Raw genomic sequence first — 113314 nt, forward strand, 5'->3', positions numbered from 1 at the left:
CGACGAGGCGCGCCGCCTCGACGGGACGCCCGGCGGCGAACACGCCGAAGGGGGCCGCCCGCATCGCCAGGCCGTCGCTCCACGCGTGCCGGTGCTGTGCGGTGATCGGCGCGGCGAGGCCCCTGCGCAGGTTCTCCAGTGTGCCGCGCTCGCTGAACCCGGCGCCGCGGAACGGGCCTTCGTTGCGGTCGGCGATCCAGGAGTGCCAGGCCGCCTCCACATCGCCGACGGTGAGCGCGGAGCCGTGGCGGGCGAGCAGCAGACCGGAAAGAATCGCGTACTCGGTGTCGTCCGTGCCCGCCGGGTCGTCCGAGACGAAGTCCTCGATGCGGCCCCAGCGCTCCCTGATCTGCGAGGGCTTCATGTTCTCGGCCGGCGCACCGAGCGCGTCGCCCACCGCGAGACCGACGAGCGCGCCGCGTGCGCGGTCGCGCGGGCTGCCGGACGCGGGCGGGGGCGCGGGCGCCTTGCGTGTGGGCGGCGTCAGGGGCGGTGGGGAGCCGGGTGGTGGGGTCGGACGATGCGGGGTGGTGAGGGTGGGAGAGGCTGATGGAGCGCTCATACCGTGCCGTTCCTGGTGCGTGGTGCGTGGTGCGTGGTGCGTGTGTGGTGGTGCGCCGGGCGGCTCCGGGCCGCCCGGCCACCGGCGGGTCAGTTCCGGTAGCGCTCGAATATGCGGTTCCCGTCCCGGACGAGCTGCCCCCGCAGCCCGTCCAGGTCGGTGCCGCCGCTGTAGTACCGCTGCAGCGCCGGCGTGGCGATCTTGTCCTTCCACTCGGGGTAGCCCCTCATCCCGAGCACCGGCGAGGCCGTCAGGTGTTGCGCCACGGCCACCCCCGTCGACCAGCCGTCCTTCGCCGTGTTGAGCGACGGGTCGCGCAGCGCGGCGTCGCCCGTGGGCACCAGCCAGTCGCCGCGTGCCAGCTGGACCAGGTGCGCCGTCTGCGTCATGAAGGCGATGAACGCCGCGGCCTCCTTCGGATGCGGGCACGACTTCGCCACCGACAGGGTCTGCGGGCTGACGCCCTGCGCGCGGCCCCCGTCCGGCGCGTGCGTCCCCACGGGCAGGGGCAGCGTCACCCAGTCGAAGCCGTCGGGGGCCTGCTGCTGCACCTGCTGGCGGTAGGAGAAGCCCAGCGGCAGCATCGCGTACCGGCCGGCGAAGAAGGCGGGCAGCGTGTCGCCGCCGCCCATGCCCAGCGCGGTCGGGGACGCCGTGCGGTCCGTACGGACCTGCCGGCGGATCAGCTCGGGAAACGCCGAGTCCGCCGGGCCGAGCCGCACCTCGGGGGTGCCGTCCTCACGCCGGTACAGTATCCGGCCGCCCATGGACATCGACAGGTTGACCGTGGCGTTGACCGGCGACTTCATCGCCCAGGCCGTGCCGAACCGCTGAGCCCCGGACCCGTGGTGCGTGAGCTCCCTGGCGACGTCCTCGAACTCGGCCCAGCTCCACGGGCGCCGCTGCGTGGGCAGGGCGATGCCGGCCCGGTCGAGGAGCGTCCTGTCGGCGATCAGCACCCACGGCTCCTGCAGGAACGGCACGCCGTACAGGCCGCCGCCGAAGCGCGAGGTGGCCCACGCCGAATCGGGGATCCGCCGCCGCAGGTCGGCCGGGATCAGGTCCGTCAGGTCGGCGAGGTAGCCGCCGTACCCGAAGTCGGTGAGATCGATGGCCTCGTCGTGGATGATGTCCGGCGCCGCGCCGCCCTCGAAGGAGGTGAGGAGCTGATCGTGGACGTTGTCCCAACTGCCCTGCACGTAGCGCACATGGACCTCGGGATGGTTCTTGTTCCACTGCGCCACCAGCGCCTTGTTCGCGGCCAGTGACTCCTTCTGCCAGGCCAGCGACAGGAAGTCGAGCGTCGGAACGCCCGACCCGTCACCGGACGCGCCGCAGCCGGTCAGCAGGGAGGAGGAGGCGGCAGCGGCGGCCGCGGCAGCGCCGCCCAGGAGCGTGCGACGGCGCATCAGCCCTTCACCGCCCCGGTCATCGCGCCGCTCACCAGGCGCTTTTGCAGGAACGCGAAGAACAGCAGGCTCGGCAGTGTCGCCAGCACGGAGGCGGCGGCGAGCGGGCCGAGGTCGGCGGCGCCCTCGGCGCCGAGGAAGTGCGTGAGGATGACGGACATCGTCTGCTTCTCCGGGGACTTGAGCAGGACCAGGGCGAAGAAGAACTCGTTCCATGCGGTGACGAACGAGAACATCAGCGTCGCCACGAGCCCCGGCACCAGCAGCGGCAGAACCACACTGCGCAGTGTGCGCAGCCGGCCGCAGCCGTCGATCGACGCGGCCTCCTCCAGCGACATCGGCACCGACTTGACGTACCCCTGGAGCATCCACAGTGCGAACGGAAGGTTCCACACCACGTAGACGATGATCAGGCCGGGCAGCGAGTCGACCAGGTGGAGGTTCTTCAGCACGAGGAACAGCGGGATGATGACCAGCACGAACGGGAACATCTGGCTGACGAGCACCCAGCCCGTGCCGAGCCGGCTGACGGCCGACTTGAACCGCACCATCACATAGGCGGCCGGCACCGCGATCGCCACCGACACCACCGCGGTGACGACGGACACCAGCAGGCTGTTCAGCGCGGAACGCAGCAGCGGCTGCTCGTCGATCGCCGTGCGGAAGTTGGCGAGCGTCGGATGGCGGGGCAGCCACGTCGGGTCGACCGACCCCAGCTCCTGCGGCGACTTGAACGCGGTGGACACCAGCCACAGCAGGGGGAAGGCGAGGAAGACCACGTAGCACAGCAGGGCCAGGTACTGGCCCGTCCTGCCGGCGAAGCGCCCGGCGGTGCGCCGCCGCGGCCGCTTCCGGCCGGGGCGTGCAGGGGGTGCGGCGGAGGTGTCCCGCGCGGGCGTGGTGGTGCTGCTCACTGGTCGGCCTCCTTGAGACGGTTGCGCAGGAACACGGTCAGCAGGACGGCGATCACGGCGATCATCACCAGGCCCATCGCCGCCGCGTACCCGAACTGCCCGTACTGGAAAGCCTCCTGGTAGGCGAACAGGGTGGGCAGCCGGGTCTTGCCGCCGGGGCCGCCATTGGTGAGCACGTACACCAGGCCGAACGAGTTGAAGTTCCAGATGAAGTCGAGTGCTGTGATGGACAGCACCACCGGCTTCATCGCGGGCCAGGTCACCGCGGTGAAGCGGCGCCACAGGCCCGCGCCGTCGAGAGCAGCCGCCTCGTGCAGGTCGGCCGGGACATTCTGCAGGCCGGCCAGCAGCACCACCGTGGTCTGCGGCATCTTGGCCCACACGCCCACCACGATCACCGCGGGCAGCGCGAGGGTGAGGCTGGAGAGCCAGTCGGTGTGCCCGGACGTCAGGTGCAGGCTGCGCAGGGTGCTGTTGAGGATGCCCGCGTCCGGGTTGTAGACGAGTCGCCACATGATGCCGACGACGACCTCGGGCATCGCCCACGGCACCAGCGCCAGGGTGCGGGTCAGCCACCGGAAGCGCAGGTTCTGGTTGAGCAGCATCGCGAGGCCGAGCGAGAGCACGAACTGGATGGCCGTCACGCAGACCGCCCAGATGATGCCGATCTTGAACGAGTCCCAGAACAGCGAGTCGAGCCTGAGGTTCGCGAGGTTGGTCAGGCCGGTGAAGGACGTCGAGCGGGTGACGCCGGACTGCGCGTCGGTGAACGCCAGCGCGAGCCCGTAGAGCAGCGGGCCGACGCTGAGGACGAGGACCGGGATCAGCGCGGGCAGCAGCAGGAACCAGGCGTCGCGTTCGAGGCCGAGCATCCTGCGCCGGCCGGCGGCGTCGCGCGGCTTCTGCAGCCGTGTGCCGTTCGGCGGGCGGGTGGCGAGGCCGGCGCTCATGTGGCGCTCCCCGCACACACGGCCGACGTGTCCACGCCAGGCGGCGCCACCCGTTCGGGCGGGGGCGCGTGGCGCGCCGCCTCCTGGCGCACGGTGGCGGCCCCGGGGCCTGCCGTGGAGGCGCGGACGACCAGCCGCGGCGCGACGGTCACCCGCCCGACGGAGCCACCGGAGGCGGAACCACCTGACGCGGGGCCGCCGGGCGCAGGCGCGGCCGGTTCGAGGCGCGCGACCAGCATCTCGGCTGCGAGCCGGCCGCGTTCACCAGATCCGAGGTCCACGCTGGTCAGCGCCGGGTGGCTGGCGCGGGCCAGCTCACTGTCGTCCATACCGACGACCGCCAGGTCCTCGGGTATGCGCAGACCCCGATCGTGCGCCGCGTGCGCGGCGCCCAGCGCGAGCTGGTCGTTGGCGCAGAACACGCTGTCGATGCCGAGCCCGGCGTCGAGCAGCCGCCCCGCCGCGGCCGCGCCCGCCTCGACGGAGAAGTCGGTGGCCACGGTCAGCTCGGGCTCCGGGGCGAGCCCCGCCTCCGCGAGCGCCGAGCGGTAGCCGGTCGCGCGGTGGGAACCCGGCACCGTGTCGGCCGGGCCGTTGACGAACCCGATCCTCCGCCGCCCCAGCGCCACCAGGTGGCGCACCGCCAGCATCGCGCCCGAGACCGAGTCGGCGCGCACGCTGTCGACGCCCGCGCCTTCCGGCAGCGAGCCGATCACGACCACGGGTCCCGAGGCCGTGGCGAGCGCGGCCAGATGCGCGTCGGTCACCCGGATGGGGCAGATGATGAGCCCGTCGCTCGTACGGTCGGCGAGGCTGCGCACGACGTCCAGCTCGTCCTCGGCGACGGCGTCGGTGGAATGCAGCAGCAACCGGTAGCCCAGCGGTTTGGTCACCGTCTGTATCTGCCGCACCATCGAGACATAGGCCGGGTTGCCGATGTCGGGCATGGCGAAGGTGAGTTGGCGGGTCCTGCCGCCCTTGAGCGACCTGGCGACCCTGTTCGGCACGTAGCCGAGCTCGGCCGCGGCCCGCTCCACGCGCCGCACGGTGTCGGGGCGACCCCCGTGACCATTGAGAACGCGGGAGACGGAGGCGATGGAGACCCCCGCCGCCTCGGCGATGGTCTCCACGGTCGGCGGCCCGCCCGAACTCGTCATTGATCGCCCCTTCGCGAATCGGCACGTCGTCTCCCGCGAACTGGAAACGTTTACAGTTTCGGCGTTCGTCCACGTCCGCGAGCGAGATGGTTTCCCCAATGTTGCGCGGGTGTTTCACTGTCCGTCAATGGAATGTGAGGTCCGTCCCACCATGCCGCAGGGTACTTGACGGGAGAGAGGGCGAAGTGCAGTGGCGTACGCGACGGAGCGGGCCTCTCACGGCGTCGCGATCGAGCGCAGGGTGTGGTGCACATGCCCCTCGACGACGACGTGGCCGGGAGGATCCGGGTGGCCGCTCCCGCCGTCCGGCACGATGACCGCCGGGCGCTCGCTCCACCGGGTCTCCTGGTGGGTCGCGGACTGCCGCGGCGCCTCGGAGCCCGTCCCGTGCGGTCCTGCGTGCAGGTCGAACGTGATCAGGCGCCCGGTGCCGGGGCCGTAGGCCGGTGTGAACGTCGCGAACCGCTCGCCGCACAGGGCTCCTTCGTCGGTGGTCGTGGCGTAGCTCCACAACTTCCGCGGCCTGCCCAGGTCGTACGCCTCCCACGTACCGGCGCCGGGATCCTCCGCGCTGGTCTCGAAGAGCATCAGCACGCCGTCCGGCGACACCATGCCGCGCCGCGGCATCATGCTCGGTTCCGGCACGGTGGACAGCGGTTGGAGCGAAGCGGGATCGAGCCGTCTGACGGGCGGGAAGATGTCCGACGCCGAGTACGGGCTGCCGGTGCACACGAGGTAGTGCCCTCCGCTCACCAGTGCGGGGCACTCGGCGCCGCGGGGACTCGTCGCGAGCACCGCCCCCGTTCGATTGTCGCGTGCGGTGACCCGGGCGCCGTCGGTGGTGTAGACACGGCCACCGAACGCGGTGGGCGCCGTATCCGCCGCCGCGGCCACGGTCTTGTGCCACAGCGGTGTGCCATCGGATCCGCGGAACGCCGCGAGAACCGTCGGCGGGGAGCCCGCCCGGCCGGCAGGGCCGCCACCGCTCTCGTAGGCGAACACGGTCGTGCCGTCGGAGCCGGCGCCCGTGTACGTGTGCCCGGCCGGCAGCCGGTGCGACCAGGCCTGCCTGCCCGTCCTCAGGTCTGCGGCCCGCAGCGTCCGGCCACTGCTGGTGACCGCGCGTGCGGCCCCGGCCGCGATGACCAGTCCGCCGTTCTTCCCCGTGCCGGAACCCGGGACCCGCCACGTCACGGCGCCGGTCGCACGGGAGCGCCCCACCAGGCCGTCGGGCGCCGCGCTGCACACCACCTGGTGGGCCGTCGCCAGGCAGGTGCCCGGCGCCTCGGCGGAGGACAGGCGCACGGACCACGACCGCCACGGGCCCTCCACGGGGCTCGCGGAAGTCCCCGCGGCCGGGGGAGCGGGCGGCCGTCCTGACCCCGACGGGCGTCCTGACCCACCGGCCGAACAGCCCACGAGCACGGCAGCGAGGGCCGCCGCACCCCAGAGGTGCCTGAGACGCCAGGGGTGCGCCTGCCGAACCGATCGATCCTGCGCCATGCCCGCTCCACCCTCCGCGCTCCGGCGCGCGACCCCCCGTCATGGTCGCAGAAGTCCACGACCGGCGGTGGGTCTTCCGGCGCGGCGCCCGGCCGGGCGCCGCGGGAGTCAGTGCCCGGGCGGGAAGTACGTGTCGTCCACGATCTTCGACAGGTCGAGTCCTGAGACGCCGGGCGTCTTCGCCAACGCGTCCTTGGACGTCTGGAGTTGAGCGACGGTCGGTGTCGGCCTGCTCGGCAGGACCTCCTTGGCGAAGTACTCCCACGTCTGCTTGAGCGCCTTCGGATCGCTGGTCTTCAAATGCTTCGCCAGCTCGCTCTCGGAGTACTTCTCGTCCGACTTCTCGCGGTTGATGGCCTGCTGGAGCGCCGTCATGAACTTCTTGATCTCCTTCTTGTGGCCGCTCGCGTAGGCGGTGGTCGTCGCGAGGCCGACGTTGGAGGTCGGGATCTTCTGCTTGGCCAGGTCGAGGATGCTGTGGTAGCCGGCGGCCTCGATGCGAGTCGAGGCGGGCGGGTGCGAGAGCGCCGCGTCCACGCTGCCCGCGACCAGGGCGTTGTTGACGTTCGTCACGGAGCCGAGCGAGACCAGGTGCACGTCCTTGGGGCTGAGACCCAGCTGTTTCAGCGCCGCCAGGGTCGCCACGTAGATGGAGCCGCTGCTGCTCGTCACGCCGATGCGCTTGCCCTTGAGCTGGGAGGCGCTCTTCACCTTGGAGAAGAACTGGTAGGGGAACACCGGTGTCAGGGTCGCGAGGTAGCTGACCTTGGCGCCCGACGCGGCGCCCGAGACCATCTCCGAGGCGCCGATCGACGCCATCTGGGTCTGCCCGGAGATCAGTGCGGGGAAGCCGTCCGAGCCGCTGAGGCTCGTCAGGGTGACGTCGAGCCCCTGCTTCTTGAACAGGCCGGAGTCGGCGGCGATCCACAACGGCAGCTCGTCGGCGACGACCTGGCTGTAGCTCACCGTCATCTTCGTCGCGCCGCCCTTCCCGGACGCGGAACCGCCGCTGTGCGCACTCGCACCCGGCGCGCACGCGGTGGCCGCGAGTGCCACGGCCACCGCGGCCGCCACGAGGCCGAGTGTTCCTGTGTGCTGCGTTCTGTGGGGCATGGTGCCTCTTTCGCTGGGAAGTACCGGGTCAGTCGGATGTGTTGCGCCAGGAATCGAAGTGCCGCTCCACCCGCTGGAGGAGGGCGTTGAGGGTCACACCGGTGAGAGCGAAGATGAACAGGCCGGCGAACACGACGGACGTCTGGAACTGCTGGCCGGCGTTGTTCATCAGCATGCCGACGCCCGCCTGGGCGCCACTGAGCTCCGCGACGAACACACCGATCAGCGCCTGACCCACCGCGAGCCTGAGGCCGCTGATGATGAACGGCACGGTCCCGGGCAGGGCGATGGTGCGGAATATCTGCGGGTCGGTGCCGCCGAAGCACTTCGCCACGCGCAGCACGGCCGGGTCCAGGTTGCGCACCCCGCTCGCCGCGTTGATCAGGATGGGGAACACCGCCATCAGGAACACGATCATGATCTTGGACGAGTCGCCGATGCCGAGCCAGATGATCAGCAGCGGTGTGAGTGCGATGCGCGGCGTCGCGTAGAGGAAACTGACGAACGGGCTGAGCACGTAGGAGAGCCTGCGGTACCAGCCGATCAGCATGCCGATCGGCAGGCCCACCAGCGTGGCGAACACCAGGCCGAGCAGCAGCTCGCGGCCGCTGGTGAGGAGGTCCGTCCAGATCGCGCTCGTGCTGAACAGGTTGCGGAACGCGGTGATGACGTCGCCAGGACCCGGCAGCACGATCGCGGGCCGCAGCCGCAGCAGCGCGACGACCTCCCACAGTGCGAGGGCCACGATGACTGCCGTGGTGCCGTAGACGTACTTCTGGCCGAAGCGCCGCCCTCTTCGGGCGGTGTGGGCCGCAGTGGCTCTGGGCGGCTCGACGCGCGTGGTGGCGGCCATCTCAGACACTCCCTCCGTTCGCGCCGGCAGGCTCCCCCGCCGCCGCACCGTGCAGGACGTCCGACACGGTCTCCACCAGTTCCTGGAACGCGGGGCGCTTGCGCAGGCGTGTCTCCCGCGGGCGCGGCAGCGCCACGTCGACCTCGCGGACGATGCGGCCGGGCCGCGGACTGAAGACGCACACCCGGTCGCCGAGGAACACCGCCTCGGTGATGTCGTGGGTGACGAACAGCGCGGTGACGTCCCGCTCGGTGCAGATGCGTGCCAGCTCCACCTGCATGACCTCGCGGGTCTGCGCGTCGATGGACGCGAACGGCTCGTCGAGCAGCAGTACTTCGGGGTCGACCGCGAGGGCCCGTGCCAGGTTCACCCGCTGCTGCATGCCGCCGGAGAGCTGTCCCGGATGCCGGTCCGCCGCCGCCGACAGGCCCACCAGGTCCAGGAGTTCGCCGGCCCGTTCGCGCGCCTCCGCACGCCCCACGCGCTTGCCCAGTTCGAGGCCGTACGTCACGTTGTCGAGCACGCTGCGCCAGGGCAGCAGGCTGGCGTGCTGGAACACCATGGCCCGGTCGGGCCCCGGCCCCGGTATGTCGCGGCCGTCCAGCTCCAGCGTGCCGCCGGCGATGGGGAGGAATCCGGCGACGGCGTTGAGGAAGGTCGTCTTGCCGCACCCCGAAGGGCCGACGATGCACACGAAGTCGCCCTTGTGCAGCGTGAGATCGACGTGGTCGACCACCGTGCCGGCCCCGGGGCGTGCGGAGCCGGGTTCGCGGTAGTCGATGGTGACCCCGGCCGCCCTGAGATGGGCCGTCCGAACCCCCTTCGCGACGCCGGGCTCCGGGCCTTGCGGTGGCTCTGACCGTGCGGACGGGTCCTGCGGGGACCGCTGGGTGCTGGGAGACATGGCCGTGGAGTCTAGGTCTGAACATCAGACCATGCAATGGATCCACACTCTTGAAAGGTAAGACGGTTAGCCCCATTATCGAACCCATTGCATGCCCGGTGCGCCCCGAGTCCGTCGGCCCACCGCATGTGCCGACGAGCACGCGCCCAACGAGCCGGCCAGCACGTGGCCGAGGCGATCAGGAGGCCCCACCGCCATGCCGAACCAACCCCGTGACGTCATCCAGAGCGATCTGCGCAGCTTCATCGAGGCCGTCGACGCGGGCGGCGAACTGGAGGTCGTCTCGGGTGCCCACTGGGACAAGGAGATGGGCGCCGTGACCGAGGTCCTCTACCGGCAGAAGGTCGAGAAGTCACCGATGCTGGTGTTCGACCGGGTGCCGGGCTACCCCGAGCAGAACCGCTGCCTCTACGGCATGTTCGGCTCGCCCCTGCGGCTGGCCCTCGCGCTCGGCATGGAGCCCGGCGTGTCGCAGAACCGGGCCGACATGCTCCGCGCCTTCCGCGGCGTCATCAAGAAGGGTTTCGACGGCGTCCCGCCGAAGACCGTCACACAGGGCCCGGTACTTCAGAACGTGGTCAGTGGCGACGACATCGACCTGCTCTCGCTCTTCCCGGTCCCCGTCCACCACGAGCTGGACGGCGGCCGCTACATCGGGACGGCCTGCGGCGTGGTCACACGCGACCCGGACACGGGACGCGTCAACCTCGGCACGTACCGGGTCCAGGTCACCGGAAAGAACACCTGCGCCTCGTACATCTCCAACGGCAAGCAGGGCCGCATCCACCGCGACAAGTACCTGAGCGCGGGCAAACCGTGCCCCGTGGTCATCATCGTCGGCATGGACCCGGTGACCTACCTCGCGTCCGGGTACACGCTCGCCGACCAGGTGCCCGAACTCGATTGGTGCGGCGGACTGATGGGCCGACCGCACGAGGTCATCGAGGGCGAGCTCACCGGCCTCCCCTTCCCGGCTCGCTCCGAGATCGTCCTGGAGGGCGAGATCCTGCCCGGCGAGACCGTCGAGGAGGGGCCGTTCGGCGAGTGGCACGGCTACTACGCGGGCGAGGCAAAGGACGAGCCCGTCATCCGCATCAAGCGCGTCCACTACCGCGACAACCCCATCCTGACGTGCGCGGCCAGCCAGAAGCCGCCGCACGCGCACCTCTTCGAGCGGTGCTTCCTGCGCTCGGCCGCGCTCCTGGACTCGCTGGAAGGGGCGGGAGTGCCCGACGTCGTCAGCGCCTGGACCCATCAGGCCGGCTCCGGACGCACCTTCGTCGCGGTGTCGGTCAAGCAGCGCTACTTCGGCCACTCCACCCAGGTCGGGCTCGTCGCCTCCCAGGTCAACCCGGTCGGCTACGTGGGCCGCTGGATCGTCGTCGTCGACGACGACATCGATCCGAGCGACATCCACGACGTCATCTGGGCGATGGGCACCCGCTGCGACCCGAAGACCATGACCACGACCCTGGACAGAACATGGTCGTCCAGGCTCGACACACTGGTCACCGACTACGACCGGCTCTACAACTCGCGCATGGTCATCGACGCCTGCATCCCCTACGAGCGGCGCGACACCTTCCCCACCGTCGCACAGACGTCCCCGGGGCTGGCCGCTGAGGTGCGTGGCAAGTACCCGCACCTGTACCGGTGAGAGGAGACGGCAGTGCCGGCAACACCGAAAAGACGGCTGGTCGTGGGTGTCTCCGGGTCGAGTGCCCCGCAACTCGCGGTGGCCTTCCTCGAACTCACCCGTGAACTGGGCACCATCGAGACGCACCTGGTGATGTCCGCGGGCGCGAGGCTCAGCATCGAACTCGAACTGCGCAGGGACCCGGGGGAGGTGGAGAAGCTCGCCGACGTCGTCCACGACGCGCGCAACCTGGGCGCCGCCATCTCGTCCGGTTCCTTCCGTACGATCGGCATGGTCGTCGTGCCCTGCTCGATGCGCACCCTCGCGGCGGTGGCCACCGGCAACTCCGACAACCTGCTGGCGCGGGCGGCCGACGTCACCCTGAAGGAACGCAGGCCCCTCGTGCTCGTCGCGCGCGAGACACCCCTCAACTACATCCACATCGAGAACATGCGGACGGTGACGCTCGCCGGCGGCACCATCCTCCCGCCCGTGCTGTCCTTCTACCACCAGCCCCGGTCCGTCGACGACCTGCTGCGGCAGACCTGCGGCAAGGTGCTCGACCAGTTCGGCATCGAGAACGAGGCGTTCCCGCGCTGGACGGGCTGACCGGCACCGCACGGCCGCGCGCCGCGCGCCCCGCGGCCGTGCGATGATGCCGGGCGTGACCGATGACACCTCGCCACTCGTCCATCAACTCGGCCTCGAACCGCACGTGGAGGGCGGCTGGTTCAAGGAGACCTGGCGCACCGCGGCCACGGCGAGCCCCGACGGCTACCAGGGGACGCGGGCGTACGCGACCGGCATCCACTACCTGCTCCACCCGGGCGAGCGCTCGCGCTGGCACCGGGTGCGCTCCGACGAGCTGTGGCTCTGGCACAGCGGCGGCCCGCTCCTGCTCCGCCTCGGCGGCACGGGCGGTGCCGCCGCCCAGCGCACCACCGCGCTGCTCGGCATGGACGTCGAGGCGGGCCAGCGCCCCCAGGTCCTCATCCCGGCGGGGGAGTGGCAGGCCGCGGAGCCCGCGGGCGACGAGCCGGTGCTCGTGTCGTGCGTGGTCGCGCCCGGCTTCGACTTCCAGGACTACGAGGACGAGAGCCACCCCGCGAACTGACAGGTCGCCGCGGGCCACTCGGACGGCCCACCGCGGCGCGCGCACCGGACGGGCCGCCGCTGGAATGGAAGGATGACGGCCGCCCCGCACGACTGCCTCGCGCGCAACGAGTGGATCTGCGGCACGTACCTGTCCACCCGCCGGCACATCCTGGCGGACGCCGTGGTCCAGCACCTCCAGCTCACCGCGGTCTCGGTCGGCATCGCCGTCGTCATCGCCGTGCCGCTCGCGCTCGCCGCACGTCACCGGCGGTGGGCCGCGGGGCCGGTGCTCGGCGTCACGACGGTCCTCTACACCATCCCGTCACTCGCCATGTTCTCGCTGCTGCTGCCGGTCTACGGCCTCTCGGCGTCCCTCGTGGTGGCGGGGCTCGTGCTCTACTCCCTGACCCTGCTCGTGCGCAACATCCTCGCCGGGCTGCGCGCCGTGCCCGAGGAGACACGCCAGGCCGCACGCGGCATGGGCTACGGGCCGCTGCGCCTGCTGCTGGCCGTGGAGCTGCCCCTCGCACTGCCCGCCGCCATGGCCGGGCTGCGCATCGCGACGGTCTCCGCCGTCTCGCTCGTCACCATCGGCGCGATCGTCGGCCACGGCGGGCTCGGCAACCTCATCTACGCGGGCATGAACACCTTCTTCAAGGCGCAGGTGCTCACCGCGTCCGTCCTGTGCGTGGTCATCGCCGTCCTCGCCGACCTGCTGCTGCTCGGCGTGCAGTGGCTGATCACCCCGTGGAGGAGGAGGCAGCGCCCGTGAGCGTCCTCACCGGCTCCTGGTCGTGGCTGACCAGCGCCGCACACTGGGCGGGCCCCGACGGCATCACGCACCGGCTCGTGCAGCACCTGTTCCTCACCGTGGTCTGCCTCGCCCTCGGCTGCGCGGTCGCCCTGCCGGTCGCGCTGGTACTCGGACACCTCGGCAAGGGCGGCGCGCTCGCCGTCAACATCTCCAACGCCGGCAGGGCCGTGCCCACCTTCGCCGTCCTGGTGCTGCTGCTCCTCACCCCGATCGGCTCCTACGGGCAGTGGCCGACGATCATCGCGCTCGTCCTGTTCGCGATCCCGCCACTGCTCACCAACGCCTACGTCGGCATGCGCGGCGTCGACCCCGAGGTGGTGCGGGCCGCGCGCGGCATGGGGATGACGGGCGCCCAGCAACTGCGCGGTGTGGAACTGCCGCTCGCCCTGCCCATGGTCCTCACGGGCGTGCGGATCGCGGCCGTGCAACTCGTGGCGACCGCCACCCTGGCCGCGCTGGTGGGCGGTGGCGGGCTCGGCAGGATCATCACCGCCGGGTTCAGCCTGGCCTCCACCCCGGAGGTCGTGGCGGGCGCCGTCCTCGTCGCCGTCCTCGCCCTGCTGGTCGAGGGCGCCTTCGCGCTCGTCCAGCGGCTGTCGCAGAACCGGGCGGGGGACGCGGCGCCGTGAGGGCCACCCGCACCCTCGCGCTCGCCGCCACCGCGCCCCTCACCGCCCTCGCGCTGCTCCTCGCCGGGTGCGGCACCGGACCTTCGCTGGAGAACCGGGGCAGCGTGACGGCACCGCCCGGAGACGCCCGCCATCTGACGATCGGCTCCGCCGGCTTCACCGAGAGCGACCTGCTCGCCCGGATGTACGCCCTGCTGCTCGACAACGCCGGCTACCGCACTCGCGTCCTGTCCGTCACCAACCGGGAGATCTACGAACCGGCGCTGGAGAGCGGCCAGATCGACGTCGTACCCGAGTACGCGGCGACCTTTGCCGACTGGCTGAACGCCAAGGTCCACGGCTCCGGCGCCGCACCCGTTGGCTCGCCCGGCCTCGCCGGCACCATGAACGCCCTGCGCCGCCTCGCCGCCGGCCGCGGCCTCGGGGTCCTCGCGCCCGGCCGGGCCGTGGACCAGAACGCGTACGCGGTCACCGGGGCGTACGCGAGGAAGCACCGGCTGAAGAACCTCAGCGACGTCGGCAGGGCGGGGCTGCACGTCAGACTCGCGGCGGGCGACGAATGCGTGTCACGCCCCTACTGCGCGCCCGGTCTGCGCAAGACGTACGGCATCAGCGTCACCGGTATCGACCCCAAGGGGATCGGCACCACCCCGTCCAAGCGTGCCGTCCAGCGCGGCAAGGACCAGATGCTGGTCACCACGACCACCGACGCGACCCTCGACGACTTCGGACTCGTCCTCCTCGGCGACGACAAGCACCTGCAGAACGCCGACCACGTCGTGCCGGTCGTCAACCGTGCCCGGGCGGGCAGCCACCGGATCGCCGCCGCACTCGACCGCCTCGGGCGCGTCCTGACCACCCGAGACCTGGCGTCGATGGACGAGCAGGTCGACAGCTGGCGCCGGCTGCCTGAGGACGTGGCACGCACCTACTTGCGCGCGAAAGGCCTGATCCCGGGCGACTGACCCGGAATCAGGCCGCGCACCCGGCAACCGGCCTTGGCGTCAGGCTGCCAGCCGCCCCGGCAGCCACTTCAAAAGCACCGCCTCGTGGAAGGGGCCGCCGCCCTCGTGGTCGTTGAAGTCGTACACCTCGATCGACTTCTCCCGGCCGGCGTACGCGTTGAACGCGGCGAACACCGTCGACGGCGGGCACGTCTGGTCCTCGAGCGCGGTCGAGAACAGGGCGGGAGCCCGCCCGCGCGCCGCGAAGTGCACGGCGTCGACGTAGGCGAGCGTCGAGCGGACCTGCCGCGTGCGGCCGCGGTAGGTGTTGAGGTACTTGCCGATCTCGCGGTACGGGTCCCGGTCCGTGAGGGTCGTGGCGCGCGGGAAGTCGCACAGGAACGGCACGTTGGGCGCGACTGCCGCCAGGTCGTCCACCAGACCGCTCACGGCGAGTGTGATGCCGCCGCCCTGGCTCGTCCCCGTGACCGCGGTGCGCCCCGCGTCCACCAGCGGATGCGCGCGTGCTGCCTCGACCGCCCGCACCGCGTCGGCGAACAACCGCCGGTAGTAGTAGTCGTCGGGATTCTCGATCCCCTTCGTCATGAAGCCCGGGAACGAGGAGGCGCTGCCCACGGGATCCGGCGTGTCGCCGCCGTCCCAGCCTGCGCCCTGCCCCCGTGTGTCCATCACGAAGTGCGCGAAACCCGCGGCCGCCCACAGCAGATGGCGGTGCGGCAGGCCGCGCCCGCCGCCGTACCCGAGGAACTCCACGATCACCGGCAGTGGCTCCCGCGTCCCCGCCGGCAGCAGGAACCAGCCCTTGACCGGATGGCCGCCGAACCCCGAGAACGTCACGTCGAAGACGTCCACTGCCGCGAGGCCCGCCGCCACCGGCTCGAACCGCGCATCCAAGTCGTGCGTCCGTGTCTCGCGCAGCGTCCGCGCCCAGAACGCGTCGAAGTCCGCGGGCTCGGCGGACTCGCTGCGGTAGGCGCGCATCGCGTCGAGTTCCATGTCGAACAGGGCCATCGTGGCACCACCTTGATCGTCAGAAGAGGGCGGTCACACCGTACGTGCCCGACGTGCGCGGGGGTACGGCCCGCGTCCGTGGCGTACGCACCCTGTTCACCCGGCGCGCGCCGTCCTAGGCTCTGCCTCCGGCCGGGGCGGGACGCCCCCGGACCCCGCCGTGCGCGGCGGGCCGGAGAGAAAGGGGCGCGATGACGGGCATTCCGGCAGACCCCCCGCGTGCGGGACGAGGAGAGCCGGCCCCCGGCTGCGCGGGGCCCGAGGACATCGGCAAGTACGGCTACGAACAGCAGTTGCGCCGCTCGCTCTCCTTCCGCGACCTGCTGGTCTACGGCCTCGTCTTCATGGTGCCCATCGCGCCCATGGGCATCTTCGGCAGCGTCTTTGAGGCGAGCGGCGGCATGGTCGCCCTCGCGTACGCGGTCGGCATGGTCGCCATGATGTTCACCGCACTCTCGTACGCGCAGATGTCGCGCGCCTTCCCCATGGCCGGCTCCGTCTACTCGTACGCGGGCCGGGGGATCGCGGCGCCCGTCGGCTTCCTGTCCGGCTGGATGCTGCTGCTGGACTACGTCCTGATCCCCAGCCTGCTCTACCTGACCTCGGGCGTCGCGATGAACTCGCTTCTCCCGGCGGTGCCCGTGTGGGCCTGGGTGGTCTTCTTCGTCGTCCTCAACACCGTGGCGAACTACCGCGGCATCGAGATGACGGCGCGGCTCAACAAGATCATGCTGCTCTTCGAGGCGGTCGTGCTCGCGGTCTTCCTCGTGGTCGCCGTCGTCGCGCTCGCGCAGGGCAAGGGGCACGGGTTCAGCTGGTCACCGGTCTACGACGCGCACACCTTCTCGTGGTCGCTCGTCTTCGGCGCCGTGTCGGTCGCCGCGCTGAGCTTCCTCGGCTTCGACGGCATCTCGATGATGGCCGAGGAGAGCCGGGAGTCCTCCCGCGCGATCGGGCGCGCCATGATCGGGGCGCTGCTGCTGGCAGGAACGCTGTTCATCGTGCAGACGTTCGTGGCCTCGCTGCTCGTCCCGGACCCGGGTCACCTCGTGAGCCGGGGAGATCCCGGCGGCACGGCCTTCTACGACGCGGCCCGGGTCGCCGCGGGCGGCTGGCTCGCCGACCTCACGGCGCTCGCCACCGCGATCGCCTGGGGGTTCGCCAACTCGCTGGTCGCCCAGGCTGCCACCTCACGGCTGCTGTACGCGATGGCGCGCGACCGCCAGCTGCCCGCGTTCCTCGCGAAGATCCACCCCACCCGCAAGGTACCGGTCAACGCGACGCTGCTGGTGGCCGCGGTGTCCCTGCTGCTCGGCCTCTGGATGGCCTCGCGCGACGACGGGATCACCCTGCTCTCCACCCTCGTCAACTTCGGCGCGCTGACCGGTTTCCTGGTGCTGCACGTCGCGGTCGTGTGGCACTACGTCGTGCGCGGCCGCAGCCGCCGGTACTTCAGCCATCTCATCGCGCCGGCCATCGGCTTCGCCATCCTCGCCTACGTCGTGGTCAACGCCCAGGTCGCCGCCCAGCGCCTCGGGTTCGTCTGGCTGGGCGTCGGCGTCGTCCTGCTGCTCGGCCTGCTCCTCGCGGGACGCAAGCCGGACCTGTCGGCCATGGGGCAGCCGGCGCCGGACGGGGACCGCGACCGGACGTGACTAGGCGTCCGACACCGAGGAGAAGTCGACGTCGCCGCGCGTGACACCCCGGGCGTCGGCGCCGACCGACCTGCGCAGGGCCTCGTGCAGGCCTGCCGGTGTCAGGACGCCCGCGAACCGCTCCCCGTCCAGCACGGCCACCCACCCCGCGTCGTGCTGGAGCATCTCGCCGAACGCCCGCTTCAGCGGCGCACCGAGCGCCACCCACGCCTCCATGCGCCGCGCCAGGCCGCCCATGCGGTCCGCGTCACGCGCACCGGACAGCTCACGGGCCGAGACCCAGCCGTGCAGCTCACCGCCGCCGCCGAGCACCACAGCCCAGCGCGCGCCCGCCGCGTCGAGGCGTGCCGCCACGTCGCGTGCCGTCTCGTCCACCCACGCCACCGGCGGCTGCTCCAGGTCGCCGGCCATGACGGCCGTGACCGACAGCCGCTTGAGACCCCGGTCGGCGCCTACGAACCGTGCCACGTACTCCGAGGCGGGAGCGCCGAGCACCGCCGCCGGTGTGTCGTACTGCTCGATGCGGCCCTCCCCGTACACGGCGATCCGGTCGCCCATCCTGACCGCCTCCTCGATGTCGTGCGTCACGAAAAGCACGGTCTTGCGCACGGTCGCCTGCAGGGCGAGGAACTCGCTCTGCAGCCGCTCCCTCACCACCGGGTCGACCGCGCCGAACGGCTCGTCCATCAGCAGGACCGGAGGGTCGGCCGCGAGGGCGCGCGCCACGCCCACGCGCTGGCGCTGACCGCCGGAGAGCTGCGCAGGGTAGCGGTGGCCGTACATCCCGGGGTCGAGCCCCACCAGGTCCAGCAGCTCCGCGGCCCTGGCCCGCGCCTTCGTCCTCTTCCACCCCGCGAGCACCGGTACCGTCGCCGCGTTGTCGAGGACGGTGCGGTGCGGGAACAGCCCGCCCTGCTGGATGACGTAGCCGATACCGCGCCGCAGCCGCACCGGGTCGGCGCCGGAGATGTCCTCGCCGGAGACGAGGATCCGCCCGGACGTCGGCTCGACCAGCCGGTTCACCATCATCATCGTGGTGGTCTTCCCGCACCCCGACGGCCCGACCAGGGTGACGAGTTCGCCCTCCCGCACCTCGAACGACAGCCTGTCGACGGCGGTCGTACCGTCCGGGTACACCTTGCCGACGTCCTCGAAGCGGATCACCTCCTCACCGTAGGAGCGGCCGGGCGGCGCCGCGAACGGTCCGTGGCCGGCCGGGGGACCCTTCACCACGGCGGGTGGGCGCCCGCACGCCTATAGTCACCCCATGACGGAGCAGACCGATCAGCTGTCCCCGATGCCGACCGACTGGGAGCGCGCGCTCGCCGTCGTCGCGCACCCCGACGACCTGGAGTACGGCTGCACCGCGGCCGTCGCCCAGTGGACGGACGAGGGCAGGGAGGTGACCTACCTCCTGGCGACGCGAGGCGAGGCGGGTATCGACACCATCGCCCCCGGCGACTGCGCCCCCCTGCGCGAACGCGAGCAGCGGGCGAGCGCCGCCGTGGTGGGCGTGCGCGACGTCGAGTTCCTCGGCCACCGCGACGGCGTCATCGAGTACGGCACCGACCTGCGCAGGGACATCGCCGCCGCGATCCGTGCGCACCGCCCCGAGCTCGTCGTCACGCTGAACCACCGGGACACCTGGGGCGGCGCCGCATGGAACACACCGGACCACCGTGCCGTCGGCCGCGCCGCGCTCGACGCCGCGGGCGACGCGGGCAACCGGTGGATCTTCCCCGAACTGGCCGAGCGCGGCCTCGCGCCGTGGGACGGGGTGCGGTGGGTGGCCGTCGCCGGCTCCGACACGCCCACCCATGCCGTCGACGCGGGCCCGGGGCTCGAACGCGCGGTCGCCTCGCTGCTCGAACACCGCACCTACATCGAGGTCCTCACCGACCAGGAGCCCGAGGACTACTGCCGCTCCTTCCTCACCGGGGTGGCGCAGGCGGCGGCGGACCGCTTCGGCGGCCGGCCCGCGGTCACCTTCGAACTCCTGCCGCGCTGAGCGGGGCCGCACTCGCCCACCACGCGCCTCGACATGCGCGGACGCGGCGACCGGGTGACACTTGGGGGGCGGGGGACGGAGCGTCGCTGCGCGCGGCGCACGGCCCGTACCCCACCCGCGTCGCCACGTCCGAAGACGCACGGCTCGAAACGGCGAGCGGGACCACAGACCATGCTGGAACTGGAAGTGGTAGAGATGCTGCTGCCGGACCGACACCTGGTCGCCGACCTGCTGGGCCGTTACCGGGCATGGGAACGGCTGGTGCTCGCCGACCCGCAGGACGACGCGACCCGAAGGCGCTTCGAGGACGTGGCCTACACGCTCTGTGTGCTGATGGGGCAGCGCACGGCGCGCGAGGCGATCCTCAAGGCGGAGTCCTATCTGCGCCACATGCGGCCCGTACCGCTCCTCGCCGACGCGGAGCGCCGCGAGAAGGCCTGACGTCCATTCCCGGCCGGGCGGCCGGGAAGCGGCGCACGGGCATGTCGGAGGCGGCCCGGCCGGGGCATCCGGTCCGGCCGCCCCTGCACGCCAGGACCGGCGCCCGTACACCTCCTGCCTCCTTGTTCCCACACGCGCAAGCGACCGCTTAGTATGCGACGGCACGCCCTACTGCCCATCGTGTGTGGAGGCCCTGAATGCAGGCATGGCGAGTGCACCGCAACGGCGAGCCGGCCGAGGTGATGCGGCTGGAGTCCACCGAGCCGCCCGAGCCGGCGAAGGGGCAGGTCACCGTGGCGGTCAGCGCCGCCAACGTGAACTTCCCCGACGCGATGCTGTGCCGCGGGCAGTACCAGATCACGCCCCCGCTGCCCTTCACACCGGGCGTGGAGATCTGCGGCAGGACCGAGGACGGACGCCGCGTCATCACCACCGTCGCCCTGCCGCACGGCGGCTTCGCCGAATACGCGCTCGCCGACGAGGCCGCCCTGCTGCCCGCGCCCGCCGCACTCGACGACGCCCAGGCCGCCGCGCTGCACATCGGCTACCAGACCGGCTGGTTCGCGCTGCACCGGCGCGCGCACCTCCAGGAGGGCGAGACACTGCTCGTGCACGCCGCCGCCGGGGGAGTGGGCAGTGCCGCCGTCCAGCTGGGCAAGGCGGCCGGGGCCCGGGTCATCGGCGTCGTCGGAGGCCGTGAGAAGGCCGCCGTGGCCGAGGCACTCGGCTGCGACCTCGTACTCGACCGGCACGCCGACGACATCATCGCCGCCGTCAAGGACACCACCGGGGGCCGCGGGGCCGACGTCGTCTTCGACCCCGTCGGCGGCGACGCCTTCACCAAGTCCACCAAGTGCGTCGCCTTCGAGGGCCGCATCGTGGTCATCGGCTTCACCAGCGGCACCGTTCCCGCGCCCGCGCTCAGCCACGCCCTCGTCAAGAACTACTCGATCCTCGGCCTGCACTGGGGCCTGTACGCGGCGAAGGACCCCGCCGCCGTCCTGCGCTGCCACGAGCGCCTCACCGACCTCGCCGACCGGGGCAGGATCGCGCCCCTGGTCAGCGAACGTGTCGGCCTCGACGCGGCCGCCGACGCGGTCCAGCGCGTCGCCGACGGCACCACCACGGGACGCGTCGTGGTCGTACCGGAAGGAGCCAAGTGATGGCACGCACCACCGGCGGGCCCGCCACCCCGCCCGGCGCCGGCGAGCTGCGCGACCGTACGCGCCGGCTGCTCGCCGAGCATCCGCCCGCCACCACCGCCCCCGTTGACTTCCTCGACGCCCGGTTCGACGCCGGCCTCGCGTGGGTGCACTTCCCGGCCGGTCTCGGAGGCCTCGACGCGCCCCGTGCCCTGCAGCCCGCCGTGGACGCCGAACTCGACGACGCCGCCGCACCCGGCAACGATCCGCGCCGCATCGGCATCGGCCTCGGCATGGCCGCGCCGACCCTCCTGCGCTACGGGACGCGTGAGCAGCAGGAACGCTTCCTGAAGCCGCTGTGGACGGGGCGCGAGGTGTGGTGCCAGCTCTTCAGCGAGCCCGGCGCCGGATCCGACCTCGCGGCGCTCGCCACCCGCGCCGTGCGAGACGAGGACAGCGGCGACTGGATCGTCAACGGCCAGAAGGTCTGGACGTCGAGCGCCCACCTCGCCCGCTGGGCCATCCTCATCGCCCGCACCGACCCGGATCTGCCCAAGCACCGCGGCATCACGTACTTCGTCTGCGACATGACCGACCCCGGCGTGGACGTCAGGCCGCTGCGCCAGATCACCGGCGAGGCCGAGTTCAACGAGGTCTTCCTGACGGACGTGCGCATCCCCGACGCCCACCGGCTCGGCGAGGTCGGAGACGGCTGGCGCGTAGCCAGGACCACCCTGATGAACGAGCGCGTCTCGATCGGCGGCGCCCGCCTGCCGCGCGAGGGCGGCATGATCGGCCCCGCCGCCGCCACCTGGCGCGAACGCCCCGAACTGCGCACCCACGACCTGCACCGGCGCCTGCTCGACCTGTGGGTCGAGTCGGAGGTCGCCCGGCTCACCGGTGAACGACTGAGGCAGCAGCTCGCCGCGGGCCACCCGGGGCCCGAGGGCAGCGGCATGAAGCTGACCTTCGCCCGCCTCAACCAGGCCGTCAGCGGCCTGGAGGTCGAACTCCTGGGCGACGAGGGGCTGCTGTACTCGGACTGGACGATGCGCAGGCCCGAGTACGTCGACTTCACCGGGCGCGACGCCGGCTACCGCTACCTGCGCTCCAAGGGCAACTCCATCGAAGGAGGCACCAGCGAGGTGCTGCTCAACATCGTCGCGGAACGCGTCCTCGGCCTGCCGCCCGAGCCGCGGGACGACAAGGACGTCGCATGGAAGGACCTGGCGCGATGACCACGGAACAGACCGCCACCGCCCCTGAGGCCGCGCCCGACCTGCTGTACACGGCCGCCGAGGAGGACCTGCGCGCCGCAGTCCGCGCGCTGCTCGCCGACCGGGCGGACCCGGCCGCCGCGCTCGCCCGCGCCGAGTCGGGCGACCCGTACGACGCGGGCCTTTGGGACCGGCTCGCCGGCTCCATCGGCGCGGCGGGCCTGCTCGTGCCCGAGGAGCTGGGCGGACAGGGCGCGAGCGCCCGCGAGGCAGCCGTCGTGCTGGAGGAGCTGGGACGCGCCGTCACGCCCGCGCCGTACCTGACGAGCTCCGTCGTCGCCACGGGGATCCTGCTCGGCTGTGACACCGGCGAGCCCGACGTCGCGGGCCTCGTCACAGCCCTCGCCACCGGCGCCCGCACGGCCGTGCTCGCGCTGCCGCTCACGACCGCGCCGGGCGACCCGCACCCGCGTGCCGCGGACACCGTCACGAGCGTCGCCGACGCGGCGCGCGCCGACGTCCTCCTGCTGGTGCGTGACGACGGCCTCTACGCGGTCGAGACCGCCGACCCGGCCGTCACCGTGGAGCCGCTCACGCCGCTCGACCTGACGCGCCCGCTCGCCGCCGTCACCGCGGACCCGGCCGCGGGGCTCAGGCTGGCCGACGCGGACACGGCGCGCGCGGCGGTGCGCCGCGGCCTCCTCAGCGGGGCGGGACTCCTCGCCTCCGAGCAACTGGGCATCGCCGAGTGGTGCCTGGAGGAGACCGTCAGGTACACGAAGGAGCGCCACCAGTTCAACCGGCCCGTCGGGTCGTTCCAGGCGCTCAAGCACCGCATGGCCCAGCTGTGGGTGGAGGTCGTCTCGGCGCGCGCCGCCGCGCGGGGCGCCGCGGACGCGCTCGCCACCGGCAGCCCGGATGCGCGGCTCGCCGTCGCGGTGGCCGGCGCCTACTGCGGCCGGGTCGCCGTCCACGCCGCGGAGGAGTGCGTGCAGTTGCACGGCGGCATCGGGATGACCTGGGAGCACCCCGCGCACCTCGCCCTCAAGCGCGCCAAGGCGGACGAGGCCGCGTTCGGCACCGCGGGCCGCCACAAGGACACCGTCGCCGCCCTCGCGGGCCTGCCCGCTCCGAGCCGCGCTGACCGGCTGTAACGGCGTCCGGGACGCTGTCACCCGAACGGCCGACGCGTCATTCGCCCGGACGGCGCTCGCCCTCCGCCACACTGGCGCCCACATGCCGCAACAGGGTGCGGCGGAGGAGAGGTGCACGATGGCGATCACGGTCTCCCTGTTGCTGCTGCTCGCGGTCATGGCGGTGGCCTTCATCCGCAGCGGCGGCCTCAAGGTGTGGCACGCGGTGATCTGCGTCCTGCTGGGGTTCATGCTGGCCAGTACGAGCATGGCGCCGACCATCAGCAACGGCGTCTCGGCGACCGCCGACATGGTCAGCGGCATCAGACCCTGAAATGGACCAGGATGCGCCCGCCGTTGTCCGGGTCGACCTCGAAGCGGTCGTAGAGCCGCTTGACGTGCGGCTGGCCGAGGAACGCGATCACGCGCGCCCTGAGCTTGCCCGACCCCTTGCCCGGGATCAGTTCCAGCACGGGCTCGCCCGTGGCGGCCGCCCTGAACAGAGCCTGGCGCAGAGCCAGTTCGATGTCCCGATTGCTACGGAAGATCGGATGCAGGTCCACCGTGATCATCGGCGCGCCCCGGGGCGAGGGTGCCGCGCGCGAACCGGTGCCGTCACGAGGCGGCCGTGCGCGCGCCGCTCGCGCTCCCGGACAGCCACTGCGCCCACGTCAGGTTGTAGTCGGCGTAGCCGTTGTCCGGGGCTGCCTTGCCGCGGGGGGAGCCGGTGATGGTGATCGGGTCGCCCTGCTTCACGATGTTGTAGAACCACTTGGCGTCCGCCAGCGACAGGTGCACGCAGCCGTGCGAGCCCACGCTGTGGCCCGGGTACGGGTCGCCGCTCGAGTAGTGCAGGTACGTGCCCGAGTTGGTCAGGTGGACGTCCCAGGGCAGGGTCAGGTCGTAGTAGTCCTTGCTCTTCTTGTCGCAGCTGATGCCGACGCTGCACGAGGTCATGTGCACCTTGGGCTGCTTGTCGATGACCGCCATCGTGCCGTCCCAGGACGGCCACGACTTGCTGCCGGCGTCGATGGGCACGGTGCGCAAGGTCTTGCCGTCGCGGGTGACCTTCATGGTGTGCCCGGTCACGGAGACGGTGGCCTCGGTGTCCCTTCCGATGGTGAAGGCGTGGTGGTAGCTGTGGGTGCCCGCACGGCCGTGGCCGTCGCCCACACCGGCGAGGTCCGCGTCCACCGACACCTGCGTGCCCGGCTGCCAGTACGACTTCGGGCGCCAGTCGACGCGGGTCGAGCCGAACCAGTGCCACGCCCCGGTGGTCGGCACCGAGGCCGACACCTTGAGGTGCCGCTCGACCGAGGCACGGGCCGAGGGCGCCACGGGATGGGTGAAGACGATGGACACGGGCATCGCGACCCCGACGGTGTCACCGGCGGTCGGCGTGATGCTGTTCAGCAGCATCGGCGGTTTGGACGCCGGCTTCGTCGCCGAGGGTGTCGAGGCGGGCACGGCGCTCCGGGTGGCGGAGCGCTGCGTGGACGCGGTCGGCGAGGGCGTCGCCGAGCCGGTCGGGGAGGTGGACGCGGACGGGGATGCGGAGACGGATGCCGCGGCGGGCGCGGAGGCCGGTGTCGCACCGGCCGCGGATGCCGTGGCCCCGCCGGCACCGCATGCGCTCGCCCCCGCGACCACGGCGCCCACCACGAGCGCCGTGCCTATGCTCCCTCTGCTGCGTCGGCCCATGCTCGATGCCCCACTCATCCTCACTCGTCGAAGATCCGAAAGTCACCGGATTATGCGGACACATCCGAGAGTGGCACACGAGCAGCGCCACGAACACCGAATCCGGCGTCCTGGGCGCTGTCGCACGCGAGAGTGTTGTCACACGGCAACGGGAACCGGCCAACTCCCGGACCGCTACCGAGGGTGGCCGGTGTGTTACATGTCCGGCTTGTCCCGTGCGCGGGTCGTGCCCGTACGAGCCGTTCCGCCTGGTCGGCTCGCGGACGGTGCACACCCCGTCCCGGAGCCGATCATGGCCGGTGATGTCCGGGCCGTGCCCTCGCTCAGGCGCCTGGGGCGTCAGCGTCCTTCACGCCGGTAACGATGGTGCGGATCGTTTCCAGCGGCAGCTTGGGCGTGCCGTCGCAGAACAGCAGGCCGTTGGTCTCCTGCGCGGTGTCCATGAACTGCGTGTAGCAGAAACCCGCCACCAGCGGACTCGTCCGCAGCGCACCGAACAACTCGCCCAGCAGCGCGGCGTACTGGGTGTCGGAACTGGTCTGCGTGTAGAAGAACTCCCCGTCGTCGCCCTTGAGGGACAGGCCGCCGAACTCCGTGATCATCAGGGGCGCGTCACCCGCCGCGAACCGCTCGTCCTGCCGCTCGTCGAGGGTCAGCACGCGGCCCTGCGGCCCCGGGCCGTTCAGTACCGCGCCGAAACCGGCTGCGTCGCCGTAACGCGCCCTGAGCACGGCGGGGTCGGAGCAGTAGTCGTGGACGCCGAGGATGTCACTGTCGGTGTGCTCCCACCCCTCGTTCGACATCACGGGCCGCGTCGGATCGAGGGCGCGCGTGAGGCCGGCAAGGGCCGTCACGTAGTGCCGCTGCGCCGCGTCGTGCGCGATGTCCGAGGTGCCCCAGCTCTCGTTGACCGGCACCCAGGTGACCACCGAGGGGTGGCTGCGGTCCCGCCGCACCAGGTCGAGCCACTCGCGCGTGAGCAGCTCGACGGCCTCCGTGCCGAACTCGTAGGCAGCGCCGGTCTCGCCCCACACCAGCAGGCCGAGCCGGTCCGCCCAGTACAGGAACCTCGGGTCCTCGGCCTTCTGGTGGACGCGGACGGCGTTGAACCCCATCGCCTTGATCGTCTCGACCTCGCGGCGGAGCTCGTCCGTGCCGCTGCTGGCGAGCAGCGTCCTCGGCCGGTAGCCCTGGTTGAGCACCGAACGGACGTAACAGGGACGGTCGTTGAGCAGGAACACGCCGTCGCCCACCGCCGCGCTGCGCAGCCCCAGGTAGCTGTCCACGGCATCGACGACGCCGGCGGCGCGGATGTCGTCGGGGGAGGCGGGCGCGGGCGTGGCGGCGTCGCGCACGCTCACACGGGCATCCACCAGGGTCGGCGACTCGGGCCGCCACCACAGCTGCTCCCTGTCGATGCCGTTGCGCAGGGCGGGGATCGCCAGGTCGATGCGGACGCGGCGGCCCGTGGTCACGGTGGACGCCTCGGCCAGGACCCGGTCGCCGAGGCGCAGCACGACGTCCACAGCGAGCGGCCGGGACACCGGGCGCGCGAGCGTCACCTCGGCCACCACGCCGTGCGTGGGATCGGTGGTCCACGCCAGGTCGCCGATGTGCTGCTCCGGCACGGTCTCGGTCCACACGGTCTGCCAGATTCCGGTGGTCCGCTCGTACCAGACGGCGTGCGGGCGCTCCTGCCAGTCCTGCTTGCCGCGCGGCACGCAGAGGTCGGCCGGGTCGTCCTCGGCGCGCACGACGAGCAGGTGCTCGCCGGCGCCCGGCCGCAGCGCGTTCGTCACGTCCGCGGTGAACGGCGTCTGCCCCCCGACGTGTTCGGCCACGAGGTGCCCGTCGAGCCAGACCCGGGCGCGGTGGTCGACCGCGCCGAAGTGGATCAGCGTCCTGCCCTCCGGGGCGCCGGCCGGCACCAGCGTTCCGTGCGGCACGAGGAGGCGGTACCAGACGACCGGGTGCGGCCCGGTGTCGCCGATGCCGGAGTCGGGTGCCTCCGGCGGGTAGGGGACGACGATCTCCCGGTCGAACCCGCCGCTCTCCCGGTCGCAGAACCACCCCTCGCGCTCCCCGGCGTCGGCGTCGTCGTAGCCGAACTCCCAGGTGCCGTCCAGGCTGCTCCACCGGTCACGGCAGAGCATCGGCCTCGGGTACGACCCATCCTGTTCACTCGCCCTCACGGGTCGTTCCTCCTTCTGCCTCGCCGGCAACGGGTTCCGTACAATCGGGTTCCGTTCATCATGTGTGATCGTTTGCATCGATGCAAGGTCGCGATGGGCGCCAGCCGACCCGACCGAAGGAGTTCCCCGGTGGCCAGAGTGCGGATGCGGGACGTGGCCGAACACGCCGGCGTATCGGTGCGGACCGTGTCCAACGTGGTGAGCGGTTACCGGCACGTCAGCCCCCAGACGCGCGCGCGTGTGCAGCGCTCGCTGGACGAACTGGGCTACAAGATGGACTACCTCGCGCGCGGCTTGCGCTCGGGCCGCACCGGGTTCGTCGCGCTCGCCGTGCCCTTCCTCGCGGAGCCCTACTTCGCCGAGCTCGCCCAGGCCGTGATCAGGGCCGCGGCGCGCCGAGGCGTCACGGTGCTCGTCGAGTCGACCGCCGGTGACCACGAGGCGGAGCGGCGCATCCTGGAGGGCGGGCTGACGAACGTCGCGGACGGCGTGCTGTTCAGCGCCCTCACCGTACCGGCCGCCGACGTCACCGCCACGGCGCCGGACTTCCCCCTGGTCATGCTCGGCGAACACGACGTCGGCGACCGCTTCCCGCGCGTCGGCATCGACAACGTCGCCGCCGCCCGCACCGTCGTGGAACACCTGCTCGCGCAGGGCTGCCGGCGCATCGTGGCGCTCGGCAGGAACGGCAGCGAGAACGGGCGCCAGCGCGCCGAGGGCTACCGGCAGGCGCTGTCCGCGGCCGGGGTGCGGCGGGTCAACTGGCTGGTCGAGCCCGTGGACGACTGGAACAGGGCGCAGGGCTACGAGGCGGTGAGCCGGCTGCTCGAAGGCAGCGGCCCGCTGCCGGACGCGATCTTCGCCTTCAACGACGCGCTGGCCGTCGGGGCGCTGCGGGCGCTCGACGCGTCAGGGGTGCGCGTGCCCGGCGAGATCGCGGTCGCCGGCATCGACGACGTCCCGGAGTCCGCCTACACCCACCCGCCGCTCACGTCCATCGCCCCGGATCTGGAGGTGATCGCGGAGCGCGCCCTCACGCTCCTCGACGAGCAGGGCCGAAGTGGCGGGCAGGACACCGCTCCGCACTCCGCCCGGCGGGAGGCGACGCCCTTCCGTCTGGTCGTGCGCGAATCCTCGCTGCGGCCGCCGCAGGTGCCTTGAGCGGGTGCCGCGAGCCTGCGGCGTGACTCGCCCCGGTGTCAGTTTGCGAACACCTATTGCATCGATGAAAAGACTGTGTCAACGTCTGCGCCATCGAGTTCACATCGTTGTAACGAGGTGCATACCCCCATGAGCGGAGCGATGACGCGCCGACGCCTGCTGGCACTCGGTGGCGGCCTGGCCCTGACCGGAGGGCTGTCGGCCTGCTCATCCCCGTTGGCCTCCGGCCTGACGGGCTCGCAGCCGGACACGGCCGACGTCATCTACTGGAACCTCTTCAGCGGCGGCGACGGCGCCAACATGGTGCTGATGGAGAACGCCTTCAGGAAGCAGTACCCCGGTGTGACACTGGAGGCCACCGTCCTGGGCTGGGGCAACCCGTACTACACGAAACTCGCGCTGGCGACGGCGAGCGGCACACCGCCGGACGTCGGGATCTCGCACCTGTCCCGGCTCCCCCTGCTCGCCGCGGCCCGGCTGCTGGAACCGGTGGAGGACACCGGCGTCACGGGCCTCGGCGTCACCCGCGACAAGTTCACGCCCGCGGCCTGGCAGAAGGCGACGGTCGACGGCACGGTGTACGCGGTCCCGCTGGACACCCACCCCTTCGTGCTCTACTACAACGTCGACCTGGCGAAGAAGGCCGGGCTGCTCAACGCCGCGGGCGACGGCCTGAAGCCGATGAAGGGCGCGCACGAGTTCGTCGAAGCGGTCAAGGCGATGAAGGACGCGGGCGCCAAGTACGGCGCCGCGATGTCCATCACCGGTGACCCGGCCACCGCGTGGCGCTACTTCAGCATGATCTACCGCGGACTCGCGGGACCCGTCGTCACCGACTCGGGCACCCGCATCGACATCGACACGGACGCGATGGAGGAGACGTTCGCCTTCATGCAGAGCCTCACGGGCCCAGGCCTCATGCCGAAGAGCCTCAACGGCTCGGGCGCGAACGTGCTGTTCTCCACGGGCAAGGCGGGATTCCTGTTCGACGGCGAGTGGCAGATACCGTCGTACCGGCTGGTCAAGGGCCTGCACTTCAACGTCGTGCCCTTTCCGGCGCTGCTCGGACCCAAGCCGGTCGCCTACGCCGACTCGCACGCCCTCGTCGTGCCGCGCAACCCGAACCGCTCACCGGAGCGCACCGCGAACGCGGCCCGGTTCATCAAGAGCCTGCTCGGCCACAGCGCGACCTGGGCGCAGGGGGGCCACGTGCCCGCCTGGCTGCCTGTCCAGCGCAGCAAGGCCTTCCTGGACCAGTCCCCGCAACGCAACTACGTGCAGGCCGCCTTCAACGCGCAGTACGACCCGGTCGCCTGGTACACGGGCGCCGGCTCGGACTTCCAGAACACCGTGGGCGGGACGATCATCGAGGCACTCGCCGGGCGGCTCGGCCCGAGGAGCGCCGTCGCCGCCATGCGTACCGACTTGAAGCGCTACACCACGGCCCGACCGCCGGTCACGATGAAGTAGGAGTCCGACACCATGACGACCGTCGCCTCGACGCGACCGGCACACCCGACGGCGCCCGTACCCAGGGCCGGTCAGCGACCGCGCCGCTCGGGCCGCCGGGCCGGCGTGCTGTTCAGCACCCCGTTCCTGATCATCTACCTGCTCTTCCTCGTCGGCCCGCTGATCATGGGCATCGTGCTCAGCTTCTTCAACACCACCACCGTCAAGGACGGCCTCGGCGGCTGGGTCGGAGTGTCGAACTACGCGAAGGTGCTGGGGGACTCCCTCTTCTGGGACGCCATGTGGCACTCCGTACTGTTCACACTGATCACCACGCCACTCCTGGTGGGGCTCGCGCTGCTGTTCGCCATCCTCGCGTCCCGCATCCGGCGCGGCAGGGTCTTCTACCGGCTGGCGTTCTTCGCCCCGTACGTGGTGCCGTCCTCGGTGGTCGCGCTGATCTTCCTGTGGATGTACACGCCCGAAGTCGGCCTGATACCGAAGCTGTTCAGCGCCGTCGGCCTGACGGCGCCCGACTTCATCGGGTCCACGTCGGGCGGCTGGACCGCGGTCATCCTCATGACGCTGTGGTGGACGTTCGGCTTCAACTTCGTCCTCTACACGGCCGCGATCCAGGACGTGCCGCCTGACGTGTACGAGGCCGCCGCCATCGACGGGGCGAGCCCGTGGCAGCAGATCCGGCTGATCACCGTGCCCCTGCTCAACCCGACCACCAGCCTCGTGCTGATCCTGCAGATCCTGGCGTCCCTGAAGGTGTTCGACCAGATCTACCTGCTGCTCGCAGGAGGCCCCAACCAGTCGACCCGGCCTGTCATCGAGTACATCTACGACACCGGCTTCACGTCCTACAGGGGCGGCTACGGCGCAGCCGCCACCATGGTCTATTTCGTCATCATCGTCGCGGTCTCGGCAGCCTGGTACGGGCTGCGCCGGTTGCGCGCGACCGGTACCGCGGCCCGTGCCGCGGCCTGAGCGGAGGACACCTTGAGCACCATCACCCGGCCGAGGCGCACCGCGGCCCAAGGATCGCCCACCGTGAACGGGGCGACACTCTTCAACCGGCTCTGCGCCGTGTGCCTCACGCTGTTCGCCCTGATCTGGTTCGTCCCCTTCGCATGGGCGATCATCACCTCCCTGAGGCAGGACGGCTCGATCACCCGGGCGCCGATGTCGCCGTTCGCCGGCGGCTGGTCGCTGCACGCCTACAGTTTCGCGTGGCACAACTACCCGATCGGCTACTGGTACCTCAACAGCCTGGTCATCGCGGCCCTCGCGGTGGTCTTCACCGTCGCTTTCTGCTCGATGGCGGGCTTCGCCCTGGCCTTCCTGCGCTTCCCCGGCAGGAACCTGGTCATCGCGCTCGTCACCGCCGGCCTCATGCTGCCCACCGAGGCGCTGGTGCTTCCGCAGTTCATCGAGTACCGGTCGCTGCACCTGCTCGGCACCTACTGGGCCCTGGTCCTGCCTTCGGTCGCCGCGCCGGTGTCGGTCTTCATCTTCCAGGCGTTCTTCAAGGGCATCCCCACCCCGCTGATCGAGGCGGCACGCATCGACGGCGCGAGCTGGTGGCGCGTCTACTGGACGGTCTGCATGCCGATCTGCCGTCCGGCCGTCTCCACCGTGTCGATCCTGACGTTCATCAGCTCCTGGAACGCGTTCCTGTGGCCGCTGCTGGTGCTGAACCAGACCAAGTCCCAGACGATCCCGGTGGGCCTGTCGTCGCTGGTGAGCAACACCAACATCCAGTACGCGGAGGTCATGGCGTCGTCCGTGCTCGGGTTCCTGCCGCTGATCGCGGTGTTCCTGGTCTTCCAGCGGCGGATCGTGCAGGGCGTGGCGACCACCGGCATCAAGTAGGCAGCGCCGGCCTCCACGTACGAATGTCAGGCCGAGGACCCGGGGCCGGCAGGCCCCGGGTCCTGCGACACCGCGGCGAGCAGCCCTTCGAACTCGTCCGAGCACGGCCCGCACGCGCGCAGGTGTGCCACGACCCCGGCGAACCTCGTGGTGTCCGCGCCGGCCGCCACGTACTCCACGTACACGTGCAGGAGCTCCATGGCCCGCGCGCAACCCACGTCGCGCGGGTCCGTCGCGAGGAACGTGCTGAGCCGCTGAGCGGGGGAGCGGTTGCCGCTGTCTGTCATCGTCGCTCCCGGGCGCTCGCGTCCAGATGGCCCTGCGCCTCGAGTCGGGACCGCAGCTTGCGCCGCGCGTCGAACATCGTCTTGTAGATCGCGTTGCGGTTCGTGTCCAACTCCGCCACCAGCGCTTCGAGCGGCACCGCGTCGAGGACCAGCGCCACGAACACGCGCCGCTGGTGCGGGGTGAGTACGTCGTCCACGGCCCTGCGCAGCGCGTCGGTCAGCTCGCGGGCCTCGGATTCACGCTGTGGATCCATGCCCAGCCGGTCAGGCAGCCGCTCCCAGGCACCGGCGTCGAGCGGCACGCCCTCCGTGCGCCAGAAGTGGCGCCCGAGCTTGGTCGACACCTCGAACACGACGAACTTGTAGGCCCATGTGGTGAAACGGCTCTCGCCCCGGAAACCGCCCACTTTCCGCGTGATGGCGAGCAGAGCGTCATCGGCCGCCTGGTGCGCGAGATCGTCCAGCTCGGGACCCGTGATGCGGTGGCGGCCGCGTCTGCGGTGAAGTTCCTTGAACGCGATGCGCAGCAGCTGCCCGTGCAGTCGCGCGCACGCACGTACGTGCTGTTCGCCGGTGGACGAAAGCGCGTCGAGCCAATCCCGCGAGTCGGGATCGAGGCCGTGCGCCGGCTGCCCGGAGTCCGCGCCGGGACGTGCGGGCACGACCTCACCGTGCTCACCGGTGTCCGCGGGAACCATGGACCTCATCCTTACCGTGCGGGAACGTGGCGGAACTCAACACAGTGGGGCCCGCGGCCCGCGGGCGTGCCATCACCACCCCGTCAGCAGCAGGTGGTTGATCAGCAGCGCCGCGCACGCCTGCGCGGCCAGCCATCCGCGGTGGTCGCCCCGGGGCAGCAGAGCCGCCGACGCCGGCAGCCACAACGTGAACGGCAGCCAGATCCGCTCGGTCTCCGCCTTGCTCATACCCGACAGGTCGGCCGCCACGATGGCCAGCAGGAACGCGCAGCAGAGCAGGACGAGCCCACGGTGGTCCCGCAGCGGAAAGCGCAGCGCGCGGCCCATCCCCGCGACCGACGCGAGCCCCGCTGCCGCGACCACCGTGGCCAGGTCGCCGAACAGCCAGTAGGAGTAGGGGCGTACGCCGCCGAGCCCCTGGTAGTACCGCTCGACCAGCAGTGGGTAGGCATCCCACCAGCGAAAACCCAGCACGGCGAACACGGCCACCACCGCGGCCACCGCGCCGAGTACGTACGGCAGAGGCCGCAGGTTGCGCGCGGCGAGCAGTATCGCGAGGCCGGGGAGGGCGATCAGCGTGAGCCCGTACGACACGTGCACCGCGAGTCCGAAGAGCAGACCGCTGCCGAGCGCCGCGGCCACAGGGGCGCGCACGCGCCGGGTGGCCGCCAGCGCCAGCAGAGCGAGCGCCCACGCGGCGACGCACGCGAAGTACCCGTCGGCGGACGCACCCACCCAGATGGCGCCGGGCGTCAGGACGAGGAACGGCGCCGCCCGCCGTGCCGTGGTCTCGGAACACAGGCAGCGCAGCGTGACCAGCGCCGCGACGGCCACGGACGTGCCCGCCACGATGCAGAACACGCCTGCCCAGGCCCCGCCACCGAGCCCCAGGCGGTCCAGGAGGACGAACGTGAGCACGGCGCCCGGCGGATGGCCCGCCACGTGTGCCGGCCAGTAGCCGGGGTGGCCGCCGACGATGTGCTGCGAGAACGTCTGCAGGGTCGGCAGGATGTCGTGGAAGCGGGGCACTGCGGGCACGTACTCGTGACGCGTCGTGAGGCGCCCCGCGATGCCGCGCTGCCATCCGTCGATCAGGGCGAGCGAGAACGTCCACACCAGGGCGGCGGCCCACGCGGACGCCAGCAGCGCGCGCCAGGGGAGCAGCGCCGCGACCGCGGGCCCGTACGCGACGAACAGCACTGCGGCCGCCACCGCCGCGGGCGTCCCCGGGCCGACGTGGGGCATCCAGTGGGCCAGCAGGGGTGGCCAGGACGTGCCCAGGGTGCCGTCGGCCCGCTGGATGAGACCGCCCACGACGGCAGCCGCCGCGAAAAGTACGAGGGCTGCCGCCACCGCGACGAGATCGCGGCTTCTCGCGATCGGCCTTTCCGCCGTTTCAGTGCTGGAAGGGCTGCCTGCTGGACGGCGCGAGAAGGAAACGGTCACGGGCGCCACTCTAATACCCCGGAGCCGTCATACTTTCGTAAGGAATGGCGGAGGAATACTCGTGCCACCGCGTGTACAGGCTGATGACATGGAATGCGGCCACCGCGTAGGGGTGTCCCATCAGTTGGCGGCAAAGGGGCGCCGATTCTTACCCGGCGCCGCGCAAATTCTCAAAACCTGGTTCTGACCTGCACATTCAATGAAGAGGGGAAGTTTCGACGGCACTCCGGACGCCTCTTGGAGAGTCATTGTTTCGTCATGCGCCGAACGTGAGGGAGCCGTGTTCGCGTGGTCTAGAGTCCCGCACCATGAAAGTCTCCCGTCGCCTTCCGGAAAGCCCCTGGCGCAGCCCCCTGCGAGGCCCCTGGCTGACATCGGTTTTCGGGGTGGTGCTGCTCGTCGGTATCCCGGTGCTCTTCGTCACGGGACTGCTCTCGTACGCCGCGTACAACCCTGACCTGGCGATGATCAATGACAAGACGCCGGACAAGGGCCTGTTGGGCTTCTACCTCTTTTCGTGGCCCACGCACCCCTACTGGCTGTACCGGGTGACCCAGGGCGTGCACGTGACACTCGGTATCGTCCTGGTGCCCGTGCTGCTGGCGAAGCTCTGGTCCGTGGTGCCCAAGCTGTTCGTCCTGCCTCCCGTGCGCTCGCTCGGGCATGCGCTGGACCGCCTCTCCCTGCTCCTGCTGGTGGGCGGCGGGCTGTTCGAGTTCGTCACCGGCGTGCTCAACGTGCAACTCGACTACCTGTTCCCCGGCTCCTTCTACCCCCTCCACTTCTACGGGGCGTGGGTGTTCACGGGGGCGGTGCTCGCGCACGTCGTCATCCGCTTTCCCCGCACCGTGCGGGCGCTGCGCAGCCGGGACTTCCGCGCGGAACTGCGCACGAACACCGCACACACGCGCCCGGAGCCGCGCGACGCGACCGGTCTCGTGGCCGCGAACCCCGCGGCCCCGACCACGTCGAGGCGCGGGGCGCTCGGCATGGTCGGCCTGGGCTCGCTCGCCCTGTTCGTCGTGACGGCGGGGCAGTCCATCGGCGGCCCGCTGCGCCGCACCGCTCTGCTGGCGCCGCACGGCAGCCCGGTCGGCGACGGCCCCAACGGCTTCCAGGTGAACAAGGGCTACCGGGCCGTCAACATCCACCCCAACGACGTCGGCCAGGACTGGCGCCTCGTCGTCAAGGGCCGCGGAGGGCGGGTGGCCCTCTCCCTCGACGAGGTGCGCGGCCTCGCCCAGCACCGTTCGGCCCTGCCCATCGCCTGCGTGGAGGGCTGGTCGACGGGGAACCAGCACTGGGAAGGCGTGCGCCTGATCGATCTGGCGAGGATGGTGGGACACGGGGACGACGCGCCGGACGTGTTCGTCGAATCGGCCCAGCTGACAGGCTCGTTCCGCGCCGTCGCCCTGCGCGGCAACCAGGTGCGCGACCCCAGGTCCCTGCTCGCGCTCAAGGTCAACGGCGCGGAGCTGTCACACGACCACGGCTACCCGGCCCGGATCATCGTACCGGGAGCCCCCGGTGTGATGAACACCAAGTGGGTACGCCAACTGACATTCGGAGCGACGACGTTCGGAGCGCAGGCATGACGCCGCACGACCAGGACACGCCACCCGGACCACCTGCCGACACACCCTCAGGGGCGTGGCGGCCGGGCGACCGGTTCCGGCGGCTCTACGGCGAAGAGCCACTCCACCTGCTCATCCTCATCGTCTCGTTCGCCGTGTGCGGATACGCGGCGTTGCGCTGGCGGTCCGACGACTGGCTCTCCATCGTTGTCTGGTTCGTCGGGGCGGCCGTGCTGCACGACCTCGTCCTCGTACCGCTGTACGCGGGCACGGACTGGATCCTGCACCGAGCCGGGGGCCGCCGCCGGACACCGGACGATCCACCGCGCACCGCGGTGAACCACATCCGCGTCCCGGCCTTCGTGTCGCTGCTGCTCCTCCTCGTCTACTGGCCCCTCATCCTCAGGAACTCCCCCCACTACTCCGTGTCGACCCACCTGTCCGACACGGTCTTCCTGAGACGCTGGCTGCTGATCACCGCCGCCCTGTTCGGTGCGTCCGCCGTCTGGTTCGCCGTCGGCAGGTACCGGACGCGTCCGCGCGGACGCACCACGCGGAAGGAGCGCTGACATGCGTGTACTGCTCACCGGCGGAGCCGGGTTCATCGGCTCCCACATCACGGAGGCCCTGTTGGCGCGGGGGGACGATGTCGTCGTCCTCGACGCGCTGCTGCCCTCGGCGCACCCCGTCCCCCACACCCCGCACTCCGGCAGCACCTGGATCCACGCCGACGTGCGGGACACCGCCGCGGTGTCCGGTGCGCTGCGCGGTGTGGACGTGGTGTGCCATCAGGCCGCCATGGTCGGTCTCGGCAAGGACTTCGCCGACGCCCCCGCCTACGTCGGCTGCAACGAACTGGGCACCGCGACCCTGCTGGCGGCCATGGCCGCCGGCCCCGTACGCGGCCTCGTACTCGCGGGATCGATGGTGGTGTACGGCGAGGGGCGCTACGACTGCGCACGCCACGGCCGTGTCACACCCGGTCCGCGCACCGAACGCGACCTGGCCGCCGGGGCATTCGAGCCGCGCTGCCCGCGGTGCGGCGACGCCCTGGCCTCCGGCCTCGTCGCCGAGGACGCGCCCACCGACCCGCGCAACGTGTACGCGGCGGGCAAACTCGCGCAGGAGCACCTCGCCGCGGCGTGGGCGCGCGCCACCGGCGGCAGAGCGGTGTCGTTGCGCTACCACAATGTCTACGGCCCAGGCATGCCACGCGACACGCCGTACGCGGGCGTCGCGTCGTTCTTCCGCTCGTCGCTCGCCAGGGGCGAGGCCCCGACGGTCTTCGAGGACGGCGGGCAGCGCCGCGACTTCGTCCACGTACGGGACATCGCCGCCGCCAACGTCCTCGCCATGACGGCCCTGGCGCACCGTGAACCCGGGACGTTGCGCGCCTACAACGCCGGCAGCGGAACGCCGCACACCGTCGGCGAGATGGCCAGGGCGCTCGCCGAGGCGTGCGACGGTCCCGCCCCCGTCGTGACCGGTGGGTACCGGCTCGGGGACGTACGCCACATCACGGCCTCCTCGGCGCGGCTGCGCGACGAGCTCGGCTGGCGGCCCGGCATCCCGTTCGAGGCGGGCGTGCGCGAGTTCGCGCACGCGCCGCAACGCGCGGTCGCCGTGAACTGACGGCGCCGCACCGCACACACCGGTGACCGCGCCCACGGGCACCGGACGTTCCCCTCCCACCGCACCCCACATCGATGGACGTGACCGCTTTGACCGCCACGACCGCAGACGTCGTACTCCCGTGCCTCGACGAGGCACGCGCCCTGCCCTGGGTGCTCGAACGCATCCCCCGAGGATGGCGGGCCATCGTCGTCGACAACGGCTCGACCGACGGCTCCGCCGAACTCGCCGCGCGGCTCGGCGCCACGGTCGTCCACGAGCCCAGGCGCGGCTTCGGCGCCGCCTGCCACGCGGGCCTGCTCGCCGCCGAGGCCGACTACGTCTGCTTCTGCGACTGCGACGCCTCGCTCGACCCCGGGCTGCTCGCCGGGTTCGTCGGGCGGCTCGCACAGAACCGTGCCGACCTCGTACTCGGGCGCCGCAGGCCGGGCAGATCAGGCGTGTGGCCGGCCCACGCGCGCGTGGGCAACCTCGCGCTGGCCCGCATGACGCGCACCAGGACAGGACTGCCCCTGCACGACCTCGGGCCGCTGCGAGCGGCGCGCAGGCAGGCCCTGCTCGGCCTCGGACTGAACGACCGGCGCAGCGGTTACCCGCTGGAGATGGTGGTGAAGGCCGCCGACGCCGGATGGCGCGTCGAGGAGCACGACGTCCCCTACCTGCCCAGGCAGGGGAAGTCGAAGGTCACCGGAACCTGGCGCGGCACCTGGCACGCCGTGCGCGACATGCGCGGCGTCCTCGCCGCACCGCCGGCGCCAGAGACCGCAGGACGGAAGGCGGACGCCCGGTGACGACGCTCCTCGTGATCGCCAAGGAACCCGTGCCCGGCCGGGTCAAAACACGCCTGACACCCCATTACACGCCCGGCGAGGCGGCGAGGCTGGCCGAGGCGTCGCTCGCCGACACCCTTCGCACGGCACTCGCCGCACCCGCGACCCGGAGGGTCCTCGTCCTCGACGGCGCGCCAGGGCCCTGGCTGCCCGCGGGCGTCGAAGTGTTTCCGCAGGCCGCGGGAGGGCTCGACCGGCGGATCGCCGCCGCCTTCGCGCTGTGCGAAGGACCGGCGGTGCTCATCGGTATGGACACCCCCCAGATCACCGCGGACCTGCTGGCACCGGCGCTCGACGAGGAGGCGTGGGACGCGCGCACCGCGTGGTTCGGCCCGGCGGCGGACGGCGGATTCTGGTGCCTGGGCCTCGCGGACCCCGACCCGGCGCTCCTCGTGGGCGTACCGATGTCGACGCCCGAGACCGGGGCGCGCCAGCGTGAACGGCTCGTCGCCGCGGGACTCGGCGTCCGGGACCTCCCGGTGCTGCGGGACGTGGACACCGCCGAGGACGCTCGGCTCGCCGCCGCCGACGCGCCCGACGGCCGCTTCGCCGCGCTCGTGCGCGAGCTGGCCCCGGCGGGCGCCCGATGAACCGCGTGCGGGCCGCCGTCGTCCCCGCCGCCCACGATCCATGGACACGGGAGCCGGCGGGGTGGCTTGCGGACCCGTACACCACCGCGCTCGCCACCGGCCAGGGCCCCCTCTACCTGCGCAGCAGGGAGGGCGGTGTGGTGCCGCTCGGTGTGGAGCGTTGGTGCGCGGCGCCCGACGCGGCCGACCGCACGGTCATCGCGCGGTGCGAGGGCACGGTACTCGACATCGGTTGCGGACCCGGCAGGTTCGTCACCGCTCTCGCCCTCGCGGGGTACCGGACGCTCGGCATCGACGTCAGCACCGCGGCGGTGCGCCGCACCGTACGCTACGGCGGCGCGGCACTCGTGCGCTCGGTCTTCGAGCCGCTGCCGCGCGAGGGCCGGTGGAACACCGCGCTCCTCGTCGACGGCAACATCGGCATCGGCGGTGACCCGGGTGCTCTCCTCGCCCGCACGGCGGACGTGGTCGCGCCCGGCGGCCTCCTGATCGCCGAGGTCGCCGAAGGGGACGTCGACGAGCGTCTCGACGTACGTGTCGACGACGGACGAGCGGACCGCACACGTGCCGGCCGCGGGCCCGCGGGACAGGGCCGCCACCGGGCGGACGACGGCGGGTTCTTCCCGTGGGCCCGCCTCGGCGCACGCGCCCTGCTGCACCACGCGCTGGCCACGGGCCGGTGGTCGCGGCAGGGCACTTGGGAGCTGGAGGGGCGCACCTTCATGGCACTGCGCCGCAAGCGTGAGTGCTCCGTGCCGAGCCTCCCGGTGCCCGTGCCGCCGCGGTCCGGGTGACGTACGGGCCCGCGAGCCCCGCAGGCCCGGCCTGCCGGACGCTCACATCCCGGGCGCCCCGGTCTCCGTCAGCACGCCGCCGTCCAGCAGCAGGCGGCGGTCGGCACCGATCCCCGCGAGGAACCTCTCGTCGTGGCTGACCACGACGAACGCACCCTGGTAGGAGACGAGCGCGCCCTCCAGCTGGGCGGTGGAGACCAGGTCGAGGTTGTTGGTCGGCTCGTCGAGGAGCAGCAGGTGCGGGGCAGGGTCTGCGCACAGCACGCAGGCCAGCGTCGCGCGCAGCCTCTCGCCCCCTGACAGCGCCTCCACCGGGAGATGGGCCCGCGGGCCCCGGAAGAGGAAGCGGGCCAGCAGGTTCATCCGGTCCGCGTCACTGCGGTGGGGAGCGAAGGCGGCGAAGTTCTCGGCCACGGTACGGCCAGGTTCCAGCAGGTCGAGCCGTTGGGAGAGGTACGCGATCCGCCCGTCGGCCCGCCTGGTGCTGCCGCTGTCCGGATCGGTGTCGCCGCCGATCAGGCGCAGCAGTGTGCTCTTGCCCGCCCCGTTGGGTCCGGTCAGCGCGATGCGCTCGGGCCCCCTGACCGTCAGGTCGATGCCCATGCCCGCGAACAGGGGCTGCCCGCCGCGGCGGACCTGCATCCGCTCGCCGAGGAAAAGGGTCCGTCCTGCGGGGACGTCGGTGTCCGGCAGGTCGAGCGTGATGCGCTGCTCGTCGCGCAGAGCACGCCCCGCCTCGTCAAGACGCGTCTTCGCCTCGCCGACCCGCGCGGCGTGTGTCTGCCCCGAACGTCCGGCGGACTCCTGCGCGCCCCGCTTCAAGTTTCCGGCGAAGATGCGCGGCAGGCCCGCGCTCTTCAGGTTGCGGGCGGCGTTGCTCGCACGGCGCTCGGCGCGCTCACGGGCCTGCTGCATCTCGCGCTTCTCACGCTTCAGCTCCTGCTCGGCGTTGCGCACGTTCTTCTCGGAGACCTCGCGCTCGGCCCGTACGGCTTCTTCGTACCGTGTGAAGTCGCCTCCGTAGAAGCGCAGTTCTCCCCGGTCGAGTTCGGCGATGCGGTCCATGCGGTCGAGCAGAGCGCGGTCGTGGCTGACGAGCAGCAGGCAGCCCCCGAAGTCATCGAGCGCGCCATAGAGCCGCAGGCGGGCGTCGAGGTCGAGGTTGTTGGTCGGCTCGTCGAGCAGCAGCACGTCGGGGCGTTTGAGCAGCTGGGCAGCAAGGCCGAGCGACACGATCTGGCCGCCGCTGAGCGTGTCGAGACCGCGGCCGAACGCGAGGGAGCCGAGCCCGAGCCGGTCGAGCTGGGCGCGAGTGCGCTCCTCGATGTCCCAGTCGTCGCCGATGGCCGCGAAGTGCTCCTCGGCGACGTCGCCCGACTCGACGGCGTCAAGCGCCCTGATCACCGGTGCCACGCCAAGGACGTCGGCCACCGAGAGACCGCCGGTCAGGGGAAGGGTCTGCGGGAGGTGGCCGAGGGCGCCGGACACGGACACGGACCCGGCGCCTGGCGCGAGTTCGCCGGCGATCAGTCTGAGCAGAGTGCTCTTGCCCGAACCGTTGGGCGCGACCAGGCCGGTGCGCCCGCCTCCCACGGTGAAGGACAGATCGCGGAATACAGGAGTGTCGTCGGGCCACGAGAAGGACAGGTTCGAACACACGACAAAAGCATCGGACATGGAAGAAACCTCGTACGCGATGCGGGCAGCGCGGGGGTGCCGCTCGGGCATGGTGGGAAAGGGAACGTCGAAACGGCCGCGACAGCGGTGCCCCTGGGCACCGTCCGGCGGCCTGTCAGCTCCGGGTATCACCCGGAGATGTCGTCGTCACCCACCATGTCTGCTCTCCTCGCTACGGGACCGGTCCGCCACGGCACCGGTCGTTCGGGACCGATCCCCGGCCCGGTCCGGTCCGCGCGGTACGCGATCCCCGATTTTATCAGCATCGGGCCGCCGCGCCCGGGAATTCTTCGCGCCTGGCCTGTACCCATCAGCTCTCGCTCCGGGCGGGCCCGCCGGCCTTGAGGGGCATGCGCCCGGCCGGCGCCACACACAGGGCGCACACCGCGGCCGCGATGGCGAACGCGAGCACCCACGAGCCGGTACCCCTGCCGGTGAGCACCAGGACACCCGCGCTGACCTGGCTCCCCAACCCGCCACCGACCCGCCGCACCGTGCTGTTGACGGCCGTGGCCACAGCCGTGTGCTCCTCGTCGGCGCCGAGCGACGCCAGGGTGCTCGTGGCACTGATGGCCAGCCCCGCACCGCAGCCCAGGACGAACCCGGCGGCCAGGAACACCGGAACGCTGTCACGGCCGAGCGTCGCGAAACCCGCCGACCCCAGGGCCAGCGCCGCCATCCCCGCGGCGAGGGGCCTGCGCGTCGTGCCCCGTCCCCTGACCCGGGTGGCGAAGGCGCCCGCGAGCAGCTGTCCCACCGCGGCGGGGAGGAGGAAGAGACCCACGACCGCCGTGCCGGCGGCGAACCCGTGGCCGGGATCCTGGACGAACTGCGGCACCAGGTAGTAGACGCCGAACAACGCGTAGCCGACCGCCAGGGTGACCGCGTTGGTCCACATCTCGGTGGGGGAGCGCAGCGTCCACAGGTCGACCAGCGGCGCCGGCACCCGCTGCTCGTGACGCAGCCACACCACGCCGGCCACGAAGGACACGGCCAGCAGCCCGCCCGGCACGGCCCAGCCCACGCCCGACTGCTGGGGCGCCAAGGTCAGCGCCACCAGGAGCGGGGCGAGGCAGGCACCGAGCAGCCCCGCGCCCCGCAGGTCCACGGCGCCCGACGAGGGCCCCGCGCGGCCCCGTACCCACCGCACGACCAGCGGCAGCGCCAGTGCGACCGCCGCCGCACCCGCCGCGAACACCAGCCGCCACGAGACGGCAGAGCTCAGCGCCCCCGACGTGGCGAAGCCGAGCGCCGTGCCGATCCCGAACGCGGCGGTCAGCGTGCCGGTGGCGCCGCCCACCCGCTCCTCGGGCAGTTCCTCGCGGGCGATGGACAGGGAGAGCGGGAACACCGCCCCGCCCACGCCCTGAAGGGCCCGGAAGACGATCAGGACGGCGGCGTTCGGCGCGCAGGCGGCACCGACGGAGCCGGCGAGGAACACGACGAGCCCGAGCAGCAGCATCCGACGCCTGCCGTGCCGGTCGGCCAGCCTGCCGAGCAGAGGCGTGGACACCGTCGCGACGAGGAGGTAACCGCTCAGCAGCCAGGCACCCCACGTCTGCGAGAGGTGCACGGCCTTCTCGATGTCCGGGATGACGGGCACCACGGCCGTCTGCTGGTAGGCGAACGAGATGTCGGCCACCGCGAGCGCCACCACGGTGCCCCGGGCATGAGCCGCCGCCGCGCGAGCCGTCCGCTCCGTGCCTGCCATCCGAGCCGTCCACCTCCGTGGCGTCCTGCGCCGATCGCGGGCCCGCCGATCGCGCCGGCGCCCCCAGTGCCCTTGACCGGTGTGTCCAAACCCGGGCTCGGCGGTGTGCACGCGTACGGACCGCTCGTGGTGTGCTGCGCGCCGTCCCGTCGCGTCTGGACGTACGCACGGTAACCCGGTCGCGGATTCGCCCTTGCAGAGGCGGTGCCCCGTGCGTCGGCTCGGCATAGGGTGGGGCGTATGCGCCTGATGAAGTCCACGGATCTCGCACTGCGGCTGCTCATGCGCCTCGCCGTGCAGTCCGCGGCGGACACACCGCCGACCACCCGCGACGTGGCGGCGACGTTGGGCGCGGCCTACACGCACATGGCCAAACTGGTCGCGCGGCTGCAGCACCTCGGGCTCGTCGAGGCGCGACGCGGCCGTGGCGGCGGGCTGGTGCTGACCGCGGCGGGACGGGAGACCACGGTGGGTGCGGTCGCGCGCGCCTTCGAGGGGTCGGGCGACCTCGCGGAGTGCACGGGGGGCGACGTGCCCTGCCCGCTCAACTCGGCCTGCCGGCTGCGCGGCGCGCTGCTGGCCGCGCAGGAGGAGTTCTACGCGTCGCTTGACCGCGTCTCCCTCATGGACATCGTGGCCGCGCCCACCGGCCCGCTGCTGCTCGCGATCACCGGGCGCCGCGTCGTCGCCGAGTGCGGGTAGGACGGCAGCTTCTCAGGCCGCGCCGAGCCAGAGGTCCGGGCCGAACACCTCGTAGTGGACGTCGGCCGCGGGCACGCCCTTCGCCAGCAACTGGCCGCGCACCGCGCGCATGAACGGGAGCGGTCCGCAGAGATAGGCGACGGTGCCCGCGGGAACGTCAAGGTCGGTGAGGTCGGCCCGGCCCGCGCGGTCGGCTTCACCGGCGGCCTCCTCGTACCAGTACGCGACGCGGCCGTCCGTCAGCTTTCCGGCGAGTGCCGTCTGGTCCGCGCGCAGCGCGTGCTCGGCGGGGGAGCGATCGGCGTGCAGGACCAGCACGGGGGCCCGGTGTTCGCGTGCGTTCAGCTCGTGGAGCATCGAGAGCATCGGGGTGACCCCGATCCCGGCCGAGGCGAGCAGTACCGGGCGCTGCCGAGCCCCGTCGGCCGTGGCACCCAGCGCGCCCTCGTCGAGCACCAGGTCGCCGAAGGGTGCGGAGACGCGCAGCCGGTCGCCGACCCCGACGTGGTCGTGCAGGTGGTTGGAGACCTCGCCGGCCGGTGTCTCCTCGCCGCCGTGCTCGCGCTTGACGCTGATCTGCCGCACCGCGGCATCGGGTGCGCCGACCATGCTGTACTGGCGTATCTGCCGTGCCCCGTCCGCCAGTTCGACCTGGACCGACACGTACTGGCCGGCCCGGAACGGCTGCGGCGCCGCGCCGCCGAGCGGGCGCAGCAGGAAGGACGCGACATCGGCGGTCTCCTCGGAGCGGCCGACGACCTCCCACTCGCGCCACGTGCCGCCGGTCAGGACCTCCTGGCCTTCGTAGAGGCGGGTCTCGATGGCGATGAGGGCGTTGGCCATCAGCCAGTAGACCTCGTCCCATGCCTCGGCGACCTCAGGGGTGACGGCGTCGCCGAGCACCTCGGCGATCGCGGCGAAGAGGTGCTCGTGGACAATGGGGTAGTGGGCGGGCGAGACGCCGAGGGAGGCGTGCTTGTGCGCGATCCGGCTGAGCATCACGTCAGGGCGGGTGTCCGGGTGCTCCAGCAGGTGGGTCGCGAAGGCGGCGATGGAGCCGGCCAGTGCCTGGCGCTGGGTGCCGGCGGCCTGGTTGCCGCGGTTGAACAGGTCGCGCAGCAGGTCGGGATGGGCAGCGAACAGCTTGCCGTAGAAGAGTTCCGTGATCTCGCCGATGGCGGCGCCGACGGCGGGCAGTGTGGCGCGGACGGTGGCGGTGGATGTGTCGGAGAGCATGGGTGACCCCTTGCGGCCTTGAGTTGATCGGGCGCGCTCAAATTAACATGCATCTGAGATGCATATTTAGGTGGGGTGACGAATGTGGCGACTCTGTGGAGGCGTACAGTGCCGCCTCTCAGTCGCGGGTGACGCGGTCACGCGCCCACGAGTTGTCGGCGTCCCCCCTGGGGTTCCACAGCTGCACGGGCGACTCGGGCTTCGCCGCGCCGGTGCGCTCCCCAGGCACGAGCGGTGATCTCCACCTCGCCGGCCGGCAGGTCGGCGGTGGTGCGCCGGTGCTGCCACACCCATGGGCTCTCCGCCGCGTCCACGTCGGCCTTGACCCAGCGGTGGCCGCCGCGCGGGGACAGGACGTGGCAGTTCAGGGCGATGGGTCCGAGGAGGATGCCGGCAGTCGGCCATCCGGACCGGGGTCTCGCCCGGCGGGCAGCAGGCGGTACGCGGAGGCCTGGAAGAAGTTCTCCGACGGTTCGCGCCGCACGGATGCGCCGTTGATGCCCCTGGCCGGCAGGACCTCGACGCCCCGCGCCCTGCTCCCGTGCGCGGTGGAGGTGGCGCCGGCCCCCACGGGTCCTCGCCGGGGATGTCGCGGACCTCGATCAGCCCGGCGCACTGCGGCGTCGCCCGACCTCCTCGAACCGCTTCCGCAGCTCAGCGAGTGGGTCCATGCCGGGTGTCCCGCCGTGGTCGCGGCCGTAGAACGCGTCCAGACGGCGTGATGCTGCCGGTCGGCGCCGCCGGCCGTCAGCCGCCACCTCCGCCGTGCGCGGAAGTGGTCCGGATGTCCGCGTTCCACGCAAGGAGGCGGATCAGCTCGTCGTCACCCGGCCTGCGAGCGGGCTTCCCGCGGCCGGAACCCGGTGGTGCGGCGGCGCCCCGGGAGATCCGGCCGCTCGCGGTGATGTTGTACTCCACGCGGGGGCGGCGGAGCGTCTCGTAGAGGGCCAGAGCGCTCCCGGTGTCAGGCGTGTCCCGCACCGCCTTCGCCAGGACGACCGCGTCCTCGAGCGCCATCGAGGCGCCCTGCCCGGTCGCCGGGGAGGCCGCGTGTGCCGCGTCGCCGACGATCAGCGCGCGGCCGGAGCGCCACGGCGTGCCGAGCGGCATCTCCGTCGCGCCGGTGACCATGATGCGTTCACCCGTCGCCGCGACGATGCCCGCGGCCGGACCGGCGTCCTTCCGCAACAGCTCCACCAGCAGCTCGCGCCACCGGGCGGGCGTGGACTTCGCGATCTCGTCCGCGGACGCCGGTTCGCCCGCGACACGCGCGAACCAGTACGTCTCCCCGGTGGGCGACGCCGTGCAGCCGAAGGCGGCCGCGCTGCCGCGCACCATGGTGATGGTTTCGGGCGCCCCGGCCGGGACCGGGCGGGTGGCGTAGCCGTAGAAGACCCGCTCACCGGCATGGCGCGGTTCCACGCCGGGGGCGATCAGCCGCCTGACGGTGGAACGCAGCCCGTCCGCGCCGACGAGCAGGTCACCGGTGGCGGTGCCGCCGCCGGTGAAGTGCGCGGTGACGGCCGCGTGGCCCTCCTCGACGGACGCGAGCCGGGCGCCGTGCCGGATGCTGATGCCCCGGCGCGCCACCTCGGCCTGCAGGGCGGCGTTGAGCTCGCCGCGACGCAGGCACCGGTAGCGCAGGAGCGGGTCACCGCTCTCCCCGAGCGGCGCGTGCGCCGCCTCGATGCCCGAACTGTCCAGCACGCGCAGCGTGGTCAGCGGATAGCCGATTGCGGTGACCGCGGCCGAGGCGCCGAGCGCCGCGAGAGCGCGCATGCCGTTGCTCGCGAGGGTGAGGAACGCGCCGATGTCCTCCGCACCGTCGGGGTGCGCCTCGTACACGCTGACGTCGAACCCGGCCTTGTGCAGACCGAGCGCCGCGGCCGTGCCGGCGATCCCGCCCCCGATGACGATCACGCGCACGATGCCACTCCGCCCGTCGTCGCGCGGCCCCGGGCGGGCCGCACATGTGGGGACCATGGACGCCACGTTACCTGGCGAACATGCCTCGGCAGGTCAACTCATCCCGGCACGGTCCGACTTGATCATATCGGCGCACTTCTCCCCGATCATCATCGTCGTGATGCACGGGTTGACGGCAGGCAGGAACGGCATCACCGACGCGTCCGCCACCCGCAGCCCGCTGACGCCCTTGACGCGCAGCCGGGGATCCAGTGGTGAGTCGGCGTCGGACTCCGCGCCCATGCGCACGGTGCCCGCGGGGTGGTACACGGTGTTGTGCGTCTCCCGGATGTACGAGAACAGCTCCTCGTCGGTCTGCGCCGCTGGTCCCGGGGCCAGTTCCGTGCCCGTCCACTCGGCGAGCGGCGCCTGCGCGGCGATCTTCCGCGCGAGCCGCAACCCGTGCGTCATCACCCGCACGTCGTGCTCGTGCGTGAAGTAGCGCGGGTCGACCTTCGGCTTGTCGCGGAAATCCCGGGTGCGCAGCCTGACCGTGCCCGTCGACCGCGCCCTGGTGACGTTCGGTGTGAGGCAGAACGCGTTGTCCGACGTGGGATAGCCGCGCCGGTAGGTGTTCATGTCGAACGGCACGGATCCGTAGTGGAACATGAGGTCGGGCCGGTCAAGACCGTCCTCGGTCTGCGTGAAGATGCCGATCTCCCACCACTGCGTCGATGACGTCACCATCGGGCGCTTGGCCTCCCACATGATGACGCCCTCCGGGTGGTCCTGGAGGTGCGAGCCGACACCGGGGGAGTCGACACGCACCTCCACACCCGTCTCGCGCAGGTGGCCGGCCGGGCCGATGCCCGACACCATCAGCAGCTTCGGCGAGTCGATCGCGCCGCACGCCACGATGACCTCCTGCCGCGCGCTCACCCGCTGCCTGTGCACGGTGTCCGGCATCAGGAACTCGACTCCCGTGCACCGACGGCCGTCGTCGAACAGCAGCCGCGCGGCCTGGAGCCCGGTGCGCACGTCCAGGTTGGGCCGCTTGCCGAGCACAGGATGCAGGTACGACACCGAAGCCGACGAACGCGTCCCGTCCTCACGGGCGTTGATCTGGAACCAGTGCGCGCCCCGGGTGACGGTCCTGCCCGTGTTGAACGGCGTCGTCGGGATGCCCGCGTCCGCGCAGGCGGCGAGCAGTGCCGTACCGCACGGGTCGCGCGGCGGCACGGTGCGGATGGTGACGGGGCCCGAGCGTCCGTGGTGGTCGCCGGGTGCGTCGTTGGTCTCCAGCCGCCGGTACAGCGGGAAGCAGTCGTCGGCGCTCCAGCCCGTGCAGCCGAGCGCCCCCCACTCGTCCAGGTCCTCCGCGGGCGCCCAGAAGGCGATGGCGGAGTTGTGCGAGGAGCAGCCGCCGAGCACCTTCGCGCGCGCATGGCGCATGAAGCTGTTGCCGAACTCCTGCGGCTCGACCGGGTAGTCCCAGTCGTAGCCGGACTCCAGCAGCGCCATCCACCCCTCGAGCCGCAGCACGTTGTCGTCGCCGACGTCCGAGGGGCCCGCCTCGACCACGCACACCGAAACGTCCGGATCCTCGCTGAGCCGCGCGGCCACCACCGACCCCGCGGTACCTCCGCCGACCACGACGTAGTCGTAGACGGGTTCGTGCGTGTCCGAGGGCCGAGCGGGCATCAACTGCTCCAAGGTTTCGTGGTGTTGCGCGGGCAAGGGCAAAAGGACGGGCGGGAGCCGGCCGCGGCACGGCCGCTCGCGCCGCTACACCGCGGTCTGCCGCGCCGGTCCGGGCTCGGCGGCCCTGCTGTCCTCGATCACGTCGAGGCGGCCCCGCTTGCGGAACCAGTAGTAGGCGAAGCCGGCGATGGCGATGACACCGATGTAGAGGAACGCACCCCACCGCAGGTACCAGTGGTGGGGGGAGGTCGCGTCGTACACGCTGGCACGCGGCCAGGCGAGGTTCAGCGCCATCGCGGCACCCCAGAGGACCGCCACGATGTTGACGGGCAGCCCGAACCTGCCGAGCGAGAAGCCGCCTTCGGCCGGCTGCCACCTGCCGCGCAGCCGCTGCCACAGCATGGGCAGTGTCACCGAGAGGTACGCAAGGTAGATCATGATGATCGCGATGCTGGTGACGACCGAGAAGATCTGCGGCTGGTCGATGTTGAGGACGAGGATCCCGATGGCGACGAGACCGATCACCACGGCCGGCACGATCGGCGTCTGGAACCGCGGGCTGACCCGCGCCACCAGGCGGGAGGCCGGCAGGCCGTTGTCGCGTGCCATGGCGAACGCGAGGCGGATGCCCGCGGTGTGCACGGCGAGTTCGCAGACGGTGATGGCGATGAACACGCACCACAGCACCGCCTGCCCCACCGTGGAGCCGAGAGTGGACAGCACCACGTACTGCAGTCCGCCCGTGGACAGTTGCTTGGACGCCAGGTCCGGCACGGCCAGCAGCGCGAACAGCAGGATCAGCCCGCCGATGACGAACGACGCCACGAGAGCGCGCAGGATCGCCCGCGGCGCGTTGCGGCTCGGGTTCTTCGACTCCTCACCGAGCGAGGAAGCCGTGTCGAAGCCGTACATCACGTAGGCGGACGCGAGTGAGGCCGTGAGGAACGCGCCGAAGTAGCCGAGGGACTGGCCCTGCCCGAAGCCGTGGCTCTGGGTGATCGTGGACGGTCCCCGGGTGATGTGCGCGGCCAGCAGCACGACCAGGACCACGGCGGCGATCAGCTCGATCAGCACGCCCGCCGAGTTGATCCGCGCCATCAGCTTGACGCCGAACGCGTTGACGAGCGTGGTGAAGACGATGAGGCAGGAACCGAGGAACACGGCGTTCTTCGCCGCGTCCCCCGGCGCGCTGCCGTCACCGATGACCCAGAACACCGAGGAGATCTGCGGCAGGGTCTGCTGATAGGCGAGCGCCACCGCGGACAGCGACACCATCGTGGCGGCGACCATCATCCAGCCGCCCAGCCAGCCTATGTGCGGGCCGCCCAGCTTCTTCGACCAGTTGTAGATCGAGCCCGCGACGGGATAGCGGGCCGCCAGCTCGCAGAAGCACAGCGCCACCATCAGCTGGCCCACGAACACCATCGGCCACGACCACCAGTAGCCGGGCCCCGCGAAGCCGACACCGAAGTAGAACAGCTGGAACGTCCCGGTCAGGATGGAGATATAGCTGATCCCCGCCGCGAACGTGTGGAAGTTGCCCAAAGAACGCTTGAGCTGGGGCTTGTAGCCGAAATCCGAGAGTGACTTGTCGTCATCGTCCTGCGCGCCGTCCGGTATCGGCGCGCTCACGCGAACCACCTCAGCGGCTTCGGTTCGAGGTTGCGCCACACGTGCTTGGCCTCCTGGTACTCGGCGAGCCCGGCGGGACCCAGCTCGCGCCCGAAACCCGACTGTTTGAATCCGCCCCACTCCGCCTGGGGCACGTACGGCTGGAAGTCGTTGATCCACACCGTCCCGGCCCGCATGCGCGCCGCCACCCGGTGGGCCTTGCCGACGTCCTGCGACCACACCGCGCCGGCCAGACCGTAGACGGTGTCGTTCGCCAGCGCCAGCGCCTCCTGCTCGGTACGGAACCGCTCGACGGTCAAAACCGGTCCGAACGACTCGTCGCGCACCACGGACATGCCGGCGGCGCACTCGTCCAGGACGGTCGGCGGGTAGTAGAACCCGTTCGCGAACTCCGGTTCCTCCGGGCGTTTTCCACCGCACCGCAGCACCGCGCCCTCGGCGATCCCCGCCGCCACGTACCGTTCGACCTTCTCGCGGTGGGCGGCCGAGATCAGCGGCCCGGTACGGGCGTGCTCGTCGAACGGGCCGCCCATCGGGATGGCACGGGCCCGCTCGACGACGTCACTGACGAAGCGGTCGTGCAGCCCGTCCTCCACCAGGAGGCGCGCCCCGGCCGAACAGACCTGCCCGGAGTGCAGGAAGACCGCGGTCAGGGCGTAGTCGACGGCCGCCTCGTAGTCGGCGTCGGCGAACACGATGTTCGGGTTCTTGCCGCCGAGTTCGAGCGCCACCTTCTTCACCGTCGGCGCCGCGGCCGCCATGATGCGCCTGCCGGTGACGAGCCCGCCGGTGAACGACACCATGTCGACGCGCGGATCCTCCGTCAGCGGGGCGCCGGCGGTGGCGCCGGCACCGAGGACCAGGTTCGCCACCCCGTCGGGCAGGCCGGCCTCGGTCAGCAGGCGCATCAGGTGGATCGCCGTGTGCGGCGTCAGCTCGCTCGGCTTGAGGACGAACGTGTTGCCCGCGCCGATCGCCGGCGCCACCTTCCACGCCGTCTGGAGCAGTGGGTAGTTCCACGGGGTGATCAGCGCGCACACACCGACCGGCTCGTGCACGACGCGGCTGTCCACGGCGGGGTCGCCGGTGTCCACGACGCGGTCCGTGCCGCCCGCCGCGACCAGGTTGCCGAAGTAGCGGAAGCAGTTCGCGATGTCGTCCATGTCGAACTCGCTCTCGACCAGGCGCTTCCCCGTGTCCAGGGACTCGGCGCGTGCGAGCGCCGCCCTGTCGCGCTCCAGCAGCGCGGCGACGCGCAGCAGCAGCCGCCCGCGTTCCCCCGCGCTGGTGCGCGGCCAGCCGCCGCCGTCGAAGGCGTCGCGGGCGGCGGCGATCGCCGCGTCGGCGTCGCCGGGCCCCGCCTCGTCGACGGTGGCGACCAGCGTCCCGTCCGCGGGACAGCGGATCTCCCGCACCCGGCCCTCCGCCGCCGAGGTCCACTTACCGCCGATGAAAAGCTCAGGCATGCACACTCCTACGTTTGATCGGGGTGCCTACCCGGAAGATCGTCCGGCACACCCGCCCGGCCGAAACCTGTGTGTTCCAGCGCGCGGCGGCCCGCGTCAGCGCGTCAGGACCGCCGCGGTCTCCCGCAGATGCCGGTGCAGGCCGCGGTGCGGCTCGCCGGCGGGCAGCCACTCCTTGCGGATCTTCGCGACCGACGTGTAGTTGGTGTCGCAGACGTTGGCGAGCGGAGCCTCACCGGCCTGCGAGAGCAACTGGTAGGCGTCGAGCTCCGACAGCCCGTAGTCGCGTGCCAGCCACTGCACCAGGTCCAGCTGCGAGATGCGGAACGCGTCCTCCAGCGGCTTCGCCGAGCCCGTCGACATGATGTGCGTGTCCGACTCGATGCGCGGCCACGGGGTCTGCACCCCCTTCAGCAACTCGACGATGACGACCGTGTTCATCGCGCACTCCACGGCCACGCCGCAGGTCTCGCCCTCGCCCTGGCGTGCGTGCCCGTCACCGAGGCTGAGCAGCGCGCCCTCCACGTTCACGCCGAGGTAGCACGTCACCCCGGAGCGCATCTCGGGCGTGTCCATGTTGCCGCCGTGCGCGTCGGGCACCAGCGCGGAGCGCACTTCGAGGTTGGCGGGCGCCACCCCGACCGTGCCGTGCATCGGGTCCATCGGCAGGTCGATCTCGATGTCACTGTCGCGAGCCGTGAACCGGCACGTCCCGCGCTCACGGTCCAGCTGCCACATCCACACCACCTCGGGCAGCGGCGGCTGGAGCGTCGCCGTCGTGTGCGTGGAGGTGAGGGCGCCGAACAGCGGGACGGTGGTGGAGGCGGCCCAGTCCCGCGCCGGCTCGATCGACACGAAGTGCACGGCAACGGTGTCGCCGGGCTCCGCGCCCTCCACGTGGAAGGGTCCCGTCTGCGGGTTGAGGTACGGGAAGTCGCACACCTCGGAGACGAGGTCACGCGCCGAGCGGACCCGCCCGGCGAAGCAGTCCTCGGTGAACAGGTCGAGCACCGTGCCAGGGGTGATCCGCGCTACGGGGGCGCTCCCTCCGAACGTCCAGGCGTACTCGTCCGGCTCGGGACGTACGGTCAGGATCCTCGGATCGCTCATGACGGGCTGCTCCAGTCGTCGCGGTGGGACGGGCACGTGCCGGTGCGGTGGGTTCGTGCCGCGTGGCGTTCGCCGGCACCGGACGCGGCGGACGCGGGCCCACCGTACGATCACGCTCCCGCCGCGCGGAAGGGCACCTGCCCCGCCCGGGGGCTGCGTACCCGCGCGAGGTATGGCCAGCACCACCGTGGGTGCGGGGGTCAGCAACGGCGGACCGGGGTGGTGACGCCATGGCTGACCGCAGCGCGCTCTTCTACGTTTCTAGAGGTCAGCGCGGTTCGCGCCGTCGTCTTTCCCCCTCGCCACGCCCGATCACAGACCGGAGACCGTGATGTCCCAGGCCGTAGCCACCGCCGTCGACGCGGAACCGGAGCAGGGCCCCGAGCCCGCCCGGCCGACCAGCCGCACGAGCGCGGGCAGCGAGTTCGCACCCCTGCTGCGCCAGGTGAAGGAACAGGGACTGCTGGAGCGGAGGGCAGGCTGGTACGCGCGAAGCATCGGGGTCAACCTGATCGCCCTCGGCGGCATCGTCCTCGGACTCGTACTGCTCGGGTCCTCCTGGTGGACGCTCCTGCTCGCACCGCCGTTCGCGGTCATCACGGCCCGTATGGCGTTCATCGGGCACGACGCGGGACACGCGCAGATCACGGCGGACCGGGCCAGGGGACGCCTGGTCCAGCTCGTGCACGCGAACCTGCTGCTCGGCATGAGCCAGGAGTGGTGGAACGACAAGCACAACAAGCACCACGCCAATCCGAACCATGTCGACAAGGACCCGGACGTGGCGCCCGACGTCATCGTCTTCAGCCAGGACCACGCCGCGAACCGTACGGGATTCGACGGCTGGCTCACCCGCCACCAGGCGTGGCTGTTCTTCCCGCTGACCATGCTGGAGGGCATCGCGCTCAAGGTGCACGGCTTCCGCGCGGTCTTCTCCCACCAGGGCGACCGCATCGCGCGCAGGGACCGCATACGGGAGGGCACGCTGCTGCTCGTCCACGTCGCGCTCTACGTGTCCCTGCTGATCACGACGCTGTCCCTGCCGCAGGCACTGGTCTTCCTGCTGATCCACCAGATGCTTCTCGGGCTCCACCTGGGCATGTCCTTCGCCCCCAACCACAAGGGCATGCAGATGCCGGAGCCAGACGTGTACGAGACGCTCGGCCACCTGCGCAAGCAGGTCCTCACCTCGCGCAACGTCCGCGGGGGCGCGTTGACGGACTGGTTCCTCGGCGGGCTCAACTACCAGATCGAGCACCACCTCTTCCCGAGCATGCCGCGGCCGCACCTGCGTCTCGCCCAGCCGCTCGTGCGGGCACACTGCAAGGAGCTGGGCATCCCCTACACCGAGACCGGGCTGCTCCAGTCCTACCGGCAAACCCTCGGACACCTGCACGAGGTGGGCGAACCGCTCAGGTCGGACGCATAGTGGACGGGGCGGGCGCATAGTGGAACCGATGGGCGCGGCCGGGCGTTACATCAAGCAGTAGCGGCGACAGCCGCGGAGGAGGCACCGAAGATGTCGACAAGGGCAAAGATAGCCGTCGGGGGAGTGGCCATCGGCCTCGTCCTGTGGATCATGACCAGCTTCTGGATCGCGCTGATCGTGATGGTCGGCGTGCCCGCCGCCGCCTACCTGGCGCTCGACTCCTCGCAGCGCAAGAGGCTGCGCAGGATCAGCCGCAGGGAGCTCGGCCGCTGACGACTCGGCCACGGCACCGCCCGCGTTCGCGTGGGCGGTGCCGTGGCGCGTTGCGGCCCGGGTCCGGCCGGGCACGCCTGGCCGGACCCGGCGTCATGCCGGGCGGACGGCCATCGCGTCGAGCGCGGTGAGCAGGCCTGGCAGCTCCGGGCCACGGCCGACGGGGATCACGGTGCCCGGCGCGTCGTCGAGGAGCACGAATGCCATGTCGTCCGTCCTGGCCACGAAGGACCACCCGGGACCGTCGGCCCTCAGGATGCGCGCGCCCCCGGGAGCGAAACTCGACCGCACACGCCCCGTGGGCGGCGGCTGCTCCAGGTAACCGTGCAACTCGGCGAGGACGTCGTGCACCTCGGGATCGGAGGGTTCCGGACCGGCGCCTTCACGGGCCCGCGCCGGCGCCTCGCCGCCCTCGCCCGCCCCTGCGTCGGATGCCTCCGCCTCGACCTCGACCTCAGGGTGAGAGTCGGAGGATGCGCGGCCACCCTCGTCCTCCGGCTGAGGTTCATCGTCCGGTACCGGGGCGTCGAACTGCGCACGCCAGGCAGTCCACTGGGTGGCGACCTCGTCGGCGCCCAGCCTGCGCTGCGCCGGCCCCCACATGCCCGCGCCGGGAGGAGTGAGAGGCTCCGTCCGACCCTCGGGGTCGTGCGGCTCCGGCACGCCGGGCGCGGCGACGGCGAGAGCCAACGGCCACCCCGGCAGGGCGGCGACGACCGAGCGGTCAGGCGGCGAGAGCTCCTGTTCCATCCCGCAGTCCCACGCCGCGATCGCCACAGCCACCAGCGACACGTCGTCCACGGCCACCGTCCACCGCGCTCCCGCACCGTCCTGGCCGAGGACGAGCCCGTAGCCGTTCTCGTCAGGCGGCAGCCCGAGCGCGGCGCACGCCTGGGGGAAGTCGTCGCCGAGCACGGAAGGAAACTGCGCGGGCGTCAGCAGCACCGCTGTCAGTACGTACAGTGAATCCTCATCAATAGCCCCCTCGGTCAAGGCCACGGCAACTCCCGTCGTTCGGCTGCCGGTGACCTTAACCAGTGGGTAACCGCCGCGTCGAGGGCCCTGCGATGCACCGCCCACCTGCGACTTTGCGGTTGTCCTGGTTTGTCCCGTCCCACGAGTGCGTCCCGGCCGCGAGCGCGGAGTCCACGCGCCGGCCGGGACCGCTACAGCTCTTCGCCGTCCGCCGTCGGCACGCCCGGTGCGCGGCCCCCCGGCACAGCGGACCCCCGCAGCGCGATGGCGAGGAACGTGTCCTCCTCGTCCACGTACGAGTCCAGCCTCCAGCCCGCCTCGGCGAGCAGCGGTCGCAGACGCGGCCGCGACCGCAGGTCGTCGTCCGTGATCCGCCGCCCCTGGCGCGCGGCGAGCGCGGCCCGGCCGATCGGGTGGAACAGCGCGAGCATGCCGCCCGGTCGTACGACGCGCGCCAGTTCCCGCAGGCCGGAGGCGGGGTCCGGGAGGTGGGGGACCAGTCCGGCGGCGAACACCGCGTCGAGTGCTCCGGGCCGCAGCGGCAGGGCGCCGGCGTCCGCCAGCAGCAGCGCGCCGCTGGAGCGGCGGCCGTGCCCGACCGCCGCTGCCAGCATCTCCGGCGTGGCGTCGGCCCCCAGCACGCGGCCGGCCGGCCCTACGGCGGCGCGGAGCGCGGGCAGCGCCCTGCCGGTACCGCAGCCCGCGTCCAGCACGGTGGCGCCCGGCCGCAGGCCCATCGCCGCCACGGCCGCGGCGTACGCGGGTCCGTCGTCGGGGAACCTGCTCTCCCAGCCCGCTGCCCGGACACCGAAGAAGGCCCGCGTGCGGGCGAGGTCGTGGCTCATGCCCCCATGCTCCCAGCCGCCTGGCGCCCTCACTCCGAGACGGCGGAATACGCGGTGACCTTGTCGAGGCGCAGCCTTACGACCAGTTCGCCCGGCACGCCGTTGCGCTCCCCGAACTGCCTGCCGCGCGCCTCGCCCATGTAGCGGGTGGCGATCCTGATCGCGCTGTCGAGGAGGTCGCCGGGCTCCTCGCTGACCGCCACGGAGCCGCGTACCAGCACGAATGCGTACGGTTCGCGTTCGTCGTCCACACACAGCGCGGCCCGCCCCTCCCGCAGGAGATTTCGGCCCTTCACCGTCTCCCTGCCGGTGTTGAACACCAGGTCAGGGCCGTCCACCAGGAACCAGACGGGCGCCACGTGCGGACTGCCGTCGGCGTTGACGGTCGACAGCTTCCCGGTGCGCGTCCCCTCGGAGAGGAAGGCACGCCACTCGTCCTCGTTCATTCGATCGGTCATGGGCGCCATCATCCGCCGCGGCGGCCCCTCTCGCGCGCGACTCCCCGGGAAACGGACACTCCTTGCTCCCGGCGGGGCGGTGCGACAGGCTGTCGACGGTGCGCGGGCTCACGCGCACGGCGGGGCGGTGAACGGCTGGACACGAAGGGGCGGGGATGGCGGCCGACAAGGGACTCGACTGGCTTCTCGACGATCTGACCGAGCGCGTCGAGCACATCAGGCACTCGCTGGTGCTCTCGAACGACGGACTGGTCACGGGCGTGAGCTCAGGACTGCCCAGGCAGGACGCGGAGCACCTCGCCGCGGTCGCCTCGGGCCTGCAGAGCCTGGCGCGCGGATCCGGCCGCCACTTCGGCGCCGGGCAGCCGCGCCAGACCATGGTCGAGTTCGACGACGCCCTGCTGTTCGTCACGGCGGCGGGGGACGGGAGCTGCTTGTGCGTCTTCAGCGGAGCCGAGGCGGACGTCGGGCAGATCGCCTACGAGATGACCCTGCTCGTTCACCGCGTCGGTGAGCACCTGGGCCTGACCCCGCGGAACGAGGGAACGACGCTGGGAGGCCTCTGACCTGCCGGGTTCGTGATCCTCAAGAGTTTTCCACAGGGGTCGCGGACCATGTTCCCCCCGCGCTACGGTGATCACCGAGCGTAGTCGCGGCCGGTGGCGGCCGCACTGGACGGGGGAGCACGGGCATGGCCGAGGGCAGGTACACGAAGGAAACCGGCACGGGCGAGTCGGTGGGCGCGGATCGTGCCGCGCGAGAGCTGGGCCTCAAGCGCGGCGAGCTCACGCTCGCGGTGGAGCTGGGGCACGTACGCGCGGCGGACGGCAGCGCGGCCGCGCGGATCAGGGTCCCACGTGGGGAGATCGACCGCTTGCGCGCGGCCGGGGACTTCCCTGACGCGCTGCGTGAGCGGGTACTCACGATGGGCACGGCGCGCGGTGCCGAGCTCATGGGCATCAGCCCGGGCAGGTTCACCCGGCTTGCGAGGGCCGGTCTGCTGACCCCGGTGCGATTCTTCCTGAACCGCTACCGGACGATCGTGTGGCTCTATCTCGCGGAGGAACTGCGGGCGCTGCGAGCCGCGGAACCGCTGCTGCTGCTCGGGCGCCTGCCGGAGCGGCTGCGCACCCTGGCCGACGGCGGCGACCGCCGCGCGTGCAACTGGCGCAGCAGACGCGTCAGCGCCTTGCTGCGGGACGCGGCGGGCCCCTGGGAGCGGGTGGCCGCGGCAGCTGCCGCGCTGGAGCCGGCGGAGCTGGCCCGGCTGCTGCCCGATCCCGGCGAACGGGAGCGGGTCGCGGCCGTGACGCCGGAACTCGCCCACTTCAGGCCGACGTCGGATCGTGCGGCCGAGGTGGTCCGGGCACTGGTGACGGCGGAGGATCCCGACGAAGCGGCCTGGTACGCGGCCAATGCGCGGGCGCTGCTCGCAGAGGCCAGGGAGTCTGAGCCTGCGCCGCGTGCCCGTGCCGTACCCGCGCCGTATCCCCGGGCCGCCCCAGCCGCACCGGAGGGGGCAGAGCCCCCCGTCCCAGCGGCGCTCACCGCGGAAGGCGCCGCTGCGTCGGTCGCCGCCGCCGTCGCGGTGGCGCGCGGCCCCTTGGCGCGCGCCGGCTCCGCCTCGGGTCTGCTCGGGCGGTTGCGCGGCCGGCGGCGCGGGGCTCCATCGCGCCCCGCGGGCACTCGGCGCCCCGGGGCGCCCGCTGGGCCGGGACCGATGCGGCGGAGCTGAGGGGCCGCGAGCGCGGTCCCGGGCGAGCGGAGCCGGTGGCGACACACCGCGTGCGCCGCAGGACCAGGCACAGGGGCCGGGCGGGCCCACAATGTCCCCGGTGCCGTGACCGCGCACACCGACGACCGCAGACGGAAGGAACCGGACTTGCGTATCGACCTCGCAGGAAAGACCGCTCTCGTGACCGGCTCCACCCGGGGGATCGGCGCCGCCATCGCACAGGGCCTGGCCAGGGCAGGCGCCCGGGTCGCCGTGAACGGCCGCACCGACGAGTCCGTGGACAAGGCGCTCGACCGGTTGCGTGACGCCTCGCCGGGCGGCGACTTCGTCGGCGTGCCGGGCGATGTGTCGACGGACGAGGGCGCGCGCGCCGTCCTCGAAGCGCTGCCGCGCACAGACATCCTCTGCAACAACCTCGGCATCTTCGGTGCACAGCCGGCGCTGGAGATCACCGACGACGAGTGGCGGCGCTACTTCGAGGTCAACGTGCTGGCCGCCGTCCGGCTCACCCGCGCCTACCTGCCCGGCATGACCGACCGCGGCTTCGGGCGGGTGCAGTACATCGCCAGCGACTCCGCGATCGCCGTCCCCGCCGAGATGATCCACTACGGGGTCACGAAGACCTCTCTCCTCGCCGTCGCCAGGGGGTTCGCCAAGACGGCTGCGGGCACCGGCGTCACGGTGAACTCCGTGCTGGCCGGGCCGACCCACACCGGCGGCGTCGAGGAGTTCGTCTACCAGCTGGTCGACAGCGAACTGCCCTGGGAGGAGGCGCAGCGTGTCTTCATGCGGGAGCACCGGCCCCAGTCGCTGCTCCAGCGCCTGATCGAGCCGGAGGAGATCGCCAACATGGCCGTCTACCTCGGTTCGCCGCAGGCGTCCGCCACCACGGGCGCGGCGGTCCGGGTGGACGGCGGCTACATCGACTCCATCGTGCCCTGACCCGCGGGGCCCGGCCTCACCGCGCTCGCCGGGCTCAGTCGAGGCGGCGCGTCGAGCTGCGGACGACGAGCTCCGGCTGGAGCACCACCGCGCGGTGCGTGTGATGCTCCGCCTCCAGGCCCGTCTCCTCCATCAGCATCTCGGCCGCCGTACGTCCCATGCGGTCCGCCGGCTGGCGCACCGATGTCAGCGGCACGACGGCGGCCGCTGCGAACTCGATGTCGTCGTAGCCGACGATCGACACGTCGCCCGGCACGTCGACGCCCGCGCCGTACATCGCCTGGAGCACGCCGAGCGCCAGCAGGTCGTTGGCGCAGAAGACGGCCGTGGGCCTGTCCGGCAGGCCGAGCAGCCGCGCGCCCGCGTCGATGCCCGACGCGACGTCCAGCCGCGCCGCCTCGACCTGGCGCAGCGCGTCGTCCGGCAGCCCAGCCTCGCGCAGCGCGGCCAGGGCGCCGGTGCGCCGGTCCCGGCACTGCGCCAGCTGCTTCGGCCCGCTGATGTACGTGACCGAGCGGTGCCCCGCCGCCAGCAGATGCCGCACGGCGAGCGTGCCGCCCGCCACGTCGTCCACGGACACCGAGCAGCCCAGCGCGTGCGACACGGCACGGTCCACGTGCACGTACGGGATCTGCCTGCGGGCGAAGTCCCGCAGGTTGCCGCCCGTCTCGTCGGCGGGTGTCACCAGTACGCCCCGAACGCGCTGTTCCGCGAAGAGCGAGAGGTACTCCGCCTCCTCGGCGGAGCTGCCCGCGCTGTTGCAGAGCATCACCCCGAGCCCGGCCTCCCTGGCCGCGCGCTCGGCGCCCTTGGCGACCGCGACGAAGAACGGGTTGGCCATGTCCAGTACGAGTATCGCCAGGATGCGGCTCGTGCCGACGCGGAGCTGCCGCGCGGTCTCGCTGCGCACGAAGCCCAGCTCGTCGATGACCGCACGTACCCGCACCCGGGTGCGCTCCGCGACCTTGTCGGGGCGGTTGAGCACGTTCGAGACGGTGCCGACGGAGACGCCGGCGAGCCGGGCCACGTCCTTGATCCCCACCGTCTGCGCCACTTCGCCCGCCTTCATTCGCCTCGTCCCGGGGCCCGCGTGCCGCCGAGGATCTGGCGCCGGACCGGGCCCACCATCATATGCGCGACCTCCCCGGGCACGGCGCGGCGGCCGGTGCCCGGGCCACTGCCCGCGGCCGGCCGCCTGCCGTGTACCCGCGCTGTCAGGCGCCCCAGCCGGCCTGGGTGCCGCCGACGCGGTCGGCCACGATCTTCTGCCCGTATCCGGAGGAGCGGTAGGCGGCGACCGGGTCGGCGTCGGCGCCCAGTTCATCACGGACCTCCGCCACGAGCGGGCGCACATCCGTGTTGTACGCGTCCATCAGCACCGCGTTCGCGCCCAGCACGTCGCCCTCCTGCTGCGCCCGCGCCAGAGCGTCCCCGTCCACCAGCAGGGCCTTCGCCGTGGCCTCCTGAACGTTCATCACGGAACGGATGATCGCCGGGATCTTCTCCTCGATGTTGTGGCACTGGTCGAGCATGAACGCGATGCCGGCATCCAGGCCGCCGCCGTGCACCACCTCGTACATAATCCTGAAGAGCTGGAACGGATCGGCGGCCCCGACCATCAGGTCGTCGTCGGCGTAGAAGCGCGAGTTGAAGTCGAAGCCGCCCAGCTTCCCCTCCCGCAGCAGCATCGCCACGATGAACTCGATGTTCGTGCCCGGCGCGTGGTGGCCGGTGTCGACGACGACCTGCGCCTTCGGGCCGAGCCTGAGGCAGTGCGCGTACGCCGTGCCCCAGTCCGGCACGTCCGTCGCGTAGAACGCCGGCTCGAACAGCTTGTACTCGAGCAGCATCCGCTGGTCGTCGCCGAGCCGCTCGTAGACGGCCGAAAGGGCCTCGGCCAGCCTCCCCTGACGCGCGGAGATGTCGTCCTGGCCCGGGTAGTTGGTGCCGTCGGCGAACCACAGCTTGAGGTCGCGTGAGCCGGTGGCGTCCATGATGTCGACGCACTCGAGCAGGTGGCCGAGTGCCTTGCGGCGCACGGCCGCGTCGGGGTGGGCCACCGAACCCAGCTTGTAGTCGTCGTCCTGGAAGACGTTGGAGTTGATGGCGCCGAGGCGCAGCCCGAGATCACCCGCGTAGGCGGCGAGGGTCGCGTAGTCGTCGACGCGGTCCCACGGGATGTGCAGCGCCACCGTGGGCGCCACACCGGTGTGGGCGTGGACCCGGGCGGCGTCGGCCAGTTTCTCCTCGGGCGACCTCGGCACGCCGGGCTGGGCGAAGACCTTGAAGCGTGTCCCCGAATTGCCGAACGCCCACGAGGGCAACTCGATGGCCTGGGACTTCAGCGCGGCCTTCGCCGCGGACACAGCGGACTGACCTGACATCTCTCGGAGCTCCCGTGGTGGGGACCCGCCGCGCGGGCCGTGCCGGCAACGCAGCCTTGATCGAACATGAGGCTGAATCGTTTCATTGCCAGGTCAACGTAGAGGACACCCCTTGGTGAGTCAAGGCTCTTGCCGTACCGTGCCGTTCGCGTCGGATCGTTCCACATCCGGGCGAGCCGGAAAATGTCGAGCAGACCCGTTGACTCCGTCGGCCGAGGGCGTCTAGCTTCCAGGACATCCTTTTGAAACCTTTCACGATGTGCCAAGAGTGAGCCACGCCGAGGAGCCTTCGATGAACCAGCCCGAAACGGGCTCAGCCCCCGTTCTGGCACTGAGGGACGTGAGCAAGTCCTTCGGCGCGGTGCGGGCCTTGCGGGACGTATCCCTCCAGCTGTTCCCCGGCGAGGTGCACGCACTCGCCGGGGAGAACGGCGCGGGCAAGTCCACCCTGATCAAGACGCTCGCCGGCGTGCACCGGCCAGACAGCGGCGTGGTGCTGCTCGACGGACGCCCCGTCACCTTCGCGGGGCCGGCGGACGCGCGCGACGCCGGGATCGCCGTCATCTACCAGGAGCCCACGCTCTTTCCCGACCTGTCGGTCGCCGAGAACATCTTCATGGGCCGCCAGCCGCGGCGCGGGCTGGGCCGCATCGACCGCACGGCCGTCCGCTCGACCACCGAGGACCTGCTGAAGCGGCTGGGCGTGGCGCTCGACCCGGACAGGCCCGCACGCGGCCTGTCCATAGCCGACCAGCAGATCGTGGAGATCGCCAAGGCGCTCTCCTTCGACGCGCGCGTCCTGATCATGGACGAGCCGACCGCCGCGCTGACGGGCAGCGAGACCGCACGCCTCTTCTCCGTCGTGCGGGCACTCGAAGCCGAGGGCGCCGCCGTCCTGTTCATATCGCACAGGCTGGAGGAGATCTTCCGGCTGTGCGCGAGGGTCACCACCCTGCGCGACGGCCGCTTCGTCTCCTCCGAGCCCCTCGAAGGACTCACCGAGGACGACCTGGTGCGGCGGATGGTCGGCCGCGATCTCGGCGAGCTGTACCCCAAGCAGAAGGCGAAGCTGGGCGAGACCGCCCTGACGGTCCGCCGGCTCACCAGGGAGGGCATCTTCCACGACGTCTCCTTCGAGGTGAGGCGTGGCGAGATCGTCGCGCTCGCGGGGCTCGTCGGCGCGGGCCGCAGCGAGGTCGCCCAGGCCGTCTTCGGCGTGGACCGGGCCGACGCGGGCGACGTCGAGGTGGCCGGCAGGAAGCTGCCCAAGGGGTCGCCGACCGCCGCCATGGACGCGGGGCTCGCCCTCGTCCCCGAGGACCGCAGGCAGCGCGGCCTCGTGATGGCGATGTCCATCGAGCGCAACATCGGCCTGACCGGCCTCGGCAAGCTGGGCAGGGGAGGGCTGGTGCGCCGCGCCCTCGAACACGGACGCGCCGCCGACTGGGCCGTGCGGCTCCAGCTCAAGTACAACCGCCTTGCCGACCCGGTCGGCGTGCTGTCGGGCGGCAACCAGCAGAAGGTCGTGCTGGCCAAGTGGCTCGCGACGCTGCCGGCCGTGCTCATCGTGGACGAACCCACCCGCGGTATCGACGTCGGCACCAAGGCCGAGGTGCACCGGCTGCTGTCCTCGCTCGCCGCCGACGGACTCGCCGTCCTGATGATCTCCTCCGACCTGCCCGAGGTGCTCGGCATGGCCGACCGCGTGCTCGTCATGCACGAAGGCCGCCTCACGGCGGAGATACCCCGTGCCGAGGCCACCGAGGAGAGCGTGATGGCTGCGGCGACCGGACGAGAGAGGGCCGCGGCATGACCACCCTGACCGACAAGCCCACCGCGGCCACGGACGAGCCGGGCTCGGCACGCTCCCTCGTCGACACCGTCTTCCGCGCCAGGGAGATCAGCATCGCGGGCGCGCTCGTCCTGCTGATCCTGTGCACCTGGATCGCCAACCCGCGCTTCCTCGACAGCCAGGGCGTCAAGGACCTGCTCCTGAACGCGTCCATCCTGGTGCTGCTCGCGATCGGGCAGTCCGTGGTCGTCGTGACCCGCAACATCGACCTGTCCGTCGGCTCCGTGACGGGCCTGTCGGCCTTCGCCTGCGGCAAGTTCGTCGCCGACACCGAGCACGGCGTGCTGATCACCCTGCTGCTCGGCGTGGCGATCGGCCTCGTCTGCGGCCTCGTCAGCGGAGCACTCGTCAGCTTCGGCAGGGTCCCCGCGCTCGTGGTCACCCTCGGCATGCTCTACATCATCCAGGGCCTCGACTACTGGTGGGCGAGCGGCGACCAGATCAACGCGGCCCAGGTGCCCGAGGCGATCCTGCACCTCGGCAGCGGCAGCGTCCTCGGCGTGCCGTACCTGCCGCTCATCGCCGTGGTCCTGCTCGCGCTCACCACGTACTTCCTGCGCGGCTACCGCTCGGGCCGCGAGCTGTACGCGATCGGCTCCAACCCGGAGGCGGCCAGGCTCGCCGGCATCCCGATGCGCCGCCGCGTCCTCGGCGCCTACCTGTTCTCCGGGGCCGTCGCCGGGTTCGCCGGCGCCCTCTGGCTCGCCCGGTTCGGCACGGTGGTCGCGGACAACGCGCACGGCTACGAGCTGACCGTCGTGAGCGCCGTCGTCGTGGGCGGCGTCGCCATCACCGGCGGCACCGGCACCGCGTGGGGCGCGGCACTGGGAGCCCTGCTGGTGACCACCATCGGCAGCGCCCTGGTGGTGCTGAGGGTCAGCTCGTTCTGGCAGGGCGCCATCACCGGAGCGCTGCTGCTCGCGGCCATCAGCGCCGACCGGATCGTCAACCTGCGGATGACAGCCGCACTGAGGAAGAGGAGCGCCCGCCATGGCCATGGCGCCTGACACCCGCAGCCCCGCGCCCGGCGCGGCCGGGAAGGCGGAGCCCCCGCTCACGGCCGGCCTGCGCGCGAAGTCCCTGGCCCTGCGCTGGGACACGGCGGTCGTCGCCCTGCTGATCGCGGTCTTCCTCGTCGGCCTCGGCACCACGGACGGCTTCAGCGGCAGCGGCAACCTCGCCTTCGCGTTCAACGACATATCCGAGGTCGCCCTGATCGCACTGCCCATGACCCTGCTGGTTGTGGCCGGCGAGATCGACCTGTCCGTCGGCTCCATGCTCGGCTTCAGCAGCGCCCTCGCCGGCGCCCTGTGGAACGCCGGCTGGGCCTTCGAGACGATCGTGCCCGTCGTCCTCGTCGTCGGGATACTCGGCGGCCTGCTCAACGGCTGGCTCGTCACCCGCGTGGGACTGCCCTCGCTGGCGGTGACCATCGGCACCCTCGCCCTCTACCGCGGTCTCGCCTCCGTCGTCCTCGGCAGCGACGCGATCACCGACTTCCCGTCGAAGTACGCCGACTGGACGGCCAACACCACGACCGTCCCCGGCACGTTCCTGACCTATCCGATCGTGCTGTTCATCGTGCTCGCGATCGTGACGGCCTTCGTCCTGCACTCCACCTCCTTCGGCCGCGCCCTGTTCGCGATCGGCTCCCAGGAGGACGCCGCCTTCTTCGCGGGCATCAGGGTCAAGCGGTACAAGCTGCTGCTCTTCGTGCTCACCGGCCTGCTGTCCGCCTTCGCGGGCATCGTCTTCACCCTGCGCTACGGGAGCGCGCGTGCGGACAACGGCACCGGCTACGAGCTGCTGGTCATCAGCGCGATCCTGCTCGGCGGCATCGACTTCGACGGCGGCAAGGGAACGCTCGCCGGGGCCGTCGCCGGCATCCTCCTCATCGGGGTCCTGCGCAACCTGCTCACGCTCAACGACGTGCCGGGCGAGGTGCAGACCGTCGTGACGGGCCTGCTGCTCGTCGCCTCCGTCCTCACCCCGCGGATCATCGGCGCCGTCACCGAACGGCGGCAACGGCGAGCGGCGTCGGCCGCTGCCCCCACCACCTGACAACCCACCGCCACCCCGCCGTGGGCCGGTGCCGCCCGGCCTGCCCCGGCACGGCCCGCACATCCTCAGCAGCGACCTCCTGAAAGGCCACGACCCCATGACGATCCGTACCGCCGCCCGCGGGCGCACAGCAGCCTCAGCCGCCGCCGTCTGCGCCCTGGCCGTCGCGCTCACCGCCTGCTCGGGCACCACCAAGAACGACGCCAAGAACGACGGGGGCGGCGCCGCCGCGAGCTCCGCGAAGGCCGACCCGAACGCTCCGCTGAAGAAGAACCTCAAGATGGCGTTCCTGCCCAAGCAGATCAACAACCCCTACGAGAAGATCGTCGACGACGCGGGCATCGCGGCGGCCAAGTCCTTCCACGGCACGGCCAAGGAGGTCGGCCCGTCCGACGCCAGCGCCTCCTCCCAGGTGTCGTACATCAACACACTGATCCAGCAGCAGCAGGACGCGATCCTCGTCGCGGCGAACGACCCCAACGCGGTGTGCGGCCCCCTCAAGCAGGCCATGAAGCAGGGCATCAAGGTCGTCTCCTACGACTCCGACACCGCCAAGGACTGCCGCCAGATCTTCATCAACCAGGCCAGCTCCGAGGACATCGGGCGCAGCCTCGTCCAGCACATCGGGAAGCAGATCGGCTACAAGGGCAAGATCGCGATCCTCTCCGCGACACAGAACGCGACCAACCAGAACACCTGGATCGACTTCATGAAGCAGGAGCTGAAAGACCCCAAGTACAAGAACATGAAGCTGGTCAAGGTGGCCTACGGCGACGACGACGACCAGAAGTCGTTCCAGCAGACCCAGGGCCTCCTCCAGGCGTACCCCGACCTCAAGGGCATCATCTCGCCCACCACCGTCGGCATCGCCGCCGCGGCGCGCTACCTCGACGACTCCTCGTACAAGGGCAAGGTCGTGCTCAACGGCCTCGGCACACCCAACCAGATGCGCAAGTACGTCAAGGACGGCACCGTCGAGCAGTTCTCGCTGTGGAACCCGGAGAACCTCGGCTACCTCGGCGCCTACGCGGCCGCCGCCCTGGCGTCCGGCCAGATCACCGGCGCGCAGGGAGACACCTTCAGCGCGGGCAAGCTCGGCAAGTTCACCGTCGGCAAGGACGGCGAGGTCATCCTCGGCAAGCCGACCGTCTTCGACAAGACCAACATCGACCAGTTCCACTTCTGAGCCGGGAGGCGGCACCGTGCAGCGCGTCTGCTTCCTGCTGAAGGTACGCGAGGACAGGGCGGCGGAGTACCGCGCGCGCCACGCCGAGGTGTGGCCGGAGATGCTCCAGGCCCTGACCGCGTCCGGCTGGCACAATTACTCGCTGTTCCTGCGCGAGGACGGACTGCTCGTCGGATACCTCGAGACCGAGGACTTCGAGGCGGCCCGCGAGGCCATGGGCCGCACCGGGGTCAACGCACGCTGGCAGTCCGGCATGGCCCCGTTCTTCGAACAACCCGAAGGGCGGGCCGCCGCGGCGGGGCCGGCGCCCGACGAGGCGATGGTCCCGCTCACCGAGATATTCCACCTCGCCTGACCGACGGCGGCGTGTCACGACCGAGGCGCGCGACACGCCGCCCACCGCCCGTACCCACCCGATGGAGGCGCCATGAACCACCGCACCCCCGCCGTCGCCCGCAAGCCCCGGATCGGGCTCGTCGCAGGAGGGCTCGGCGCCTACTGGCCGCAGTTCCCCGACCTGCTCCCGCAGCTCGAACGGTCCGCCGCACGGGTCGTCGAGCGGATGCGGGCCTTCGACGCGGAGATCGTCGACACCGGCTTCATCTCCGACGCCCAGCAGGGCGCCGAGGCCGCGGCGAAGCTGCGCGCCGCCGACTGCGACCTCATCGTCGGCTTCCTGACGACCTACATGACGGCGAGCATGCTCGTGCCCGTCGCCCGGCGCAGCGGCGCGCCCGTCCTGCTGATCAACCTCCAGCCGACCCCGTCCATGGACCACGCCACGTTCGACACCGGACAGTGGCTCGCCTACTGCGGCGCCTGCCCGCTGCCGGAGATGGCGAACGCCTTCGAACGCGTCGGCGTGGAGTTCAGGTCCGTCTCCGGGCATCTGGAGGACGAGCGCGCCTGGGAGCGCATCGGACGGTGGATCAGGGCCGCCGGCGTGCGCTCCGTCCTCGGCAACGGCAGGCACGGGCTGATGGGGCACCTGTACCCGGGCATGTACGACGTCTCGACCGACCTCACCATGGTGACCGGCAACCTCGGCGGCCACATGGAGGTCCTGGAGTTCGACGACCTCAGGGTGAGGGTGGAGAAGGTCTCCGACGACGAGGTCGAGGCCAAGCTGGCCGAGACCCGCGACGTCTTCGACCTCGACGGCTCCGTCGTGGAGGAAGACCTGCGCTGGGCCGCGCGGGTGTCCGTCGGCCTCGACGCGCTCGTCGCCGACTTCGACCTGGACTCACTCGCCTACTACCACCGCGGACTCGACGGCGAGACCCACGAGCGGCTCGGCGCCGGCATGATCCTCGGCGCCTCCCTGCTGACCGCGCGCTCCGTGCCCACCTGCGGCGAGTACGAGCTGCGCACCTCGCTCGCCATGCTCATCGCCGACCGGCTCGGCGCGGGCGGCTCCTTCACCGAACTCCAGGCACTCGACTTCACCGCGGGCGTCGTCGAGATGGGTCACGACGGGCCCGGCCACCTCGCCATCAGCGAGCGCAAGCCCCTGCTGCGCGGCCTCGGCGTCTACCACGGCAAGCGCGGCTGGGGCGTGTCCGTCGAGTTCGACGTACGGCACGGACCCGTCACGCTCGTCGGCCTCGGGCAGGGCCGCGACGGCTCGTACCGCCTCGTCGCCGCCGAGGGCGAGGTGGTCGGCGGCCCGCTGCTGGAGATCGGCAACACCACCTCCAGGGTGGACTTCGGCTGCGACCCGGGCGAGTGGACGGACGCCTGGAGTGCGAGCGGCGTGGGCCACCACTGGGCACTCGCCACCGGCCGCCTCCTGCCCGACCTGCGCGCAGTCGCCGGCCTGACGGGGATCGACCTCGTGGAGGTCTCCGTCTGATGGGCCGTACCCGGCCGGCGGGGATCAAGGACGTGGCGGACGCGGCCGGAGTCTCGGTGGGCACCGTGTCCAACGTGATCAACCGTCCGGAATCCGTCACCGACGCCACCCGCCGCCGGGTGCTCAACGCCATCACCCGGCTCGGCTACGTCCGCAGCGAGTCCGCGCGCCAGCTGCGCGCCGGCAGCAGCCGCATGCTGGGCCTGCTCGTGCTCGACATGGCCAACCCGTTCTTCGTCGCGGTCGCCGCGGGCGCGGAGCGCTCGGCGCGCGACGCCGGGCTCGGCGTGATGGTCTGCGACAGCGCGGAGAACACCGAGGAGGAGGCCGCGTACCTCACCATCTTCTCCGAGCAGCGGGTGCGCGGCGTGCTCGTCTCGCCCGCCGACACCACCGGGCGGAGCCTCGACGTCCTGCGCCGCCACGGGATCCCGTTCGTCTCCGTCGACCGGGTCGTGCCGAGCGAGAACGGCTGCTCAGTGGCGGTCGACGACGTGACGGGCGGCGAGCTCGCGGTGCGCCACCTGCTCCAGGCCGGCCACCGCCGCCTCGCGTACGTCAGCGGCCCGATGCACCTGGCCCAGTGCCAGGAGCGCCGCGACGGGGCGCTCGCCGCGCTCGCGGCCGCCGGACTGCCCCACACCGCCCTGCGCCACATCGAGGCCGCGCGCCTCGACGTCGCCTCCGGCAGGGACGCGGGCGCCCGGCTGCTCGGCGCCCAGCCGCGGCCCACCGCGGTCTTCTGCGCCAACGACCTGCTGGCACTCGGAGTGCTCCAGGCGCTGTACGACGCCGGCGTGCGCGTCCCCGAGGACACTGCGCTCGTCGGCTACGACGACATAGAGTTCGCGGCGGCCGCCGCCGTGCCACTGACCTCCGTACGCCAGCCCGCCGACCGGCTCGGCGCCCTCGCGGCCGGCCTGCTCATCGAGGAGACAGGGGAGCGTGCGGCGGCCCACCGCCACCGGCGCATCGTGCTGGAACCCGAACTCGTGGTCCGCGCCTCCTCGCTGCCCCACCGCCGCCGTCCCTGACACCGGAAATCCCACCGCATCCGGATAACCGTTGCGCCGTCACCTCGTTGTGCGGGGTGGGACGGCGACCCCTCGTCCCACCCCGTACGACGAGCGGAGGAGCCCATGACGGGTGCCACGACGGGTGCCGCGGCAGGCGGCGGACGGACCAGGCGCGCACTCCTGCGCACCCTGTACGGCCTCGGTGCGCTGGGCGGCACGGCCGCGGCCCTCGCCCCCCTCGTGCACGCCGACGGCGCGGCACGCACCGGCACCGTGGATCCGCCGGCCCCAGGAGCCCCGCCGTACCGGCAGGCGGTCGAGGAGACCTACCGGGGCCGCCACATCAGCATCAGGCCTTCCACCGGCGTGGCCACAACCGGGACCGCCGCGTACCGGCCGGGTGTGCACCCCGACGTCCCGGCGGACGACGTCCTCGTCGACGGCAGGCCCCTGAAGCTCATGCGGCGGGCCGACGGCGGCTGGATGAGCGTGGTCAACCACTACGAGTCGTTCCCGACGCCGCTCGCCGCCGCCCGCGCCGCCGTCGACGACCTGCACGGCGCCCGGCTGTCACTCGACGGCCCGATGCTCCACCACGCCTGACCGAACCGGGGAGGACCACCACCGCCATGTACACGAGGAAGAACCAGCGGGACCTCACGAGCGCGGAGAAGAAGAGCTTCGTCAACGCGGTGCTCGAACTGAAGAGGCGCGGCCACTACGACGAGTTCGTCCGCACCCACGTCGAGTTCTACACGCCGGACGGCGAGAGCGGGCTGCGCTCCGGACACATGGCTCCCACCTTCCTCCCCTGGCACCGCAGGTTCCTGCTGGAGTTCGAGGGGGCTCTGCGCTCCATCGACCCCGGGGTGAGCCTGCCGTACTGGGACTGGACCAAGGACAACACACCGGCCGCCGCACTGTGGGGCGACGACTTCCTCGGCGGCACGGGACGCTCCCAGGACCAGCAGGTCATGACGGGTCCCTTCGCCTACAGGTCCGGCAACTGGACCGTACGCGACAACGTCACCGACGACCGCTTCCTCACCCGCAACCTCGGCCGGCCGGGGCACGACCCCATCGTGCTGCCCACCGCGGCGGAGCTGGAGTCGGCGATGAAGCGGCCCGTCTACGACGTGGCGCCCTGGGACTCGACGCCCACGAAGGGTTTCCGCAACGGCCTGGAGGGGTGGGTGAAGCCCGGCGTCGACCAGCCGTGGCGCAACCACAACCGGGTGCACCGCTGGGTCGGCGGCGACATGCTGGGTGCCGCGTCCCCCAACGACCCGGTGTTCTGGCTGCACCACGCGTTCGTGGACCTGCTGTGGGACCGCTGGCAGGCCAGGCATCCGAAGGCGGGTTACCTGCCGGCGAAGAAACTGCCGGCGGGGGACCCGCAGAGCGGACGCGTCATCAGTCTCCACGAGCCGATGCCGCCGTGGAACGTGACGCCCTCGGCGATGCTCGGCCACGCGGAGACCTACCGGTACGCCTGAGCCGCCACCGGCCGGTACCGCCCCGCACAGCGGTCCCCGCCGCGCGCACTCGAACGGCCCCTCGCGTGGGAACGCGTGGGGCCGCCCGAGAAGGGGTGCGGCGACGGACGCCCGTCAGGGCCCCGCCGCCAGGCGCGGGCGCGCGGCCCGCGGAAGGGGATCAGCCGCCGTAGCCGCCCTGGCCGCCGCCGTCGTGGTGGCCGTGGTGGTGGCCGTGGCCGTGGCCGTCGACGTTGACACAGGTGTTGCCGAAGGCCGGGTTCAGCAGGCCGATGACGTTGACCGTGTTGCCGCACAGGTTCACCGGCACGTGGACGGGCACCTGCAGGACGTTGCCGGACAGGACGCCCGGCGAGTGGACGGCGGCGGCACCAGCACCGGCGTCGGCGGCGGCCATTCCGGCACCGCCGGCCAGCACGGCACCGGCGCCGGCCAGCACCGCGGTTGCCTTCGTGATACGCGACATCAAGAATCTCCTTGAACGTTTGCTGCACAGCCGCACGATGTACGGCCTCACGCACGTTCAACGCCGGGACCCGGGCCGGGTAACGGCGATTGCCGCAGATCGCCGTCGAATGGGTGCACCCCGGGGGTCATGCCAGCAGTCCGAGACCACCCACCAGCCTGTCCACGGCGTTGCGCGGCCCGACGAGTGCCACGCCCAGGTACGCCATCTCGTCGCGCTTCGTGCCACCCATCAGTTCGATGAACTCCGCGTACACGCGCGACGCCTGTGCGTGTCCCGGCATGTCGACGACGAGCATCCGGTCCTTGCCCGCCGCCTTGTCCCTGATGACCCGCAGCCGTTCCGCCCCGGTGGCCAGCACGCTGCATCCCGCCCACGGCAGACCCGTGTGGGCCACGCCCGAGGCGTCCTCGGTGTCGGGACCGAGCAGGCGCGGCAGCGCCCTGCCCACGGCGGCGGCCATGCAGGCGGCGGCGTTCGCCGCACGCCCGGGCGGCAGGGTCTCGTCGACGACGATCACCCACTTCAGCCGCGCTTTGCGGGTCGATTCGTGCAGCGTGATGTCGGCATCGGTGAGCTCGGGCAGAGGCATGGGACTCCTCGGTACGTCATTGCGTCGGCATTCTGACGAGTAAGCTAGCCAGACATCCTGCAACCGTCACTCAGTGCCGAATCTAATGCGTCGATAGCGAGGATCCATGAAATTTGATGCGGTGGATCGGGCTCTGCTGCGCGAGTTGCAGAACGACGCACGGCAGACCAACCGCGACCTCGCCGCCAAGACCGGCGTCTCGCCCTCCACCTCCCTGGAGAGGGTGCGGCTGCTGCGCGAGCGCGGCGCCATCACCGGCTATCACGCGGCCGTCGACCTCGACGCCATGGGAAGGCCGGTGCAGGCCCTGATCTCCGTGCGGATCAGGCCGCCGGCCAGACCCGTCATCGAGGGGTTCAGGAACTGGGCCGCCGGCCTGCCGGAGGTCATCGGCCTCTTCGTCACCTCCGGCACCCACGACTTCCTGCTGCACGTGGCCGTGCCCGACGTGAACGGCGTCTACGCGTTCGTCATCGACCGGCTCACCGAGCGGCGCGAGGTCGCCGACGTCCAGACGGCGATGGTGTATGAGCACGTCACGCCCGGCCGGATCGACCCCGCCACCGGCCACGGCGAGGAGCCGCACGCCGGAGGATGAGCCGGCCGGCGCGACCGGTGCGGGACCCGCGTCCGGGCGCTGCGGCTCCGCCGGGGAGTGCTCGGGGCCGAACGGTGAGAAAGTGGCAGCATGGCCGATGGGGGACCCTCCGGCGGTGCCGTGCCGGACATGCAGATCCCGCCCGTCCATCCGGTCCGGTCGCGGGCGGGCGGACGCATGGGCAGTTTCGACTGGGACCTGCGCGCCGGCCTGCTCGACCTCGACCCCTCGGCGCTCGCCGTGCTCGGCCTGAGGCCGGAGGAGTACGACGGCAGGGCCGCCAGCGCCACCCGCCTGATCCCGCCGGACGAGGCCGCGCGCCTGCGTGGGCGGGCGCGCCAGGTGCTGAAACAGGGGCTGGACGGCTTCGGCGCCTACTACAGGACCAGGGGGCAGGACGGGGTGCTGCGCACGCTGCACTCCCAGGCGCAGATTCGTTTCGACGACAAGGGCAGGCCGGCCCGTATCGTCGGCGTCGTCCGGGCGGCGGACACGGTGGCCGAACGGGCGACCATAGGCCGCGACCGTGCGGGCGTCACCGAACGGCTGACCTCGCTGATGGAACGGGCGGTCTCCGTCGACGACGTCATCGCCGCGCTCAACGACGCGGAAGTGCTGGGCAGCCTGGGTGCCATGGGCGTGATGCTCGGCATGGTGGGCGGCGGCAGGATGCACCTCGCCGTCCACCCAGGACTCGGCCTCATCCTGCCCGTCCAGGAGCGCTCGCGCCTGGACGAGCCCCTGCCGATGGCGGACACCGTCGCGACGGGCACGCCGCGGTTCCTCGGAGAGCCCGGCGAGTACCGCAGGCGGTACCCCAGCATGTGGCCGGGCGCCGACCCCTTCCCGGTGGGCGCAGGCGCCTACCTTCCGCTCGTAGTCGAGTCCCGGTGCATCGGCGTGCTCGGCGTGCTCTTCCCGGAGCCGCACGTCTTCCCGCAGGAGGAGCGCGACCTGCTGCTCGCGCTCGTCGGCGGCATCGCCCAGAGCCTGCAGCGAGCCATGCTGCACGGGCAGGAGCACGACTTGGCGGAGAGCCTCCAGCGGGCGATGCTGCCGCGCGTCATCCCGACCGTGCCGGGCGCGACGGTCGCCGTGCGCTACCGGTCGGCACGGCTCGGCAGGAACGTCGGCGGCGACTGGTACGACGTGATAGAGCTGCCCGGCGGGGTGGGCGTGACGGTCGGCGACGTCCAGGGCCACGACACCGAGGCGGCAGCCGTGATGGGGCAGCTGCGCATGGCGCTGTCCGCGTACGTGGCCGAGGGGCACCCGCCGGCCACGGCGCTCGCCCGTACGTCGACCTTCCTGCGCGAACTGGACACGGATCGCTTCGCGACCTGCACCTATGTCAAGTGCGACCTGGCTTCCGGCGAGTTGCGCATCGTCCGGGCCGGCCACCTGGACGTCCTCGTGCGGCGCCGCGGCGGCGCGTGCCGGTGGATCGAATCGGCCGGGGGGCTGCCGCTCGGACTCTCCGCCGAGTTCTCAGGCTCCGGCGCCATCTACCACCCCGTGACGCGAGCGGTGCTCGGCCCGGGCGAGACCATGCTGCTGTGCACGGACGGCCTGGTGGAGCTGCCGGGGACCGACCTCGGCAACCGGATGGACGCGCTGAGCGAGGCGATGGCCGCCGGGCCCGCCGATGTCGAGCCGCTCGCCGACCACCTCCTCGACATGGCAGCTGCCCAGAAGGGCGGGGACGACATGGCCCTGCTCCTGCTGCGCCGCGACGCCTGAGCGGGCGAAGCCCGCGCCCACCCGTCCTTCCACCTGACGCGCGCCGGGTGACGCGTCGTCACGATGGGGCGGTACGCGGCCGGTACGGTCGAGGCGCGGCACGGTCTGTTCTTCGCGATGTTCCCCCGCGTCCCTGGATCATTGGCGTGTACACGGCGATGCTGGCGTCTTGACCCCGCCCGTCCACGGGCGACCCGCGAATCCTCAGGAGAACGTGTGGGACCACGTATCGCCGGCCGGTCGGCCGTGCTGTTCGCCACCGTGACCGCGCTGACCGCACTCACCGCGGGGGCCGCCGCACCGGCTCTCGCCGACGGGGGCGTCGACCCCCGTCCTCGTACGACCGCCGAGATGCTGCGGCCCGTCGCGCCACCGCCCGCCACCGCGGGGAGACCCGACGCGGTGGCGGGCGCCGGTGCGGGCAGACCCTCGGGTGCGGGCAGACCCTCGGCCGGACCCGACGGCATCGAGACCGCCCGCAGGTCGCGCCCCGTCGCGCCGGGCGTACGGCTCACCTCCTTCGACCGGCTCGAGGCCGACAAGTGGCTGCGCGTCGACGCGCTGAACGTCGACCTCGACGGGACGGGAACGCGCAGCGACTACCTCTCCTCAGGCACGGTCTCCGGACGTGACACGGTGTCGGACATGGCGGCGCGCCACGATCCAGGTCCTGGCCGCCGCACCGTCGCCGCCATCAACGCCGACTTCTTCGACATCAACGAGACCGGAGCCCCCGAGGGCGAGGGCATCAAGGACGGCGCCGTGGTGCAGTCGCCCAGTGCCGGTCCCTCCGAGGCCCTCGGCTTCGGGCCCGGCAGCGCGGGCCGCGTCCTCCAGCTCTACTTCGACGGCACGCTGACCCTCCCCTCGGGGAAGACACCGCTCGCGACGTACAACGCGGCCGACATCCCCGCCGACTCCATCGGCGTCTACACGCCCGCCTGGGGCACGGCCGACCGCGCCCTGACCGTGAACGCCGCAAACGGCCCGGTGGCGGAGGCGACCGTACGCGACGGCAGGGTCGTCTCCGTCGCGGACGAACCCGGCAGCGGCCGCATCCCCGACGGCACGAAGGAACTGGTCGGCCGCGGTAGCGGCGCCACCGCCCTCGACACGCTCAGGCCCGGGGACCCGGTGTCGCTCTCGTACCGGCCGCGCACCGACTCGGGACCCGTGCCACGGACCGCGGTCTCCGGACGCGAGCCGCTCGTCGTGGACGGCGTCGCCCAGAACCACGACGGCGAGGGCAACAACACCGCGGCACCGCGCACGGCCGTCGGGTTCTCACGTGACGGCAGCCGTATGCAGGTCGTCACCGTCGACGGCCGCCAGGCCGACAGCGCGGGAATCACCCTCACCGAGCTCGGCACACTCATGAAGAAGGCCGGCTCGTACAGTGCGCTCAACCTGGACGGCGGCGGCTCCTCGACGCTCGTGACCCGCACGCCCGGCAGCGACGCCCTGCACGTCGACAACAGCCCGTCGGACGGCAGCGAGCGCGCGGTCGCCAACGCCCTCGCGCTGACCGCACCCGACGGCAGCGGGCGCCTGAAGGGCTTCTGGGTCACCACCCGCACGCCCGCCGCGGACGCGCCGACCGCCGACCCGGTCGCCGGCGGCCACCCGGAACGCGTCTTCCCCGGCCTCACCAGGCAGCTGACCGCCGCCGGGTACGACGAGACCTACGGCCCCGCCGCCGGCACGCCCCACTGGCGCACGGACGACAGGTCCGTCGGCCGCGTGGACCGGAACGGGCTGTTCACCGCAGTCTCCGGTGGCACGACGCGCGTGCGCGCCGCGCACGGCCCCGCGAGCGGCGCCACGACGCTCCAGGTGCTCGACCGGCTCACCACGCTCGAACCGACGACGCGCCGTGTCGGGCTCGCCGACGCCTCCGCCACCGGCACGTTCGGCCTCGTCGGCCTCGACGCCCATGGCGACAGCGCACCGATCGCACCGCGGGACGTGACGCTCGGCTACGACCACGCCCGCTTCACCGTCACCGGTGACGGCAAGGGCTCCTTCACCGTCACGGCACGCCCGGGCGCCGGCGGTGGCCGGATCACCGCGAGCGCCGGCGGTGTGCGAACGGTGCTCGCCGTCAGCGTCGGCCTCGAGCAGCGGCAGGTGGCGTCCTTCGACGACGCGGCGTCCTGGACGTTCAGCCAGGCGCGCGCGAGCGGCTCCGTCGCCGCCGCACCGGACGGGCACACCGGTACGGCACTCGCCATGAGCTACGACTTCACCGGATCAACGGCGACGCGCGCCGCGTACGCCGACCCGCCGGCACCGATCCCGGTGCCGGGCGAGCCGCAGTCCTTCACCCTCTGGATCAAGGGCGACGGGCACGGGGCCTGGCCCACCCTGCACCTCAAGGACGCCGCGGGCACCGACCAGTTGCTGCGCGGTCCGTTCATCACCTGGACCGGCTGGAAGCAGGTGACCTTCACCGTCCCCACGGGCGTGGCGATGCCCGTCAGCGTGTACCGCTTCTACCTCGCGGAGACCGACGCGACGAAGTCGTACACCGGATCGGTGGAGATCGACGACCTCGCCGCGCAGGTGCCGCCGGCCGTCGCCCTGCCCGCGGCGCCGCCCCGCACCGACCCGTTGATCAGCACCGCGGCGGACACGCGGGGGAGGGACTGGCGGTTCGCGGTGATGTCGGACGCCCAGTTCGTGGCGGCCGCGCCCGACAGCGACATCGTCACGCAGGCCCGGCGCACCCTGCGCGAGATCAGGGCCGCGAGACCCGACTTCGTCGTCATCGACGGCGACCTGGTGGACGAGGGGTCACCCGCCGACCTGGCGTTCGCGCACCGGGTGCTCGACGAGGAACTGGGCGACGCGGTCCCCTGGTACTACGTGCCGGGCAACCACGAGGTGATGGGCGGTTCGATCGCCGACTTCACGGCCGAGTTCGGCCCGGCACACCGGGTGTTCGACCACAAGGGCACACGCTTCATCACACTGGACACGTCGAGCCTGACCCTGCGGGGCGGCGGCATCGGCCAGATCGAGCAGCTCCGGGAGCAGCTTGACGAGGCGGCGGCGGACGACCGGGTCGGCTCCGTGATGGTGATCGAGCACGTACCGCCGCGCGACCCGACGCCGCAGAAGGGCAGCCGACTCGCCGACCGCAAGGAGGCGGCGATGCTCGAAGAGTGGCTCGCGGACTTCCAGCACCGCACGGGCAAGGGCGCAGCCTTCGTCGGCGGTCATGTCGGGGTGTTCGACGCCTCGCACGTCGACGGCGTCCCCTACCTGATCAACGGCAACTCGGGCAAGGCCCCAGCGGCGCCCGCCGATCAGGGCGGATTCACCGGCTGGTCGCTGGTGGGAGTCGACCACGTCGCGCCTTCCGCGCGGCGTGCGGCGCGGAAGGCGCCGTGGCGCGGCGGACCCGACTGGCTCTCGGTGCAGACCCGGCCGCGCACGGACGCGCTGACACTCTCGGCGCCCTCGTCGCTCCCGGTGGGCGGCGAGGCACGGGTGACGGCCACCGTGTCGCAGGGCACACTCACGGTGCCGGTGGCGTTCCCGGTGAGCGCTGACTGGCGGGTCACGGGGCCGGCGGCGTACGACCCGGCACGCTCCACGCTGACGGCGCGCGGCAGGCCCGGCGCGGTCCGGCTCTCCGTGACCGTGGGCGGCGTGACGCGTGAGGCGGTGATCCACGTGACGCGCCGGTAGGGCAACGGGGCGGCCGGCGGGGTACGCACCGTTCGGGGCCGGCCGGCCGCACCGTCCACAGGCCCGGCCGCTCGTCAGGCCGCGATGCCGGTGGACCGCCCCAGGTACGTCAGCGGGCCGGGGTCCGGCACGTCGAGTTCGCGGAACCCCAGCCGGTCGTAGAACGCGCGTGCGGCCGTGTTCGCGGTCACCATCGACAGGTGCACCGCCCCGACGCCCCGCGCGTGCAGCGCGGCGAGGAACGTGTGCATCAGCGCCCGCCCGTGCCCCTTGCGCTGCCAGCCGGGCAACAGGTCGATGTGCAGGTGCGCCGGATGGTCCGCGAGCTCGGGGACCACCATGCGCTCCGGCGTGTGGAGCAGGAGGGCCATCTCCTCGCCGGGTGTGACGGGTGGTGCGGACGGTGAGGGGTAGCGCTCAGCGACCCGCGGCAGCCACCGTTCGCGGAAGGCGCGGACGAACCCGGCCGTGTCGCCCGTCCCGAGTACGTAGCCGACGGCCCGGCCGGTCCCGTCGTCGAGTACGAAGGCCAGGCCGGGTTCCAACTCGGCGTACGGTTCGGCGAAGATCGCGGGCAGCACGCCGGGGTCCTGGTACAGGTGCCGGGCGTCCCCGCCCTCGTGTGCGGTGCGCACGCAGATGTCGGCGAGCGCGTCACGGTCTCCGGGACGGTACGGGCGGACGGCGGCGGATGCGGAAGACGGCATGGGCGCATTCTGGCGGCTGTGAGAGCGCTCTCACAAGCATGTGTCATGTCTCCCGCAGCGCCGGTCTCGTCTTCCCGCCGCCTAGCCGCGGGGCGGAATGGCCGCCGTGTCGAGGAAGAACGCGTCGATGTCCTGTACGGAGCGCATGAACTCGTCCAGGTTCATCGGCTTCGTCACGTAGGCGTTCGCGTGCTGGCGGTAAGCGTCCTCGATGTCGTCGGGAGCAGACGACGTGGTCAGCACCACGACCGGGATGGAGCCCAGATCGCTGTCGTCCTTCAGCACGGCGAGCAGCTCGCGCCCGTTCATACGGGGCATGTTGAGGTCGAGCACGATCAGGTCGGGGCGGTCCTTCGAGGGATCGCGCAGGTGCTCGAGCGCGGCGACGCCGTCCGTCACGTGCGCGATGTCGCGGGCCGTGCTGCGTTCGACCAGCGCGTCCTCGATCAGCAGCGCGTCCGCGGGGTCGTCCTCCACCAGCAGGAGGCTGTACGTACGGTCGTCGCTGAGAGTGTTCACGGCGGTCTGCTCCTGCGCTGGAAAGTGGGGGAGGCACGAGGGCAGCCGTGCGCGGTCCTGAACCCACAGCCTATGCCGTGCCGACCCGCACGCCAACAGCCTCCGCCGCCCGACCGGGTGGGCAGGGGACACGGGGCGTCCGCTCCGCGCCGACCCGGCACTCCGGCGCGAGGATGGGACAGGGGCGGCGACGCGGAGGAGACATGCCGATGAGAACGACCGGCGACATGCGGTGGCAGCCGGGCGCGGTGAGTGTCGAACGCCTCGACGCCGTCGCCTACGCGATCCCCACCGGCGACGGCCCCGGTGCGGAGGGACACGGGAAGGCGACGACGGTGATCGTCGTCGAGGCGTCGGCCGGGAAGGCCACCGGGATCGGCTGGACCTACGGGCCCGCCGCCGCGGCCCGCGTGGTCACCGGCCTGCTGGCTCCCGCAGTGACCGGGCGGTGCGTCAACGACGTGCCCGCGGCCCATCTGGCCATGGGCCGCGCCCTCCGGGAGGCCGGCGGTGGCGGTCTCGCGGCCGGGGCGCTCTCCGCTGCCGATATCGCCCTGTGGGATCTGAAGGCTCGCGTGGCGGGCCTGCCGCTCACCGCTCTGCTCGGCGCGGCGGTGCCCGGCGTTCCGGTCTACGGCAGCGGCGGCCCCGTGCACCAGGGCCAGGCCGGTATGGAACGGGAACTGCGCGGCTGGGTCGAGGAGCGGTCCATCCCGCGCGTCAAGATCGAGATCGGTGAGAGTGCGGGCCGGGCGCCGCAGCGCGACCTCGACCGTGTCCACGTGGCACGCGAGGTCATCGGGCCCGTGCCGGAGCTGTACGTCGACGCCGGAGGGGGCTACAGCGTCAAACAGGCCGTGAGGATCGCGGAGGCGTTCGCCGACGACGGTGTCAGCTGGTTCGAGCAACCGGTACCGGCAGCCCACCCGATGGCGCTGCGGCAGGTCAGGGATGCCGTCACCGCCGAGGTCACCGCGGGCGGGGACGGCCGCGACCTGGCCTGCCTCGCGCGCATGGCACAGGCCGGCGCCGTCGACTGCCTCCAGGCAGACGTGACACGATGCGGCGGCATCACGGTCTGGCTGCGGGCGGCCGCCGTCGCGGAGGCCCACGGCCTGGAGATCTCCGGACGCGGTGCGCCGCACGCCCACGCGCACGCCGCCGCGTCCGTGCCGAACCTGCGCCACGTGGAGTGGCGCCGCGACCACGTCGTCGCGGAGACGGCCCTCTTCGACGGCGTGCTCGACCCGCAGGGTGGCACGCTGGATCCCGCCGCCTCGGGCGAGCCGGGTCTCGGACTCGCCCTCAGGCGCGAGCACGTACGCCGCTGCCGCGTGGCATGACACACCCGCACGGAGTCCCGCCGGCGGCGCGCGGCGAAGCGGGCGGCCGGGCGCGTGCGCGCCGGGTCGTGCGCTCCGCCGAACAGCCGCGGTCCAGGTGGGAGCGCGCGGGGAGGTGATCCGCGCGGATCGCACCGGCGGCAGCGGGCGCTCGCGCACGTTTGCTCCCGTTCCGGGAGCCGCCGCGCCGCCGGCCGCCCCTTCGAGTGCCCGCCGGACGGACGACACGGCGCGCTCACGGCGACACGCCCGGGTGTCCCACTCATGCAATTCTCAGGTTGCGGGGTCCCGTGCCGCCGCCGAGGGTGGGCCGCAGTCGCTGCCCCGGTGGATCCGATCAAGGAGAGTGTCGTGCCGACCCTGTGCAAGCCCGCCGTCTCGGTGCCCGAGCACGTCATCACGATGGAGGACACGCTCGAGCTCGCTCGCACCCTCCATCCCGACCACCCCCAACTCCCGCTCGCACTAAGGCTGATCGGCAACACCGGAGTGGCGAAGCGGCATCTCGTGCAGCCGATCGAGGAGACGCTCAAGCACCCGGGCTTCGAGAGCCGCAACGCGATGTACGAGGCCGAGGCCAAGGCCCGCGTACCGCAGGTGGTCAGGGAGGCACTCGGCAACGCGGAGCTGCGCGCCGAGGACATCGACATGATCGTCTACGTGTCGTGCACGGGGTTCATGATGCCGTCGCTGACCGCCTGGCTGATCAACACCATGGGCTTTCCCGGCCACACCAGGCAGCTGCCCATCGCACAGCTCGGCTGCGCCGCCGGGGGAGCGGCCATCAACCGGGCCCACGACTTCTGCGAGGCCTACCCCGACGCCAACGTCCTCATCGTGGCCTGCGAGTTCTGCTCCCTGTGCTACCAGCCCACGGACCTGGGCGTCGGCTCCCTGCTGTCCAACGGCCTGTTCGGCGACGCCGTCGCGGCGAGTGTCGTACGCGGCAAGGGCGGCACCGGGATCTCGCTGGAGCGCAACGGCTCCCACCTCGTGCCCGACACCACCGGGTGGATCGCCTACAGCGTCCGGTCCACCGGCTTCCACTTCCTGCTCGACAAGCGGGTGCCCACCACCATGGAGCCGCTGGCGCCGGCGCTGCGCGCCATGGCCGCACAGCACGGCTGGGATGCCGGCGAGCTCGACTTCTACATCATCCATGCGGGCGGCCCCCGCATTCTCGACGACCTGAGCCGCTTCCTCGAAGTACCCCAGGAAGCCTTCCGGTTCAGCCGCGCCACGCTCACCGAGTACGGCAACATCGCCAGCGCGGTAGTCCTCGACGCCATCCGGCGTCTCTTCGAGGAGGGCAGCGCGGCCGACGGCGCGCGCGGCATCGTCGCCGGTTTCGGCCCCGGGATCACCGCCGAGATGTGCCTCGGCCGCTGGGCGAGCGAGCTGTCCGAGGCCGCCCTCACGACGGAGCGGCAGGTGCTGGGATCCGCGCTGCGCGGCACGGCCGCGGGCCACGGCGCCGACACCCCGACGGAGACGGTGCTCTGACCATGACGACACACGCTGCCGCACCCGACGCACCCGGCCACGGCGACGTCAGGTTCTGGGACGTCCCCGACCTGCCGGGCCTGGAGTTCGACCCGTTCCTCGACGAGATGGTGCGAGAGGACCCCGTCTCCCGGATCAGGCTGCCCAACGGCGAGGGCTTCGCCTGGCTCGTGACGCGCTACGAGGACGTCAAACAGGTCACCAACGACGCCCGCTTCAGCAGGCAGGCGGTCGTCGGACGCTCCGTCACCCGGCTCGCGCCGCACTTCATCCCGCTGGAGGGCGCCGTCGGGTTCGCCGACCCGCCCGACCACACCAGGCTGCGCAGGTCCGTGGCCAAGGCCTTCACCTCGCGCGCCGTGGCCCGGGTCGAGGAGAGCGCCCAGCGCGTCATGGACGGGCTCGTCGACGCGATGCTCGCCGAGGGCGCGCCCGCCGATCTGATGGCCCACGTCAACGGGCCCTTCCCGCTCGCGGTGGTGAGCGAGGTCGTCGGCGTGCCGAAGGAGGACGGCCCCCTGATGAAGGGCTGGACCGCCTCGATCCTGTCGTCCGCCCACGGCAAGGAGCACAGCGACCGCGCCAAGCAGGAGATCGGCGCCTACTTCACCGACCTGCTGTGCCGCACGGCACCCGGCGAGGACACCCTCGCCTCGCTGCTCTCGCGAGCCGTCTTTGACGACGAGCTGACGCTGCCCGAAGCCGTCGCCCTCGCCGTCCTCATCCAGGTCAGCGGCGCACACGCCGTCACCAACAACAGCGCCAACATGCTCTACGCGCTGCTGACCCACCCCGACCAGCTGCGGCGGCTGCGGGACGACCCCGCACTGATGCCCGCCGCGATCGAGGAGCTGCTGCGGTTCATCCCGCACCGCAACGGTGTCGGCCTCTCCCGCATCGCCCTTGAGGACGTCACCGTCGCAGGCGTCACCATCAGGGCGGGCGACGCGGTCTACGCCTCCTATCTCACGGCCAACCGCGACCCCGGCGTCTTCGCCGACCCGGACACGCTCGACTTCGGCCGCGAGCAGAAGGCCCACCTCTCCTTCGGCCACGGCCCGCACTACTGCGTCGGACCGATGCTGGCGCGGCTGGAGTCGCGCATCACGCTCGCCACCCTCCTCGACCGCCTGCCGGGGCTGCGGCTCGCCGTCGCGCCCGAGGATGTCCGCTGGCGGCGCGGTGCGCTCATCCGCGGACCCGAGAACCTGCCCGTCACCTGGGACATCGCATGACCGCACGACCGACAGGGAGCGCCGCATGACCGACCTGACCCTCCCCGCGCGCGAGCCGGGCGCCGCCGCCCGTGAAGGGCTCGTCGTGCCGCCGGGCGGCGGCAGAACCGTGCACACCGCGGCCCAGCACGTGACGTTCAAGGTCACCGGCGAGCACTCGCGGGTCTCGTCCAGCTTCGAGGTGGTCGTGCCGCCGGGCTTCGACGTGGGCGCGCACCGCCACACCCACAGCGAGGAACTGTTCTACGTCCTCGAGGGCGAGCTCGATGTGATGGCCTTCGAGCCGCGTGTCCTGACGGGGGACTGGCGGCACTGGGAGTCGGAGTCCGGGCTCACCGCGGTTCGGGCCGAGCCGGGCACCGTCATCGCGGTGCCGCCCGGCTGCCCGCACGCCTTCGCCAACCGGAGCAGCACCCCGGCGAAGATGTTCTTCCAGGCATCACCGCCCTCCGACCACGAGCGGTACTTCGACGAGCTGCTGGACATCCTGAAGCAAGGGGGGCCGCCCGACCCCGCGGCCATCGACGCACTCAGGGTGCGCTACGACATCCAGCAGCTGACCCCGCTGCGCCACGACGCCTGACGCCCGCGGCTAGCGAGGTGCGTTGAGCAGCGCGCGGACCGTGCTGCGGGCTGAAGGCACTTTGTGGCCCGCCTCGAGTTCGATGAGGGCGGTCTCCGAAGCGAGCGCCATGATCAGGCGGGTGGAGATCCGTGCCGGTGCCAAACCGAGCACGCGGACGCTCGGCTCGGCCAGCCTCGTCAGGCGGGCCACGCGCTCGGCCATCGCCTCCGTCATGACGCCCCGTGCCGACATCTCGAAGACGAGTGCCTTCACGCCGTGGTTGGCCAGGCACACGTCCAGGTAGGCGTCCACGGCGGCGACGAGGAGGTCGCGGCCGGGTTCGAAGCCGGCGACGGCAGCCGAGACGCGGTCGGCGACCTGATCGTAGAAGCGCTGGTGGAGGGCGTCGACGAACGCGTCGCGGTCGGGGAAGTAGACGTAGAAGGTCCCCTTCGCGACCCCCGCACGAGCGGCGACCGCCGACACGCTCAGCCCGCCGAGGCCGTCGCGCTGAGCGACGGCCTCGCCGGCCTTGAGCAGGGACTCCTTGGTGCCCCTTCCCTTCGGGGTCACCGGCGTGGAGCCGGGGCGCGCGCTGTCGCCGGGAGATGGAGGCACGAGATCCATTGTAGGAGCCCACAAAAATGACTGTGCGGTCATAAAAAACTGACCGCTTGGTCATAAATACGCTACCGTCGTAGAACCGAACGCGGAGATCGACGGCTCACGCAGGCGGGGAGTGTGCGTGGGGCAATGGGGAGTGGACGACATGAACGGTGAAACGGTGCTGGTCACCGGCGGCTCGGGATTCGTGGGGGCGCATGCCGTGCTGCGGCTGCTCGAGACCGGCCGCACGGTGCGCACGACCGTGCGCGCGCCGGACCGCGAGCAGGCAGTCCGCGCGATGCTGCGCACGGGCGGCGCCGAGCCGGGCGGAGAGCTCGAGTTCGCGGCTGCCGACCTCACGTCCGACCAAGGGTGGGCCGACGCGGTGCAAGGCTGCGCATACGTCCTGCACGTCGCGTCGCCCTTCCCGGCGACCGTGCCACGGGACGAGAACGAACTGATCGTCCCCGCGCGTGACGGCACACTGCGCGTACTGCGCGCCGCACGCGACGCGGGGGTGCGCAGGGTCGTGCTCACCTCCTCCCTCGCGTCGATCAGCTACGGCCACGCCGATGTGGACAGGACATTCACGGAGGAGGACTGGACCGATCTCGGCGGCGCGCACGTCGCCCCCTACGCGAAGTCCAAGACCATCGCCGAGCGCGCCGCGTGGGACTTCGTGGAACGAGAGGGCGGGCCCCTCGAACTCGCGGTCGTCAACCCGGTCGGCGTGCTCGGGCCGGTGCTCGGTCCCGACTTCTCTACGTCCGTCACGCTGATCCAGCGCCTGCTCGACCGCGATATGCCGGCGCTCCCGCGCCTGTCCTTCAGCTTCGTCGACGTCCGTGACGTCGTCGACCTCCACCTGCGGGCGATGACCGACCCCGCCGCCCGTGGCGAGCGCTTCCTCGCCGCGGCCGGCGCTCCGATGTGGGTCGCCGATGTCGCGCGCGTGCTGCGCGACGGCCTCGGGCCGGCCGGGGAGCGCGTCCCCACCCGCCGACTGCCGGACATCCTGGTGCGCCTGGCCGCACGCGCGGACGCGTCCCTGCGCGGCTTCGTGCCGGAACTCGGCAAGGTCAAGAAGGCGAGCGCGGACAAGGCGCGAAACGTACTCGGCTGGCGGCCCAGGACGAACGAGGAGGCGATCATCGCCTGCGCCGAGAGCCTGATCGCGCTCGGACTCGTGAAGTCGGACTCGTGAAGAACGCGTAGAGCGGGCCGGAGCCCAACAAGGGCCGGACCAAAGGCCCTAGGCTTGACGTGCGCGGCGTGCCACGTCGTCGCCCGTACCGGAGGAAGGACCCCGCATGGCGGCCACGACCGCAGACCGTCCGCACCCCGGCAGGCAGGGCCTGCGCGCCCTGCTGGCGTCCGGCCGGCCCTCGTTCTCCTTCGAGTTCTTCCCGCCGAAGACGGAGGCGGGGGAGCGAACGCTGTGGAAGGCGATCCGCAGGATCGAGGCGCTCTCGCCGTCCTTCGTCTCGGTGACGTACGGCGCGGGCGGCTCCTCGCGCGGCCGGACCATCGAGGTGACCAAGCGCATCGCGGCCGAGACCACCCTGCGGCCCGTCGCCCACCTCACCGCCGTCGGCCACTCCGTCGCCGAGCTGCGCCACATCGTCGGCCAGTACGCCGACGCGGGCATCCGCGACGTACTCGCCCTGCGCGGCGATCCGCCGGGCGACCCGAAGGGGCCGTGGGTGCCCCACCCGGAGGGCTTTACGCAGGCCGGTGAGCTCGTCTCCCTCATCAAGGAGCTCGGGGACTTCACGGTGGGCGTGGCCGCCTTCCCGGAACGGCACCCCCGCTCGGCGGACTGGGACAGCGACGTGCGGCACTTCGCCGCCAAGTGCAGTGCAGGCGCCGACTACGCCATCACCCAGATGTTCTTCGACGTGGAGGACTACCTCCGGCTGCGCGACCGCCTCGCCGCGGCCCGCTGCGCCACCCCGATCATCCCGGAGATCATGCCCGCGACCGACGTGCGGCAGATCCGCCGGTTCGCCGAGCTGAGCGACGCACGCTTCCCCGACGCCCTCGCACAGCGCCTCGACGCGGCGCGCGAGGACCCCGCCGAGGGGCACAGGATCGGCGTCGAGTACGCGACCACGATGGCGGAACGACTGCTCGCGGAAGGCGCGCCCGGACTGCACTACATCACCCTGAACCGCTCCACGGCGACGCTGGAGATCCACCAGAACCTCGGCGTGGGACCCCGCCCCGCGCCGCCGCTCGCCACCCTCCCGCGCTGACCGTCCGCCGTCCTCGCACGGCCAGGGGACCGCACGCCGGGAGGTACGGGCACCGCGTCGTACGATGCCCCCATGGAGCAGCGCGTATTGGGCAGGACCGGCCGTGACGTGTCCGTGGTGGGTCTCGGCACCTGGCAGTTGGGGGCCGACTGGGGCGACGTGGCGGAGGCGGACGCCGCCGCCGTGCTCGACGCGGCCGTCGAGTCGGGCGTGACCTTCTTCGACACCGCCGACGTCTACGGCGACGGCCGCAGCGAGCAGATCATCGGCGGCTACCTCAAGCGCCGCCCCGACGCCGGGGTCTTCGTCGCCACGAAGATGGGACGCCGCGCCGAGCAGCTGCCCGAGAACTACGTCCTGGACAACTTCAGGGCCTGGAACGACAGGTCGCGCGCCAACCTCGGCGTGGACACCCTCGACCTCGTCCAGCTGCACTGCCCGCCCACCGCCGTCTTCGCCTCGGACGAGGTCTTCGACGCGCTCGACACACTCGTCGATGAGCGGCGCATCGCCGCGTACGGCGTGAGCGTCGAGACCTGCGCCCAGGCGCTCACCGCCATCGCGCGCCCCGGCGTCGCCAGTGTGCAGATCATCCTCAACCCCTTCCGCCTCAAGCCGCTCGACGAGGTGCTGCCCGCCGCGCGCGCGGCGGGCGTCGGCATCATCGCGCGTGTCCCGCTCGCCTCCGGCCTGCTGACCGGCAAGTACACGAAGGACACCGTCTTCGCCCCGGACGACCACCGGTCCTTCAACCGGCACGGCGAGGCGTTCGACCAGGGCGAGACCTTCTCCGGCGTCGACTACGAGACCGGCCTCGCTGCGGCAGGCGAGTTCGCCGCGCTCGCCCCCGACGGCGCCACCCCGGCGGCGACCGCGCTGCGCTGGATCATCCAGCAGGAGGGCGTGAGCAGCGTCATCCCCGGCGCCAGGTCGGTGGCCCAGGCGCGGGCCAACGCGTCGGCCGCCGCGCTGCCCGGGCTGCCCGACCGGGTGCTCGACGGCGTGAGGGACCTCTACGACCGCAGGCTGCGCCCCTCCGTCCACGGCCGCTGGTAGGCCGCGGGAGTGAACCACGGGGCGCGGCGGGCGACACGGGGCGGACACGGGGGGCCGTCTTCTGTGGCTGGACCGCGCCCGGCGATGTAGCGTCGCCATCAGCTGTCGTGGTTCCGAAGTGCCGCTCGCCCGTGACGCTCCGTTGCGGGCGTTCGTGTTGTTCAGCGCGTCCACGGACCAGGGCGATCACCTCCGGGCTCCCGTACGGTGCGGGGCCCTCGTGTCCCGGAAAACGGAGAATCGGCATGGCCAGTGGCATCGTCAAGTGGTTCAACTCGGAGAAGGGCTTCGGCTTCATCGCGCAGGACAGCGGCGGTCCCGACGTCTTCGCGCACTACTCCAACATCGCGATGACCGGCTTCCGCGAGCTGGCGGAGGGCCAGAAGGTCACCTTCGACGTCACCCAGGGCAACAAGGGCCCCCAGGCGGAGAACATCCTGCCGTCCTGACCCGGCACGGCCCGCCGCGAAGCGGGCACGCGGTCAACGCAGGGCGTGGGTCCGGCGGCAGTCGCCGCCGGACCCACGCCTTTGTCAGTGCCCCGCCGCGCCGCCCCGTGCGGGTGCCCGGGTCCCTCGTCTGCACGTCCCCCGATGGCGCACCCCCTCGCGAACAGCTCTGATGGGACGAAAGCCAGCGCCCAGCGTGGCGCAGTGATCCACACGGTGTGTGCCCCACCCGTGGCTGTTCGGCAGAGGGAGCCGCGCCCATGTCACCCCATCCGCAGACCGCACGACAGGACCATACGGGCCCGGGCGAGGACCAGGCCCACCGCCACGAACCGATACGCACCCTGCTGTGGACCGCGGCGACGATCCGTCCGCTGGACGAGGTCGCCGCGCTCGTCGCCCTGCTGCGGCGCACCGGCGAGGTGCCGAGCCCGGCCGACGAGGCGCTCAGGGCAGCCGCTGTCGCCAGGCCCCTCGACGAGGTCAGGCAGCTCGTCCGCATGCTCAACGAGCCGCCGGAGCAGGCCGAGGAGGCCGACACCACGCTCCGTGCCGTGGCGGTGGGCCGGCCCATCGAGGACGTCGTGCAACTCGTCAGCATCCTCGGCAGCGAGGAGGGGGGCGGCCACCGGCGCGTCCCCCGGCGGGTGAACGCCGAGCGCGCCGCGCGCCGGACCGGCTCCGCACCGGCGCCCGCCCCCGCAATCGCGCCCGAACCGGTGCCCGTCATGGCCGCGAAGCCTGCGGCCCGGGCGACGGAGCCCGAGGACCGCGCACCGGCGCAGGCCGTACGGACCGGGACGCCTGAGCAGCAGGCCGCCGCGCCAGGGTCCCCGGCGCGCAACGACGTGACGCCGGACACCGCGAGGCCGGACACCGCGAGGCCGGACACCGCGAGGCCGGACACCGCGACCCCACAGACCGCGCCGCAGGAGGCCGCCCGGCCGGCCGCGCCGCAGCCGGCGGACGCGGACACCTTCCGGTTCGTGCCGCCCGCCGCCGCCCGGCCCCAGCACTCCGGCCGGGACGCGACGGCGCACCGTGCGCCCTCGGCCGTCGGCACGCCACAGGCGCTGCGGTCCGTGCTGCGCCGGCCCGCCGCGGTGGCGCTGCTGGCCATGGGCCTCGCCCACCTGCCGCGCAACCTTGCGCAGCTGCGTTCCGGCGGCTCCCCGGACGCACTCGCCGTGGTCGTCACGGTGCTGTGCCTGGTGCTCGCCGTGTGGCTGACGGTCCAGGACATGGTGTGGATCTGGGCGGCGAGCGCGGTGGCGGGCGCCGCTGTCCTCGTCGTCCAGTCCATGGTCGGCTTCGGCAGCGTCAGCCTGCCGGGCAGCAGCCTCGCCGGCGCGTACACCTGGGCACGGACCGTCGCGCTGGTGTGCGCGATCGCCGCACTGGCGCTGTCCGGCGCGGCCCTGATGCGCCGCAGGACGGAGACCACCGCGAGCGACGTCAGCTCGTAGGCCGCCACCGGCCGCGCACGTGAGGCGCCCAGGACCGACCGGACCGGGGCGCCTCACGTGCGCCCGCCAGACGGTGCCGCAGAAGCGCGGCCGTCACACGGCCGGCGCGCTCGGAGTGGTGTGCGTACCGCCGCCCTCGCCGCCCCGCGCCGACAGGGGAGTGGCGATGTCCTCGAGCGACCTGCCCTCCGCGGCCACCGCGAGAAACACCGCGACGAGCCCCGCGGCCGTCATCAGACCCGCACCGATGCAGAACGCCAGCACCGCGTCGCCGACGTTCCCACTGCTCGTCAGGGACGAGAACACCAGCGGCCCCGAGATGCCGCCGGCCGCTGTGCCGATCGCGTAGAACAGGGCGATCGCGAGTGCCCTCGTCTCCATCGGGAAGACCTCGCTGACCGTCAGGTAGGCGGAACTCGCGCCCGCGGAGGCGAAGAACAGCACGACGCCCCAGCACACCGTCATCGTGGTGGCGTTGAGACGGCCCTCGTCGAAGACCCAGGCCGTGGCGAACAGGAGGATCCCGGAGAGGATGTACGTACCGGAGATCATCTTCCGCCGGCCCACGGTGTCGAACAGCTTCCCCAGCAGCAGCGGGCCCAGGAAGTTGCCGAAGGCGATGGCGGCGAAGAAGTAACCGGTCGAACCGCTCGAGACATCGAAGAAGTTCACCAGGATCGAGCCGAAGCCGAAGGTGATGGCGTTGTAAAGGAACGCCTGGCCGACGAAGAGCGAGAAGCCGAGCACGGCGCGCTTCGGATAACCGGCCGTCAGGGTCTTCGCGATGGTCCACAGGCTGATCGTGCGGTGCTGCTCGATGGTGATGGAGCCCTCCGCCTCCGGCAGCCGGCCCCCCTTCTCCTCCTCCACCTCCCGCTCGACGTCGGACACCAGGTCCTCCGCCTGGCGCTCGTACCCGTGGATGAACATCCACCGGGGGCTCTCCGGCACGTGGCGGCGCACCAGCAGGATCACCAGGCCGAGCACCACACCCAGCGCGAACGTGAGCCGCCAGCCCAGGTCCTTGGGGAAGATGTTCGTGTTCAGGGCCAGCACCGAGAGCAGCGCACCGCCGACGGCGCCCAGCCAGTAGCTGCCGTTGATGATCAGGTCGACCCGGCCGCGGTACTTGCTGGGGATCAGCTCGTCGATGGCGGAGTTGATCGCCGCGTACTCGCCCCCGATGCCGAAGCCGGTGAGGAAGCGGAACAGGAAGAACCACCAGGCGGTGAAGGAGAGTGCCGTGGCCGCCGTGGCGGCGAGGTACACCGCCAGCGTGACCATGAACAGCTTCTTGCGGCCGAAGCGGTCGGTGAGCCAGCCGAAGACCAGCGCGCCCGCGCACGCGCCCGCCACGTAGAGCGCGGCGCCGATCCCCGTCACCTGGCCGTCGGTGATGGCGAGGCCGCTGCCCTTCTCCGAGAGCCGGCTCGCGATGTTGCCGACGACGGTCACTTCCAGGCCGTCCAGGATCCAGACGGTTCCGAGGCCGATCACGATCATCCAGTGCCACCGGGACCAGGGCAGCCGGTCCAGTCTCGACGGCACGCGCGTGGTGACCGTTCCGATCTCGGGCTGCGAGGATTGACCCATCGTCTGCACTCCTGGCCGGCGGCGCGTTCTGTCGGGCCACGGCGACGTGGCGCCGAGGACGGTTGGCTGCGGTTACCCGATGATCAAAGTGGATAAACCGCCGCAACCCGCGTCGCGTTGGGGCGAGTCGGTGACAGAGCGGGGGAGACAGCCCGATCGGGTGACGTCGGACGGGCCGACCGTTGACGGCAGGTGCGTCACACGGTGCCTGACCCCTCCTTGGCATGCAGTTCCGCACGGAGCACGCTCTCGGGTACCTGGAGGTTCCACGCCGTCATCACGGGGCGGTCGTGCTCGGTGCCCAGCCGGGACACCGTGCCGGTCTCCAGCTTGAACAGGCTGCCCGCCGACGCGTCGAGCCCCAGGTAACGGGCCGTCAGGACGCGCAGGAAGTGGCCGTGGGACACCAGCGCCACATCGTCGTCGCTCTCCGCCAGGGCCTTGCGCGCCAGGTCGAGCACCCGGTCGGCGCGTGCGCCCACCTGCTCGGGCGTCTCGCCCGGGTGGTCGGCGTCGCCGGGTTCCACGCCGTCCGTCCACAGGTCCCAGCCGGGGCGGGTGCGGTGGATCTCGTCGGTGGTGATCCCCTCGTAGCCGCCGTAGTCCCACTCGTGCAGATCGGTTGTCACCCGGTACTCCGTCAGCCCCGCGAGCTCGGCGGTCCGCTCCGTGCGGCCCAGCGGGCTGACCAGGACGAGCCCGACGGTACGGTCGGCGAGCAGCGGTGCGACCGCGCGCGCCTGGTCCTCGCCGTGCTGCGTGAGCGGGATGTCCGTGTTGCCCGTGTGCTGTCCTGACAGCGTCCACTCGGTCTCACCGTGCCGTACCAGGATCAACTCGCCCATGGGGGTTGCCACCCGCTTTCCCGCTCGCGTCGTTCGTACGGCCCTCGGCCGTCTCCGGGGGGAACAACCCGGCCGTGACGTGGCGCATTCCGGCGCGGGCCCGCCACCGTCGCCGCCGGGGCACCTCCCGGGCTTCCTCCCAGTGTCCCCTGTACCGGCTTCCCGGACACGGCGGGAATGCGACCGGGCGGGGGTGCGTTACACGACGTGAAACCACTTGATGAACATGACATCCGTGTTCGGCGGAAGGTCCCGGAGAGAAGCCGGGGCCCGCCGGGACGGGGTCGCGGAGAACGACTGGAGCACCCATGGCACGCAGTGAGATACGCCCCGTGGTCACCCTGCGGTCGACGGCCGGCACCGGGCACACGTACGTGACGCGCAAGAACCGGCGCAACCATCCCGACCGCCTCGAACTGCGCAAGTTCGACCCGGCCGCCAGGGCGCACGTGCTGTACCGCGAATCGCGCTGACCCGCGGGGGTACCCGCACAGCGTTCGCCACCGAGGAAGGAAGAGTACGCAATGAAGCCTGGCATCCACCCCGAGTCCCGTGCGGTCGTCTTCCGCGACACCGCCACCGGTGATGCCTTCCTCACGCGCTCGACGCTCGACTCCGACAAGAGCGTCGAGTGGGAGGACGGCAACACCTACCCCGTCGTCGACGTGGAGATCTCCTCCGCGAGCCACCCGTTCTACACCGGCAAGGGCCGGGTCGTGGACACGGCCGGCCGCGTGGAGAGGTTCGAGCGCAAGTACGGCTCGTACCGCGGGAAGTCCAACGGCTGACCCGCTCCCGTTCCGGCCGCCGCCCTCGTGGCGCAGTTCACAGGCGCTCGCCGCGCGGCGGGCCGGAACAAGCGGGTGCGGTGCGGCGTTGACGAAGACGTGGCCGCGAAGGGGACAGTGTCCCCGGGCCCACTCATAGCCCATGGGGAAGATCGTTCGGCTGAAGCCCCGTGGAGCCTTTCGCCGAGAGGCGACCGCCCTTCGCGACCACCCACGAACGGCCCCGGTTGGTATCCCCCGAACCAGCCGGGGCTTTTCCCTGCCCGACGTCCGTCCGAGCCGCCGTGAGGGCCTCCTCCCGCCCAGAGGCGCCGACCCGGCATACTGCCCGGCATGATGCAGCAGCCGGCAGCCCCGCGTGTGTCCCCGTTCTTCCCGTCCCTCGCCGACCCTGACGGGCGGCCCGCCCTGCGCTTCGGGCCGCGAACGGTCGGCTACGCGGAACTGGCGGCCACGGCGACCGAACTCGCGGCCAGGATCAAGGGTGCCGGCCGGATCGCCGTCTGGGCCACGCCGAGCGCCGACACCGCCGTCGCCGTGGTCGCCGCGCTGCTCGCCGGAGTGGCGGCCGTGCCGTTGAACCCGCGCAGCGGGGAGCGCGAGTTGCGCCACGTCGTCACGGACTCCGCGCCCGCGCTCGTCGTCGCCGAGCGGGACGCCGTCCTGCCGGCCGCCCTCGACGGGGTCGAACGCGTGGCCGTGCCCGCCGTGCCGGCGGCCGGCGGCCCTGCCGCGCCACTGCCCTGCGAGCCGGGCGAGGAGACCCCGGCGCTGATCATCTACACGTCGGGCACCACAGGACCGCCGAAGGGCGCGATCCTGCCCCGGCGCGCCCTCGCCGCGACCCTCGACGCGCTGGCCGACGCGTGGGAATGGAGCGGCGACGACGTGGTCGTGCACGCGCTGCCGCTGTTCCACGTCCACGGCCTGGTACTCGGTGTGCTCGGCCCGCTGCGGCGAGGCGGCTCGATGCGCCACCTCGGCAGGTTCGAGACGTCCGCGGTCACGCGCGAGCTGACCGCGGGCGGCACCATGCTGTTCGGCGTACCGACGATGTACCACCGCATCGCGAAGGCGCTGCCGGACGACGAGGACCTCGCGGCCGCGCTGTCCGGCGCGCGCCTGCTGGTCTCGGGATCGGCGCCGCTGCCGGCGCCCGACCACCGCAGGATCACCGAGGCCACGGGCAGGCAGGTGATCGAGCGGTACGGCCTGACCGAGACCCTCATGAACACCAGCGTGCGTCCCGGCTCCCCGCGCGCCGGAACCGTCGGCGTGCCGCTGCCCGGCGTGGAACTGCGGCTCGTCGACGACGCGGGCGACGTGCTCGGGGCGTACGACGGCGAGACCATCGGCGAGATCCAGGTGCGCGGGGAGAACCTGTTCACCGGCTACCTGAACCGGCCGGAGGCCACCGGGGCCGCGTTCAGCTCCGGTTGGTTCCGCACCGGGGACATGGCCACGCGCGACGGCGACGGCTGTATCCGCATCGTCGGACGCAGGGCCACCGACCTCATCAAGAGCGGCGGCTACAAGATCGGCGCGGGAGAGGTCGAGAACGTCCTGCTCGACCACCCCGCGGTCGCCGAGGCCGCTGTCACGGGCGAGCCGGACGACGACCTCGGAGAGCACGTCGTCGCCTGGATCGTGCCCGCGGACCCCGCGTCCCCGCCCACGGCAGGCGAACTGACCGCACATGTCGCGGCCCAGCTCGCCGCGCACAAGCGGCCTCGTGAGGTGCGGTTCCTCGATGCCCTGCCGCGCAACGAGATGGGCAAGATCACCAAGCGCGCGCTGACGCGCTGATTCTCATCCCCCTCTCACCAGCAAGTACGACAAGCTGAATAGAGTGGTCGAGTGACCAACTCGACTCCTCCCGGCTGGTACCCCGACCCCGGGCAGCCGGACGACGGCCCCCTGCAGCAGCGGTGGTGGGACGGATCCGCCTGGACCGACCACCTGCGTCCCGCGGTCCCCGAGGCGTGGAACGCGGCGACCGCGACCGCGTTTCCCGTCCAACCCGGGTACCCGCCGGCGCAGCCGCCGCGAGGGCGCAGGGGGCGCAGGATCGCGGTGTCGGTCGTGGCGGGAGTCGTGGTCGTCGCGCTCGCGGGCGGCTTCTACCTGCTCGGCAAGGACAACGGAGGCGGCGGAGCCAAGGCGGCCGGCCCCGCACCGTCCGCCTCCTCGCAGCCGGGGCAGAACGGCGGGGGACAGGGCGGCAGGGACGGCGGATCCGGCGGCCTCGGCGGTGACAGTGGTGGCCTCGGCGGCGGTGGCACCGGTGGCGGCTCGTCGCAGGGCGGCGGGGGCCAGGGACAACTCCCGCAGACAGAGCCCGGGTTCGCCACGGACGCCGCCAGCGGCATCGATCTGCCCGTGCCCAGCGGCTGGAAGGGCCAGTCGGGTCTCGAGGGCGCGGGCGTCACGACGGGAAGCTACGCCTGCCCCGGAGCCCCGAAGCAGACCTGCGTGCGCGGCGGAGTCTTCTCCGCCCCCGCGGCCGCACTCAAGAACAGCGGGTCCACGGCCAAGGAGGCGGCGACGCAGGACATCGCCGGCAACGCCAAGGAGTCGTACGGCTCCGGCGGGATCTACGGCAAGATCACCTCGCACAAGGAGCTCAAGGCCCAAGCCGTGAAAGTGGCGGGGAAAGAGGGCTACTTCGTGCGGTGGAAGGTCGTCACGAGCAAGGGTGACGACGGCTACGTCGAGTCGCTCGCCTTCCCCTCGCCCACAGTGAACGGGCAACTCGTCCTGGTGCGCGCCGGATTCGACATCAACAGCAAGGCGCCGTCGCTCAGCGTGCTCGACAGGATAGTCAGCGGCATCAAGGCGGCTCCGGCGAGCGGCGGTGGCAGCGGCCGGGGCGTGTGACCCGGCGCCGGGCGGCTCCCGGCGCGCCGTTGCCCGGGCGGTCTTGTCCTGGAGTGCACTCGAATCCGTAGCGTGCATCGCATGACCACGCCACAGCAGAGCATCGGATCAGGATTCGGGCCTCGGACCACAGCGGCTGAGGTCCTGCGAGGGATCGACCTCACGGGCAGGCTTGCCCTCGTCACCGGAGGCTATTCAGGCCTCGGCATCGAGGTGACGCGTGCGCTCGCGGGCGCCGGCGCGCACGTCGTCGTCCCCGCGCGGCGGCCCGAGGCGGCCGAACAGGCGCTCGCGGGGATCAAGGACGTCGAGGTGGACCGGCTGGACCTCGGCGACCTCGACAGCGTCCGCTCATTCGCGCAGCGCTTCCTCGCGTCCGGGCGCCCGATCGACGTGCTCATCGGCAACGCCGGCATCATGGCCTGCCCCGAGACCCGGGTGGGGCCCGGCTGGGAGGCGCAGTTCGCCACCAACCACCTCGGGCACTTCGCACTGGTCAACCGGGTATGGCCGGCGGTGTCCGACGGCGCCCGCGTGGTCTCGGTGTCATCCGCGGGCCATCGCCGCTCGGCCATCCGCTGGGACGACGTGCAGTTCGAGCGCGGGTACGACAAGTGGGAGGCGTACGGCCAGGCGAAGACGGCCAACGTCCTCTTCGCCGTCGAACTCGACCGGCTCGCCCGCGCCTCGGGCATCCGTGCCTTCGCCATTCATCCCGGTGGCATCCTCACACCGCTCCAGCGCCACCTGCCCAAGGAGGAGATGGTCGCTTTCGGCTGGATCGACGAGGAGGGGAATCCGATCGGCGACTCCTTCAAGACGCCGCAACAGGGCGCGGCGACCGAGGTGTGGGCAGCGACCTCCCCCCAACTCGACGGTGCGGGCGGCGTCTACTGCGAGGACTGCGACATCGCGCCCCTCGCCGAGGGAACGGGATCCTCCGGCGGCGTGCAGGCGTACGCGATCGACCCGGCCCAGGCGACGAGGCTCTGGCGCCTCTCCGCGGACCTGACGGGTGTGAACGCGTTCGCCTCGGTGTCCTGACCTGCCCGCACCGGAACGCGGCTGGAAGGAAGACGCCGATGGCCCGCGGTCCGGGCCCGGCCGTGGCGCCCGCTCCGGGACGTACTTGACGCGGTCGGGTGCGTCCGGGGACGCTGGGAGCGTCCTGAGAGCGCTCCCAGGAGTGGGAGACTTCTGAGAGCGCTCTCAGAACCGGCTGCCGCCGGAGACCCGTACGCAGAACCTCCTGGAAGGACCCCCACCCCGTGGCCACGTCAGCACCCATCACAGACCAGGCCCCCGACCCCGCCCGGTCGATCACGTTCCCGCCGGAATTCCTCTGGGGCACGGCCACCGCCTCGTACCAGATCGAGGGCGCCGTGCGGGAGGACGGCCGCACGCCGTCCATCTGGGACGTCTACGCGCACACCCCGGGCAGGGTGCTCGGCGGCGACACAGGCGACGTGGCTGACGACCACTACCACCGCTGGGCCGAGGACCTCGGCATACTCGGGGACCTCGGCGTCGGCGCGTACCGCTTCTCCGTCGCCTGGCCGAGGATCCAGCCCACCGGCAGCGGTCCCGCGAACGCGAAGGGCGTCGACTTCTACAGCAGGCTCGTCGACGGACTCCTGGAGAAGGGCATCCAGCCCGTCGCCACGCTCTACCACTGGGACCTCCCGCAGGAACTCGAGGAGGCCGGCGGCTGGCCGGCGCGCGAGACGGCGTACCGCTTCGCCGAGTACGCGGGCATCGTCGCGGACGCACTCGGCGACCGTGTCCGCACCTGGACGACGCTCAACGAGCCCTGGTGCAGCGCCTTCCTGGGCTACGGGTCAGGTGTGCACGCCCCCGGCAGGACCGACCACGCCGACGCGCTGCGCGCCGCCCACCACCTGAACCTGGCGCACGGGCTCGCCGTGCGGCAACTGCGCGACCGCCTCCCGGCCGGCTCCCAGGTGTCCGTGACGCTCAACCTCCACCAGGTCCGCCCGGTGACACGGTCCCCGCAGGACCTGGACGCGGCCCGCCGCATCGACGGCACCGCCAACCGCATCTTCACCGGCCCCATGCTGGCGGGGATCTACCCGGAGGACGTGCGGGCCGACACCGCCCACCTGACCGACTGGTCCTTCGTGCGAGAGGGCGACACGGACATCATCCAGCAGCCCCTCGACTTCCTCGGCGTGAACTACTACTCGCCGACGCTGGTCGCGCACGACGAGGGCGGCGGCGCGCACAACTCCGACGGGCACGGGGTCAGCGAGCACAGCCCCTGGCCCGCAGGTGAAGGCGTCGCGTTCCATCAGGCGGCAGGCCGCAAGACGGCCATGGGCTGGGGGATCGATCCCACCGGCCTGTACGACCTGCTGCAGCGCGTCGCACGCGAACACCCCGGCCTGCCGATCGTCATCACCGAGAACGGCGCCGCGTTCGACGACGTGGTGGGCGGCGACGGCCGGGTGGACGACCCCGAGCGCATCTCCTACCTGCACGGGCACCTCTCCGAGGTGCACCGCGCCATCGCGTCGGGCGTGGACGTACGCGGCTACTTCCTCTGGTCGCTGCTCGACAACTTCGAGTGGGGGTACGGGTACAGCAAGCGCTTCGGCGCCGTGTACGTGGACTACGAGACGCAAGCGCGCATCCCCAAGGCCAGTGCCCGCTGGTACGCGCAGGTCGCACGGACGGGCACACTGCCCATCCAGGACGGCATCCCGCAGTAGCGGCGACCTGAGCGGCCACGCATCGGCCGGCCGCCGCCCGCGCCGCCCGGCGTGCGCGGCGGCCGGCCGATGTACGCAGGGGTGGGGTCGACTCGGGTCCGCCCCCGATTTTCGCCGCCTGTCCGGCATTTGGCGTCCGCCGCGGCTCTCGCCCCCACCTCTGCCGTCTTGTCCGGCTTCTGCCGTGTGCCGCGCAATGTCGTGATGTCACCGTCTTCGTCTCCCAAGTGGGCCTGCGTCAAGGGCATCTGAATTCATGCCACCTACACGCGCCTGACCTGCGGCTTGACTTGAACATGCGGTTCCTTTGGTATTCCTTTGGGCAACTCGTGTTCCCCACAGGAACACTTGATCGCAGAGTGAGGGTCTGCGTGTGGCCAGTAGTCACAGCACGCCACACGCGTTCACTCGCACTGCAGGGGGTTCTATGAGATCCAGCCGACCGCGCCTGCGCACCGGCATGGCCGTGGCAGCGACACTGTCCATGGTCACCGGCGCTCTCGCACTCGGCGTTCAGGCCGCCGGAGCCGACACCGGCCCGGCCGGACGCTCCATGCTGCACGGGACGAAGCCGATGTGGGCCACCGCGAAGGCCGACAAGGGCACCACGGCGTCGTCCAAGGAGGTGTCCGCCCGCGTGTACCTGGCGGGACGGGACGCCGCGGGCCTCGCCGCATACGCAAAGGGGGTCTCCGACCCCTCCTCCGCCCAGTACGGCAAGTACCTCACCGCGAAGCAGGCCAAGGTGCGCTTCGGGGCGACGAAGCAGCAGATATCCGATGTCACCAAGTGGCTCGAGTCCACCGGCCTCAAGGTCACCGGCACCACGAGCCACTACATCTCAGTCTCCGGTGACGCCAAGGCGGTGGAGAAGGCGTTCTCCACGCGGCTCCACAACTACGCCAAGGGCGGCAAGACCTACCACGCGCCCGACGCGACGGCGTCCGTGCCCGCGTCGCTGCGCGGTGCGGTGCTGACCGTCACCGGCCTCGACAACGCGCCGAGGGTGTCGCACCACGCCGACACGCTGCCGCCGCCCGACCCGGCCTTCCACAACGCGGGGCCGTTCTCGACGTACTACGGTTCGAGGACCAACAAGCGCCTGCCGAACGCCTACGGTTCGAAGGCCCCCTACACGATCAAGGGCTACACCGGCAAGCAGCTCCGGGCCGCGTACGGCGCGAAGAACTTCACCGGCAAGGGCGTGACGGTGGCCATCACGGACGCCTTCGCCTCGCCGACGATCGCGAAGGATGCCGCGCAGTACGCCAAGCGCAACGGCGGCAAGCGCTACAAGAAGGGCCAGTTCTCCCAGGTCCTCCCGGACGACTTCAACGTCGACTCCTCGGGTTGCCCCGACCCCGCGGGCTGGTACGGCGAGGAGTCCCTCGACGTCGAGTCGGTTCACGCGGTCGCGCCCGACGCGAACATCACCTACGTCGGTGGGGCCTCCTGCCAGGACGACGACCTGCTCGACGCCCTCAGCAAGGTCGTCGACAGCCACCTGGCCGACATCGTCTCCAACTCGTGGGGGGACGTCGAGGCCAACCAGACTCCGGCGTCGCAGGCCGCCTACGACCAGGTGTTCCAGATGGGCGCCGTCGAGGGCATCGGCTTCTACTTCTCCACCGGTGACGACGGCGACTTCCAGGCGGCGACCGGCACCAAGCAGGTCGACACCCCGGCCAACTCGTCGTGGGTCACCGCAGTCGGCGGCACCTCGCTCGCGGTCGGCAAGGGGAACAAGTACAAGTGGGAGACCGGCTGGGGCACCCTCCAGGCATCCCTGTCGAAGAACGGCAAGAACTGGACCGGATTCCCCGGCCCGTTCACCTCGGGCGCCGGCGGCGGCACCAGCACCACCGTGCCGCAGCCCTTCTACCAGAAGGGTGTCGTGCCGGGCTCGCTGTCGAAGGCGAACGGCACCTCGCCGATGCGCACCCTGCCGGACATCTCCGCGGTCGCCGACCCCAACACCGGCTTCCTCATCGGTATGACGCAGGAGCAGAAGAACGGCAAGGACCGGTACAGCGAGTACCGTCTCGGCGGCACCTCGCTCGCCTCCCCGGTCATCGCCGGGATCCAGGCGCTGGCGCAGCAGGCGCGGCACGGTGTGCCGATCGGCTTCGCCAACCCGGGGATCTACCAGCGCTACGGCACGTCGGCGTACCACGACGTCACGGACCACCCGCTGGGTGCCGGCCAGGACATCGCGGTCGTGCGCAACGACTACACCGACACGCAGGACCCCTCCTCGCCGACCAGGACGACGATCCGCACCCTCGGCCATGACAGCTCGCTGTCCGCCACCGTGGGCTACGACGACGTGACCGGTGTGGGCAGCCCGGGGTCGAACTACGTGACGTCCTACAAGACGCGCTGACCCGCGGCGCCACCACGGCACCGTCGCACGCCGGTACGGCCCTCGTGCGGCACGGAGCAGGCCACCTGCCCTGTGCCCGCGGGGGCCGCTGTGTTGCCGTGGGCGAGGTGAAGTGCCGACCGGGGTGTGCACGCCTGACCCGGCCGCGATGTGCGGGACGACGGGACACACGAGGGCGGGGCGGGACGGCCGGGCGGGGCCCGGCGGTCCGCCACCCCCAGTGGCCGGGCGGTCCCGGGAAAGGGTCCGCCCGCCGGTTCAGGCGCGCTCGCGGTACAGGCCCCGGCCCGCGCGGTCGGCACGGGACGTCGCGACCAGGCGGTCGAGCGTGCTGCGCACGGCGTTGATCTCGCCGGGGCTGCCGTCGCGGCCGAGGACCTTCGCCACGTCACGCGCCCTGACCGTGCCGCCCTTCGCGTCGGCGAGGATGTCGAGCACCTGGCGGGTGAGGCCGCTCGGCGACTCGCTCTCGTCGCCCTTCTTCGCGGCCGCCTTCTTCGCGGTCGCCGGCTTCGAGGAGCGCTCGGGGGCGGCCTTCTTCGCGGAACCCCGCTTCTTGGCCGCCTTCTTCGCGCCGGAGCGGCGCGGGGCGGGCACCGAGGCAACGGGTGCGGCGGCCTTGCCGGCCGCCGGCTCGGCGTCGGCGTCGGCGGCGGCCGGAGCCCCGGTCTGCTCCGCCCCCTCCAGCACGTGCGGCACACCGGAGAGCGCCGTCAGCGCCGAAAGCGCCGAACGCACCGACTCAAGGCGCTCGGTGACCGCGGCGAGCTCCTTCTCCAGCGACTGCTGGTGTGCCTCCAGGCGCGGAAGTTCAGCCTTGAGGAGCGTGGTTGTCGCCTCGACACTGTTCGGCGAGGCGGGTGCGGATGTCATTTGGTGTCCCTTTCCGTCAGGAGCCACCGGCCGTGTTCCCTCGGTGGCCTGTGCCGACAGAGCCTAAGCTCTGCCGGGGCCCTCGCGGGCGGCAAGTGATCGTTCGGCGTCACACGCATGCACAACGACTCGGAGTCGGCACCGGTTCCTGCACACGGTGCGCGCGACGACGCCCACCGTACACACCCTTTCTGACGTGCTCGAACGCGCCCGTCCCCGAGGGGCGTCGGGCGGTGCGGCCGGCCGTGACCGGCGCCGCGGCGGCGCAGGCCACCCGGGTGTGACGGAAAGCGCGCACCACGCACGGCAGTTGACGCCGGTGCTCGCCGGCGCCCGCACACCTGAACGGGCCCGGTGGGTCATGCCCTGCGCGCCACCATCGTCACGCAGCGGGCCCCGCCGTCCGCCCGCCTGCCGAGCGCCTCGACGGGCAGCAGCTCCACCGTGAACCCCGCGTCCGCCAACTCGTCGACCACGTCGGACAGCCGGAACGTCCGGTAGTACATGACGAACCGGGGCCGCCACACGGCGTTGCGTACGCGCATCGCCGCGTCGAAACCCCACAGTGCCCAGTAGGGGAGTGAACCCACACGTGGTGGGGCCGGGAGCGGAAAGACGAACAGGCCTCCGGGACGCAACGCGCGGCGTACCCCCGCGAACACGGCGGACCGCTCGCCGGGGAGGAAGTGGCCGAACGCCCCGAAGCTCACCGCGAGATCGAACGCACCGTCGAACGGCAGCGCACGCGCGTCCCCGCGCACCCACTGGACGGAGGGTCCGCCCGGGACGTCCGCGAAGGCCGCGGCGGCACGCGCCAGCATCCCCGCGCTGAAGTCGACGCCGGTCACACGCTCCTCGCACACCTCGCGCAGGGCGCCCACACCCGCGCCGGTGCCGCAACAGACGTCGAGCCCGGTGGCGAACGGCCCGAGCGGCCGCACCGCCGACACCACCGCGTCCAGGAAGGGCTCCGGTGTACGAAACGGTGTCGCGTCGAACTTCGGGGCCAGCAGGTCGTACCCGTGTTCCACGGATGACAGGGCCTGCACGGCCAGTTCGGTGAGGGAGGGCCCGCGTGCGGAGAACATCACACCCAGCGTAGGCGAGACCGGGGGCGTGCGCCGCACGCTCCCACCACACCCCGCGGGAAAGGCGGGCCCCGCCGGACCGCACCGGCCACCGCGACCGACCGGCGCCGTACGGGTGGCCCCGTTACCGGTGACCGCCGGCCGGCGGCTATCGTTGGTGTACATGTCCGCCCCTGAGATCGTCCGCATCGTCTCCCGTGACTCGCCGATGGCCCTGGCCCAGGTCGAGCGTGTACGCGCCGAGCTGGCAGCCCTGCACCCCGGCATCGCCACCGAGGTCGTCCCGGTGAAGACCACGGGTGACAAGTGGCTCGGCGACCTCGCCAAGGTCGAGGGCAAGGGCGCGTTCACGAAGGAGGTCGACGCGGCGCTGCTCGCCGGGGAGGCCGACCTGGCCGTGCACTGCGTGAAGGACATCCCGGCGGACCGTCCGCTGCCCGCCGGAACCACCTTCGCGGCCTTCCTCAGGCGCGACGACGTGCGCGACGCTCTCATCCACCCCGGTGGGCTGACGCTCGACGAGCTGCCGGAGGGTGCCAGGATCGGCACGTCCTCCGTACGCAGGGTCGCGCAGCTGGCCGCTTCCCACCCGCACCTGGAGTGCGTCCCGCTGCGCGGCAACGCCAACCGCCGCCTGGACAAGCTCGCCGCCGGCGAGTGCGACGCCCTGCTGCTGGCCGCCGCCGGGCTCGCCCGCATCGGCCGCGAGGACGTCATCACGGAGGTCCTCACCACGGACGCCATGTGCCCGCCGATCGGCGCCGGTGTGCTGGCACTCCAGTGCCGCGAGGGCGACACCGCCGTGATCGACGCCATCAGCGACCTCGGCGACCCCGACACCCACCGCGAGACCATGGCGGAGCGCATGTTCCTGCATGTCCTGCAGGGGCACTGCAATTCGCCCATCGCGGGCTTCGCCAAGGCGCACAGGGGCGGCGACCTCTCGCTGCGCGCCTGCGTGTTCTCGCCCGACGGCAAGACCGTGCTCAACGCCCACGAGTGGGCCGGCCCGCTCGACCCCGCGACACTCGGCACCTCCGTCGCCGTCAGCCTGCTGCGCCAGGGGGCCCGCGAGCTGATCGACGGTATCGCGCACTGACGTACGCGCGCCGTCCTCGCGCGCACGCCTGTCTCACGCCGGGCGGATTCCCGCCGCGTGGTCTAGAGTTGGCGCTCGCGATCCGCGGTGGCACCTCATGGCCTGGTGGACGTTCCTGCTCGTCCCCGTCACGGCACCCGTGACGGCGTCCGTCCCACGCGAGGGCCGTACCGTGAACGAGAGCGCACGCGTCGCAGGTCCGTCATGCGCGAACACCGGGCGGGCACCGGCCGGCCGGGTGTCCGCCGCCCGCGCCGCACTGCTCGCCACGCCGGGGCGCCGTGCGTCCACCGCCGCCGTGCTGATCACGGCCACCACCGCCTTCGTCACACTCGTACCCGTCTTCAGGCACTTCTTCGACGCCGGCGTCTACTACGGAACCGTCGACCAGTGGATCCACCACGGCGGGCACATCTACGACTACGTGCGGCCCGGCTCGCACTACGGATTCACCTATCCGCCGTTCGCCGCCCTCGCGATGGCTCCCATGGCGCTGGTGTCCTGGCCGGTCGTCGTGGCGGTCGCGTGCGCCCTGTCCGTACTCGCCTCCTGCCTGCTGCTGTACTGGCTGCTCGGCGACGCCGTCCGCCGCGTGGCCGGGCGGCCCTGGCTCGCCTGGAGCGTCATCGGGTGCCTCTTCACGGTCCTCGAACCCGTCAGTGACACGTTCAGCTTCGGCCAGGTCAACCTGGTGCTCGTCGCCCTCGTGTTCGCCGACGCGCGACTGCTGGCCACCGGGCGCGGCAGGTACGCGGGGATCGGGACCGGCCTCGCCGCCGCCGTCAAACTGACACCCGCCCTCTTCATCGGCTACCTGCTCGTCACAGGACGCCGCCGGCAGGCCGCGCTCGCCGCCGCCACAGCGGCCGCCGCCACACTCGTCGCCGCGGCCGTCGACCCGGGCGCCTCGCGCACGTACTGGACCGGCGCCCTCTTCGACACCGGCAGGGTGGGGCGGCTCGCCTTCATCTCGAACCAGTCCGTGCAGGGGGTCCTGGCACGACTCGGTCCCGGCTTCACCGGCCACGCCGCGTGGCTGCTGTGCGTGGCGGCCGTGCTCGCCGTGTGGCTGCGCCGTTCCCGCATCGCCGCGGCCGCAGGCGACGACCGGGCGGGCTTCGCGCTGACGGGCCTCGCCGCCTGCCTGGTCTCCCCGGTCACCTGGGTCCACCACCTGGTCTGGGCGGTACCCGCCCTCGCCGTCCTCGCCGACGCAGGCCTGCGCCGCGGCAGCCGCCGGGCCCTGGTGGTGTGCGGGGCACTCCACGTGCTGCTGTCCAGCTACATCATCTGGCTCTGGGGCGCGGCCGGCACCACCGGGGCCGTCGCTTTCGTCGGCGGCAACACGTACGTCTGGATCACGCTCGGGCTGCTGGCCGCGCTGCCTCTGGCGGACCCCGCGCCGGCCGCTGGCACGGCGCGGGCGCCCGGCGCCCGCGGCCTCACCGAGGGCTCCTTGTCCGCCGGCGAGGCATCTCGTTAGGGTTGAAGAAGTGATCAACAGCGTCCGGGGAGCCACCGGCACCCGCCGGACGACTGCCGGCCGACGGCCGCCGCGACGGCGGCCGCCGAGGAGAGGAGCGGCCCGTGCGCTACACACGACTGGGCAACACCGGTCTTGAGGTCTCAGCCATCACGCTGGGCTGCATGAGCTTCGGCGCGCCCGAGCGCGGCACGCACTCCTGGAGCCTCGGCGAGGAGGCGAGCCGAGAGATCATCAAGCAGGCGCTCGACGCAGGCATCACCACGTTCGACACCGCGAACGTGTACTCGGCCGGTTCGAGCGAGGAGATCACCGGCCGGGCGCTCAAGGACTTCGCCCGCCGTGACGACGTCGTCATCGCCACCAAGGTCTTCAACCGCATGCGGCCGGGACCCAACGGCGCGGGCCTGTCACGCAAGGCCATCCTCACGGAGATCGACAACAGCCTGCGCCGCCTCGGCACGGACTACGTCGACCTCTACCAGATCCACCGCTGGGACCCCGCCACCCCCATCGAGGAGACCCTCGAAGCGCTGCACGACGTGGTGAAGGCGGGCAAGGCCCGCTACATCGGCGCGTCCTCCATGTACACCTGGCAGTTCGCGAAGGCCCTGTACACCGCCGACCTGCACGGCTGGACGCGCTTCGTGTCGATGCAGAACCACTACAACCTGATCTACCGCGAGGAGGAGCGCGACATGCTCCCCTTCTGCGCCGACCAGGGCATCGGTGTGGTGCCGTGGAGCCCGCTCGCCCGCGGCAGGCTCACGAGGCCGTGGGACGCGCGTACGGCACGCTCCGACACCGACGAGTTCGGCAAGACGCTGTACCACCCCGAGGACCGCACCGTGGTGGAACGCGTCGCCGACGTGGCGGGCAAGCACGGCGTGAACCAGGCGCAGGTGGCGCTGGCCTGGCTGTCCCACCAGTCCGTCGTGACGTCCCCGATCGTCGGCGTCACCAAGGCGGCTCAGCTGGCCGACGCGGTCGCCTCCCTCGACCTCGCGCTGAGCCAGGACGAGATGGCCCTGCTCCAGGAGCCCTACCGGCCGCACGGGGTCGCGGGCCACTGACGGCTCCCGCCGACTTCAGGAGACGATCTGCCGCACGTCCCTGGCTGATCGCCGCGGCAGCTGACAGACTCGGCCGGGTGAAAGGGCGTCAGGCGGTGATCGTGCCATGAGCGAGGTACGGGCGGGGGGTTCCGCGGGCAGCGCGCCCACGGTCCTGCGCATGGTGATCGGCAAGCGGCTCCTGGCACTGCGCGAGCGGGCCGGCGTCACGCGGGAGAGCGCGGCCGAGGCGCTCGACGTGACACCGCTGACCATCCGCCGGATGGAGAACTCCGAGGTCAGCTTCAAACTGCCGTACGTGCGTGTCCTGTTGCAGATGTACGGCGTGGCGGACGCGGAGGCCGGCCAGTTCGTCGAACTCGTCAAGGCGGCCAACAAGCCGGGCTGGTGGCACCGCTACCGCGACGCGGTCCCCGGCTGGTTCAGCGCGTACGTCAGCCTTGAGGACGAGGCCAGCCTGATCAGGACGTACGAACCCCACTACGTCCCCGGCCTGCTGCAGACCGAGGAGTACGCGCGCGCCGTCCTCGGGGCGGGCGCGCCCAAGGACCCCGAGGCACTCGACCGCCGGGTCGCGCTGCGCGTCAAGCGCCAGCAGCTGCTGACCAAGGCGGACGCCCCGATGCTCTGGATCCTGATGGAGGAGGCCGTCCTGCGCCGTCCGGCCGGCGGGTCCGCGGTGATGGCCGCCCAGGTGGACCGGCTCATCGAGGCGACCACGCTGCCCAACGTGACTCTGCAGATCCTGCCGTTCGCGATAGGCCCCCACCTCGGCGCGTTCGGCCCCTTCCACCTCTTCAGGTTCGACGTCGTCGAACTCCCCGACATCGTCTACACGGAGAACCTGACCGGCGCGGTCTACCTCGACCGCCGCCCCGACAGCTCGGCCTACCTGGAGGTGCTCGACGGCCTCTCGGCGCGCGCCGCGTCCGTCCGCGAGACCCGCGCCCTGCTGCACACCCTGCGCGAGGACTACGCCTGAGCCGAGGGCCGGATCGTCCGCCCGTCGGGACGGCCTGCCGCAGCGGACCGTCCGTCTGGTTGTCTGGTGGGGTTCAGCCTGCCCCGTGGGCCGCCCCGGCCCCGCACCGACGAATCGAGGCCGCGTACGGTGTCCTCCCGCCCCGTGACCCTGCTCAGCCTGGTACCCGCGGTCTTCCTGCCCGCGCTCACCTTCGAGACGGGCATGGGGGCGGTCGCGCCCGTCCTCGCCCTCAGCGGCAGAGCGCTCGGCGCGTCCGTCGGCGCGGCCGGGCTCGTCCTCGCGCTGCTCGGCGTCGGCCAGATCATCGGCGACGTGCCGGCCGGCGCGCTCGCCGCCCGGCTGGGCGACCGCAGGGCGATGCTGGTGGCGGCGGGCGTGGCGGCGCTCACCCTGTGCGGCTGCGCCTTCGCGAGGACCGTGTGGGAGCTGGCGCTCGCGGTGACCGCGACCGGCGCGACCAACGCCGTGTTCGTCCTGGCGCGGCAGGCCTACCTCACCGAGGTCATCCCCCTCGGTCTGCGCGCCAGAGCCATGTCCACGCTCGGCGGGATGTCGAGGGTCGGCGCTTTCGTCGGGCCCTTCATCGGCGCCGCCGTGCTCCGCGACCGGCCCGTGCACGACATCTTCTGGCTGGCGCTCGCCTTCACGGCGGTGACCGCCTGCGTCCTGCTGTGCGTGCCCGACGTCTCCGACCCGTCCTCCGGCCACGCGAAGGGCGCGAGGAACCCCGTGCCCGTGCGTGCGGTGGTGCGCGACCACCGCACGGTGTTCCTGACGCTCGGCATGGCCATCCTGCTCGTCGGCTCCGTGCGCGCCACGCGGCAGACGGTGCTGCCGCTGTGGGCGGAGCACTTGGGGCAGAGCGCGTCCACGACGAGTGTCGTCTTCGGCATCGCCGGCCTCGTCGACATGCTCACGTTCTATCCCTCGGGACGGGTCATGGACCGGCACGGGCGGCTGTGGATCGCGATCCCGTCCATGCTGGTGCTCGGCCTGACGCAGGCCGCGCTGCCGCTGACCCACGGGCTGGTGTCGCTCACCGTCGTGGCGATGCTCATGGGGTTCGGCAACGGCATCGGCAGCGGGATCCTCATGACACTGGGGGCCGACGTGGCACCGCCGGGGACACGGACCCAGTTCCTCGGCGTGTGGCGGCTGTGCGCGGACTCCGGCAGCGCGGGCGGCCCGCTGGTCGTGTCCGCCGCCGCATCGCTCGGCAGCCTCGCCGCCGGGATCGTCGCCATGGGCGCCATGGGCATCGTCGCGGCGGGCGCCCTGCTGCGCTGGGTGCCGCGCTACTCGGAGTTCGCCACCACCGGCACGCGCCGCCGGGGCACCGTCGCCGCCGCGTCCCCCGCGCACCGCCTACCGGCGCCGCCCCGGCCGCCTGCCCCCGGAGCGCGGCCGACGGGGGAGCAGGAGCGGGAGGACCGCGTCGAGGAGACGTGAGGCGGCCCGGCCGGGTGGGCGCCGCCGCCGGCGACGGCGACGGCGCGCCCCGCGCGGCCGGAGCCGGGGGTGACGAGGTTCTGGCGGGTATGTTGACGGTTCGTCGGGTCGCGTTCCGCGCCCGGCGGCCCGACGCATGGTAGGCACAGGACATGTCACCTGACGGCACGTCACCCGGCCGGCTCCACGGCCGCTGCCCGCGCCCGGCGCGCGTGCCCTGTGATGGTGCCCCATGCTCCCTGCCAAGGTGTGCCCGCATCCGCCTGATATGACCCGTTGCCGGGTCGCCCGACATGCCGATGTCATGGCCCTGCCCGCTGAATTTCGGGCTCCCGAGCCTGTCAGCCCGTCATCCTGCCTGCGGCCCAGCCGCCACCAGAAGGGACCACGCCATGCCCGAAATCACCCGCCGCCGGCTGATCACCGCCGGTGCCGCCGCATCCGGAGCCCTCGTCGCGGGACAGCTGACCGCCGCCACGTCCGCCGCCGCCGCGCCCGGACGCGCCCCGGCAGCCGACCCGTTCACACTGGGCATCGCGTCCGGTGACCCGCTCACGACCGCCGTCGTCATCTGGACCAGGCTCGCGACCGACCCGCTGCACGGCGGCGGCATGCCGGACCGTGCCGTCGCCGTCAGCTGGCAGGTCGCGGAGGACCAGCGCTTCCGCCGCGTCGTCAGGCAGGGTACCGCCTACGCCCAGCCCCGGTTCGGGCACAGCGTCCACGTCGACGTGCGCGGACTGCGGCCCGGACGCGAGTACTGGTACCGCTTCCGCACGGGCGGCCACGTGTCGACCGTCGGCAGGACCCGCACCATGGACGCCGCCCCGTCCAAGCTGCGTGTCGCGCTGGCCTCCTGCCAGAACTGGCAGCACGGCTACTTCAACTCCTACGCCGACATGCGCAGCCAGGAGCCGGACTTCGTGCTGTTCGTCGGCGACTACATCTACGAGTCCGCGCCGAGCACCTCGTCCGTACGCGTCCACGAGGGCAGCGGGGAACCGGTCACCCTCGACCAGTACCGCAACCGGTACGCCCAGTACCGTACCGACCCCGACCTCAACGCCGTGCACGCCGCCGTCCCGTGGATCGTCACCTTCGACGACCACGAGGTCGACAACGACTGGGCGGGCGAGGTGCCGCAGGACCCGGACAAGCAGCCGCACGACGCCTTCGTGAACCGGCTGACCGCGGCCTTCCAGGCCTACTACGAGTACATGCCCGTACGGGCGACCGCCATCCCGAACGGTCCGCACATCCAGATGTACCGCCGCTTCGACTTCGGGGACCTGGCCAGGCTCAACGTGCTCGACACCCGGCAGTTCCGCAGCAACCAGGTCACCTCCGACGCCGCCGCCAAGGACCCCAGGCTCACGATGCTCGGCGCCACGCAGAAGCGGTGGCTGATCAACGGCCTCGAACGGTCGCCGGCCCGGTGGAACCTGATCGCCTCGCAGATCATGATGGCGGAGACCGACAACGTGGCCGGGCCCGGCAAGAACTGGTTCTACGACGCGTGGGACGGCTACCAGGTCGAGCGCAACGACCTCATGGCCCGCTTCCAGAACATCCGCAACCCCGTCGTCCTCAGCGGCGACCGCCACCTGACCATGATCAGCGACCTGAAGAAGGACTTCTCCGACCCCAAGTCCGCCGTCGTCGGCGCCGAGTTCGTCGGCACGTCGATCAGCTCCAACGGCGACCAGAGCGTTGACGCGTTCAACGCGCAGTGGGACCCGCTGCGCCCGGACAACCCCCACTGGAAGCTGATCGACTGCCACCGCGGCTACCACCTGTTCGACATCGACCGCGACGGCATCGACGCCAAGGTGCGGGTCGTCGGCACCGTGCGCAAGCCGGTGTCGGCCGCCACCACACTCTCGAGTCTCCGCGTCGACGAGGGCAAGCCCGGCGTCCACACCGTCTGACCCGTCGCGCCCGCCCTCAGGGCGCGTGGGTGCGTGATTCCAGGTCCTTGCGGGTCGCGGCCCCGTACACGCCCGAGGGATCGCTCGTGATGCCGTGCCCCCGCTGGTAGCGCGCCACGGCGTTTTCGACCCCCGTGTCGTACGTGCCGTCCGGCGCGCCCAGATAGGCGAGGAGCAACTGGCCGAGGCGCTTTTGCAACTCGACCACCTCGGGCCCCGTGTCGCCTTTCCGCAGCACCGGCGGCCCGGCCGGCGCGCTCGCCGACGTCGCGGGCGAGCCGCCCGCCGCCGGCGTGGTCCCGCGTTCGGCCGCCGGGGGAGGCGCCCCGGCCCCAGGACCGGCTACGGCCATCGGGCCCGGCGGCGAGGCGGACGGGCCGCTGCCCGGTGGCGTACTCGCCACACCATCGCGTCCGCCTCCGGGGGCCGACGGCGGCGGGCCCGAGGTGCCCGGGGCGGCAGGATCGGTGGCCGCGCCCGATGCCACGCCACCTCCCCGGCCACCCGGCAGGGCGGCGCCGGCCGCCGAGGACGACGCTCCGGCCGCCGGGCGGGAGTCCTCGCCCCCGCCGAAGGCACCCGTGCCGGCCGCCACCGCCAGTGCCGCGACGACCGCACCGGCGGCTACCGCGAGCAGCGGGCCCCGCCGTCCGCGCCGCCCGTCCGCCTCCGCCCCGTCCTGGCCCGCCTGATCGCTGCCAGGGCCGCCAGGTCCGCCGGTGTCGATCACGTACCCCGACAGCGGAGCGCTGCCGGCGACGAGCGTCGTGGCCTCCGGGCCGTCCGGTGCCGCCACCGGGCCGTCCGGGACGTCATCGGGCCGTCCGGGACGTCATCGGCCTCGGCGGAGGCGTCTCTGCCGTCCTTGCTGTCCCCGGTGTCCCGCCGTTCGGACGCCTCCGGCGCCCCCAGTGCTTCCGTGCCGCCGTCCTGCTCGCGTTCCGCGCGTTCCGCGCAGGCGCAGTCCGGGCGGCCGTCCTCGCCCGCCGGGGCGAAACAGCGCGGACAGGATTCTGGCTTCACCGACAGTCCCTTCGTGGATGCGGTGTGATTATGCAGAGCCGAACGGGGCACGCGCAGCGATTGTGCCGCGTGTGCCGTCTCCGCTGCTCGGTCATAAACGGGCAACCCCTGCCTGAAAGGGCAAAAAAATCGCACAGCTGCCACCTGCCGGCGATCCCGGACGGACACGCGTGCGAACGTCCGCGCCCCACAGGCGACAGGTGCCACGGGGCGCGGCAGACCTGCCGATGACGTGCGCATGCGTCGCACGAGGCAGAATTGGCGCGTGACGGAATCCGCCGGCCCCGCGAGGGGCGACACGTACACGGGCAGGACGGAGTGCCGCTCCTCCACCCCCTCACCGTGGCGCGCCTTCCTGCGCACCGAGACGGGCAGCGCGGCCGTCCTGCTCGCCGGCGTGATCGCCGCCCTCGTCTGGGCCAACATCGGCATCGACGGCTACGAGTCGGTGTGGCGCACCACCCTGTCCGTACGGGTGGGGGACGCGGGCGTCTCCCTGCACCTGCGCGACTGGGTCAACAGCGGCCTGATGGCGATGTTCTTCTTCGTCGTGGGCCTGGAGGCCCGCCGCGAGTTCGACATGGGGGAGCTGCGCGAGCGGCGGCGCGTCGCGCTCCCGATGCTCGCCGGGGCGTGCGGGCTGTGCGTTCCCGTCGTGATCTACCTGGCCATCAACGCGGGGCACGGCACCGAGCACGGCTGGGGCGCCGCCATGTCGACCGACACGGCGTTCGCGCTCGGCATGCTGGCGCTGCTCGGCCGCAGGCTGCCGGCCGGCCTGCGCACCTTCGTGCTGTCGGTCGCCGTCGTCGACGACTTCGTGGCGCTCGCCGTGATCGCCTTCGCCTACAGCGGCAGCGTCATGCTGCCCGCGCTGCTCGTGGCGGTCGGCATCCTGGCCGCGGTCCTCGTCGTCCGGGCGCTCAAGGTGCGCACGGGGGCCGTGTACGCCGTGGCGGCACTCGCGATCTGGGTCGCGCTGCTGAAATCGGGCATCGACCCCGTGGTGACCGGCCTCGTCATGGGCCTGCTCACGTACGCCTACCCGGCCGCGCGCAGCGACCTGGAACGGGCGAGCGGGCTGTTCCGGCGCTTCCGCGAGCAGCCGACCCCCGAGCTCGAACGGAGCGCGCGGCGCGGACTCGCGTCCGCGATCTCCCCGAACGAACGGCTGCAGCGCACCTTCCACCCGTGGACGAGCTACGTGATCGTGCCGCTGTTCGCCCTCGCCAACGCCGGCATCGAGATCAGCCCGCACGAGCTGTCCCGCGCCTTCTCCTCGACGGTGACCTGGGGCGTCCTGGCCGGCCTCGTGCTC

At 72.0% G+C, this 113314-nt stretch carries 104 protein-coding genes (2 of these 104 cut by a window edge); 64 read left to right on the forward strand and 40 right to left on the reverse strand.

Annotated features, from left to right (window positions below; all coding sequences use genetic code 11):
• The 9 genes from IH48_RS0117015 to IH48_RS0117055 all read right to left on the reverse strand — a co-directional run.
• Nucleotides 1-562: the start of an ADP-ribosylglycohydrolase family protein gene (locus IH48_RS0117015; protein WP_078849797.1), read on the reverse strand. The gene continues 572 nt to the left of window position 1, outside the view; only the first 562 of its 1134 coding nucleotides appear in the window; its start codon is at nt 560-562; the stop codon falls past the left edge of the window.
• Between the two features lie 89 nt (nt 563-651).
• Entirely contained in the window at nt 652-1971 is a 1320-nt protein-coding gene (locus IH48_RS0117020; protein WP_030904520.1) for an ABC transporter substrate-binding protein, read from the reverse strand.
• Entirely contained in the window at nt 1971-2768 is a 798-nt protein-coding gene (locus tag IH48_RS0117025; RefSeq protein WP_037842375.1) for a carbohydrate ABC transporter permease, read from the reverse strand. The genes IH48_RS0117020 and IH48_RS0117025 overlap by 1 nt, the downstream gene beginning before the upstream one ends.
• Nucleotides 2769-2881: 113 nt before the next feature.
• Entirely contained in the window at nt 2882-3835 is a 954-nt protein-coding gene (locus IH48_RS0117030) for a carbohydrate ABC transporter permease (protein WP_078849799.1), read from the reverse strand.
• Complete coding sequence (locus IH48_RS0117035) at nt 3832-4992, reverse strand: LacI family DNA-binding transcriptional regulator (RefSeq protein WP_078849800.1); 1161 nt, start codon at nt 4990-4992, stop codon at nt 3832-3834. The genes IH48_RS0117030 and IH48_RS0117035 overlap by 4 nt, the downstream gene beginning before the upstream one ends.
• Nucleotides 4993-5208: 216 nt before the next feature.
• A complete protein-coding gene (locus IH48_RS0117040) occupies nt 5209-6297 on the reverse strand; it encodes a PQQ-binding-like beta-propeller repeat protein (protein WP_234434286.1) in 1089 nt (362 codons plus the stop codon).
• Between the two features lie 306 nt (nt 6298-6603).
• On the reverse strand, nt 6604-7608 hold the full coding sequence (locus tag IH48_RS0117045) for an ABC transporter substrate-binding protein (RefSeq protein ID WP_078849802.1): 1005 nt from the start codon (nt 7606-7608) through the stop codon (nt 6604-6606).
• A gap of 28 nt (nt 7609-7636) precedes the next feature.
• Nucleotides 7637-8461, reverse strand: a complete 825-nt coding sequence (locus IH48_RS0117050; RefSeq protein ID WP_051839943.1) for an ABC transporter permease — start codon at nt 8459-8461, stop codon at nt 7637-7639.
• A 1-nt stretch (nt 8462) separates the two neighbouring features.
• On the reverse strand, nt 8463-9365 hold the full coding sequence (locus tag IH48_RS0117055) for an ABC transporter ATP-binding protein (protein WP_078849803.1): 903 nt from the start codon (nt 9363-9365) through the stop codon (nt 8463-8465).
• 196 nt (nt 9366-9561) lie between these two features.
• Here IH48_RS0117055 and IH48_RS0117060 point away from each other — a divergent pair, with 196 nt between their 5' ends.
• The 6 genes from IH48_RS0117060 (at nt 9562) to IH48_RS0117085 (ending at nt 14504) form a co-directional block, all read left to right on the forward strand.
• Nucleotides 9562-11022, forward strand: coding sequence for a UbiD family decarboxylase (locus IH48_RS0117060; RefSeq protein ID WP_030904536.1), 1461 nt, complete (start codon nt 9562-9564; stop codon nt 11020-11022).
• 12 nt (nt 11023-11034) lie between these two features.
• Complete coding sequence (locus tag IH48_RS0117065) at nt 11035-11610, forward strand: UbiX family flavin prenyltransferase (RefSeq protein WP_030904538.1); 576 nt, start codon at nt 11035-11037, stop codon at nt 11608-11610.
• Between the two features lie 55 nt (nt 11611-11665).
• The gene (locus IH48_RS0117070) at nt 11666-12115 is read left to right on the forward strand and encodes a cupin domain-containing protein (protein WP_037842291.1); all 450 of its coding nucleotides are present in this window, start codon (nt 11666-11668) and stop codon (nt 12113-12115) included.
• 72 nt (nt 12116-12187) lie between these two features.
• Nucleotides 12188-12868 (forward strand): ABC transporter permease, encoded by a 681-nt coding sequence (locus IH48_RS0117075; protein WP_030904541.1) that lies wholly within the window; start codon nt 12188-12190, stop codon nt 12866-12868.
• Nucleotides 12865-13539, forward strand: coding sequence for an ABC transporter permease (locus IH48_RS0117080; RefSeq protein WP_030904543.1), 675 nt, complete (start codon nt 12865-12867; stop codon nt 13537-13539). The genes IH48_RS0117075 and IH48_RS0117080 overlap by 4 nt, the downstream gene beginning before the upstream one ends.
• Entirely contained in the window at nt 13536-14504 is a 969-nt protein-coding gene (locus IH48_RS0117085) for an ABC transporter substrate-binding protein (RefSeq protein WP_030904545.1), read from the forward strand. Before IH48_RS0117080 ends, IH48_RS0117085 begins: the two co-directional genes overlap by 4 nt.
• Nucleotides 14505-14543: 39 nt before the next feature.
• On the opposite strand, the gene IH48_RS0117090 is transcribed toward IH48_RS0117085, so the two are convergent.
• Complete coding sequence (locus IH48_RS0117090) at nt 14544-15515, reverse strand: acetylxylan esterase (protein WP_030904547.1); 972 nt, start codon at nt 15513-15515, stop codon at nt 14544-14546.
• A gap of 191 nt (nt 15516-15706) precedes the next feature.
• Here IH48_RS0117090 and IH48_RS0117095 point away from each other — a divergent pair, with 191 nt between their 5' ends.
• The gene (locus IH48_RS0117095) at nt 15707-17170 is read left to right on the forward strand and encodes an APC family permease (protein ID WP_030904549.1); all 1464 of its coding nucleotides are present in this window, start codon (nt 15707-15709) and stop codon (nt 17168-17170) included.
• Here the strand turns inward: IH48_RS0117095 and IH48_RS0117100 are convergent, their stop codons facing one another.
• Nucleotides 17171-18334: an ATP-binding cassette domain-containing protein gene (locus IH48_RS0117100; RefSeq protein WP_030904551.1), complete on the reverse strand. Its 1164-nt coding sequence runs from the start codon at nt 18332-18334 to the stop codon at nt 17171-17173.
• A 103-nt stretch (nt 18335-18437) separates the two neighbouring features.
• On the opposite strand from IH48_RS0117100, the gene IH48_RS0117105 reads away from it, so the two are divergent.
• The 6 genes from IH48_RS0117105 (at nt 18438) to IH48_RS0117130 (ending at nt 23445) form a co-directional block, all read left to right on the forward strand.
• Nucleotides 18438-19178: a PIG-L deacetylase family protein gene (locus tag IH48_RS0117105; RefSeq protein WP_030904552.1), complete on the forward strand. Its 741-nt coding sequence runs from the start codon at nt 18438-18440 to the stop codon at nt 19176-19178.
• A 171-nt stretch (nt 19179-19349) separates the two neighbouring features.
• A complete protein-coding gene (locus IH48_RS0117110; RefSeq protein WP_307865414.1) occupies nt 19350-19619 on the forward strand; it encodes a DUF5133 domain-containing protein in 270 nt (89 codons plus the stop codon).
• A gap of 197 nt (nt 19620-19816) precedes the next feature.
• The gene (locus tag IH48_RS0117115) at nt 19817-20782 is read left to right on the forward strand and encodes an NADPH:quinone oxidoreductase family protein (protein WP_030904556.1); all 966 of its coding nucleotides are present in this window, start codon (nt 19817-19819) and stop codon (nt 20780-20782) included.
• Nucleotides 20782-21999, forward strand: a complete 1218-nt coding sequence (locus IH48_RS0117120; protein WP_051839947.1) for an acyl-CoA dehydrogenase family protein — start codon at nt 20782-20784, stop codon at nt 21997-21999. The genes IH48_RS0117115 and IH48_RS0117120 overlap by 1 nt, the downstream gene beginning before the upstream one ends.
• Nucleotides 21996-23132 (forward strand): acyl-CoA dehydrogenase family protein, encoded by a 1137-nt coding sequence (locus IH48_RS0117125; protein WP_030904560.1) that lies wholly within the window; start codon nt 21996-21998, stop codon nt 23130-23132. Before IH48_RS0117120 ends, IH48_RS0117125 begins: the two co-directional genes overlap by 4 nt.
• Nucleotides 23133-23250: 118 nt before the next feature.
• A complete protein-coding gene (locus tag IH48_RS0117130) occupies nt 23251-23445 on the forward strand; it encodes a hypothetical protein (protein ID WP_030904561.1) in 195 nt (64 codons plus the stop codon).
• Here IH48_RS0117130 and IH48_RS0117135 read toward each other — a convergent pair.
• The 3 genes from IH48_RS0117135 to IH48_RS0117145 form a co-directional block, all read right to left on the reverse strand.
• Complete coding sequence (locus IH48_RS0117135; RefSeq protein WP_030904563.1) at nt 23435-23683, reverse strand: Smr/MutS family protein; 249 nt, start codon at nt 23681-23683, stop codon at nt 23435-23437. The two genes, IH48_RS0117130 and IH48_RS0117135, sit on opposite strands and share 11 nt — an antisense overlap.
• A 43-nt stretch (nt 23684-23726) precedes the next feature.
• Entirely contained in the window at nt 23727-24812 is a 1086-nt protein-coding gene (locus IH48_RS0117140) for a L,D-transpeptidase (RefSeq protein WP_030904565.1), read from the reverse strand.
• A 323-nt stretch (nt 24813-25135) separates the two neighbouring features.
• Nucleotides 25136-27004 (reverse strand): glycoside hydrolase family 2 protein, encoded by a 1869-nt coding sequence (locus IH48_RS0117145; protein ID WP_030904567.1) that lies wholly within the window; start codon nt 27002-27004, stop codon nt 25136-25138.
• Between the two features lie 129 nt (nt 27005-27133).
• Between IH48_RS0117145 and IH48_RS0117150 the strand changes: the two genes are divergently transcribed.
• The 4 genes from IH48_RS0117150 to IH48_RS0117165 all read left to right on the forward strand — a co-directional run bounded on the left by IH48_RS0117150 (nt 27134) and on the right by IH48_RS0117165 (nt 31492).
• Complete coding sequence (locus tag IH48_RS0117150) at nt 27134-28165, forward strand: LacI family DNA-binding transcriptional regulator (RefSeq protein WP_234434287.1); 1032 nt, start codon at nt 27134-27136, stop codon at nt 28163-28165.
• A gap of 129 nt (nt 28166-28294) precedes the next feature.
• A complete protein-coding gene (locus IH48_RS0117155; RefSeq protein ID WP_234434288.1) occupies nt 28295-29635 on the forward strand; it encodes an extracellular solute-binding protein in 1341 nt (446 codons plus the stop codon).
• A 12-nt stretch (nt 29636-29647) separates the two neighbouring features.
• The gene (locus IH48_RS0117160; protein WP_030904573.1) at nt 29648-30607 is read left to right on the forward strand and encodes a carbohydrate ABC transporter permease; all 960 of its coding nucleotides are present in this window, start codon (nt 29648-29650) and stop codon (nt 30605-30607) included.
• Nucleotides 30608-30670: 63 nt separating this feature from the next.
• Nucleotides 30671-31492 carry a carbohydrate ABC transporter permease gene (locus IH48_RS0117165; RefSeq protein WP_234434289.1) on the forward strand — a complete coding sequence of 274 codons (822 nt, stop codon included), beginning with the start codon at nt 30671-30673 and terminating at the stop codon, nt 31490-31492.
• Between the two features lie 26 nt (nt 31493-31518).
• Here IH48_RS0117165 and IH48_RS0117170 read toward each other — a convergent pair whose 3' ends face one another.
• The 3 genes from IH48_RS0117170 to IH48_RS0117180 all read right to left on the reverse strand — a co-directional run bounded on the left by IH48_RS0117170 (nt 31519) and on the right by IH48_RS0117180 (nt 33923).
• Nucleotides 31519-31779, reverse strand: a complete 261-nt coding sequence (locus IH48_RS0117170) for a hypothetical protein (RefSeq protein ID WP_030904577.1) — start codon at nt 31777-31779, stop codon at nt 31519-31521.
• On the reverse strand, nt 31776-32477 hold the full coding sequence (locus IH48_RS0117175; RefSeq protein ID WP_078849805.1) for an RNA polymerase sigma factor: 702 nt from the start codon (nt 32475-32477) through the stop codon (nt 31776-31778). Before IH48_RS0117175 ends, IH48_RS0117170 begins: the two co-directional genes overlap by 4 nt.
• Nucleotides 32478-32549: 72 nt before the next feature.
• On the reverse strand, nt 32550-33923 hold the full coding sequence (locus IH48_RS0117180) for a hypothetical protein (protein ID WP_051840018.1): 1374 nt from the start codon (nt 33921-33923) through the stop codon (nt 32550-32552).
• A 308-nt stretch (nt 33924-34231) separates the two neighbouring features.
• On the opposite strand from IH48_RS0117180, the gene IH48_RS0117185 reads away from it, so the two are divergent.
• The 6 genes from IH48_RS0117185 to IH48_RS0117210 all read left to right on the forward strand — a co-directional run bounded on the left by IH48_RS0117185 (nt 34232) and on the right by IH48_RS0117210 (nt 39343).
• Nucleotides 34232-35518, forward strand: coding sequence for a molybdopterin-dependent oxidoreductase (locus IH48_RS0117185; RefSeq protein ID WP_078849806.1), 1287 nt, complete (start codon nt 34232-34234; stop codon nt 35516-35518).
• Nucleotides 35515-36066 (forward strand): hypothetical protein, encoded by a 552-nt coding sequence (locus IH48_RS0117190; protein WP_030904585.1) that lies wholly within the window; start codon nt 35515-35517, stop codon nt 36064-36066. Before IH48_RS0117185 ends, IH48_RS0117190 begins: the two co-directional genes overlap by 4 nt.
• Before the next feature lies 1 nt (nt 36067).
• Nucleotides 36068-37129, forward strand: coding sequence for an NAD-dependent epimerase/dehydratase family protein (locus IH48_RS0117195; RefSeq protein WP_030904587.1), 1062 nt, complete (start codon nt 36068-36070; stop codon nt 37127-37129).
• Between the two features lie 74 nt (nt 37130-37203).
• A complete protein-coding gene (locus IH48_RS0117200) occupies nt 37204-37920 on the forward strand; it encodes a glycosyltransferase family 2 protein (protein ID WP_030904588.1) in 717 nt (238 codons plus the stop codon).
• Entirely contained in the window at nt 37917-38549 is a 633-nt protein-coding gene (locus IH48_RS0117205; protein WP_030904590.1) for a TIGR04282 family arsenosugar biosynthesis glycosyltransferase, read from the forward strand. The genes IH48_RS0117200 and IH48_RS0117205 overlap by 4 nt, the downstream gene beginning before the upstream one ends.
• Complete coding sequence (locus IH48_RS0117210; RefSeq protein ID WP_078849808.1) at nt 38546-39343, forward strand: class I SAM-dependent methyltransferase; 798 nt, start codon at nt 38546-38548, stop codon at nt 39341-39343. Before IH48_RS0117205 ends, IH48_RS0117210 begins: the two co-directional genes overlap by 4 nt.
• 42 nt (nt 39344-39385) lie before the next feature.
• Here IH48_RS0117210 and IH48_RS0117215 read toward each other — a convergent pair whose 3' ends face one another.
• Complete coding sequence (locus IH48_RS0117215; protein ID WP_030904594.1) at nt 39386-41020, reverse strand: ABC-F family ATP-binding cassette domain-containing protein; 1635 nt, start codon at nt 41018-41020, stop codon at nt 39386-39388.
• 310 nt (nt 41021-41330) lie between these two features.
• The gene (locus IH48_RS0117220) at nt 41331-42731 is read right to left on the reverse strand and encodes an MFS transporter (protein ID WP_037842298.1); all 1401 of its coding nucleotides are present in this window, start codon (nt 42729-42731) and stop codon (nt 41331-41333) included.
• Nucleotides 42732-42971: 240 nt separating this feature from the next.
• Here IH48_RS0117220 and IH48_RS0117225 point away from each other — a divergent pair, with 240 nt between their 5' ends.
• The gene (locus IH48_RS0117225) at nt 42972-43433 is read left to right on the forward strand and encodes an RrF2 family transcriptional regulator (protein ID WP_030904598.1); all 462 of its coding nucleotides are present in this window, start codon (nt 42972-42974) and stop codon (nt 43431-43433) included.
• A gap of 12 nt (nt 43434-43445) precedes the next feature.
• Here IH48_RS0117225 and IH48_RS0117230 read toward each other — a convergent pair whose 3' ends face one another.
• From IH48_RS0117230 to IH48_RS0117265, 6 genes are all read right to left on the reverse strand, one after another.
• Nucleotides 43446-44669: a globin domain-containing protein gene (locus IH48_RS0117230; RefSeq protein WP_030904600.1), complete on the reverse strand. Its 1224-nt coding sequence runs from the start codon at nt 44667-44669 to the stop codon at nt 43446-43448.
• A 747-nt stretch (nt 44670-45416) separates the two neighbouring features.
• Entirely contained in the window at nt 45417-46652 is a 1236-nt protein-coding gene (locus IH48_RS0117245) for an FAD-dependent oxidoreductase (protein ID WP_234434290.1), read from the reverse strand.
• 36 nt (nt 46653-46688) lie between these two features.
• Entirely contained in the window at nt 46689-48275 is a 1587-nt protein-coding gene (locus IH48_RS0117250; protein WP_030904606.1) for a GMC family oxidoreductase, read from the reverse strand.
• Nucleotides 48276-48359: 84 nt separating this feature from the next.
• The gene (locus tag IH48_RS0117255) at nt 48360-49907 is read right to left on the reverse strand and encodes an APC family permease (RefSeq protein ID WP_234434291.1); all 1548 of its coding nucleotides are present in this window, start codon (nt 49905-49907) and stop codon (nt 48360-48362) included.
• The gene (locus IH48_RS0117260) at nt 49904-51373 is read right to left on the reverse strand and encodes an aldehyde dehydrogenase family protein (protein WP_030904609.1); all 1470 of its coding nucleotides are present in this window, start codon (nt 51371-51373) and stop codon (nt 49904-49906) included. The genes IH48_RS0117255 and IH48_RS0117260 overlap by 4 nt, the downstream gene beginning before the upstream one ends.
• Before the next feature lie 96 nt (nt 51374-51469).
• On the reverse strand, nt 51470-52483 hold the full coding sequence (locus tag IH48_RS0117265) for an acetamidase/formamidase family protein (RefSeq protein WP_030904610.1): 1014 nt from the start codon (nt 52481-52483) through the stop codon (nt 51470-51472).
• A 331-nt stretch (nt 52484-52814) separates the two neighbouring features.
• Between IH48_RS0117265 and IH48_RS0117270 the strand changes: the two genes are divergently transcribed.
• On the forward strand, nt 52815-53912 hold the full coding sequence (locus IH48_RS0117270) for a fatty acid desaturase family protein (RefSeq protein ID WP_030904612.1): 1098 nt from the start codon (nt 52815-52817) through the stop codon (nt 53910-53912).
• A 90-nt stretch (nt 53913-54002) separates the two neighbouring features.
• A complete protein-coding gene (locus IH48_RS0117275; protein WP_030904613.1) occupies nt 54003-54185 on the forward strand; it encodes a hypothetical protein in 183 nt (60 codons plus the stop codon).
• A gap of 93 nt (nt 54186-54278) precedes the next feature.
• Here IH48_RS0117275 and IH48_RS0117280 read toward each other — a convergent pair whose 3' ends face one another.
• The 3 genes from IH48_RS0117280 to IH48_RS0117290 all read right to left on the reverse strand — a co-directional run bounded on the left by IH48_RS0117280 (nt 54279) and on the right by IH48_RS0117290 (nt 56463).
• Nucleotides 54279-55184, reverse strand: a complete 906-nt coding sequence (locus IH48_RS0117280; protein WP_030904615.1) for a hypothetical protein — start codon at nt 55182-55184, stop codon at nt 54279-54281.
• Nucleotides 55185-55351: 167 nt separating this feature from the next.
• The gene (locus IH48_RS0117285) at nt 55352-56005 is read right to left on the reverse strand and encodes a class I SAM-dependent methyltransferase (protein ID WP_051839952.1); all 654 of its coding nucleotides are present in this window, start codon (nt 56003-56005) and stop codon (nt 55352-55354) included.
• A gap of 29 nt (nt 56006-56034) precedes the next feature.
• Entirely contained in the window at nt 56035-56463 is a 429-nt protein-coding gene (locus tag IH48_RS0117290) for a PPOX class F420-dependent oxidoreductase (protein WP_030904619.1), read from the reverse strand.
• A 155-nt stretch (nt 56464-56618) separates the two neighbouring features.
• Here IH48_RS0117290 and IH48_RS0117295 point away from each other — a divergent pair, with 155 nt between their 5' ends.
• The 3 genes from IH48_RS0117295 (at nt 56619) to IH48_RS0117305 (ending at nt 59140) form a co-directional block, all read left to right on the forward strand.
• Nucleotides 56619-57029 carry a roadblock/LC7 domain-containing protein gene (locus IH48_RS0117295; RefSeq protein ID WP_030904621.1) on the forward strand — a complete coding sequence of 137 codons (411 nt, stop codon included), beginning with the start codon at nt 56619-56621 and terminating at the stop codon, nt 57027-57029.
• 125 nt (nt 57030-57154) lie between these two features.
• Nucleotides 57155-58198 (forward strand): DUF6397 family protein, encoded by a 1044-nt coding sequence (locus IH48_RS33415; RefSeq protein WP_051839953.1) that lies wholly within the window; start codon nt 57155-57157, stop codon nt 58196-58198.
• Between the two features lie 147 nt (nt 58199-58345).
• Complete coding sequence (locus tag IH48_RS0117305; RefSeq protein ID WP_030904626.1) at nt 58346-59140, forward strand: SDR family NAD(P)-dependent oxidoreductase; 795 nt, start codon at nt 58346-58348, stop codon at nt 59138-59140.
• Nucleotides 59141-59174: 34 nt separating this feature from the next.
• Here the strand turns inward: IH48_RS0117305 and IH48_RS0117310 are convergent, their stop codons facing one another.
• Together IH48_RS0117310 and rhaI are read right to left on the reverse strand one after the other, a co-directional pair.
• Entirely contained in the window at nt 59175-60194 is a 1020-nt protein-coding gene (locus tag IH48_RS0117310) for a LacI family DNA-binding transcriptional regulator (protein ID WP_030904628.1), read from the reverse strand.
• A gap of 160 nt (nt 60195-60354) precedes the next feature.
• Nucleotides 60355-61524, reverse strand: a complete 1170-nt coding sequence (gene rhaI / locus IH48_RS0117315) for an L-rhamnose isomerase (RefSeq protein WP_030904630.1) — start codon at nt 61522-61524, stop codon at nt 60355-60357.
• A gap of 292 nt (nt 61525-61816) precedes the next feature.
• Between rhaI and IH48_RS0117320 the strand changes: the two genes are divergently transcribed.
• The 9 genes from IH48_RS0117320 (at nt 61817) to IH48_RS0117360 (ending at nt 70987) form a co-directional block, all read left to right on the forward strand.
• Entirely contained in the window at nt 61817-63337 is a 1521-nt protein-coding gene (locus tag IH48_RS0117320) for a sugar ABC transporter ATP-binding protein (RefSeq protein WP_030904632.1), read from the forward strand.
• Nucleotides 63334-64383 carry an ABC transporter permease gene (locus IH48_RS0117325; RefSeq protein WP_030904634.1) on the forward strand — a complete coding sequence of 350 codons (1050 nt, stop codon included), beginning with the start codon at nt 63334-63336 and terminating at the stop codon, nt 64381-64383. Before IH48_RS0117320 ends, IH48_RS0117325 begins: the two co-directional genes overlap by 4 nt.
• Nucleotides 64367-65437 carry an ABC transporter permease gene (locus IH48_RS0117330; RefSeq protein ID WP_037842300.1) on the forward strand — a complete coding sequence of 357 codons (1071 nt, stop codon included), beginning with the start codon at nt 64367-64369 and terminating at the stop codon, nt 65435-65437. Before IH48_RS0117325 ends, IH48_RS0117330 begins: the two co-directional genes overlap by 17 nt.
• Before the next feature lie 97 nt (nt 65438-65534).
• Nucleotides 65535-66623, forward strand: coding sequence for a rhamnose ABC transporter substrate-binding protein (gene rhaS / locus IH48_RS0117335; RefSeq protein ID WP_030904646.1), 1089 nt, complete (start codon nt 65535-65537; stop codon nt 66621-66623).
• Between the two features lie 16 nt (nt 66624-66639).
• Entirely contained in the window at nt 66640-66978 is a 339-nt protein-coding gene (locus tag IH48_RS0117340) for an L-rhamnose mutarotase (RefSeq protein WP_030904648.1), read from the forward strand.
• A 72-nt stretch (nt 66979-67050) separates the two neighbouring features.
• The gene (locus tag IH48_RS0117345; RefSeq protein WP_030904650.1) at nt 67051-68475 is read left to right on the forward strand and encodes an L-fucose/L-arabinose isomerase family protein; all 1425 of its coding nucleotides are present in this window, start codon (nt 67051-67053) and stop codon (nt 68473-68475) included.
• Entirely contained in the window at nt 68475-69509 is a 1035-nt protein-coding gene (locus IH48_RS0117350) for a LacI family DNA-binding transcriptional regulator (RefSeq protein WP_030904651.1), read from the forward strand. The genes IH48_RS0117345 and IH48_RS0117350 overlap by 1 nt, the downstream gene beginning before the upstream one ends.
• A gap of 105 nt (nt 69510-69614) precedes the next feature.
• Nucleotides 69615-70094 (forward strand): tyrosinase family oxidase copper chaperone, encoded by a 480-nt coding sequence (locus tag IH48_RS0117355; RefSeq protein ID WP_030904653.1) that lies wholly within the window; start codon nt 69615-69617, stop codon nt 70092-70094.
• 26 nt (nt 70095-70120) lie between these two features.
• Nucleotides 70121-70987 carry a tyrosinase family protein gene (locus IH48_RS0117360; RefSeq protein ID WP_030904655.1) on the forward strand — a complete coding sequence of 289 codons (867 nt, stop codon included), beginning with the start codon at nt 70121-70123 and terminating at the stop codon, nt 70985-70987.
• Nucleotides 70988-71147: 160 nt separating this feature from the next.
• Here IH48_RS0117360 and IH48_RS0117365 read toward each other — a convergent pair whose 3' ends face one another.
• On the reverse strand, nt 71148-71453 hold the full coding sequence (locus IH48_RS0117365; protein WP_030904663.1) for a chaplin: 306 nt from the start codon (nt 71451-71453) through the stop codon (nt 71148-71150).
• Nucleotides 71454-71580: 127 nt separating this feature from the next.
• Nucleotides 71581-72045, reverse strand: coding sequence for a DUF2000 domain-containing protein (locus IH48_RS0117370; RefSeq protein WP_030904665.1), 465 nt, complete (start codon nt 72043-72045; stop codon nt 71581-71583).
• Nucleotides 72046-72151: 106 nt separating this feature from the next.
• Here IH48_RS0117370 and IH48_RS0117375 point away from each other — a divergent pair, with 106 nt between their 5' ends.
• The 3 genes from IH48_RS0117375 to IH48_RS0117385 all read left to right on the forward strand — a co-directional run bounded on the left by IH48_RS0117375 (nt 72152) and on the right by IH48_RS0117385 (nt 78076).
• A complete protein-coding gene (locus IH48_RS0117375; RefSeq protein WP_030904668.1) occupies nt 72152-72643 on the forward strand; it encodes an Lrp/AsnC family transcriptional regulator in 492 nt (163 codons plus the stop codon).
• A 90-nt stretch (nt 72644-72733) separates the two neighbouring features.
• A complete protein-coding gene (locus IH48_RS0117380; RefSeq protein WP_030904671.1) occupies nt 72734-74383 on the forward strand; it encodes a SpoIIE family protein phosphatase in 1650 nt (549 codons plus the stop codon).
• A 351-nt stretch (nt 74384-74734) separates the two neighbouring features.
• On the forward strand, nt 74735-78076 hold the full coding sequence (locus IH48_RS0117385; protein WP_420705501.1) for a phosphodiester glycosidase family protein: 3342 nt from the start codon (nt 74735-74737) through the stop codon (nt 78074-78076).
• Between the two features lie 74 nt (nt 78077-78150).
• On the opposite strand, the gene IH48_RS0117390 is transcribed toward IH48_RS0117385, so the two are convergent.
• Nucleotides 78151-78783, reverse strand: a complete 633-nt coding sequence (locus IH48_RS0117390; protein WP_030904682.1) for a GNAT family N-acetyltransferase — start codon at nt 78781-78783, stop codon at nt 78151-78153.
• Between the two features lie 81 nt (nt 78784-78864).
• Complete coding sequence (locus IH48_RS0117395; protein ID WP_030904685.1) at nt 78865-79302, reverse strand: response regulator; 438 nt, start codon at nt 79300-79302, stop codon at nt 78865-78867.
• 209 nt (nt 79303-79511) lie between these two features.
• On the opposite strand from IH48_RS0117395, the gene IH48_RS0117400 reads away from it, so the two are divergent.
• The 4 genes from IH48_RS0117400 to IH48_RS0117415 all read left to right on the forward strand — a co-directional run bounded on the left by IH48_RS0117400 (nt 79512) and on the right by IH48_RS0117415 (nt 83966).
• The gene (locus IH48_RS0117400; protein ID WP_234434292.1) at nt 79512-80645 is read left to right on the forward strand and encodes an enolase C-terminal domain-like protein; all 1134 of its coding nucleotides are present in this window, start codon (nt 79512-79514) and stop codon (nt 80643-80645) included.
• A 351-nt stretch (nt 80646-80996) separates the two neighbouring features.
• A complete protein-coding gene (locus tag IH48_RS0117405; RefSeq protein WP_078849811.1) occupies nt 80997-82148 on the forward strand; it encodes a type III polyketide synthase in 1152 nt (383 codons plus the stop codon).
• 2 nt (nt 82149-82150) lie between these two features.
• The gene (locus IH48_RS0117410) at nt 82151-83383 is read left to right on the forward strand and encodes a cytochrome P450 (RefSeq protein WP_030904693.1); all 1233 of its coding nucleotides are present in this window, start codon (nt 82151-82153) and stop codon (nt 83381-83383) included.
• Nucleotides 83384-83408: 25 nt separating this feature from the next.
• Nucleotides 83409-83966, forward strand: a complete 558-nt coding sequence (locus IH48_RS0117415) for a cupin domain-containing protein (RefSeq protein WP_037842304.1) — start codon at nt 83409-83411, stop codon at nt 83964-83966.
• Nucleotides 83967-83975: 9 nt separating this feature from the next.
• Here the strand turns inward: IH48_RS0117415 and IH48_RS0117420 are convergent, their stop codons facing one another.
• Nucleotides 83976-84566, reverse strand: coding sequence for a TetR/AcrR family transcriptional regulator (locus IH48_RS0117420; protein WP_158710314.1), 591 nt, complete (start codon nt 84564-84566; stop codon nt 83976-83978).
• A 151-nt stretch (nt 84567-84717) separates the two neighbouring features.
• On the opposite strand from IH48_RS0117420, the gene IH48_RS0117425 reads away from it, so the two are divergent.
• From IH48_RS0117425 to IH48_RS33420, 5 genes are all read left to right on the forward strand, one after another.
• The gene (locus tag IH48_RS0117425; protein WP_030904708.1) at nt 84718-85758 is read left to right on the forward strand and encodes an SDR family oxidoreductase; all 1041 of its coding nucleotides are present in this window, start codon (nt 84718-84720) and stop codon (nt 85756-85758) included.
• A 106-nt stretch (nt 85759-85864) separates the two neighbouring features.
• Nucleotides 85865-86809, forward strand: coding sequence for a methylenetetrahydrofolate reductase [NAD(P)H] (gene metF, locus IH48_RS0117430; RefSeq protein WP_078849813.1), 945 nt, complete (start codon nt 85865-85867; stop codon nt 86807-86809).
• A 72-nt stretch (nt 86810-86881) separates the two neighbouring features.
• Nucleotides 86882-87865, forward strand: a complete 984-nt coding sequence (locus IH48_RS0117435) for an aldo/keto reductase (RefSeq protein WP_030904715.1) — start codon at nt 86882-86884, stop codon at nt 87863-87865.
• A gap of 245 nt (nt 87866-88110) precedes the next feature.
• Nucleotides 88111-88314, forward strand: a complete 204-nt coding sequence (locus IH48_RS0117440) for a cold-shock protein (protein WP_030904718.1) — start codon at nt 88111-88113, stop codon at nt 88312-88314.
• Between the two features lie 260 nt (nt 88315-88574).
• Complete coding sequence (locus IH48_RS33420) at nt 88575-89780, forward strand: hypothetical protein (RefSeq protein WP_037842306.1); 1206 nt, start codon at nt 88575-88577, stop codon at nt 89778-89780.
• Nucleotides 89781-89873: 93 nt separating this feature from the next.
• Here IH48_RS33420 and IH48_RS0117450 read toward each other — a convergent pair whose 3' ends face one another.
• Both IH48_RS0117450 and IH48_RS0117455 read right to left on the reverse strand, forming a co-directional pair.
• The gene (locus IH48_RS0117450) at nt 89874-91373 is read right to left on the reverse strand and encodes an MFS transporter (RefSeq protein ID WP_030904733.1); all 1500 of its coding nucleotides are present in this window, start codon (nt 91371-91373) and stop codon (nt 89874-89876) included.
• Nucleotides 91374-91570: 197 nt separating this feature from the next.
• Nucleotides 91571-92218 carry a histidine phosphatase family protein gene (locus IH48_RS0117455; protein ID WP_030904735.1) on the reverse strand — a complete coding sequence of 216 codons (648 nt, stop codon included), beginning with the start codon at nt 92216-92218 and terminating at the stop codon, nt 91571-91573.
• 308 nt (nt 92219-92526) lie between these two features.
• Here IH48_RS0117455 and rpmG point away from each other — a divergent pair, with 308 nt between their 5' ends.
• The 7 genes from rpmG to IH48_RS0117495 all read left to right on the forward strand — a co-directional run bounded on the left by rpmG (nt 92527) and on the right by IH48_RS0117495 (nt 100995).
• Entirely contained in the window at nt 92527-92691 is a 165-nt protein-coding gene (gene rpmG, locus IH48_RS34420) for a 50S ribosomal protein L33 (RefSeq protein ID WP_051839960.1), read from the forward strand.
• Between the two features lie 51 nt (nt 92692-92742).
• A complete protein-coding gene (locus IH48_RS0117470) occupies nt 92743-93006 on the forward strand; it encodes a type B 50S ribosomal protein L31 (protein ID WP_030904738.1) in 264 nt (87 codons plus the stop codon).
• A 360-nt stretch (nt 93007-93366) separates the two neighbouring features.
• Nucleotides 93367-94812 (forward strand): AMP-binding protein, encoded by a 1446-nt coding sequence (locus IH48_RS0117475; RefSeq protein WP_030904740.1) that lies wholly within the window; start codon nt 93367-93369, stop codon nt 94810-94812.
• Nucleotides 94813-94863: 51 nt separating this feature from the next.
• The gene (locus IH48_RS0117480) at nt 94864-95883 is read left to right on the forward strand and encodes a DUF2510 domain-containing protein (RefSeq protein ID WP_030904742.1); all 1020 of its coding nucleotides are present in this window, start codon (nt 94864-94866) and stop codon (nt 95881-95883) included.
• 81 nt (nt 95884-95964) lie between these two features.
• Nucleotides 95965-96927 (forward strand): SDR family NAD(P)-dependent oxidoreductase, encoded by a 963-nt coding sequence (locus tag IH48_RS0117485; RefSeq protein ID WP_030904744.1) that lies wholly within the window; start codon nt 95965-95967, stop codon nt 96925-96927.
• A gap of 224 nt (nt 96928-97151) precedes the next feature.
• A complete protein-coding gene (locus IH48_RS0117490; protein ID WP_030904745.1) occupies nt 97152-98612 on the forward strand; it encodes a GH1 family beta-glucosidase in 1461 nt (486 codons plus the stop codon).
• A gap of 427 nt (nt 98613-99039) precedes the next feature.
• Nucleotides 99040-100995, forward strand: coding sequence for a S53 family peptidase (locus IH48_RS0117495; protein ID WP_037842308.1), 1956 nt, complete (start codon nt 99040-99042; stop codon nt 100993-100995).
• Nucleotides 100996-101253: 258 nt separating this feature from the next.
• On the opposite strand, the gene IH48_RS0117500 is transcribed toward IH48_RS0117495, so the two are convergent.
• Nucleotides 101254-101868, reverse strand: coding sequence for a hypothetical protein (locus IH48_RS0117500; protein WP_030904747.1), 615 nt, complete (start codon nt 101866-101868; stop codon nt 101254-101256).
• A gap of 359 nt (nt 101869-102227) precedes the next feature.
• Nucleotides 102228-102956 (reverse strand): class I SAM-dependent methyltransferase, encoded by a 729-nt coding sequence (locus IH48_RS0117505; protein WP_030904749.1) that lies wholly within the window; start codon nt 102954-102956, stop codon nt 102228-102230.
• 157 nt (nt 102957-103113) lie between these two features.
• Between IH48_RS0117505 and hemC the strand changes: the two genes are divergently transcribed.
• The 6 genes from hemC to IH48_RS0117535 all read left to right on the forward strand — a co-directional run bounded on the left by hemC (nt 103114) and on the right by IH48_RS0117535 (nt 110973).
• A complete protein-coding gene (gene hemC, locus IH48_RS0117510) occupies nt 103114-104055 on the forward strand; it encodes a hydroxymethylbilane synthase (RefSeq protein WP_199809960.1) in 942 nt (313 codons plus the stop codon).
• A 97-nt stretch (nt 104056-104152) separates the two neighbouring features.
• The gene (locus IH48_RS0117515; protein WP_051839962.1) at nt 104153-105538 is read left to right on the forward strand and encodes a glycosyltransferase 87 family protein; all 1386 of its coding nucleotides are present in this window, start codon (nt 104153-104155) and stop codon (nt 105536-105538) included.
• A 104-nt stretch (nt 105539-105642) separates the two neighbouring features.
• Nucleotides 105643-106611, forward strand: coding sequence for an aldo/keto reductase (locus tag IH48_RS0117520; protein WP_030904756.1), 969 nt, complete (start codon nt 105643-105645; stop codon nt 106609-106611).
• A 106-nt stretch (nt 106612-106717) separates the two neighbouring features.
• Nucleotides 106718-107593, forward strand: a complete 876-nt coding sequence (locus IH48_RS0117525; protein ID WP_030904758.1) for a helix-turn-helix domain-containing protein — start codon at nt 106718-106720, stop codon at nt 107591-107593.
• A gap of 144 nt (nt 107594-107737) precedes the next feature.
• Nucleotides 107738-109045 carry an MFS transporter gene (locus IH48_RS0117530; protein ID WP_199809961.1) on the forward strand — a complete coding sequence of 436 codons (1308 nt, stop codon included), beginning with the start codon at nt 107738-107740 and terminating at the stop codon, nt 109043-109045.
• A 392-nt stretch (nt 109046-109437) separates the two neighbouring features.
• Nucleotides 109438-110973: an alkaline phosphatase D family protein gene (locus IH48_RS0117535; protein ID WP_030904766.1), complete on the forward strand. Its 1536-nt coding sequence runs from the start codon at nt 109438-109440 to the stop codon at nt 110971-110973.
• Nucleotides 110974-110989: 16 nt separating this feature from the next.
• Here the strand turns inward: IH48_RS0117535 and IH48_RS34425 are convergent, their stop codons facing one another.
• The gene (locus IH48_RS34425) at nt 110990-111769 is read right to left on the reverse strand and encodes a peptidoglycan-binding domain-containing protein (protein WP_051839964.1); all 780 of its coding nucleotides are present in this window, start codon (nt 111767-111769) and stop codon (nt 110990-110992) included.
• Nucleotides 111770-112261: 492 nt separating this feature from the next.
• On the opposite strand from IH48_RS34425, the gene nhaA reads away from it, so the two are divergent.
• On the forward strand, nt 112262-113314 hold the 5' portion of the coding sequence (gene nhaA, locus IH48_RS0117545; RefSeq protein WP_037842311.1) for a Na+/H+ antiporter NhaA. It continues 849 nt past the right edge of the window; 1053 of the gene's 1902 nt are visible here — the first part of the coding sequence; the start codon lies at nt 112262-112264; the stop codon falls past the right edge of the window.

The organism is Streptomyces sp. NRRL F-5126, from assembly GCF_000721265.1.
Taxonomy (GTDB): domain Bacteria; phylum Actinomycetota; class Actinomycetes; order Streptomycetales; family Streptomycetaceae; genus Streptomyces.

What these genes read in the sequence shown, in the direction of transcription:
- IH48_RS0117470 (WP_030904738.1), top strand. Translation starts at nt 92,743, where the DNA reads ATGAAGCCTGGCATCCACCCCGAGTCCCGTGCGGTCGTCTTCCGCGAC.
- IH48_RS0117370 (WP_030904665.1), bottom strand. Translation starts at nt 72,045, where the DNA reads ATGCCTCTGCCCGAGCTCACCGATGCCGACATCACGCTGCACGAATCG.
- IH48_RS0117185 (WP_078849806.1), top strand. Translation starts at nt 34,232, where the DNA reads ATGAAAGTCTCCCGTCGCCTTCCGGAAAGCCCCTGGCGCAGCCCCCTG.
- IH48_RS0117500 (WP_030904747.1), bottom strand. Translation starts at nt 101,868, where the DNA reads ATGACATCCGCACCCGCCTCGCCGAACAGTGTCGAGGCGACAACCACG.
- IH48_RS0117090 (WP_030904547.1), bottom strand. Translation starts at nt 15,515, where the DNA reads ATGGCCCTGTTCGACATGGAACTCGACGCGATGCGCGCCTACCGCAGC.
- IH48_RS0117050 (WP_051839943.1), bottom strand. Translation starts at nt 8,461, where the DNA reads ATGGCCGCCACCACGCGCGTCGAGCCGCCCAGAGCCACTGCGGCCCAC.
- IH48_RS0117360 (WP_030904655.1), top strand. Translation starts at nt 70,121, where the DNA reads ATGTACACGAGGAAGAACCAGCGGGACCTCACGAGCGCGGAGAAGAAG.
- IH48_RS0117365 (WP_030904663.1), bottom strand. Translation starts at nt 71,453, where the DNA reads ATGTCGCGTATCACGAAGGCAACCGCGGTGCTGGCCGGCGCCGGTGCC.
- IH48_RS0117455 (WP_030904735.1), bottom strand. Translation starts at nt 92,218, where the DNA reads ATGGGCGAGTTGATCCTGGTACGGCACGGTGAGACCGAGTGGACGCTG.
- IH48_RS0117505 (WP_030904749.1), bottom strand. Translation starts at nt 102,956, where the DNA reads ATGTTCTCCGCACGCGGGCCCTCCCTCACCGAACTGGCCGTGCAGGCC.
- IH48_RS0117045 (WP_078849802.1), bottom strand. Translation starts at nt 7,608, where the DNA reads ATGCCCCACAGAACGCAGCACACAGGAACACTCGGCCTCGTGGCGGCC.
- IH48_RS0117290 (WP_030904619.1), bottom strand. Translation starts at nt 56,463, where the DNA reads ATGACCGATCGAATGAACGAGGACGAGTGGCGTGCCTTCCTCTCCGAG.
- IH48_RS0117435 (WP_030904715.1), top strand. Translation starts at nt 86,882, where the DNA reads ATGGAGCAGCGCGTATTGGGCAGGACCGGCCGTGACGTGTCCGTGGTG.
- IH48_RS0117140 (WP_030904565.1), bottom strand. Translation starts at nt 24,812, where the DNA reads ATGGGCCGACGCAGCAGAGGGAGCATAGGCACGGCGCTCGTGGTGGGC.
- IH48_RS0117265 (WP_030904610.1), bottom strand. Translation starts at nt 52,483, where the DNA reads ATGAGCGATCCGAGGATCCTGACCGTACGTCCCGAGCCGGACGAGTAC.
- IH48_RS0117030 (WP_078849799.1), bottom strand. Translation starts at nt 3,835, where the DNA reads ATGAGCGCCGGCCTCGCCACCCGCCCGCCGAACGGCACACGGCTGCAG.
- IH48_RS33415 (WP_051839953.1), top strand. Translation starts at nt 57,155, where the DNA reads ATGGCCGAGGGCAGGTACACGAAGGAAACCGGCACGGGCGAGTCGGTG.
- IH48_RS0117390 (WP_030904682.1), bottom strand. Translation starts at nt 78,783, where the DNA reads ATGCCGTCTTCCGCATCCGCCGCCGTCCGCCCGTACCGTCCCGGAGAC.
- IH48_RS0117295 (WP_030904621.1), top strand. Translation starts at nt 56,619, where the DNA reads ATGGCGGCCGACAAGGGACTCGACTGGCTTCTCGACGATCTGACCGAG.
- IH48_RS0117125 (WP_030904560.1), top strand. Translation starts at nt 21,996, where the DNA reads ATGACCACGGAACAGACCGCCACCGCCCCTGAGGCCGCGCCCGACCTG.
- IH48_RS0117375 (WP_030904668.1), top strand. Translation starts at nt 72,152, where the DNA reads ATGAAATTTGATGCGGTGGATCGGGCTCTGCTGCGCGAGTTGCAGAAC.
- IH48_RS0117055 (WP_078849803.1), bottom strand. Translation starts at nt 9,365, where the DNA reads ATGTCTCCCAGCACCCAGCGGTCCCCGCAGGACCCGTCCGCACGGTCA.
- IH48_RS0117075 (WP_030904541.1), top strand. Translation starts at nt 12,188, where the DNA reads ATGACGGCCGCCCCGCACGACTGCCTCGCGCGCAACGAGTGGATCTGC.
- rhaI (WP_030904630.1), bottom strand. Translation starts at nt 61,524, where the DNA reads ATGTCAGGTCAGTCCGCTGTGTCCGCGGCGAAGGCCGCGCTGAAGTCC.
- IH48_RS0117115 (WP_030904556.1), top strand. Translation starts at nt 19,817, where the DNA reads ATGCAGGCATGGCGAGTGCACCGCAACGGCGAGCCGGCCGAGGTGATG.
- IH48_RS0117170 (WP_030904577.1), bottom strand. Translation starts at nt 31,779, where the DNA reads ATGACAGACAGCGGCAACCGCTCCCCCGCTCAGCGGCTCAGCACGTTC.
- IH48_RS0117515 (WP_051839962.1), top strand. Translation starts at nt 104,153, where the DNA reads ATGGCCTGGTGGACGTTCCTGCTCGTCCCCGTCACGGCACCCGTGACG.
- IH48_RS0117135 (WP_030904563.1), bottom strand. Translation starts at nt 23,683, where the DNA reads ATGATCACGGTGGACCTGCATCCGATCTTCCGTAGCAATCGGGACATC.
- IH48_RS0117330 (WP_037842300.1), top strand. Translation starts at nt 64,367, where the DNA reads ATGGCCATGGCGCCTGACACCCGCAGCCCCGCGCCCGGCGCGGCCGGG.
- IH48_RS0117120 (WP_051839947.1), top strand. Translation starts at nt 20,782, where the DNA reads ATGGCACGCACCACCGGCGGGCCCGCCACCCCGCCCGGCGCCGGCGAG.
- IH48_RS0117320 (WP_030904632.1), top strand. Translation starts at nt 61,817, where the DNA reads ATGAACCAGCCCGAAACGGGCTCAGCCCCCGTTCTGGCACTGAGGGAC.
- IH48_RS0117060 (WP_030904536.1), top strand. Translation starts at nt 9,562, where the DNA reads ATGCCGAACCAACCCCGTGACGTCATCCAGAGCGATCTGCGCAGCTTC.
- IH48_RS0117385 (WP_420705501.1), top strand. Translation starts at nt 74,735, where the DNA reads ATGCTGCGGCCCGTCGCGCCACCGCCCGCCACCGCGGGGAGACCCGAC.
- IH48_RS0117410 (WP_030904693.1), top strand. Translation starts at nt 82,151, where the DNA reads ATGACGACACACGCTGCCGCACCCGACGCACCCGGCCACGGCGACGTC.
- IH48_RS0117535 (WP_030904766.1), top strand. Translation starts at nt 109,438, where the DNA reads ATGCCCGAAATCACCCGCCGCCGGCTGATCACCGCCGGTGCCGCCGCA.
- IH48_RS0117275 (WP_030904613.1), top strand. Translation starts at nt 54,003, where the DNA reads ATGTCGACAAGGGCAAAGATAGCCGTCGGGGGAGTGGCCATCGGCCTC.
- IH48_RS0117525 (WP_030904758.1), top strand. Translation starts at nt 106,718, where the DNA reads ATGAGCGAGGTACGGGCGGGGGGTTCCGCGGGCAGCGCGCCCACGGTC.
- IH48_RS0117110 (WP_307865414.1), top strand. Translation starts at nt 19,350, where the DNA reads ATGCTGGAACTGGAAGTGGTAGAGATGCTGCTGCCGGACCGACACCTG.
- IH48_RS0117215 (WP_030904594.1), bottom strand. Translation starts at nt 41,020, where the DNA reads ATGTCCGATGCTTTTGTCGTGTGTTCGAACCTGTCCTTCTCGTGGCCC.
- IH48_RS0117440 (WP_030904718.1), top strand. Translation starts at nt 88,111, where the DNA reads ATGGCCAGTGGCATCGTCAAGTGGTTCAACTCGGAGAAGGGCTTCGGC.
- IH48_RS0117155 (WP_234434288.1), top strand. Translation starts at nt 28,295, where the DNA reads ATGAGCGGAGCGATGACGCGCCGACGCCTGCTGGCACTCGGTGGCGGC.
- IH48_RS0117200 (WP_030904588.1), top strand. Translation starts at nt 37,204, where the DNA reads ATGGACGTGACCGCTTTGACCGCCACGACCGCAGACGTCGTACTCCCG.
- rpmG (WP_051839960.1), top strand. Translation starts at nt 92,527, where the DNA reads ATGGCACGCAGTGAGATACGCCCCGTGGTCACCCTGCGGTCGACGGCC.
- IH48_RS0117220 (WP_037842298.1), bottom strand. Translation starts at nt 42,731, where the DNA reads ATGGCAGGCACGGAGCGGACGGCTCGCGCGGCGGCGGCTCATGCCCGG.
- IH48_RS0117245 (WP_234434290.1), bottom strand. Translation starts at nt 46,652, where the DNA reads ATGGTCCCCACATGTGCGGCCCGCCCGGGGCCGCGCGACGACGGGCGG.
- IH48_RS0117270 (WP_030904612.1), top strand. Translation starts at nt 52,815, where the DNA reads ATGTCCCAGGCCGTAGCCACCGCCGTCGACGCGGAACCGGAGCAGGGC.
- IH48_RS0117345 (WP_030904650.1), top strand. Translation starts at nt 67,051, where the DNA reads ATGAACCACCGCACCCCCGCCGTCGCCCGCAAGCCCCGGATCGGGCTC.
- IH48_RS0117355 (WP_030904653.1), top strand. Translation starts at nt 69,615, where the DNA reads ATGACGGGTGCCACGACGGGTGCCGCGGCAGGCGGCGGACGGACCAGG.
- IH48_RS0117485 (WP_030904744.1), top strand. Translation starts at nt 95,965, where the DNA reads ATGACCACGCCACAGCAGAGCATCGGATCAGGATTCGGGCCTCGGACC.
- IH48_RS0117380 (WP_030904671.1), top strand. Translation starts at nt 72,734, where the DNA reads ATGGCCGATGGGGGACCCTCCGGCGGTGCCGTGCCGGACATGCAGATC.
- IH48_RS0117230 (WP_030904600.1), bottom strand. Translation starts at nt 44,669, where the DNA reads ATGCTCTCCGACACATCCACCGCCACCGTCCGCGCCACACTGCCCGCC.
- IH48_RS0117400 (WP_234434292.1), top strand. Translation starts at nt 79,512, where the DNA reads ATGAGAACGACCGGCGACATGCGGTGGCAGCCGGGCGCGGTGAGTGTC.
- IH48_RS0117210 (WP_078849808.1), top strand. Translation starts at nt 38,546, where the DNA reads ATGAACCGCGTGCGGGCCGCCGTCGTCCCCGCCGCCCACGATCCATGG.
- IH48_RS0117020 (WP_030904520.1), bottom strand. Translation starts at nt 1,971, where the DNA reads ATGCGCCGTCGCACGCTCCTGGGCGGCGCTGCCGCGGCCGCCGCTGCC.
- IH48_RS33420 (WP_037842306.1), top strand. Translation starts at nt 88,575, where the DNA reads ATGTCACCCCATCCGCAGACCGCACGACAGGACCATACGGGCCCGGGC.
- IH48_RS0117495 (WP_037842308.1), top strand. Translation starts at nt 99,040, where the DNA reads ATGAGATCCAGCCGACCGCGCCTGCGCACCGGCATGGCCGTGGCAGCG.
- IH48_RS0117095 (WP_030904549.1), top strand. Translation starts at nt 15,707, where the DNA reads ATGACGGGCATTCCGGCAGACCCCCCGCGTGCGGGACGAGGAGAGCCG.
- IH48_RS0117325 (WP_030904634.1), top strand. Translation starts at nt 63,334, where the DNA reads ATGACCACCCTGACCGACAAGCCCACCGCGGCCACGGACGAGCCGGGC.
- IH48_RS0117350 (WP_030904651.1), top strand. Translation starts at nt 68,475, where the DNA reads ATGGGCCGTACCCGGCCGGCGGGGATCAAGGACGTGGCGGACGCGGCC.
- IH48_RS0117285 (WP_051839952.1), bottom strand. Translation starts at nt 56,005, where the DNA reads ATGAGCCACGACCTCGCCCGCACGCGGGCCTTCTTCGGTGTCCGGGCA.
- IH48_RS0117160 (WP_030904573.1), top strand. Translation starts at nt 29,648, where the DNA reads ATGACGACCGTCGCCTCGACGCGACCGGCACACCCGACGGCGCCCGTA.
- IH48_RS0117260 (WP_030904609.1), bottom strand. Translation starts at nt 51,373, where the DNA reads ATGCCTGAGCTTTTCATCGGCGGTAAGTGGACCTCGGCGGCGGAGGGC.
- IH48_RS0117190 (WP_030904585.1), top strand. Translation starts at nt 35,515, where the DNA reads ATGACGCCGCACGACCAGGACACGCCACCCGGACCACCTGCCGACACA.
- metF (WP_078849813.1), top strand. Translation starts at nt 85,865, where the DNA reads ATGGCGGCCACGACCGCAGACCGTCCGCACCCCGGCAGGCAGGGCCTG.
- IH48_RS0117035 (WP_078849800.1), bottom strand. Translation starts at nt 4,992, where the DNA reads ATGACGAGTTCGGGCGGGCCGCCGACCGTGGAGACCATCGCCGAGGCG.
- rhaS (WP_030904646.1), top strand. Translation starts at nt 65,535, where the DNA reads ATGACGATCCGTACCGCCGCCCGCGGGCGCACAGCAGCCTCAGCCGCC.
- IH48_RS0117250 (WP_030904606.1), bottom strand. Translation starts at nt 48,275, where the DNA reads ATGCCCGCTCGGCCCTCGGACACGCACGAACCCGTCTACGACTACGTC.
- IH48_RS0117225 (WP_030904598.1), top strand. Translation starts at nt 42,972, where the DNA reads ATGCGCCTGATGAAGTCCACGGATCTCGCACTGCGGCTGCTCATGCGC.
- IH48_RS0117450 (WP_030904733.1), bottom strand. Translation starts at nt 91,373, where the DNA reads ATGGGTCAATCCTCGCAGCCCGAGATCGGAACGGTCACCACGCGCGTG.
- IH48_RS0117130 (WP_030904561.1), top strand. Translation starts at nt 23,251, where the DNA reads ATGGCGATCACGGTCTCCCTGTTGCTGCTGCTCGCGGTCATGGCGGTG.
- IH48_RS0117105 (WP_030904552.1), top strand. Translation starts at nt 18,438, where the DNA reads ATGACGGAGCAGACCGATCAGCTGTCCCCGATGCCGACCGACTGGGAG.
- IH48_RS0117415 (WP_037842304.1), top strand. Translation starts at nt 83,409, where the DNA reads ATGACCGACCTGACCCTCCCCGCGCGCGAGCCGGGCGCCGCCGCCCGT.
- IH48_RS0117195 (WP_030904587.1), top strand. Translation starts at nt 36,068, where the DNA reads ATGCGTGTACTGCTCACCGGCGGAGCCGGGTTCATCGGCTCCCACATC.
- IH48_RS0117425 (WP_030904708.1), top strand. Translation starts at nt 84,718, where the DNA reads ATGAACGGTGAAACGGTGCTGGTCACCGGCGGCTCGGGATTCGTGGGG.
- IH48_RS0117175 (WP_078849805.1), bottom strand. Translation starts at nt 32,477, where the DNA reads ATGGTTCCCGCGGACACCGGTGAGCACGGTGAGGTCGTGCCCGCACGT.